Below are 115,343 nucleotides of genomic sequence, written 5' to 3'. Positions count from 1 at the left end.
GTGTTCTTAAGGAATCAATTGTTTCTGCTGAAAGAGTCTTCGTTGTCAATTCAATAATCTTTGTGAATGCAGCAACGCCCACTTTAGCATAGCTTTGAAGTTCTTCTCTAAAACTCGATTTAGTGCCGAATGCTTGATTTATTAAATGGGTAATCTGTGTGGATTCTATCTTCATCTGATCAGCAACCTGATCGATGTTTTCTTCATCTATAATATAGATATCTTTTAGGGCAGGTAATTCATCATCACTTTTCTTCTTCTTATCTAAATAATATTGCAATGGTCTCACATCCAGGTCTGTCACTACTGAAACGGGCATCTTCATTTTAGTGTCAGGATAACTTTCAAGCCAAGCCGCTGATCTAGAGTAAATTTTCACGTATCTTTTGAATGCTGTATTGCCTATATTCACGATAGAAACTCCAAATTTATGTAATGGTCGATCCATCAGGTTTGCAAGCGTTGGGAGAAGAAGATTTTCTGCGTCACCTTCTACAAAAATAACACCTTTTGCAAAAAATAGATTGGATTTGGTGGCATCTAAAAAACGTTCTAGAAATTCATAGTCCTCTGAATCCAGATCAGTATGTTCTGATCCCATGGGATAAGCGATTCCATCATACAGCAGAATAATATGCTTTAACTGGGTGGACGCCGCAAGGGTTGTACTATGAGTGCTCAAAATGAACTGACTCCCTAGACTTTCTGTTTCACCAGTAACTTTTTCTTGCAAATACTTTATTAAGCGTAATTGGGCCTGAGGGTGAAGATGCGCCTCAATTTCCTCAATCAGTGTCAAGTTGGGGCCCATGGCTAAATCGTCATCGTGTAGAAGTAACTCCGCGGCAATAAAAAGTAAGTTTAAGCTGCCTAAACCAGAGGGTACTTCTTCAAGCAACAAACTGAGTCTTCTTAAAATTTCGTTCAATTTCACAGATGTAATTTTAAACAAAGATTTAGGCTTCGCTTCCTCCCCTACCGGCTTGTTAAAAAATTCTTCTAGGTATCGTAGGAGTTGTACCTGAATGGTCTTGTCTTGGTCAGTTCCATAAGGTTTATCGAAAAAAGCCTCTACCCTGTTATTAGCTTCCTCAAAGGTTAATTCAAGTTCATGCTTTACTGTCCGATCTTTGACAATAAAAGCAGGATGGCTTCTTAAAATTTGCGCTAACCGGGAACGAATACCCGGCTGGAGTTCTATTTCAGCATTTCTTAAAGGCTTCAGATAAGTTGTGCGAAGAATTTCTCTGGCTAATCCCTCGAGGCGGGTAGACGAAACCTCAGGACCTGCCTTTATGTATTTATCGATCCGCTCTGCGATGCCAGCTTCCGCTGCCTTTTTCTTTGCAAATAATCTCACCTGTAGTTCATATTTACCCTCATGATCAAACGTCAGCCATTCGAAAAATATTCCTGCTTCTTCCTTGCTTAACCCAGAAAGAAAGCATTCAATTTTTAGTTCAGTTGTACTTTCCCCCTCTTTCGGAACAAAAAAGTCCTCATCTGTAATTCGTAGATTGTCATCGCTTGTTGTTCCCAGGGTAAGTTTAATGGCATCAATAATTGCTGTTTTCCCCGAGTCATTTTCTCCAATCAGGAGGTTAAAGGTCGGGTGGAAATGTACAGTAGTTCCCGGTAAGCTATTGTCTTCATTAATAATGGTTCCGTATTTTCTGAAGTTCCAGATTCTCAGCTCTTTCAGATACATGTTGGCCCCTACCTCAATTCCTATAAATTCTATTCTTTGTCATTATATTATATCCTCTCTTGATTCTCGCATTAATCTTTTTTTTTGAAGTGTGAACCTTTTGTTATTGTTAACTTAAGCCGTTTCAAGAGGAAAATAGAATTGCTCGATGTATTGAAAATGGCATTAACGTCCGCATTCACGAGCTTCAACCTGCCTGAAAAAACGTGTGTCGGCTGCGCCGAACGGGAAATCCGGTATCGTCCAGAGCACCAGGAGCGCGAGCTGCAGCTGCTCGTGCCGGTCGCTGTCGCCGGACGCCCTGAATGGTAAGCCCGGCTTTATAAGGACCACCAATATACAACTTAATTTCGAGTCTAATACTTTATTTTTCAGTCTAACGCTATTTTCTTTCTACAGCTGGACGGCGCGCCGAGGGGCAATTTCCCGGCGCGCAACATGGCCACACACTTCCGAATCTACAGTAATTTCCCGGGCGTCTCAGGTACTGGGCTGGTGAAAATTGGCCGCCTAGTGGATGCACCCTAGGTTACTCTACAGTTCGGCAAAACCCTCCGTTTAACTGGACGGGCTGTGCCTCGACGACGCGGGACATGGTCAAGTCCTTCCGAATCTGCAGCGCCTGGAGCGAAGCTGGTGCTTGACGAATGAAAGTCGTACGCACGGCGAACACACTACAAGTCTCTTCATCCGGACAGAGTCCTGCAGCTTCTGGACGTCTACTCTTGGGAGCGCGTTGACGGCGTACGACATGGCAAGTCTTCCGGATCTGCAGTAATTGATCTGACGCCGCTGCGCCAGACGGTGAAGGTCAGCCACACGACGAATGAAATCAGGTCTACTCAGCCGGACAGATTCCTGCTGATGCTCGGCGACTGCCTCTGCGGTGCGCGACATGATCAGGGCCTTCCAGAGAAAGCAATCCTTGGGCGCCGCCTGTGCCGCGCAGGTGAAGCGTTGGACGCATCTATGGTTGCTCTACAGCTCGTAGATTTCCTTTAGCTGCTAATAGCGGGAGGAACAGTATCAGCGCGTCGAAACTCTACAATGGAAACCGGCTTCTCAAACTACTCGAGGTTTAGATGCATAAGCATAAGAATGAGTAAAGCGCCCTCTTTTACAAATAGAGGGCGCTTTACTCATTCTTCGTCAAATTTATTACTTCGATCACTTTGCAGCGCTTTTCTTAATAGTTCATTTAACGCTTGGTCAAAATTCATGTTATGATTTTCTGCATACTTTTCTACTGATTTAACAACAGTTTTCTTTAAGTGCGATCTCCGAGTGATCGTTTCTCCATCTAGATAGACCATTTCTCCATGAAAAGAAAGTTGACCTTCCAACTTATATTTATTAAGAAGTTCAACGTCCGATAGGGTACCCTTAAACTCGCCCTTTCTCGTTTTAACATAATAAGTCGATTCTCTATCAAATACCCTTACGTTCTTTGTGCCTAGATAGAAGACCATTCTTTCTAATAGGTGATAAATCTCTGAAGTAATGGATTCAGGTTTTGGGAAGGAAAAGATTATTGAACCTGCTCGCTTCTCATATGGAAAATTCAGGCATTTATTAGAAACAGGTAAAGAACCATCATTAGGTTCTATTGTATATCCATTTTCTGATAGTAATTTTACGGGTTCTACAGAAATAACGATAACTAGCTGTTCATTGTATCTGAAATTATCAAACAAGCGAAGGTCATTATTGTATAACTGAAGTTCTCTGCCTCCGTCTCGCATCTGATGAGTATTCTTTGCTTTCAGGGCTTCTTTTAGCATTAGGCAATCCGCTTTTCGGAACACTCTTCTCTCTTGCCGACCGTACATAATTAGTTGACTAGGTATCTCAGGCGGATCAGCTTTAGCTAGCATCGCTAAGTACTGTTTAGTTACTCCTACCAGTTCTGCAGCATCTTTTAAAAATAAAACATCCGTACCAAATAACCGTTTGACTCTCTCATATTCTTCTTGACTGAAACGATACCCACCATCGCTGCGATAAGTATCGGCATTGATAGCAGTTATCATTCCTTTATCAACCCATAGTCTGATGGTGTTAACAGACTTCCCGAATAGGTTGGCCATTTCCTTTTGTGAGATATATTTTGACATTAGTTTTGATCCCTCGCAACGGAGATAGTCCAGATAGGAATATAGTCCCATAGTCCATATGTAGCTTAACAAAATTATGTATATATGAATATACTTTTTTTCCCAAAGCAATGCAATCTATCTTGCACATGATAATATGATTTCTCAAATATCTCATAATTAAACAGTAACTTAAAGCTTGAATTATGACAGATGAACAACTAATCGTCAATTTATTACACCGGTTCATAATTCCAACAAACATTTTACTTGCGACGGATGCGCTTGGTAGGCTGAAAACTTAAGTTACCAGTACTTTTACCGCTACCATATTTGGAAGTATCGCTTCCTTTGGATTTAGTATTCTCAGTAACGGTAAGAAAAATAAACAGAATTATTGTTGGCAACAATACAAATGCCCACATTATATAATTCCCTCCATTATAAATGATGTAACTAATTAGATACTGATAAAGACCCTTCACATCTAACAGGCATCGAACCATTTATGAATTTGCTTTTCATAACATTGAGAGTTCCTATTTTCTATTTTCCCGATATAAATGTCAGAGTCGATGATTTTATAAAAAATACGAATTCTCTGAACCTTTATTCGTTTTACCGTTGAACAACGATTCACTGAACTAAATCCAAGCTGAAGAGGCCATGGATTCTCAATCAGAATTTCAAAAGCATCTAAAATTCGTTTCTTATCCTCTTCATTAAACTCATTAAATTCTTTTTGAACTCTTTTAGAGACCATGGAGATATTATACATAAATTTCCCTCCCTTATTTGAATTACTTTCTATATATACTAACACCATATTTTGGCTTAGTACATAACGTAAAATGCATTTCTGATGTTTATTTTACGATATTAAATTAAACATAGGCAAATTATCAATTTTTCTATCTTATCTGACAAAATGGAATATGATAAAATAAGTTTACTTTCCATTTTGATAGGAGATACATATATGTCTAACATGCCTACTAATATTCATAATACCAATATATTGTATCCTTTTAATTTCAAAGGGTACCCAACCAGTTTCAACCTATTAGATAGCAGCTTGTTCAAAACATTATCTACCGAGCAATTCAGACATACCAATTGGAACGAAATTCCTGATGAATTGCTAATGTACATTTTCTTACATGACGAGCCTACATACGGTAAAAAGCGTGTGCAGGGTACTAAGAAAGAATACCTTCGTGATTTACAAGGGTTTCTTCTTTATTCCGCTTCATTGGGAGGAATAAAGCATCTCGACCCAGCAGATCTTCTTGTGTATCAGGACCGCCTTTCTGAACATTACGCAAATACTACATTTCGAAAAAAGGTTTCTGTCCTAAAACAATTTCTTCGCTATATTCATCTCAAGAAAATAATTCCCTCTGATCTATCCATAATGATGAAGAACGTTGCTCAGCCAAAAGACGAACAAAAAAACAGAGATATGTATCAGCATGAGGTAGACGCGTTACTCGAATATTTTCGGCCAAGGAATTTTAATATGTTCACCCTCCTATCTGTTTTAGTTAGTACAGGTATGCGCATAGAAGAGCTAGCTTCAGCCGAATGGCGTAAAGCTTATTATCTTCCTACTGTCGGCTTTCATTTTATTGACGTGAAAGGCAAAGGCGGAAAGGTAAGGCCTATCCTAATTTTTGAGGATACTTTCGATACAATTAAAGAATTTAGAGAAAGAAAAGGATTAGAAACCGAATTAAACCCAGCTGACGAATCGGCATTTTTCCCAAAGCCTAATGGTAGGCATTACAATTCAGCTTATTTATCTAACCTTTTTATAAAGGAAATTAACAAATCCGCTCTCCCTTTTCTTAAATATAGAGCGGATCCCATTACACCTCATACATGTAGACATTATTATGCTTCGTTTTTGACTTCTGCAGGATCTACTATTGATGCAGTTAAAGATGCTCTGGGACATCAGAGTATTATTACGACTCAAGGATACCTTTGGAGATACCGGCAACAGGAAAAACATGCTGCTATAGTTGTTGGAAAACGTTTCAGCAAGTGAGTTTAGGATTAAATCACAAACACCAATACCTCACCTTTACTGCAACAAGCTTTTGGGTGTCTTCAGCATACATTAAATAAAGCGACTCAGCTTTAGTGTTATATATTGTTCCATATGTATCGCAATTGCTATCAATGCAGTTATCTTTAACTGTAAACCAATCTGAAATTTCATATCCTGTGTCGCAGTAGGGGGTAGACAATTGAGCAATCGAAGGATCCTCTATGTATGTCACTTCAAAAGTATATCCTTCATCGTTTCCTGAGGAATCTTTAATATATTCCTTGGCAATTTTTATGGATTAAGTATCTGTAAAAAAGGCCTTTAATTTATAGACTTCTTGTTTGCCCCATGAATTTAATAATGAAATTTCAACATCTTTAATCCCCCTTGATGAGTTCCAAAGCCAGCTCAATAATATACTTACAGCTGCATTGTTCCGATCCCAATTGTTACGATATTCAAAATACTCAAACTCCTCTTGGATTTCGATGACATAATATAACGTACGAACTAAAACACTAAGGGATTCTTTCTTCTCCTCATCTTGAACAGTAACGGGTATTAAATCTATATTCTTGATACTTATTAAATCCTCTTCAGTGACTTCTATCTCTTTTGAAATCGTCGTTTTTTCAATGCCAAAGAGATGCAGCTTTACAGCTGCTATAATGTTCTGGAACACTAAAAACATTCTCCTCTCAAAAAAAATTCAGAATAAAGAGGTAAGAGGAGGTTGCCCTCCTCTCATATAATCATTTAATCCGATGAGATTTGAAATATTCCGTCCATTCGCCGAGGATATTTACTGTGACAGTATCAACTTTTGTACTGTAGTCATTCTTTGCTGTGAATGTAAAGGTAACTGGGCCGTCCGGAAGTTGCTCAAATACTTGATTGTACAACTCTCCTGTCCACAAAGTTCGATCTGCGCCTGCAGGTGTCAGTGTTGTGTTATAACCACCGCTCATTGTAACTTGAATGCTTGTGGGCATCCCTGTTGCATTAGCCTGCAGAACAAATTTCTCACCTGCCCAAAATACACTGTATCCCCGCGGAATTTCCGGATTCCCACTTTTCTTAACGTTGTAAGCCTGCCGATGCTCATTCCACTCTACCGTATGCTGTACCGCACCCCGTACAGTCAATAGGTTCACCATTAAATATTTGCGTGGGGAGATGCTGCTCCATCCGAAGCCATCATATGCCTCCACTTCCAGCGCATATACCTCATTCTCCTGCAGCGTACCTGCAGGTACCGTCCACTGCTTAGCCCCGGATATTTGTTCCCCTGAATCGACTTTTAAACTTCCATCCGACACACGGTAGATTCGAACCTTATACCGCTGCTGGGCATCGCCATCAGCGTCCTGGTAGTCCCACTTTATGACCGGTGTCAGGGTATTAGAGACCGTAGGGCTTGCTTGGCTTGAGCTGGTCGGGTACGTAATGCTGACCGCTGGCAGCCGGTTGGCCACTGTAATGGTTTGGGATACTTCGCGTTTCAGCCCAAGTGAATCCGTGGCTACCTGTCTCAAAATAAAGGAGCCGTTTGTCGTAAATTGCTTCGTGAAATTGGCTGCTGCACTGGCCATCCCTTCCGTTCCGCCTGCAGGCTTCAGATAATATTGATAGGTGACACTGTCACCGCTCGGAATATCCGCATCGGTGGCCGTGCTCTGGATGTTGAGCAGATCCGTCCGATAAATCGGGCCGGTCGCCGCGTTTCGCCCGGTATCAGTGATCATCGTAAACCCAGGCTGTGGTGGATTGTCGATGATAAAGGCTTTTTCATTGGAGATATCCGACCAGGAATTCATGGAGTATACCCGGCCCACTACGGTGAACAGCTTGAACCGATCAAATGTACCGTTGGGCACCTGGAATTGCCGCACAGTTCCGGCGCTATCCGCATACTCATATGACTTGGCCAAGATGCTATCCTTCGTATAGAACTCCAGTGTGTACTTCTCTTGTACATCATTTTCAGGATCCGCATACGTCCACTGTATCAGGGGATCGCCTGCAAGGCCTGTGTCGATAATAGTTGGGCTGCTGCTTGTTCCGGCCGGCGCTGTTAAAGTCATCGCCGGTTTTAAGTTTTCCTGGACTGTGACCTTCAGGCTGGCAACATTAGACTTGGCACCGATTTGGTCGATGACCCAGTGCTCGATCGTGTATACGCCGGTGTGGTAAAAAGTCACATTGATCGATTTGTTATTCCGGAGCAGTGTGGCTTGTCCTTCACTGTCGATCACCCGCCAGTAATATTGCAGGCTGCTTACGTCTGAGCTGTCCAGATCCGTTGCCCCGGAGGTATAGACTCTTGTCGTGTACTGTGTTGTGTCTGTAGGGCCGGCTATATCCGCTGTCGGCGTATGGTTTAGGACCTCAAACATTTGGGTTGCATACGCCGTTTGGCTGCCGTCTGAAGCGTTCAGGCGCATTTCCCAATCCGGAGATATGGCTGCTTTATCGGAAAGCCCGAGGCTCCGAATCAAGTCACGAACAACCACGCTTTGATTACGATTACTGCCGGCGTAGACGTAGCTCGCATTCCCCTTACGACCGTACCAGGTATAGGTCAGCGGATCTCCATCCGCATCCGGATCTGGCGTTTTGTTGTCCATGACCACAATATCGTCTCTGTATACTTGGGACGGCATGGCAAATTGTGCAACCGGCTTGTTGTTAATGACATTGGCCCACTGCGAGCAATAGGCAGACCATGCTCCTCTGTTGTCTCGTACCCTCAAAACAACTTCATAGCTCCCCACGCCGTATGTTGTAAGGCTGGGAGGAATGGCGAAGGAACCGCTGTAATAGTAAACCTGGGAGCCATTTTTCCGTATTACCCACTCGTACGTATCCAGCGGATCATTATCCGGGTCATACGATTTATCCATAATCGTGGTGCTTTTGCGATAACTTACATTCGTGGGGTCGATCATAAAATTAGCGACCGGCGGCAGATTCGATCCTGTACCCACCAGTTGGGAAGCCCAATCCGACCAGACACCAATTCCTTTCGAACCATCTATATCCCTCACCCGGAGACGTAATTCATAGGCATCATTGGTTGGGCGGCTGTTCAGTTGGCCATCATTCCATACTTCATCACCGGCTTTTCTCCATTGCCACTGCCGTTCAGATAATCCCTTGTTGTAAGCTGTTGTATGGTCGATATCGTATGAATTGTCCGTAACCTGTATGCTGTTTCCGATGAGCTTTGCAGAGAACATGGCTGTTGGCTTCCGATGAATGAGGAATATAAGGGAAGACTCGTTATCCCTACTCCACTTCCGGAATTCATCAAAACTTTCGCCTTGGGGATTATCCCGAACTTGTACGATGGCATTATACCAACCTGGGAAATTGAATGAATTATACATCGATGACCGCCATAACCCAGAATCACTGAGCATCCCTGATGGATTATCAAAAAATGTTGGGATGTGATCATACCGAAACCGCGTAGCATACTGGGGATCACCTTCATAATCTTTATAGGATGAGCCAATTTCCACGCTTGAACCAACTAAATAATATTCCTTATTTTTAAGTTTATTTTTAACCTGAACGGTAACTTGACCTGATGCTTTCATGTTGAAAGGATCTATAGCACTGACAGTCATTGTGTATGTACCTGGTGGTATGGATTCTGAGATTACATCCATCAGAATAGAAAAATGTTTTGGGGACAGTGTATCATTGACCTTGATTCGTTTGTAAAACACATTAGGTATTTCAGCGATTACATCTAACTCATCGTTATTCGGGTCTTGGGCGAAACCTTCGATGTTAAAGACGTTTGCCCCTTCATCATTTAGAACAATCGCATTATTCTGTGAAGTTATACTTAGGGTCGGCGGACTATTATTGATTAGGGGGATTTTCACCATGTCGGGCATCTCATATTTTAGGTAAAGTCCATTATCGATCATATCACTCCAAGTTACCCCTATTTCAAGATACAATGGGTCTCCGATTAACGAACCCGCCCAATAATCTGGGTCCGCCATATCTAGCGTATAGCTTTTCGCTTCCCAAACATAATCTCCTATTGTGTTATAATCATTAATATATTTTTCACCGACGTAACTCCCACCCATACTCCACTTAATGAATCTTTCAACACTCCCCCATTGACTGGATTGTCCGTAAACTTTAATTTGAGCTACGTAAGGATTTGACATAAAGGCCCAAGCATCTGTAGGTTCTATTGGATAAGTTAACTTACGATTAGTTTGTACTCTTGTAACAAAACGACCCACATCAAAAGTAAGCAATCTTGTAACACGATTAAATTTAATATTAGTAACAGAAAAGGCTTCTCGGTTAACCGTACTGCGGGATTCATAGCATTGATTTGCGAAACACCGATTGGTTTCTGGTAATTCGCCGTACAAAGTCGCCGCCGGAACGTAATAGTCATTAAATGTAATGTTGGTGGTATCTAGTGCCTTTGCCTGGTTATCAGGGAGGTATTTAATGAACCCTCCATCAATTAAAAGTAAAAAACATAGCATGGCCATAAGAATTTTCCGTAATTTCTGGGTCATTTAATCACCTCTATTTCGTCAAGATAGGAAGTAGGGAATTCCACCCTACTTCCTGACTTCTTAAAAGCTTAGAAATTATTTGATCCTATGATTACGGATGAAATCGGTCCAGTCCTCAAGGATCGTAACTGTCACCGAATCAGTCTTAGTGCTGTAGGAGTTTTCTGCCCTGAAGGTAAAGGTAACCGGTCCATCCGGAAGCTTCTCGAAAGAAGGATCGTACAGTTCACCCGTCCATAAAGTGCGCTCACTGCTCGTTGGAGTGAGCTCAGTTGTAAAGCCGCCGCTCATGGTTACCTGGATGCGGCTCGGGAGCCCGGTGGCATCTGCCTTCAGCACAAACTTCTCGCCTGCCCAAAAGACGGAATAGCCGCGCGGGCTATCTGGGTCCCCGGTCTTCTTTACGTTATATGCCTGCCGGTTGGCGTTCCACTCGGCCGTATGCTGCACTGCCCCTTTGACCGCCAACAAGTTGACCAGCATATATTTCCGCGGGGAGATGCTGCTCCACCCGAAGCCGTCATATGCCTCCACTTCCACGGCATACGGCTCGTTCTCTTGCAGCGAACCTGCAGGTACTGTCCACTGCTTGGCCCCGGATACTTGTTCTCCGGACTCGGCCTTTAAGGTCCCATTCGAGACGCGGTATATTCGAACCTTATACCGCTGCTGGGCATCGCCATCAGCGTCCTGGTAGTCCCACTTTATGACCGGTGTCAGGGTATTAGAAACCGTAGGGCTTACTTGGCTTGAGCTGGTCGGGTACGTAATGTTGACCGCTGGCAGCCGGTTGGCCACTGTAATGGTTTGGGACACTTCGCGTTTCAACCCCAGTGAATCTGTAACGATCTGTCTCAAAATAAAGGAGCCGTTTGTCGTAAACTGCTTTGTAAAATTGGCTGCTGCACTGGCAAGCCCTTCCGTTCCGCCTGCAGGCTTCAAATAATACTGATGGGTGACACTGTCACCGCTCGGAATATCCGCATCGGTGGCCGTGCTCTGGATGTTGAGCAGATCCGTCCGATAAATCGGGCCGGTCGCCGCGTTTCGCCCGGTATCAGTGATCATCGTAAACCCAGGCTGTGGTGGATTGTCGATGATAAAGGCTTTTTCATTGGAGATATCCGACCAGGAATTCATGGAGTATACCCGGCCCACTACGGTGAACAGTTGGAACCGATCAAACGTACCGTTGGGCACCTGGAATTGCCGCACGGTTCCGCTGCTATCCGCATACTCATATGACTTGGCCAGGATACTGTCCTTCGTATAAAATTCCAGCGTGTATTTCTCCTGCAGATCATTTTCCGGGTCCGCATACGTCCACTGAATCAGCGGGTCTCCCGCAAGGCCTGCATCGATGATGGTAGGGCTGCTGCTTGTCCCGGCCGGTGCTGTTAAAGTCATGGCCGGCTTTAGGTTTTCCCGGACTGTCACCTTCAGACTGACGATATTGGATTTTGCACCGATCTGATCAAAGACCCAGTGCTCGATCGTGTATACGCCGGTATGATAAAAATTGACATTGATTGATTTGTTGTTTTGAAGCAGTGTGGCTTGCCCTTCACTGTCTATCACCCGCCAGTAATACTGGAGGCTGCTTACGTCAGAACTGTCAAGATCCGTTGCTCCAGAGGTAAATGCTCTCGTCGTATACTGTGTTGTGTCTGAAGGGCCGGTTATATCCGCCGTGGGCGTATGATTGAGCACCTCAAACATCTGGGTTGCATACGCCGTTTGGCTGCCGTCTGAGACGTTGAGACGCATTTCCCAGTCCGGGGATATGGCCGCTCTTTCCGAAATTCCGAGTCCTCGAATTAAGTCACGAACAACCACATTTTGATTACGATTACTGCCGGCGTAGATGTAGCTCGCATTCCCCTTACGACCATACCAGGTATAGGTCAGCGGATCTCCATCTGCATCCGGATCTGGCGTTTTGTTATCCATGACCACAATATCGTCTCTATATACTTGGGACGGCATCGCAAATTGTGCAATTGGCTTATTGTTAATGACATTGGCCCACTGCGTGTAATAGTTGGACCATGCTCCCCTGCTATCTCTTACTCTCAGGACAACTTCGTAGGTTCCTACGCCGTAATTTGTAAGGCTCGGAGGAATAGCGAAGGAGCCGTTGTAGTAATACAGCTGTACCCCGTTTCTGCGGATTACCCATTCGTACGTATCCAGCGCATCATTATCTGGATCATATGACTTGTCCGTAATCGTGGTGCTTTTACGGTAACTCGCGCTTACGGGATCAATGATGAAATTAGCAACCGGCGGCAAATTCGATCCTGTACCCACCAGCTGATAAGTCCAATCCGACCACACACCGACACCCTTCGGCCCGTCAACATCCCTGACCCGGAGACGTAATTCATAGGCATCGCTGGTCGGCCTGCTACTCAACTGGCCGTCATTCCAAGCGTCCTCTCCGACTTTCCTCCATTGCCATTGCCGTTCATATAGTCCTTTGTTGTCCGCCGTTGTATGGTCAATGTCGTATGAATTGTCTATAATCTGTATGCTGTTTCCAATGAGTTTGGCGGCGAACATGGCCGTGGGCTTACGGTGAATAAGGAAGATTAGTGATGACTCATTATCCCTGCTCCATTTCCGGAATTCATCGAAACTGTCTCCTAACGGATTATCCCGAACCTGTACGATCGCATTATACCAACCTGGAAATGCGAATGAGCTGTACATTGATGATCGCCATAAGCCCGAATCACTGAGCATCGAAGTCGGATTATCAAAATAGCTTGGGTTATGCTCATACCGGAAACGAGTAGATATTTGTGGATCCCCTTCATAATCTGCATAAGATGAACTCACTTCCACCGGTGAATCCACCAGATAGAAATTCTTGTTCAGCAGCTTATTCTTAACATTAAAAATGAATTGTCCACCCGCCTTATAGCCTCGCCTATCCACTACAGTTACTGTGCCTGTATAGCTACCAGGTAGAACGGAATCGTTAATGGCATCGATGGGAACAGAAAAATATTGAGCTGTATAAGAATTAAAGACTTTTACTCGGCGATAAAAGACATTAGGTACTTCTATGATGATGTCCAACTCTTCGTTATCCGGATCTTGTGCATACCCTGTCACGTTCAGGATGTTCTGCCCGTCAACGTTATAAAGGGTTGCACCATTTTGTGTCGTCAGGGAGAGTGTTGGCGGAGAATTGACTTCCAGTTTTGCATCCACGGAGTTTATAAGAGGATAAAAACTCGCAAACCCGTTGTAAATATAATCCTGCCATTTGAATACAGTACGAATAGACTTAGGATCTCGCGTCAAAAGACGATGATTGAGCCAGTCTCGCTCTGTCATATCCCATGAGTAACTGCCCGCAGGCACAGTAAAATTATCTCCTCGCGTATTTGGTGTTATGGGCTGAAAGTATTCACCACTGGGGTATTTGATAACTTGAAAGTAAAATGGTTTGCCTGTTTTCGCTGTTCCATAGCCCATAGTATAAGGTGCAGCAAAGTCCTTATCTACATAACCGGTGAGATTTTCGTAGTCGCCCACAACATATTGATCGACAAACATCTCAGTGAAGGCTAATTGATTTTTCATAGCCTCTTCCCCTCCGCCATGAACATTAGGGGCCCGGTCAACATTAATAGAAAATTTTACTTCTGACATATCATAGCTTAGGACTCTTGTTACCCGGTTGAACTTTATATTGGATAACTTAAAGCTGCTACGTGTACCCGTTACCGTGGATATAATGTAAAATCCCCAATACGTATTCGGATCAGTATATTCTGGCATCGTCAGAGATCCCGTATATGCCGGAATCTCCACATCCATATAATTTATAATCGTAGTATCTAAAGCCTTAACTTCTGTCTCTGGCATGCATGGAACCATTGTGGCGACAACAGCAATACATAAGATAATTTTACTTAAAAATCTATAAAAAGATGATTTTGCGCCTTTTTTCACCCTGGTCCACTCCTTCTCACCAAACCCAGTCGGAAGTCGGCGGTCGGTTTTCAACGGTCACAATCCGTTCGATCACTGGCTGGGTATCTGTATTCGCGGATCTGCGATCAGCTGCTGTCACAAAAGCATCAATCGTTGGTTGGCCAAATTCCTCTGTAACCGTTAACCGAATTTCATACCTGCCTACATTTGTTGGATAAAAGTTAAGTCGATCCAAATTAGCGTTACTTATCAAAATCCATTGATGCTCTGCAAAATTACCGTTGTTATTAGAATCGTATCGGTATTCCCATACTCTTTTTGCTAAATAGTCATAGTCCGGAGATACCGAAAGGTCGTCTAGCATCACACTTGCCTTATTTCCATTCTCCGGATCGCGGTAGACTTTTAGTGGCAATGAAATGTAGGGGGTTGGAGCTTCATCAGGCGCAACGGTAAATGTCAAAGAGACTGTCCCGGAGTAGCCGGCAGTGTTCTCAACGTACAGGGTTGCTTTGTACTGTCCAGGCGTCTTCATTAAGACGTCTACCTCTTTTTGGCCAACCAGACTACCGTTGTACTTGATATCTGCATTCGTTCCGCCCGACACTGCTGTAATCGTGAACCGTGTACTACTTTCGATAAGTGGAAAATCATCTGATTCATTCTTGGTTGCATTTCGGATCGTAATTTTCCGATTTTGCTTCAAGGTACCTAGTATCTCAATTTTCGCTTTTGGTGCCGGAGCAAGAACTTTAATATCCCTTGAGGTTGTGGATGTAAGGCCATCATTATCTGTAACTGTAAGTGTTATGGTTTGCGTAGTATCAACCGAGTCCAAGCCGTATGAGGTATCACTCGACTTACCATACAAGGGCATATGAACATTAGGATGCTGCCAGGTGTACTTGACAATAGTACCATCGGGATCATAAGAGCCTGCCCCTGATACGATGAAGTTCTCACCAGCTACTACCTGGTCCGGCATAGCAATTCGAGCGACTGGCGGTTTGCCAACAGCTGGGGTCGGAGTAGGCACGGGTATATTGCTGGGAGGTGGGCCATTATATGTACCGGCACCAATCGTAAACGTCTCACTCAAGGATGATATTGATCCTGAAGAAGTGACCACCGGTTTGGCAAAACGCACGGTTACAGTCAGAGTATAACTTTGCTTGAACTCCGGCTGTGTCGCGGCCTCCTGCTTCGAAATAACAAAATCGAACTGCTTTTCACTAGAAAGAACTTTGGCCGTTTCCTTCTTCGTCACCAAGGAACTGTCGTTGCCAGTTTTCTTTGCATAAAACACCCATTCAAGGATGTTGGATGTATCCGTGTATGCGGCCAAGGATCCCTTCAGAGAAAGCTTTACTGGCACAGCCTTATCTGCATACTTTTCAGGGTTCGGGTTAGGAGCAAGGAGGTCAACCTCACCAGTTAGCGTCGGTTCCGTAGGTAATGCATAATCAAATGTGACAGTGCCGGCATAGCTGTAGGAAGTGACTTTGGCCTTGGCCGTAAAATAATATGGGACTGTGGTGTAATAGAGATAACCAGTTGCCCACCCGCCCTTCATAAAATCGGGAATTTCTTCCGGCCTTCTGAGTGCTGAGGGAATATCATATGTAACAAGGAACTGCCCATTCTTAACCTTCGCCTCTCCCACGTCGCCATTCATTAGTTTTTCTGGAACAGGAACTATGCTAGATTGGACTACAGTGCTGAATTCCACCTTGTCACTCCCCTTACCATCATCCCTGTACCAATTTGCAGTACTTGGATCTTGAGGTGTCGATCTGGTAAGGACAGTCACTTTAGGAGGAACCTTCGATGGGGTAGATGAATCTTGGGCACCCTTGATATAGTAAGTATTAATGTCCTTCTTTTCGTCATACTCATTGATTTGCCATCTTCGTCCATCTGAGTACAACCAGATGGAGTTTCCCGGAGGCGTTTTAAAATATTCTGTTAACTTTCCTTCGGTCCCTTTAACTGCGAAAGTCTCAATGCTCTCATTCCCTTTAAGCTTCAGCTTAATCTTTCCATTTTCAATAGCAATCGAATCAATAAGTGAATTATTACCGGAATATTTGAATGAATTTGTTTTAATAGATCCTGCTGAAATGCCTTTAGGCAAATCCAGCAGGAAAGATTTTGCCGAGTTTGCAGACCCCGTTAAACCCATGCTAACGGGGACTGAAATACTTGCTGATTTTACACCAGGATCTTGAGCAGAGTAAGCTCTTATCGGGCTCACGAGTTCTATTAATAATAATAGAATTATTATCTGAACAAACCCTTTTAGCGCTTTTCTATTCATCCTATTCTTTCACCACTTCTAAATACGCCTTTGTATTTTTCACTTTAAGAGATACGTAGAACCAATTGAAATCCCCACTATATGAGTAAGCCTGGTATGAGCTCAGCTTTTGACCCGGAGCAAGCTTCCAATTCCAAAGAGCTAATGTACTATTCGTCTTGTCCCAAAGCTTATCAGGCATTTTGACAGATGCCTCTTCTCCAAAATTCAATCTCCACTTTTCCGCCAGATCCTTGGCATTTTGCTGCACAAGATTTCCACTGTTGTTCGCGATAGTAAATTTGGTCCAGATAAAATACTTTTCGCCTTCTGTACCTGTGAAGCCGTACTGCTTAATCAGCGCCTGAGCTGTAGCAGATTTTGTTTCATAAATCATGATCTTTTCCAATGTGTAGCTGAATCCTCCTGCTGTTACCGTAGCCGGGAGCTCAATATCCTTCTTCAATCCATATTTGAACAAATTGTCCAACATGGGAGTTGCGGTCGCAGTCGGTTTTGCTGTAGGCACTGGGGTCTTGTTGCCTGATGTGGCTGATACCTGTCCTGCAAACATACTGAAGATCATTGTTCCTGCAACGATAGTGTTTAAAATTTGTTTTTTCATTTATATACATCTCCTCTTTTATTTGTTTAAATCAGATATTAAAACAGTTATTTGTCAGCTCTATGAATACCAACACTCAAAACGATTTTTGACAAATTCCTGGTATCTGGTAAGTTATCAATAATAGCTTGTTTGACCCCAGGAGAATAAAAGTTTTGAGAAACTAGTTCAATATTTAATTCATCCACGTACTTACCTATATATTCCTCAATTGCTTTTGCTTGCACATAATCCTGATACCACAGCAAGTGAGATTCGGATATTTTATTATTTTTTATAAGTTTAACAATGGGAAAAGGTAATAACATTTGCTCCGCAAGTTGGGTGTTTTGAATACTCATAGGAATTCGTAAATTAGTAATGTTCTTTAACTCTTCTACAAAAGAGGAATTTGGGTTAAGTTTGCCCACCCCTCTGCAGACAAAACAATTCTCATTTGCTCCTACACACACAGGACAAACCAAAACGCCTTTCTCAACAATTACTTTGTTATCCCTGATTATAAAGCTAACTGTATCACCTACCGAGAGTTTAAGTAGTTCTCTTACTTTTTTGGGAATTGTAATTTGATCTTTTGACGTTATTGTCGCACTATAATTTTCCATATATTCACTCCTTACTTTCTTCCTTACTATTGATTGTAAGGAGAAAAGTAAGGAACTAGTATGAATTATGTCTCTTTTCAGGAATATAATTCATTTTTTATATTCTTGTATAGCTGGCACTCGAATAGGAGCCTGCTTCTTATTCCTTGAAATTAGTTTGGGGTGTTCTGTCTCAATTATCGCTATAACAGCCGGTCCATTCAGATATTTAGTAATATGATATTGACTATTTTCATAAAGAAATGGAAAATTCACATTTGACATATCGTCAATAATAATAAAGTCAACAATTTTAACTTTGCTATGTAAACGACTTCCACTCTTTGGAGCTAAATCATTGCTTAAACCAAGATTTCTTTCTAAGGTTTCAACAAATGTATCATAGGCCTCATCCGGATCAATTACTATTTTCCCGTTTGATAGCTCATACTGATTTAATTCTAGCACCGCATCATGTACCGCCATGTTGTTCGCATCTTTTAATAATGCTCGGATCAAATCCCATTCTTGATTTTGCACCTGAAAAAACCAAGTATAAATAAACATAAGCAGCACAATGGCCAATTTTACAATGTAGTCCATTCATTTTCATCCCTTAGTCCAAGTATTCGCTCATGATTGAACCATGGCCGTAATAATATGTTGGTTGGCTGCCGCTTGAAAAATCAAAAGGGAATTGATTAATACGTGGAACTTTAATATAAACATCAATCCTACTCTTTCGCTCCTGGACCGTAGCGCTACTACTGGTAATATTAATTTTGGCCGGATCTATTCCTAATTTTGATAGATTATTGATTACTTCTGTACGCATTGAAGAAGTAACCGTCCCCTCGGTTGCTGCTTTCTGTGTAATATAAGATGTATTCGCCTTGACCTGCAGATCTAATAGATAGTCAATGTAGCTGAACATCGGTTGGAGTAGTATGAACACAACAAGCCACATAAATAACGCACGGAGGACGGTCTCTTTCAATGGTATTGCTCCTTTAGGCTAATAATTTTCTACTTTCTTTGTGTAAGTGATAATTTCATCTTGTCCGCTGCCAATGACAGAAACTGCAGCTGAGATAAACAAACTTGCAACTACAAAACCAATCGAAAGGTATAATGCAATTGCTGCTGTCTTATCTTTCATGCAGTTTGCCCCGGCATGGTGATGGTCAGTCTTTCCTCATATTTAACAGGTTCTACAATCATAGAGGTTGGAATAGTCGGCTTCTTGGAAACCACATCGTTAAGCAATGTCCGAACCACTGGTAGGATCAATGTAATTACCAATGATACACACAAGAAACCAATTACAAAGTATAGCGCATGCCCAGAAGTTTGATCTTTCATCTTATTTACTCCTTCACTTTTTTCATATTTTTTGCTGGTGTCCGGTAATAACTGATTTCACCTCCTATAAGAATAAATTGACACCATCATATAAAGTCTCTTTCAGCATTAATACATATAGCAGTGCTAAAACTATCAAATTTACCATTGTGGCCACTGAAGGAATCGCATTGAGAAGATTAAACGTATCCCCTCGTCTGGACCACTTAATTTGATATTGGTCATTGGATATTTTAGCAATAGCTTTACTCTGATCGCGTAAATAGTTGACAGCCTCTTGGTTATCATTCATTCCTTCGATAGCTATCAATATCGAACGCACGTCTCCAATAAATGCATGGTTTTTGGGAAACTGATTGCAAAACCATTCAATGGATTCTTCAGGACCATCATGAATATATCTCTCGGATAATTGCATGAGATCTTTTCTTATAAAAACAAAGTAGTTTGCCATCTGTGCACAAAATACTCCAAACTGAATCTGTCCATTTTTTTGCAAACGATTATTTTCATAAAGATGAATAAATGAAATGACCTCACTGTCCTTCTTAATAATTGCCCGCTGGTGCAGCTTACCAAGAATCATCCCAAAAGGAGCAAATCGAGTAGGACTTGTAGCCAATAAGAATAACAGAGCTATTAGGATATCCACGGGAGATAGAGAAACTCCACGGAGAAAATCAATCAAAAACTGCATCACCAGATAAAACGCAATTATGAAAATTCGGATCAGATTAATTTTCTGGGCAGTTATACGAATATTTGATTGGTCCAGAATAGTCTGTACTCTTGTGTCATTAAACTTATTCTTCAACCCATCAATTCTGAGTTGCCGATAAACGCTGCCTTTTGGCTTGGAACTACTCAAAACCAGATACACTAAATATGAAATACCGGTTATACATACCAACATGAAAAATCTATACATCTAACATCACCCTTTACTGGTAGTCCAGTTTTGGTTGCGATAAAAGCGCACTTAATAGAAAAGACAATATTAATGTGGCCAGAATGAACATCATAAATATTAGACCCGTCGTGGTTTGGAACTGTAGTTTATAATAAATATTCCATCCTAACGCACCAATAAAGGTCGGTATACAAACCAGTATCGTTATCACATTTCCATAACTTCCTAATTTCACCGCATCACTATTCCGTGCCCTCATCGTCAATATCGTTTCTTTCTGTTGCTCCATGGATTGATGAAGAATCATGAAAGAGTACTTTAAATGATGAGTCCCTTCTCTTTCGGCATAGAGCACATTAGATATAAACTCTATTGCAAACGTAGTCCCTACTATTTTTGAAAACCGCTGGGCCTCCTGACGAAGTTCATTATCATTACTGTAGCCAGCGAAAGCTGCACTTAACATCTTTAATGGCTGTTTTAGCACATTCTTCTCATCAATATATTCTGCAGTTTTATACAAGCAGTTATCTACTGATAGATGTGTGAATTTAGGGATAATCTTAACAATTTCCAATAAATCATAACTTGCTTTTACACGTCGGAAACTGTAACGATACCTCAACCGAAAATAGGGTAAGAAAGAAGCTACCAAAGCAACAAATACGATAAATACCCATGCACTCTTTGGCAACGAGGAGTCTACCTGAAGATCTCTAACAATCAAACTACCATTGATGGAATGCTGCTTGGGCATTTCGTTAAATGTCGCATAGCCAGTAAGCATAACTCCAACAAATACAAATAACATTGAAAATAAAAATCGAAAAACGCTAACTCCTGGTTCATATTTTTTACTTGATAAGTAAAGAAGGTTATCAAGATGCCGGTAAATCCACATTCTTTTTTGGGCACGATTTGAAGAATTCCCAGCATTCCGGAGCTTAGCTGTAATTCGATAGTTCATGTTACTGCCGGTAGCTTTCAAATCGCCCTGAAAAAGGGTTTCAATTATGATCCATAATCCAAGAAGCATAAAAAGATGCAAAATGATTCGGGCTATAAAGGAAACAGATAAACTCATCTTTTACATCCCTTCTCTTAAGACCATTCGGGCGCGGACACTTTCCTTCATCGGGCTGATCATTGGGTGTTTCATCGCTAATTCTCTTAGTCTGCCAATGAACATCCTTGCCGTTTCTGGAGATCTATACATTATTTTTTCTTCAAGGCTTGATGATAGATATCCGTTATACGTCCACTTTTTCAGCGAATTATCCCAGCGCATCAAATCGTTTGAAAATACCGTATTAATTTCTTTGTCATAATAAATCTCAGAAATTTTAGCAATTCGCTTTTTCCCTTTCCCCACACTCTCAAGAATAAAAACAAGCTCGCACGCTTTGAGGGCTGATAGAAGGTGTCCTTTCAAATTCCCGCCTTTTTTAGAGTAAACGGCCAAAGCCGCTTGGTAAGGAATGTCTTCTGGATCAACCGTATGATATGTACCGGTTATTCCCTTATAACCTTTCTCACCACTCCAAAGATAAAATTCCCATTCATCTAAACGCATTTCTGTCATATAAATGATGTCCGGGTCATGTCGTAAGGACGCGATGCCGGCTTCCATAAGTTCTTCATTCGCTGCCTGAATCGGAATAATTCGATGACCTTTAATCTGATAGGGCAATATCGATTCCGGATGCTTTTCTAGCATAACTACTCCTAAGCAGGAGGTAGAAGCAAGCAATTGAGTTCCGACAATTGTATTCGCCATTGTGGATTTACCGGATTCTACAGATCCAGCTACTATTGTATTAAGGAATAGCCCCACTAAGGAATGAATCATGGGTAAAGACTCAGCCGGCATGCTTTCAGATCCGACCTGATCTTCCAAACTCATGAATTCAACAATTTGTCGTCTCATAGATATTGTAGTAAACCCACTCCATACCCGCGGTTCGATCCAAATCGCTATCCGAATAAAGCGACCGGGAAAAAGCGGGTCGTCCATCTTAAATTCAGCAGAAGGATGATTTCGATCTAATTGCTGACTGGGATCACTTTGCAATAGGGATCTTTTAAGCTGCTCAAGCCTTTCCAGTGACGGCATACTATACGGATAAGGAACAAATACTCCCTTGAGTTTGTAAAAAATTTGCTTCCCTATAAATTGAAGCCCTGGGGATTCGCTGTAGGCCCGATCTGTAAACCATTTATATGCCGGCCCAAAGCCCTTCCATTCGTGAAATAGAGCTTCGGTGACCGTTGTATAGGCTTCAGGGAATTTACCCGTAAATGGTTTCTTTCGCAAATACTTCTCGATTTTTCCCATAAAGTAACTAACCGCTTCTGGATCTCCAACCAAGGCAAGTGAATTTAATCGGTAATATGCATCTTCTTCCCTTGCCTGTTCCTCTTTCATATCTGCAGACATTTCATTGAGATAGTCGTAAAAATTCTCAGTACTTTTTGCACGGCCATCCATTATTTTTTTCTTTAATGAGAACGGTTGTTTTGGTTCAATGATAGGGGCCATTTGCATCATGAGAATAACCCCTTTTTCTTTTGACTGTATTCAAGGTTCATTGTAGCCAACATTTGCCGTATCTTTTCATCCATTATATGAGTCTCTTTTCGATCCAATGGCAACTGATCAAGTGCTAAACCTGCATTATAAATCGGCAGTTCCATGAATACTTCTACACCGAGTCGGCTGGATAAACTTTTTGAAGTCATTAAATTATCACTAGTGCTGCGATTAATTATGGCCAAGAAATCATGAGGCTGGAAATCCAAATGACTGGCTAAATCAAGCAGCTGCTCCAAACGATAAAAATGACGTGGATGTGTTATCAATATATGTATGGGTGCTTTTTGCATTGTTACATACCATGCTGCACTTTCAGGAATCGCACCAATATCAGCAATGACTACATCTGCGTTTTCCTTAGCACGTGAAAGAAGATATTCTATCTCTTCCTCTTGATAATCTTGCGCACTTAAATAATCAAAATTACCTGGAAGATAAAGATACCCGTCCTGTTTGATAAAATTATTGAAGTCCTCATCTTTTAAAATACGTCCTGTCATCCGCGGCCGCAGTAAATCCAGGCTAACTTCGGGCTTAAAATCATATCCCGGATCATACAAATTCAGGCCTAATACAATTACTTTTTTTCCATCAGCCGCTATGCGTTTAGCGATTGCTTTGGCCACGCTTGTACAGCCGATACCATTTCCCGACCCCAAGCAAGCGATCAGATTGTCTGAAAAGGCCAAGTCATCCTTTAAGATGAGTCTGATTTTGTCGACAATTATAGTCGCCGTTGTGCGGGGAGGCATAAAGTTGATTCCAAGGGTTTGGCATTTAATATGGACAATCTGATAATTTCTCACACCTTTGTCCATATACAAGTAAAGGATTATAGCGTCTGGATAATCTTGACGAAGCCCTTCCAGTTCCTGCGTTTTAACGATATCACTCGTTGTTATCAACAGATTTTCTTGAACTTGGCTTTGCTCTGGCATCACATTTTGAACAACAACCGTAAATCCAGCTGCCTTAAGCTCATTTACTGTGAAAGCATCAAGACCATTTGCAAAAATTTTCATATTATCACCCGCCTATTCTACTCTCACAATCCATAGTTTATTTCCTTGCTCCAAATAACCCTTTAATTCTTCTCCATCTTCGGTGGATAACTTTATTTCAGGTGATGAAACTTTTCCCGTTGAAGTTAACCGCTTGTTATTGTTACCGGATTCAGTATCAAAAACATCATTATTTTCTTCAGTACGGACATAAGTTACGGTTACTCCTTTAAAAGCCGCCTCAGAAATTGAAGGGATAGGCTCGCCAGTCTGCTCGTACTTTTCAATTTCAGATACTATGTAGATGTCAACTTTATCTCTACTTCTCAAGGATCCGTTGATTGCGTAAATGTCTTCTTTCGGAATTGGGTAGATCCCTTCGTTTTCTGCCGGCTCCAAATCATTAACATCAACAAGTGCTTGTGTGAGAATTGTACCATTCGGTAAATTTACATTTGCAATACGATCAATTACTTCATTGATGTCCGTAATAGCATCTTCAGGGATATCTTTAGTCTGAACAGAATCAGAGTAAATATCTTTCTCCTGAATCTGGTGGTTTTTCGGTAAGTACTGGCCTGTAGCGGTTTTTACCTTAAGTACTGGTTTAGCTAACACATAAGGCTTGTAATACATGTCATAGCCGAGCATACCACCGAACCCAATCAATATTACAAGCACACCTAAGAGATATTTAAGAGCTTTTCTCAATGTCTTTGCCTCCATAACCCTGTTTACTTTTGCGAACAATTTGTCGCTCATCTCAATAGAGATAGTTCACCATAACAGAGGGGGCTGTTATTAGCAGCAAACACCCTGTTTATATGAAAAAAGTTGTAATTTTTCGCCTCTCCTGGAGAGATGTCTGTATAAGCAAAAGGCTAAACGCCTGAGTTATTTTCTGCGTTTTAAAAATTCAATGTATTTATCGCTTTTGATAACTATCTCTGTTTCGTTCTTCTCCTGGAAAGTATTTTTTCTCAGAATACCGAAAACAAGTATATCTTTATCTTTTAATTGTGAATCCGTTAATTTGAAAAATTTAAAATACTTTTCAAATATAACGATAGTAAATGATGTTCCGTTGAGCCTTTCCATTTTTATGTATTTTACTTTATCTCGATGAATAATCTCCTGGACCTTTCCATAGACAAAATAACCGGTTTCACGAAGGGCCTCCTCATCCCAAAGTATTTGGTGAGCACGCTCTTGATTCATTACCATAGAGGAAATAGGTACTTTCCTCCCGCCACCTATATTAAAGTAGATAGTTGACAGCAAATCCGGCTCATTTTGTACCATAAGCTTTACAATACTCTTCAAAGAGCTTATTGTTGCAGGGTTGTCGCTCTTTTCTTTTACCTTAACCGAATCATCAGGACCTTTTGGTTCTTCTTGTTCCTTTTCAACCGGCTTTGGTTCATAATCAGGATCAATTTTTTTCATATTTAAGGAAATCAAGACCTTTTTCACGGAGCTGTTTTGAATGATTTCCTTCTGATACTCTCCCACCTTTTCTATAGACTCCATAACATCCAATGGTTGGTAGAAACCGCAAGTCGGCTTATGTTTTGAGTCAGAATTTTTCCCTATAGTTTTAAAATGTGAGACTGCTTTATCTGTTTTGGGAACATATATAAGTGGAGATCTACAGGACTTATCCATGCAGAATATTTCGAACCCATGTTTTGCTTCGTCGTATTCATCCGCATGAATAATGTTGCCTCCCGGCAAAAATGCCGTTCTCATTTATACCCCTCCCAATTACTGTCGTAATCTACTGGCACCCCATTCACTTGGCCGCTCGTGAGGAATCCATATATCTCCTTTATTGGAGACCAACCCATACTGCCCGAACCCGTCATAATCAACGATCCATGTAATGTTTTTCCGAATTTCCACACTGTTTAAATTCATCGGCTCATAAACAGGTGCAGCTGACTTAAGGACAAATGCCGACCATCCCCATGCCAGATTTGGATTAGCAATCACCTCAAATTCAGAGGAATTAATTACCCAAACTCCAAATTTTAAGTGTGGATGAACGAACCATTGCATATCTGAACGCGGTGGATCACACGGGGGCACCTCAGGATATCCAGGGTACATAGTTTTTGCTTTATGCTGGTGCTGCCAATTGTCGCTTTCTTGAAGATATCGCTTAAAACGGTCAGATTCACTTATTGGAAAGTTATTCAAGGCCTGAGATCTTTGATTTATTGGAAAAGGGATTATTTTCCCCATGGTTTCAACCCCTTTTAATAAAAGTATAAAACTACATACGGAAGGACTATGAATACTACCGTAAGAAATACCATTCCCCATGAACTCATCAACCAAAATCTAGCGAATTTCTTATTTTTACGAATATTTGAGATCTTCCGAAATATTGCAAACATAATAAGGCAAGTGAGAGTTATCAATACACCGTATTTTTGAAGTAACCCTAACCCCTGCATGAGAGTACTTTCCAGCTGGGCAGAACTAATATTCCCCCCCAGCCAATCCTCACCGATATCATTTCCTTTAGGAAGAGCACTCGATAATTTGAACAACCATCATACCCCCACGCTATCCATGTATAAATACGAATTTTTATTTTCAATATCTGTGATACAGCCGAGATTAAACTGAAAAACAATACTGCCCGCATTCGGACGTTGCTGGTATAAACGCGATTCAATAACGTCAAGTGCAAACTCTAAGTTATCCGGATCATATCCCAGTTTTGATTGATCCTTTAAGTAGATTCTCCCTTTGACGTACTGGGGTTTTTGATATGTTACACATTCAACTCGGGGCAGATCATTGCGGGGTTGATAATGCAAAATAATCTGAGCCTCGTTGTTATCTTCATTTAGAGTTATGTATGGGCATTCGTACATTAAGACCTTTTTAACCATTTCCATGGTTTTAGTGATTTTTTTTTGGGCATCCATATTCATTCTCCTTTCAATCACTCTTAGATTTAATATCGTTATATATTATGTAGATTTATTTACGATATAAATTCTTTAGAATCTGATTTCAATATTATGGCAGTAAAACTATGTTGTCAATAACATTTTGGGGATATAGGGCTAAATTTGTATATATATTGATGAATTGTGTCGAACTATTCAGGGTTTAAGTATTAGTTCAAAAGAATTACTCTGGCTATCAGTAATGATAGCCAGAATATATTATGCTGAGATTTCGGCAATTTCCGGCTGCCAAACCATTTTCACTTCTCTAAATTCGTCTTCTCCGCCTACCTGTACTTGGAGATAGACAGGCTCTCCACATTCAAAGTCCCGGAATTGAGGATGGGACAAATGATATGTGTAAGAACCATTAGTAACGGCTACTAAGTCGTCACTATATTTTTGAACAATTTCTCCGGTCCAAAAGTGCAAACCTGGAGCTTCTAGTGATGGTGCGGTTGGGGTAGAGAGCTCACTATCCGAAAACAGGATGAGCTGATCAAGTTCATCTACCTCATTTTCAAGTTCAACATGAACTTGGGAGTGGCTTTGAGAATCGTAAACTCCTAAAAAACTCAAATATTCAAATGTGTTTTCGTCTAAATCAACTTCTATCAGTGTTTCTCGGTTAATTACAGATTGTTCTTCTGTATCTTGGTAAACGAATAGCTCTTCTTTATTACTGCTGATAGGGTCCATTTCTTCCTCTCCATTTCCAATCATTTTTTGAGGTTCCTCATCGCCAACAATCATCGGTACAGCAAGTGCTTTAAGCATTTCTTCCCGGTACAAGAGATCAGCACACTTTGCTTCTAGGAAAGAAATGTCCGATTTGGCTCTAACGTTTCGAATACTAAGAACAACACATCCAAGTGAAGTAACTATCAACATAACAAGTAACATTACCTTTCACTCCTCGAGTTTTTTAGAACGCAAAAAAACCCCATTGAGTGGAGTCTTCATGAAACAGTCTGTTTATAAAGACATTGTGCCTAAATAAACAGACTTGTTTCAGATTCATACCACCCAATAGGGTTTATCTCTTCAAAATTAGGCTTCTTCTTACCAAGAGAGAAAAAAGGTAAGTGAGCAAATAGAAAAATGGTTCTAATAAAGTATAGCATAGGTCTAGACGTCTCGACAATGCATTATCACCAAACGTTACATAATCTATAATTCGACAAAAAGTGACTTAGACAATCACGTCTCTCCATTTCAATCGACGACAATACAATTTATTCCTTCACATTTATCTTTTTAAAACACTTGTACCAAACACTTATATAATAGAAGAAATTAATGTTTTCAACGTTATGAATGTGACAGTTAGATTCAATGCATGAAATAATATTTTAAAAATTAGATACAATTCTCGTCAAATTTCGCATATCCATTCATTAAAATGACACAAACAAGTACCCTCTCCGTCGAATACAGACTATACTGCGCATTCCTCCCTTATTATATCACTAGATTATATCGGCTTAAAATCAGAGGTAACGCTGTTGCCGGTATTGCCGATCATGGAGCATCAGGCCCGAAGAAACCTGGAAAAAGAGCTGGTAGTTCACCGGACCGCCGAAGTTGATCATGGCCCCAGTAGGGCAACCAGGAGTATGAGCAACTGGTTCATCACACAGCCCCCCACTGTCGCCGGCATGGCGAACGCAGCCTGCTCTTCTCATTTGTCAGAACCGGGAAAATTTTCTGGTTCACTGCAGTCTGTCCCTATCACCAGCATGCTGTTTTAAGCCCGCCCGGCGCAGAAACCAACAGGTAAAGTCCCTTGTTCTTCTGTCTGTGCAGGATCATCGAGCGGCATGGTGGTGACAGCGGCCGCAGCTGGGCAGTAACCAGCAGAAAATGCTCCTGTTCTTCTTCTGCACAGCTGCCGCTGCCACTTATATTACCGATCGGGGAGAATCCGACACATCTGGAGGCAGCACGAACTGATTGTTTATCGACAAACCGGATACTCAGTGAAACCAGCTAAAGGTGAAGGAAGAATGAAAATCGTCAAGCAATTAAAATTAAGCATTAGACTGCAAGCTTGCGAAGCAGTTGGTCGATATAACCGGCTGACGATCCGCTGCTCGGAGATTATAGAGTGAACTAGGAGATCGCGTGCCGGCTGCGACAAACGTGAAGCCCAGCCTCGTCCAGAGCACCGGGAGCACGAACTGCTGTTGCTGGTGCCGGCCGCTGTCGCCGACCGCGCCGAACGGTAACCGGGCTTCGTTTGGAGCGCTAGGTGCGCGAGCTACAGCTGTTGGTGTCTGCCGCGCCGGACCTGAGCCCGGCTTCGTCTGGAGCATCGGGTGCGTGAGCTGCAGCTGCTGGTACCGGCCGTCGTCGCCGACCGCGCTGAATGTGAAGCCCAGCCTCGTCCGGACCACCCGGAGCACGAGCTGCTGTTGCTGGTGCCGGCCGCGCCGAACATGAAGCCCAGCTTCGTCCGGAGCATCGGGAGGCGGCTGCAGTTATTGGTGCCGGCCGCTGTCGCCGGCCGCGTCGAACGGGAACCGGGCTTCGTCCGGAGCGCTGGGTGCGCGAGCTACAGCTGAGGTGCCGGCCACACCGGATGTGAAGCCCGGCTTCGTCCGGAGCATCGGGTGCGTGAGCTGCAGCTGCTGGTACCGGCCGTCGTCACCGACTGCGCTGAATGTGAAGTCCAGCCTCGTCCGAACCACCGGGAGCACGAGCTGCAGTTATTGGTTCCGGTCCCTATCGCCGTCGCACCGAACGTGAACCGGGCTTCGTCCGGAACGCTGGGTGCGCGAGCTGCAGCTGTTGGTGCCGGCCATTGCCGCCGACCGCGCCGAACGTGAAGCCCACTCTTCGTCCAGAGCACCGGGAACACGGTGCAGTTGCTGGTGCCGGCTGCGCCGGACAGGAACCGGGCTTCGTTTGGAGCGCCGGGTGCGTAAGCTGTAGAGTTGCTGGTGCAAGCCGCTATCGCTGGCCGTGCCGAACGTTAAGCCCGGCTTCGTTCGGGCTCCGGGAGCCACGAGCTGCAGCTGTTGATGACGGCCGCTGTCGTCGGACGCGCCGGATGGGAAGCCTGGCTTCGTCCGGAGCATCGGGAGCACGAGCTGCTGTTGTTTGTGTCGCCAGTCGCTCCGAACGTGGACCGGGCTTCGTCCGGAGCGCCGGGTGCGTGAGCTGCAGCTGTTGGTGCCGGCCGCTGCCGCCGACCGCGCCGAACGTGAAGCCCACTCTTCGTCCAGAGCACCGGGAACACGGGCTGCAGTTGCTGGTGGCGGCTGCGCCGGACAGGAACCGGGCTTCGTTTGGAGCGCCGGGTGCGCAAGCTGTAGAGTTGCTGGTGCAAGCCGCTATCGCTGGCCGTGCCTAACGTTAAGCCCGGCTTCGTTCGGGGCTCCGGGAGCACGAGCTGCAGCTGTTGATGACGGCCGCTGTCGCCGGACGCGCCGGATGGGAAGCCTGGCTTCGTCCGGACCACCAGTCTACAGCTATTCCTCTGCATCTGATCTTTTGCCAACAAAAGAAAAAAGCAGCATCGCCAATGTATGGCGATGCTGCTGATTGTTGTGGATGCTCAATTCAGTACAATTGGAGAACCGTTCTTCAATAAATATTTTAGAGATGAAAAATATTCAGGGTTCTCTCCAATTTCCTTATTTCGTAAGCTCTCATTGAGTTTAAGCAGTTCATCTTTATCTTCAGGAAGTTGTATTTCCCTTCTATTAACTTCTTTAACTTGACCATCTGACATACGCACAATTGCTTTCGCCCCATATGGGGAGCTCTTATTGATTGCCAATACTTCTACAAAATCCGAATTTAATAAGCAGAAAGCCTTAATATTGGCCATATTTATAATGTCCTTTGATTGCTCTCTGTTTGCATTCATTAAATTCAAATTCCAGCGAGTCGCTGATTAATACTGGGCTAGAACCACCATATTGAATATTGAAATTAATCATGTGTTGGTAAATACTCTTTGTGTGAAGTAAATTATTGATGATATTATTGGCGTACTGTGCTGCCGTTTTATTGGTAGGAGAGTGCTGAGGTGATGAAATAGATTGAACACCACAACCTGGAAATGGACTGTCAGAAGCATCAAGAACATTTGGATATACATCACCTACAGGATCTAAAAAAACGTCTCCCATGTACTTGAACCCTGTGACTACTTGGCCACCAAAACCAGAGTGAATCACATCATTGTTCTGGGTCGATCTCACGCTCTCAACCCCAGTATCAATATATATGAGGTTTGGCACCCTCTCATCATAAAAATATTCATGTAATAAAACTCTGGTTGCGTTATTATCAACCATTCCGATAATAACAGGTAAATAGAATATTTTTCTGTAATTGTGATCTGGAAGCATACATATTTTATGCAACGACTCATGATCATTAATATATTCTGGGTATGGTATAACTTCTATGCCGTAATGATCTCCGTATCGTTCAGAAAGAGAGTGGACCTTTTTTTCAGTAATACATTCTCTTGTAAATAATTGCGTCCTAATATTCTTTCTCTCTACAACATCTCCATCAATTAGTATTATTTTATCTAAACTAAATTCCGGTGAATGCATAAAATTAGGATTATCCAAATGTGCCCGTAAATCTTGACACAACCCTCGAAAAAAATGGCTTCCCGTAGCTCCAACTCCAATAATAATGAATTTTATTACTATTTTTCTTCCGTCGTTTAAATCAAATCGATTCACCACAATCTCTCCAATCTATAATAACTTCACCTATTATTTTTTTATTTCAGAAGAATATGACCATAGACAACTTACCTTTTAATTCTTGGAGCCTCTTATATTTAGAAGTTATAATCACTAGGTCACGCTTTGTTAACACCCTAAATACCTCCTCAAAAGACAAAAGGACACCTCTTAAGGTGCCCTTCCATTTCATTTATTTTGATCTACCCATATTATAATTAGCGACTTACACATGATATCTTCCGGCTCCCCATCTTGTTTGCCTGCCGCATACGCCATTCTTATGGCAGATTAAACAAACTTTCTGCGGTCAAGAAAACTAATAGGCGCGGTAATGCACATTTCAAACAAGCGGATACTCCTTTTGACTATAGCTATTTTTAATGAACATACACTTTATCGATCAGAACACTGTACTTCCACTCTTCCGGAAATGAACTGGTACTATTCACACCATCAAAGTGGAAAAGATCCTTCGGGCTAAGATAAAATTCATTATTGTTAAAACGTGCGCGGAAACAATAATCAACTTGATCCAAATGTAATTTTCCAATTATGCCGTATATCTTTAATCCAGTATCATTTACATTGTCTCCATATGAAAATTGTGCTGGCATTCGAACATGTGAATGAATAGTCATCACCAATTCCCAGCCCTCATAATTTGCTGTAGACGCTTCAACCTGGTAAGGATTAACAATCTGCTCCGGGCAAATGAGCTTGTAGTTTCTATTGGCTATATCCCAGTAGATATGAATAGCTGCTTCAACACCTAGAAAACAATAGTAGCGAAAAAACGCTGTTGTTTGCGCCAGATATTCTCCGGGAATTTTTGGAAGTTTAAGAAATACACCCTCACTTATCCTATCCAAACCTTCAATCTCACGATTCCGCACAATCATGCGGATATGGGAGTTCTCACGGATTTCATAAATCTGGCCATCTCTTGACGCCACCATCCCTATATAATCATTACCACCTTTTAGGTATTCAGCCATTTTCCAAAAAAAAGCTCTTAATTGAATTTTCATCTTAGTTATTTTTCTCCCCAGTAATAATTGGTCTCAGCTTCTTTTCTTCAAGATTATAATCCCATTTGGTTCTTTCTTCTGAGAAATCCCAGTAAAGCTTAAACAATGCTTCCCTAATTCTATTTAAGTGTACACAACCTGATTCAGGAATCTCCTCTAACACTTCGGAGACTAAAAAAGTCTTGGTAGCATAGTGAATTGTAAAGTCCAATCCCACTTCAATATCCTGATCTTGCCACTCCCTATGGATACTTCTCTTCAGTGCACTTGAAGCATGTGCTGCAGATGAGGATCTTGAAGTTTTACTTGGAGCCGTTCCGCTTTTTCTACTGGAATTGGCGGTTTGTATGGGTTCTCCGAATAGGTCTCGATAGACGGGATCCTCAGAAGCTTGAGATTCTGGCTGTTGAGTATCCTGTTTAAATTGCACAATATTATTTGATTGCACTAATGCAGCAGGTTGGGCCTTGACTTCACTCAGCTCTTGAATATCTTCGGCACTTCCATTAACATCTGAAGGAACCCATTCGCTAGAAGCATTTCCTTCACTCAATTCCTCTTGTCCAAAAAACTCATCAAATAAACTCATATTTATCCTCCTAGTAGGGTTATGTCTTTAACTTTTTTATTCATAGGAATCAGGAGAGAATCATCAAACACCTTCTCTTGCATGAATTCCAATAAATCTCTGAGATTGATATCGTGTGCAGCTTCATATAGATCCATATTTTTAGTTGCCCCTAAAAATATATAGGGTAATATTTCGAGCTGTCTCAAGCTACTATAAGGATCCGATTTAATCGTCCAACATATCTTCCCACTCTCAAAAACATTTGAGTAAGGAAAACGATACAATTCAGTCTCTTCACTTATAAGTAGGTCTTTAACGGCAACAACATTAGCAGACAACACCTGCATACTTTTGTTTATGTCAAACCAAAATAGTAATTTCGGATAAGCTACCTGCTTGTATAAACTCTCTTCAATTTCCCCAAAAATCACATCATGATTTCCTTTTTCAACCTCTATACCAACTCTGATCCTATTACGAGACTCTTGATAAAATACACAGCTTTTCGGAAGGATTGGTGTAGTGACAACATATTCTTCTTGATAAGGCGCTGCAGCTTTCATTACCGTCTGGGGTGATACAACTTTGGCCATATCAAAAAATATCCTATTAACTGATTCCACATTTAAGGAAGCTGCTTGCCTATAAATATACTGAGACGTCTCTTTTAGGAGATCACCTTCCGGGTAATCAAAAAAAGAAAGCTTATCAGCTAATAACAAAAACATCAGCTGCAAGTTTTCTTTATCAGAGATACTTTCAATTCCCTTTAACAACATGGATAGGATCTTAGCAAGCTGTGCCGGCTGGAGATTTCTTATCCTAAGATGTTCAATCAGTTTGTCCATAAGAGCAACAACCTTTTGATCTGAAGGGTCAAAATCAACTACATCCAACATTGCCCCAAAGATATCTTCTAGTTGCTCAGAATCATTATCTTCAACCTGCCTTAAAACTTCAGGTATTAAATGTCTCAAAGGATTATTATTAAGCAAATAGGCTAAATGCAAATGGTCATCAAGCTGATCCATGAACGCATATATTAAATCACCGACAAGAATTTGCTTAGTATCAAGCGTGATGCCGTTAAAAACATTATGCACATTCACAAATCGGTCGCTGTCCTGAGGAATACTGATCATCCACTCTGCTATTGCAGTCTCCACTGTTATACGCCTCCTTTATATGTTCAAAAAAGTACTCCCATTTTTGTTTAAGCTCAAAAATATCATCTAAAATGGTATGTAGATAATTATGATACTCGCAACTATTCTGTAGTATTATTCCTTTTTCTCCAAACTTGACCTCAGTTTCATTCCACCCATATTTACAATTGAAGCCGATCTCCATCATTACTTTTTCCGCTTTTTCGATCTCCTGGGGGAATGTTTCTTTGAATTTCAGCCATTCGGAATAAGCAGGAAGTACAAGTTCAATTTGATAGTAATCATCATCATTTACACTGACATCGCAATTAAATATTAGTTTCAGGATGTTACAGACAAAAGGTTCTTGATTATTAAACATCTCATCTGTAATAGTGAATTCGGCTTGTATTAGTTTTTTCAACGTAATTAATTCATCTAAACTAGATAGCTCATCCTGTAAAAAATTTACGGAAAAGAAACAAGACTTCATTTAGAAAAAACTCCTTCCAGGTTTACTCATTCGTAAATAAGATTTAAATCGGGACATTAAAATATCCAGTCCTGCAATTCGATTAATTTCCACAATGCTGTGCCCTTCGTTTCTCATATCCGTATCCTCATCACCAAATTCGTCTGCTTCATAATAGTACAGTTCTTCAAAAGCTTCTTCCATGATCGAAAGATCCAGCTCATTAAAGTTAATGTCACTGTAACTTTTATCCTGGTATACAGACAAAAAAATGACTTTCAACATCCCTTCCCATCTTTGTGCCATTAAAGGGTCTAAAGAGTAACATTCAATTGATTCCGAAAAACGTTTAACATCAAATTTCACACTCCTTATTTCCTCCTTATAATTCTTCATTATTCCTCACTCTCCTCACTAAATATGAAAAACCAGCGCGTCAAGGTATCCTGACACCCCAGTTTCTTGTGCCCCAAAACAAAAAAGCCCGGTAGCACTAATCATCAGACTTATAAAGATAGATAATCTTATCTCATAAGTTGATCATAGAACCACTAGGGCTTTGTTCTTCGGAGCCAGGCTCAATTCTGAGCAAAATTGTTAATTCACATAGATATCTTACCATAGCCCATAAAAAATACAATGTATAATTTCCCTTAATAGCCAAGCTATGCAATTGATATTATATTCAGGTTAAACGGCGACTTAAGCTTTGATTTAACGCCTATGGAGTCCGCACCCACCCAACACCAACGACTCCCGGGCATTTGCTTCAGAACCGGATGGACCTTGCCATGTCGTGCGTCGGCAGCGTGTATCCCAGCGCAGCCGTCCAGTTGTTCGAGGAATCTGACTGAGCTGAAGAGTAAATTGAAGTGCGTTTGTCGGGCAGCCGACCTTCTCCGTCCTGGGCCGGCGGCGCCCTGGAGCAATTTGATTATAATCCGAAAGAACCTTGCTATGTCGTGCAGGGCTTTTGCTGTACGAAGAAAATAAGTATTAGACCGGAGTTGTTGATTCTACGAGGTCTTCTGCAATGAAAACCGTCAGACACAAAAAAATAAGAAGTAGACTGGGGCATCAAGAGAGTGTCCTAAGAATCGGACCAGAAAATAAAGTATTAGACAGAAGCATGCGCTGCCGTTGGCCGGTGTAACCGGGGCTGCCGATTGCGCGCCCGGCGCTTCCAGAGAACCAGGAGTACGAGCTGAAGCATGTGAAGCAGCTAGCCGATGTAACCGGAGCTGGCGATCCCCCGGCGCTTCCGGAGAACCAGGAGCACGAGCTGAAGCATGCGAAGCAGCTGGCCGGTGTAACCGGAGCTGGCGATCCCCCAGCGTTTCCGGAGAACCAGGAGCACGAGCTGAAGCATACGCTGCCGCCGGCCGGCGTAACCAGAGCTGGCGATCGTGACGCCCAGCGCTTTCGGAGAACCAGGAGCACGAGCTGAAGCATATGCTGCCGCTGGCCGGTGTAACCGGGGCTGCAGATCGCGGCGTCTAGTCTACAACTTTATTTTCTTAATCTAATACTTTATTTTTCAGTCTAATACTCTATTTTTCTTTCAACATTTGCACCCCGGCACAGCCGTCCAGCAGCTAACATGAATCTGTTCGGCTGAATGAGTGCGTCGCGCCGGGTGCCGACCCTCACCATGCAACATCAGCGGCGCCCCGGGCAATTGTTGCGGATCCGGAAGAACTTGGCCATGTCGGGTGCCGGCGACGCCATCACGGAGAAGCTGGCCATGCTGCAGCTGTCCGGCTGAAGAGACAACCTGGAGTGCTTCCCCCGGGCAGACGCTCTTCACTCGTCCGGCACCGCCGCAACCGTCCAGCAGCCGGAGGAATTTTGTCCAAACTGATGAGTATTCTGAAATACGCCAGCCGTGCGGCCAACTTTCACACCGACATTCACCCTCCCGCGGCCGGTGGCGCTCCGGGCAATTGCTGCAGAAACCGGAAGAACTTGGCCATTTCACACATTAGCCCACAACGCAGCTGCTTCTTAAGCAGTAATCCAGAGTGCTGTCGCCGACACCCTACCTTCACCTGCCCGGCGCCGGCAGCGCCTAGAGTATTTACTGCACATTTGAAAGCACCTGACATGTCACGCGTTGGTGATATGCACCGTGGAGTAAGTAGCCCAGCAGCTGCAGGAGTATGTCCGGCTGATGAGACCTAGATTGCGTCAGCCGTTAGCCAACCCTCACCCGTCCGGCTTCAGGGGCGCCCGGTAATTGCTACAGATCCGGAAGAACCTAGCCTTGTCGCGCGTTGGAGACGCGTCTCTGATCAGGGCCGAAACTGCAGCGCAACCAGGAATGCGACCTCTCGGCGTCCGAAGTTCGCCCACCGGGCACCGGAGCGTTCAGTGCTGCTCTGAAAATGGCCATGTTGCGCTGGAGGCGCGGTCTTCCAGCCAACGGAGAGCAGCAGCAGGACTTTGACCGAGCTGAAGAACAACCATGAGTAAGGGGTCCGCCCGACACCGGCGGCGGTGTCCGGGCTGAATATCCAGAAGAATGACCGTGTCACGCGCAGAGAGCGACAGCGGCGAGCAATTGCAGGACTTTGTCAAATTGAAGAGCAACCATGTATATGTACGTACTGAGGCTGACCCGACGCCTGCCGGCTATGTATGTACAAGCAAAATGAGGATACAGGAGATAACAATATGAACAAAAAACATCTGGTGATCTGGACGCTTTACCGCCCTGCGCCTGCAGCATCCGGAAGGACCTGGCTATGTTGCATGCCGGATGCGCATCTCCCAATCAGCTCCGAGCAGCTGCATGTTTTTTTTTCGATCTAAGAGCAACCAGGAGTGCGCCCGCCCGGAACCGGCGGTACCCGATGCTGCTCTGGAAGAATAGTCGCGTCCTTCCCAACAGCGCAGCTGCTGCTGAAGAGTAATCCGGAGTAATGCCGCCGTCAGCCGAGCTTCATCTGCCCGGCACCGGCGGCGCCCGAGCAATTGCTGCACATCTGGAAGTACCTGACATGTCACGCGTTGGCGACATGCACTGCGGAGTAGCCCAGAAGCTGCAGGAATATGTCCGGCTGAAGAGACCTTTAATTCGGTCAGCGGTCATCTATCCCTTATTGTCCGGACTGGTGGCGGCTATGGCAATTGCTGCAGATCCGAATGAGATTTGCCACTGTCGATGCGCACCGTGGCGCGGCCTCCCATCAGCTGCAGGAAGCTGTCTGGGTGAAGAGATGGGTTCGTGTGCGGCCGACCTTCACCCTCCCGGCACCGGTGACGCTTCGGGTAATTGCTGCAGATCCGGAAGCACTTGGCCATCTCACACGCAGCAGCTTACACCAGTCGCAGTTCCCATCAGCTTCGGGAGTATGCCTGAGCTGAAGAGTAACCTGGAGTGTGACCGTTGTGCCGTACCTTCACCCGTCTGGACCGGTGGCGCCCGGGTAATTGTTGAGTGACCAGAAGGACCTGACTATTATGACCTGCTGGCGACGCGCACGCGCACCGCGGCAAAGCCGTCTATTAGCTGCAAGAAACTGTTCGGCTGGAGAGGCTGGTGTGCGTCTGCCGGTCTACCGTCCTTCGCCCGCACAACACCGGCGGCACCCCGAGCAATTGCTGCGGATCCGGAAGCACCTGACGTGTCACGTGTTGGTGGCGTGCACCGTGGAGTAGCCCAGCAGCTGCAGGAAGCTATTCGGTTGCTGAAGAGACCTGGAGTGTGGCCTTTCTGCGCCTACCTTCGCCGCCCGCCACTGCCAGCTCCCCGGGCAATTGCTGCAAATTAGACCATGTCACACACAGGCGACGCACACTGCGACGCAGCCGTCCAACAGGAGTAGGAGTTTCCCGGCTGAAGAGACCTGGGGTACGGCCGCCGGATGCCATCCTTCACCCGTCCGGGCACCGCAACACCCCGAGCAATTACTGCAGATCTGGAGGTACCTGACCGTGGCGCAACCGTCCAATACGATTTACCCGAGCTGAAGAGTGACCTGAGGTGCGTCCGCCAGCGTCCGACCTCATCAGCCCGGCACCGGCAGCTCCCCGGGCAATTGCTGCAAATCTGGAAGAACTTAATCACATCACGCGCTGACGGCCGCCCTGAGGCGCAGCCGGCCACTGTCTCCGATATGCCGATTCAAGCTCTCACCTGCGCATTCAGAAACCAGAAGTAGTTCTGTTGGTTTAAAGCCCTCACCTATTACCGGTATGCCGCTCGTCGCGTACGGCGTATCCGGAGAATCCTGTATCTCCAGCCGCTGGTTTACTGCGCATCTGCGGCTGTCTCAAGCATACCGATACACATCGGCAACGCTGCTTACAGCGTGTCCTCCTCTGGTACGATATTATTTTTCTCTGCAATCATTCAGGATGCATGACATACCTACCTTTAAAATAAATAAGACCAACCCAAGGGTTGGTCTTGTAGAATAATTACTCAGGATCTGTAGCATTGTGTTCGTTAACCAAAGTCACGATGCATTTTTCATTCATGCGTATAATTGCCGATTCGAAACTTTTTCTCCGTCCAGATAACCTGCATGCATCAACATTGCCTTACAATGGTTACATAATTTCATTCAACATCTTTCCCTTCAAAATCAGGTGCCTTCATCATTTGCCTTTTGTACCGGGCGCGGTAGTATTCTACCAGGTTTCGTTTTTTTAGAGAGGCATATTTTGAACGACAAACATGCTCTGTACGTCCAAGCGCAAATGACATTGTCCGAGCGTTATCATGCTCGTAGAACATACATAAATATTCTAAATCTTCTGTCGTAAATGGAGTTCGGTGATTAAAATGGAATTCCGGATGATATAACATTCTATAGTGCTTATCATATTTGATCCCGTCCAGCTCATCTGATTCGGGGTGTGGTCTCAAATCCCCAGCCATAACAAACCACCTCACATTTTTAAAGTTAGATGAATTTCAATATATTCACCTTGAGGAAAGAGCACATGCTTTATTCCTCTTGAATTAAGAAACTGTTGAATAGAATCAATAACTTTAAATGAGAAATCATCATTTTTGGGAAGCTTAATGTGATTATATTTAAGTAATTGACTCAAGAATTTATAGGCTTTTCGTGCTACCATGGGATCTTCTGAAAGTTCCTTTTCATCAATATTATTTATCGTCTCTTCAGTTAATCGTTCACTTGTATTTGATATTTCCTCCAAAGTCATATCAAATGATGGCCCAAACATTTCTATAAAATATTCAACCTCAGGTAAGCTCATTTTATAGAGTGCATACCGTATCTGTTGGAGGGTTGGAAGAAATTCCTGATTGCCGGCAGCAACCTCTGACTTGCATTTTAACCATGCATCACATAAATCTGCTGCCTGAATCCATTGTCTAATCAAAGGATCCTGATTTTGAAACATTGGTCGGTAAGCATCTCTAAGTTCTTCTGGCACCATACGCATGATTCGTTCTGATGCGATTTCCTCCAGCACCCTAAATTGGGTAACTATATCCTCATTGTGATACCGTAACGGGGTTGGAAGGTCACCAGTGAAAACCTCTGTAACATCATGAGCAAGCGCAGCCTGTACAATTTTATCAATAGGTTGTTTCTTTCCAAAAATCACTTGAGAGATCAAACACAAGGCATGTACTATGAAGCAGACATTTAATGTATGTTCTGCAACATTCTCTTTCTGATTAGTTGTCATGAGACTCCATCTTTCTATTTTTCTCAAACGAAAAAGATAAGCAAATAAATGGCTGGTCATTATTTAATCCTCCTTGGTGTAAATACCTTTTCATGCGAATTTATTAACGAAAGTGTATAGGCAGGCCTATAACCACTTTCTTACAATCAATATTCTTCGTTTGTATACCAATATTGGGTAACGATGTTAACGGCACTGGACGTTCATTTTTGTGAAAGTACGGCCCCGAATATTCAAAAAAGACAGGGTAGATGAAGTTTAAAATCTCCTCATCTGTTCGATCCGAATTTAATCCTTCCACCTTTCGCCAGTCCATTTTCTCGACCAGATCTCGGATGACACGCATCCGATTTTCGATATCCGTAACCTTTGTACAATAGATTGCAGCCCCTAAAAACCCATCAGGAGATTGCAATATGCCCTCTTTTTGAATATCAGTAAGATCCCAAAAGTAAACGTATTTAATAAAGATCTCTTTATAAGCAGTCGTATAAACAACATAAGGTTCCATAAATTCATCCTTTCTTAACCTGATGCAATGGCTAGATTGATTTAGAAGTTCCAACAATACTGATTTTCGACTGGATCTTTACGTCCTCGCTTCTTTTTATTGGAAAGAGCGACGACGATTGTAGAAGCTTCGATAATCGGTATATTTGCTTCTGGGAATACTTTTTCAAGACCTTCAGGCGAAAAATCAAAGTCAAAAATTGCTTGCTGAGAAAACGATTTTTCCAAGTCAGCAGGGTCTTCTTGATCCTTTTGAATATTTCTGAAAGCTTCAATATCAACCACACCACATAATCGGAGCGTTTCATCTGCCAGCTCTTCCATTCTCTTGCTAAGAGCATCTTTTAAAGAAACTTCCTTGATCATTTCAATGTCTTCGAGTTCGGTCGCTGCAATTGATGTCCACGCGTCGGCAATATCGCTAGATGCAAAGCAACTTGCGAGGTCACTCGCTAAAGCGGATTGTGAATCCCTTGAAAACTGTGCCAGCTCAGAACTATCGAGCCGTCCTTCTACCATTAATGCATGGCCACGTGCCATCATGATTTGCATGAATTGCTTCATTTGTTGCGAACCATTGTAGATTGGGTAATATACACGGCACTCTCGATCCTGGCCTATTCTCCAGCCTCTTCTGGAAGCTTGCCGAATAGTGGTAACTTCATATGTAAGCTGGTAAAAGATTATGGTTGGCCAATACATCATATCCAGACCAACCTCAACCAGCTTCATATTACAGAGGACGACGGGCACTTCCCGCTCTTCAAGCTCACTTAAGCGTTGTTGCCGCTTTTCTGTATCTGGTTCATTCAAAATTTCACATTGGATACCATGTGAGGTTAATATATCCCTTAACCTCTCATTCATCCCATATGCCCCTGTGAAATGATTAAAAATGACGCATCTACGATTCTCAGCAAGTTCACTTTGAATGGTTTCGACTAGCCATCTTTCTTTCGCGTGCAAGAGCTTGCCGCCCTCATATAAGGGCTCCGCAGTTATAATCTCTCGATTTATAACAACTCTTGCGCCAAGATCTGGCCTGTCAGCATAATTAAGCGTGGCCGGATTAAACTTAGACCAGACACCTTTAGACTTACTTGCCTGAGAGATTTGAGAACAGCAGTCATAGAGGAAATTGTGAAACCCTCGATACGAAGACGCGTGCCGCTCATCCATATCTAAAAAAACAGGAATTTCTTGAAGTTCAACCAAAGGTAGGCCGAGATTACCCAGCTCAATGAACGCACTCTTATGCAGAAGAAAATGTGCTGTAAGTTGCGGAGCAATTCCGGGGACTTCTTTAACCTGATTTCCTTTTCGCTTACGCCGCGTAATGACACCCTGGTCCCCTTCTTCAACATCTATAATTGTTTCAAGTTTTCCGAAGCGGGATGCCCATTCCACTAAGCCAGTACGGTGATCAAAACCCGCTTGGAGCAATGATTTGGGGTCGGTTCTCCACAAAAGTTCTTTAATGGATGTGCTTTTACCGTTGGTTAATGTTCCTGTTAACATCAGAGTACGCTTTGATGCTTTTACCATTTGAGCGAACGCATCACCGCGACCAGAATCTCCTGCCTTACATTGGTGGGCTTCATCACAGATATAGAGGTCAAAATATTTCTTAGTCTTTTTGAGGACTTGGGAGATATTAACTCGGGGGTTATTTATACATTCTCCTCTGGATCTCAATGCCGGCCGCCACAATACGGACTCACACAGCTTGGTATCCTGGGTTTTCGCTACACTTACATGCTCATCATTTAAACCAGCTGAACATTTATAAATGCGTTTGGATCGTCTCCATTTAACTTTAAATTCACTCGGGAGACCGTTGGCCAACAAACTATTAGAACATCGCGCCAACTCAATTTCCGCTTCAGTAGGAGCTGCGCTTTCTGCAGCATCCTCCCACAATGCAGGGGTCAACTCTCCCGCTTCGTTCTTCACCAACAATGGCTGGTAACATTCTGGACAATGCCAGGCATAATCACCTATAAGGTATTTCTCCCTTATTTTTAAACGCCGCCACAGTCCACAAAAGTAACCTTCAGGCCCCAGCTTTGCCCTATCTATTCCTACCATCGTGAATTCAAGTTTTGAAGGCCGATACCCGCTCCTTATTTTTCTTAAAAGAGCCAGAGCATCATTTCCATTCCGTATGATATTTACCTGTACATCGGGAATGGTACCTCGGATTTCCTTGTCTGCCCATTTAGGAAGTGTAATGCCTGGCGCGGAAAGAAGCACTGCTGTCCCACGTTTGCGGCCATGTCTTCTTCCTTTCTGGTGAAGTACATGTGCTACACCGCAGGCTATAATTGACTTTCCAGTTCCCATGTCTCCACCACACGCTGGATTCTCTTCCTCCAGGGTATTAACAATTGCTTGAATCATGTGAGCTTGTACAGGAAATGGAATTCGTTTCAAGTCTGCGATAGAGGGATCCACATTGCTATTTAATTGATGTCTTGCCGGATTTTCCTCCAACTTCCTGGCCATATGGCTGGCGTTATTAAGTAAATAATCTTTCATATTCCATTCCGGATTAAATACACCATTAACTTCACTCAAGGGCACCGTCAGTCTCTTCGATAGCAAAGCCTCTCGAATTAATTCTTTTACTAATAATTCATTACCGGTAAATTTCACGGCACGCAGTTCTCTCCAAGTAGGAAAATTCTCATTGTGATATATCTTCAGCGGTAATATATATTTTGCGAACAGCTGAGGATAATCTTCAGCCCACTCTCGAGGAAGACCGAACCGTTCGATTAGGTGTTCCGTTATCACCTTGTCGATGTTGCCATCCGGTGCAATCAAGTACGCCCTATTGAAATCAGCTGAATCTGGCCGAGACTCTATACCATCTATTTCTACAAGCGAGTTGTATACCACACCATGGCCAACGTCGCCAAGACCTATGGGCCTTTCTAATCTTTTATACGGATCCGTCAGGCGTGTGCAATTAGAAGAGCCAAATCGCAATAAGCGACTCTCCAAAAATGAGACCGATATTGCCGTAACCGCTTCTGGTATACCGATGTAAGAAGCAAAGATTACATGTAATTCGGAAGCTCCTTCTTCACAAACTAAAATATGAGTGTCAACATTGAACATTTTGTCTTTATCCGAAACGGATAACTTATACATTTCATTTTGCATCTAATTATGCCTCCCATGTTGGAGAAAAAAGGAGAGTGGTTTCCCACTCCCCAATTTCACTCTAAATCAAATACCCCTTCTTCATTAAAAACACGTACAATACTTTGGAAATACTCCGTCATTTTTTGCCCGGTCTCTTTTCCATCTTCATCATAAATGCTTGTAATATCCGTTCGTCTTTTCGTGATGCCTGATACGATGTGGTTTCCCATATTACCACCAATTGCTCCTGCTGCGATGGCTACCCCCATATGTGTGGGCTTTAAAGGCAGCATCGGCCGCTTCATGTCAGCATAGACATTCCTGAATCCAATTCGCTTGCTGACCTCTTCGAATATCGGTGAGCTGCCTAAGTCTAATGCCAGCTCCTCAGTGTTCAATCTGCCGGCACGAAAAAAATCAATCGACGATGTACTGTAAGGAATATTTATAATCTCCTCTATTTCAGCAAGAGTCGGTATTTTATTTTTTTCATCTTCACCGAGCTGACGTAGCCACTTATAATTTTTTTTTGATTCGGCGCCATTTGTTTTTCCAAATTTTGCTATAACGACAATCTGCCTGAATCTCTCATAATTTGAATCTGTAAAACGATATACACGGAACTGTTGAAACCTGCCACTTAAAAGCGCTGCAGCTTCCTTCAGAACAAATTGAGGGATAATAAACATGAGAATTCCGTCTTTCACAAGCACTCCATGTTTATTACTGGATAATTGACGGAGAAACGATATCTCAGTCCTCTCTGTGAATCCCTCTTGGTAAGGAGGATTCAGCCACAATAATGAAAATGCAGCTTGGGTGCGCAGATTCTCATATCCATCATGAATTACAAAATCCAGTGTTTCTTTCGCTTCAATAGCTCGGGTATCTTCAAGTTCAACCCCATACGTCTGAACTGTTGCTCCTTGTTCCTGCAAACAATTAGCAATTACCCTCAAGGCTTCCCCTTTACCGCAACAAGGATCAATAATCCGCACTGATGGTAGCGCCGGCTCTTCAGTAATAGAGGAGAACCTAAGCTTCCTGCAGAGGAATGAGAGTTCATCGAGTGGCATGGGATAGAAGCCGCCTACCGATTCAGAACCTAGGCGTGCCATTACTCATTTTCCCCGCTTTCAGAACAATCATCGATTTCCCAAATGGCTCCACTGAGGACAACCGGCAGATAGGATCCTATAAGCAATAAAATGATGATGATCGCCATAGGAGCAAATATCTGGGGTTTATTAACGCTAAGGAAAATCATTGCCACTCCACCCACAATAAACAGTTTTTTAAACCTATCGCTCTTACTTTTCGGCATCAATTCAACTTGCACTAAATCGATACCCTCACGAACGTTTCGTAATTTGTAGTTCAGGTAAATAATTGGCGCTGCCATATAAACTATGAGCAACAATAGTCCTGTGCCAATGACATGAAGCATCAATGAATTCAAACTCATAAGTCCAGCCAGCATTACCAACATCCCCGCGTAAATCATCATTTTCTTCATTCTTAATCTCCTCCGAATAGTTTATTTTGCAATTCATCCTGAAAACAAAAAAGACCAGACGCATTGAACCATAGGTTCAATTATCATCTGGTCTTTATTCGTGCCCGAAAGCAAAAAAAGCTTGTTTTCTCCGCGGCATTCCCAATCCAATTAGAAATAGTGCTTTCTATATGGAACGTCATGTCTCCCAATAGGGATTTCCGCTTCAAAAACAAGCTCTAATGAGCAATAGGATAAATTACATAGCCTAGTATAGCATAGTTACATTATATTTCACAGTCATTGATCTTTTCATTCGCTACGAGCCTTTCTTGTTCCCTAGAATAAGCTGATACTTTTGCCGGTCGCGCCGGACGGAAGACCCGGCTTGGTCCAGAGCATCAGGGGCGCGAGCTGCTGCTGCTCGTGCCGGCCGCTGCCGCCGGTCGCGCCGGAAGGAAGGTCCGGCTTGGTCCAGAGCAACAGGAGCGCAAGCTGCTGCTGCTCGTGCCGGCCGCTGTCGCCAGTCGCGCCGGACGGGAGACCCGGCTTGGTCCAGAGCAACAGGGGCGCGAGCTGTAGCTGCTCGTGTCGGCCGCTTCCGCCGGTCGCGCCGGACGGTAGGCCCGGCTTGGTCCAGAGCAACTGGAGCGCAAGCTGCTGCTGCTCGTGCCGGCCGCTGTCGCCGGTCGGGCCGGACGGCTTGGTCCAGAGCAACAGAGGCGCGAGCTGTAGCTGCTCGTGTCGGCCGCTTCCGCCGGTCGCGCCGGACGGGAGACCCGGCTTGGTCCAGAGCAACAGGAACGCGAGTTGCAGCTGCTCGTGCCGGCCACTGTCGCCGGTCGCGCCGGACGGTAGGCTCGGCTTGGTCCAGAGCACGAGTCTATAACTTTATTTTCGACTCAAATACTTAACCTTTTATTTTCTTTCTACATCGGCATTGCATGGAGCGGTAAGAGGCTGGGGAGCATCAGCGAATCTTTACCCGTCAAGACCTGTTATTGCCAAGCACATCTGAATTGGAAATATAAAATTCCGCGTATGCGGAGAGCATATAGTACTGAATTACATAATGTAGGATAGACAATTGACGGAAGAATTTGAAGGAGGATGTAAATTTGAAAGTAAGCAAACCATTAATTATTAACCCAGGAGCTAGAATAAATAGAAGAGTCCGGCCTCGGCAAACTACACCCACACTCCATATATCCATTTTTTGGTATGTTCTTTTACCAAGAAGTTCGTCTCGATTCAATTCAATTGTAGATTCTATTTCTAATGTGAAAAGTAGAACAGAAGAACTCTACTTGGACAAATGCGGCGTTTCTATTAATGAACGTATGAGTCCAGGAGTTGGCTGGTTGTATTGTGGTGAGAATAACGTTCCATGTGTTAAACGTTTATCTAAAAATGGAAACCCCGAAATGGCCAGTGTCATAAACAATAGCTATTTGAAACCACCGAAAAAATTTTTTGGGAGAAGAGCATTCACTTATATTGTGGTTCCAGGTGCAAGATTTATTGATGATCCAACCCTGTTAGGTACAACTGTAACCTTTGGTCAACCTGATAATTACTCTATATATTCCTTTTTAACTTTGCAGGCTCTACTACCTTCAAATCCTTGGATAGTAGCTCACGAAATGGGTCATGCATTGCAGAATAGAGTTTATAACAATTTCCCCAGCCCCAATAGAAATGATCCGCTAAACTTAATGTATGAGCCTGTGCCAAGAGTGAAGAATCCGAATGATCTTAATATTACCACTTCCCAAATAGAAGAATTTCGACAAAGTAGTTTGCTTTATCCAACTCCTGTAACTCGGCAAACAAGACAAGTATCTCGGAGAACGGGAGTCACAAAGTCAAAACCATAAACCCACGGGGGCGCAGCGCAAAGTGCATCAGTAATCGTAATATCTAGGTAACGTTGATATATGAAGTTGCTGGTTACAAACTAACAGTTCTTGTTCTTCGTCTGCGGAAGCTACAAAGTGCATTGTCAGCGTACAGAATTATTAGCCTTTGTTCACATCAATTGATTTGTCAGCCTAAGCTGTTCTTATAAATATATAAGGGAAAACAAAAAAAGGCTCGCCTTATTGGCGAACCTTTGCAGCAGGCCGATCCTGCTTCAATTTAGCTATAGCATCGCTAACCATCTTATCACGCTCGGGATTGGCACCTGGCAATGACTGTTCAACGTAATGACCGCCTGCATATCGACGAGCTGCATCATCAAGACTCATTTTCTTCTTCATGATCAATCACCTCTTAAGATAAGTATAACATAACAAGATGTTGTGCAACAGGTTCATCAATAACCATAAGACCACCGCCAAAGTGCGATGCTCCAATGACATTCATGTAATACAGCATAAGACGCTCTTTTCTCTTTGACTGGAGAGCCACAGCACCTTCGAAGCCAAGTTCCATGCTTCGTTTACACGCTAAGGCAATCAGGTGTTCACCGATAAGATCAAGCTCCTTACGCTCGACTGGAATACTTTCGATTAAATGTACCCAGACGTGGTCCTCTCTACGCTCTAGAGCGATCACACCTTGAATTACATCATTTCCTCTTATAACCATTTTATAAACTTCAATACCGCTCTGGCCAAAATAAATCGACCAATCAAATCCTAATTCCCAATCTTGCATCTGTTTTTTTATGTCAATCGGCTGCAGCGCTAGAAACGATACCGGGTATCTTTCGCCACTGCGGATATGTAATAGCATGATTCCACCTCCTGTTTTAGATTACGACAGGGAGAAGGAGCAGGCAATAGTACGTACAATATGAACAAGGTTATAATTGTAATCCTTTAGCCTTTTCCGCCCATTAACTTTATCGTTAGAAATGATTGATTCGATGTTGGATAGATTACAGCGCAGCGGTAAGTTGTATTTTGAGAAGCTGAAGATTGACTAATTCTTGTATAGATAGAAATGGCATCCGGTTATTTGCAGCTTGCAAATTACTACATACCTGCACAGGATGAGGGTAACCATCGGTTGTTTCCCCATTTTTCCATTTCTCGATACACATGGAGATATTACGCTCAATGTCAGCTGGCAAAGAACGAAGATAACCTAAAATATTTATCTCATGCAACATGCTTATTTCCTTCATTTATGCTCTCTCCTTGTCAAATAAGAATTGAAGTGTATATCCATTAGCCCTGTTCCGCTAAGGCTAACCCCATCTTTTTCGGGATCCCCGGGTATATGGGTTATGAATCAATTCCATTAGAAAATATGAGGGCACAGTGTTCTAACTGTGCCCTCATATTAGCTATTTTTTGTAACTTTCATATCTAATTATCGCTTTCCCTTCATTTCTTCCGCCCCACATCGGACCGTTAAAACCTTTTATTTTTGGCTGGCCATGAAGTTCAGGCCGCACACAATTTCTTTCCTCATACCTATCTACTTCATATTCTCTCTTTATATCATCTTCGGTAAAGATGATTTTAACGTCACCGGCTGAAACCAATAAATACATGAACTCTTCTTTGTTTGTATAATTAAACATTTATATTCCTCCTCAAATTTAATAAAAAAACAGCCACGCTTACCGTGCCTGTTCCTAATTACGCGATCATCGTAGTGCCTAAAGGTCGCAGTTTATATGTCCATTCACCTCTCCTGAAGAACAACCATTCCCCTCTCACCTCGAAAGAGCCTGTGAAAGACTGGATGATACTCGGATAATGATAAGCAGGCGTGATACTGGATTTTCCCAGCTTTTGCTTCCCCTTATCTTCATACACGTAACGGATCTGGCCTATAGGACCTGGATCCGTTTGTATCACGTAACCGTCTTCTGTTTTATATCTCATTTCAACCTCAACCATTATTGCTTTCATCAAAATCTCCTCCAAATGAATACTATTTCGGACAAGCAGATTTACTTAGGGTAGACTTGTCCCTTGTATCCTGCTAAAAAAAGATCATCAATTCCTTTGGCTATTTGTTCTGGCCAAATATAGAAAAAAACCTCAATATTATGGGCATTTAATATTTGTCGTGCTCCCTGGAAACATTGCAGAACTGCTTTCCCTACACTCTCTTCTTTCGATTGAGCATCCGCATCAAAACCAAGAATTACCCGTTTTGGTTTTAAAGCAAGGGTTGGTTCAAGCAAAATGCGCCATGATGAAACACCGGCCGCCTGCAGATGCAGCTCTTCTGTGAAATCCGAGGCGATATCGCCCTTTAGCGGACCCTCACCCCACCATACTGTTGAAGTGTCCATAACTTCCGTTATGCACTGTCCGGGTTTCCAATGTTCAAGAACTGAGCTCGGTACCGCACAATGATAAGGAGCAGGGTCTCCATTGCTAGTTCCTTTTAAAACACCCATTTTGGGATTAGGATTTGAAGCGAGCCAGCCATACCATCTATGCTTGGACACGATACGAATAGGATCCGCCAATGCGATGGTTACAGGTAAATTGGTCTCTTCTCCTTCCCACACAATTTCACCAGTACTCTTGTCAGCAACAGTAATGATTGAGTCACCTTGAACAATGTACTGCCCGGGACCTTTAACACTAATAACAATTTGAGGTGAATCGTAGCGAATTTGAAATCCACATATGTTATTATTGATATCTCGAAAAGGTAAAAGCAGGCCCGGCTTTCCGCCTATTGTCCAATAGGGTAATTGGCGTGATTGACAGAACATAAATCCAGGTATACCATCAGGTTCGCCTAACTGGTCAATTATCTTCTTAGCTGACAGATAGCGATGTTTTTTATCAGAAGGTAGCGATCGGTACTCTCTAAGGTGTATTTGTCGATCACTAAGGCGACGTTTCTTTGAACGCAGCTCATCGGCATGGGCTTGGATTAAGGGGAACTCATTCATTAACAATCTGAAATATTGATTCAAGACTGGATTTTCTTTTTTAAAATTTTCAGTTCTTAGGGCTGGAGCTGGTTTAAGCTTTCGTCCCTCTTCATTCATCACAGGAGCTTTTATTGTTCCATCTTCGTATTCAATCTCAATGCCAGCAATATGAGCGACAGCTTCCACGGCCTCAATAAATTCTTTTCCGCTAGGTGATGGATTGTTCCATTTACGATATGCATAATAACTGATAGGATCAGATCCTGACTCAATAGAGCCAAATGCTGTCCAACGTCTCATATCAGGAGTTATACAAAGAGAAGGTGTTTTTTCTCCGCCATTTCTATAAGTATAAAAATGCCGGCCCTCTTCTTTTAACTCATCCCCCAAAGCGTACGCAAAATCGGCTAAATCAATTTCCTTAATTTCGTTTAATGTTTTTTGACTAATTCTAGACATCTCCACATCTCCCCGGATTTTTTTGACAAACAAAAAAACCCTAATGTGTAGAAGATGTGGACAGAAAAATCCCACATACATCCACCCATTAGGGTTTCATTCTTCAAGGTTACGATCAGCATAGAAACTGATCAAAATAATAATAGATATGTTTCCATATTAAGTCAGATCAAAATAAAAATCAACTATTAAACTATGAAAATTCGCCAATGAAAAAAAGAACCTTTTGTCCTAAGAATATCCCAATGTATGCCCCTTACCATACATTCGAACACTTCCTCGAGCTCAGTCGACGTCATCGGTATGCAGATAGCAGACCTGCGCAACCGGAAGAAAAACAGGAGCACGAGTTGGAGCTCTCAGTACAGCCGGCGCTGGCGCTGCTATGGCGCTCAGATCGCATCGGCGCAGCCGGAAGAGCGAGGCAGGCTTACCACCTGCTGGTTTGCTGCGCAATGACCGCTGCCTCCAGTATACCAGACGCGGCGCCTGGCGCAGCCGGATCAATCAAGAGCACCACCTCCGGTCCGCTGTAGCCTGCCGCAGTCACCGGTATCCGCTCATGGCCCATCCACGCTTCCGCCAGAACCAGGACTACAAATACAGCCTTCTGATCCCCTGTGCACCCCCTACTGTCCAGGTTGCCTATCGCTACCCACCCGGAGCATTCGTGGTTGGTGGAAGAAAATATTAAACCGGTGAGTTTCCACGCGCCGAACGCGCAGAATGGGAATCTCGGCTTCGGCCAGAGCGCCGGGAGCGCGAGCTGTAGTTGTTGGCGCCGGACGCTGTCGCCGGACACCCCGAAGGAAAGCCCGGCTTCGACCAGAGCAACAGGAGCGTGAGCTGCTCGTGCCGGCCACTGTCGCCGGACGTGCCGAATGGTAAGGCTTCGGCCAGAGCGCCAGGAGTGCGAACTGTAGTTGCTGGTACAGGCCGCTGTCGCCGGACGCGCGAATGAGAAACCGGGTTTCGTCCGGAGCAACAGGATTGCGAGTTGCAGCTGCTCGTGTCGGCCTCTGTCGCCGGACGCGCCGAATGGGAAGCACGGCTTCGTCCGGAGCAACAGGATTGCGTGCTGCAGCTGCTCATGTCGGCCGTTGTCACCGGCGCGCCGAATGGGAAGCCCGGCTTCGGCCAGAGCGCCGGGAGCGAGCTGTAGTTGCTGGTGCCAGCCGCTGTCGTCGGACGCGCCGAATGGAAGCCCGGCTTCGGCTGAAGTGCCAGAAGGCGAGCTGCAGCTGCTCGTGCCGTCTGCTGTCGCCGGACGCGCCGAATGGTAAACCTGACTTCGGCCAGAGCGCCTGGAGTGCGAACTGTAGTTGCTGATACAGGACACTGTCGCCGGACGTGCCGAATGGAAAGCCTAACTTCGGCTGGAGTGCCGGGTGCGTGAGCTGCAGCTGCTCGTGCCGGCCGCTGTCACCGGCCGCGCCGAATGGAATGGGAAGTCCGGCTTCGGCTGGAGTGCCGGGTGCGCGAGCTGCAGCTGCTCGTGCCGCCCCCTGTCGCCGGACGCGCCGAATGGGAGACTGGGCTTCGTCCGGAGCAACAGGATTGCGTGCTGCAGCTGCTCATGTCGGCGCTGTCACCGGCGGCGCCGAATGGGAAGCCCGGCTTCGGCCAGAGCGCCTGGAGCGAGCTGTAGTTGCTGGTGCCGGCCGCTGTCGCCGGACGCGCCGAATGGAAGCCCGGCTTCGGCCAGAGCGCCGGGAGTGCAACTGTAGTTGCTGGTACAGGCCACTGTCGCCGGACGCGCCGAATGGAAAGCCTATCTTCGTCTGGAGTGCCGGGTGCGTAAGCTGCAGTTGCTCGTGCCGGCCCCTTTCGCCGGACGCGCCGAAAGGGGAGTCCGGCTTCGTTCAGAGCGCCTAGAGCGCGAGCTGCAGCTGCTCGTGCCGGCCGCTGTCACCGGCCGGGCCGAAAGGGAAGCCCGGCTTCGGCCAGAGCGCCTGGAGCGCGAGCTGTAGTTGCTGGTGCCGGCCGCTGTCTCATCCAGATAACCATGAACACGACCCGATAGTTTGCTGTGCATCTCTGGCTGTCTCGGCATGCCCAACTAGGCCCCCAGTGCAGCCGCAGAATTAGGAGTGGTTCTGCAGGTTTGCTACGTAACCACAGCCGTTGCCAGCATGCCCAATGCAACTCGCTCGGCCAGCCGGAAGACCTGGAGAACCGGTGCCGGCTTGCTGCCTTAGTCAACGGTATGCCTTTCGCAGTTCCCGACGTATCCAAAGTGTCGCCAGTACACTGATCGCGGTCTGCACTGCGCATCCTGAAGAGTGAGGAGCACCCGCTAGTATTGCTGTGTAGCAGCCACTGTTGCCATTATGCTGATCGAGGCCCCAAGCCATCCGGGAAACTGAGTCACTGCGGCTGTCACCGGCATTTTGATCCGGTCCCGTCCGGCGCGCGTCTGCGAGAATCAGTAGCACCAACTGTCCGCATATTGCGCAGCCCCCATTATCTTCGGGCATTCCGATTACGTCCCCCGGCACATCCGGAAGAACCAAAATTAGGCCTGCAGGTTCGCTGCGCGTCGCCACCTGTCGCTACACACGCCCTGGTCGCGGCGCACACTGGCCATCAAGAACAGCCAGGGGAACGAACCGAGCCGTACAACCGTCCACTGTCGCCAATATGCAGCGCAGCCGCCCAGCACTTCGGCAAAAGTTAGGAGAACGAGCACAAGCACTCTGCCCGCTGCTTTCGCCAGAATGCTGATCTAAACCTTCCCTAGCCCACATTAATTAAACATTCAGGAGCACAAATCTGCTGGTTTATTTCAGCGCGGCTTCAACGGCTGATTACGGTGCTGTGCGATGGATCGCCCGAATTCTTCTGAAGTAATACGGGTCCAGGTCAGATATGATTTCACTTCCTACTCTTGCTCTATAGTAAATAATGGTATAATCAAATCATCAGGATTTCAGATTTATTATTAAAGGATGTTGATTTCATGTTCAGGTCAAAAAAGTATTGGCTATTACTCATTCTATTTATTATTTTTGAATCAGTACTTTTTTCCTCTACAGTTACCCGCAATGCCATAATTTTTAATCTTTTTTTGAGTGCATTTGCTTCAATTCCAGCATGGCTTATTGGGATGATAAAACCTTCTGCAATAATCAAGTGGGGTCCACTACACAAAAAAACACGCCTTAGAGTTACAACATTAGTAGGCAGTCAATTTCTCGCAAGTGCTCTCCTTATGTTCCTCATGGTTACTATTAACGAGAGCAATTCATTAGTCCAATCTCTACCGCTTGAAACTAAAGAGCTCCCTACTATTGAAGAAAAATCAGAAGTTTCGAAAAATAGAAAGTTTATTGAAGCCAAAGTGACTAAAGTAACTGATGGAGATACATTTACAGTTGCTTTGAATAATGGCCAAGAAGAAAAAATAAGAATGCTACTTATTGACACTCCAGAGACCAAGCATCCGGATAAACCTGTTCAACCCTTCGGCGAAGAGGCAAGCACATTCTCAAATGAAAAGTTGGCAGGTCAAACGGTGAAACTTGAATTCGATGCTGCCGAGAGGGACCAGTATGGACGGCTTTTGGCCTACGTATACTTAAGTGATGAGAGTATGTTTAATGAGGTTTTGCTGGAGAAGGGGTTGGCTCGTGTAGCGATCTTTCAGCCAAATGTAAAGTATGTCGACCAGTTTAAAGAAATTGAGCAACGAGCAAAAAAACAAAAAGTTGGTATATGGAGTATCGAAAACTACGCCTCAGATAAAGGATTTAATGATAAAGATGCAGCTGTTCAGAATCCGTCAGTTGAAATTAAATCTACTCCTCCCAGTAAAGAGATCACACAGAGTACTAACGACGAAAAAGTGGATTTTGTTTATTTTAAAAATTGTGATGCTGTAAGAGCTGCAGGGGCTGCTCCTATTTATGCCGGGCAACCTGGTTATACCCGCAAGCTAGATCGGGATGGTGATGGTATAGGGTGTGAATGAAACAAGCCCCGATGTAGGGGCTTGTTTTTTTGAATATTTTTGAATTAGAAACCTTCTCCAGTACGTTTTTATTGCATATAGAGTAGCCTTTCTTCTTCATACAATTCCGTCATGTGGTATCCTAGTACCTTCTTGGAAACGGCAGTGGCCCATAACTACATGCAGTACAGTACACTTAAAATTAACTGTTGCTAACATGTGACGTATAGTACAACTGAATATAGTGTTCTCTAATGATTTTGTAGGCATGCACCTGGAAGTAATAATTATAATTCCGCTTCGTTCTTTCTCGATTATCATGAATAAATTTCATCACATCCTCTGCATCGTCGAACATGGATGCACGGTATGAACGTACATCCACTGAATCAGCTTCAGGCAAAGATAAAACCAATGTGCCCATATCTTCAGGATTACTTGAATTAAATTCAAGGATAAGCAAGCGCGAATCAACAATACATGTTCCGAAGTTCATTTTTATTCCTCATTTCTACCAAATTAGTGATAAAACAAACTGTAAGTTATTTTAAAAACTAAATGCTAATTGGCCAGCTGCTGCCAGTTTTGTATTAGGTGAAAGAACTAGCGAAAGCGGCTCTGCATTTTGGTTAAAGCCTTTGATGTTCTCACCAGGTATTGCATACCACGGAGCATAAAAGTACATTTGAATTCGGCATAATTTCGTGGCAATTAAAGAGATATCTTGTGCATAGGCTCTAAGAAAATAATTGGAAGCTGGAAGAAGCATAGCCCCGCATCCTACACAAGAATCCATTACGGTTAACTTTTTCAAAGCCTCTGGATCTTGATCTCCGCGGACAATCTCTGTCATAAAGACGCTGATATCCATCGGTGTAGGATAATACCCTAGTCCCTGCTTATATCCCTTGCCGGTCTGATCGCATAATAAGTCTGAAAGGTAGTCCGTTGGATTATCAAGAATCAAAAAAAGATCGAAAACTTGATAAAAATGCTGATTCAATTTTTTGGAGATCCTCGGCATGACATCAGTTGCAGCAAGGCCCCATAATAACCAATCTGCAAATAGATCCATGTTCGCCTCATGATGATTTAGACATTCTGTTAACATTTTCATCGTAGCAATACTCTTACTTTCCGCTTTATGGACCCAGTTAATTTTGGGGATAGGGCCACTTCCCTCAATGGTTCCCTTTTCTAAAATCGTTGTCCAGTAATCCCATCTTTGCCAAAGCAAATCATCATAGGCCAAAAGAAAAACTATTAACCAACCTCGTTTTTGATATACTTCATCTGCATTTTGTGGCAATCCATTGATTGCTACAGAATTTTCTCTGATACTAAACTGCAGCTTATGTAACTGTTCAACAGAAAAACGTTCAACTCGGTACAGGTCATTTTTTTTATCTTTCAATTCAAATCCTCCTAATTAGACCGCCCTACTGCACAGGAACGGTGTAATCTCCCTGTGCAGAGGGCAATATACTTAGGCATTTCATGTCATTACGAACTTAATAGTTCTTGAAGCACAACATTAAAGGATACTCCGCCCAATCTCGGGCTTCCAATTTGACGCTCTGTCTCCGCCCATTCCGTGAGCATATTTGGATGTTTCTTGCCTAAACAATAGATTTCCTCATCTCCGGCAAATGGGCAGCCTGAGCAAGCCACACGTTTGACGTAGTGGTACACAGGATTGTAAGGCGTCTTCATCCAAAACAAGAACTCCCAGATATCCTTGATGCTCCATTCAATAACAGGCCTGGCCGTCATACGTAAGAGTAGTTCATCTCGCTCCGGTTCAACAGGAATGTTCGATCTACTCAACCCTTCCATATGACGTTCTCCCGATATTAATAAAGGGGCAGGCTTTGTTACATTTATGGTTGAGCCGTGCCTGGTATGAGAAGGCCTAAATTTTGCTGGCTTCTGATCCAATCTAACTTGACCGAACTCCATTTCATCCAGATAATCTCGCATTGGGAGCATTTTTAAGTTTTTGGTACAATGCCTCCGCTTTGCAATTGGCCAACATGAAATGTGTTCCCGCAAAAGCTTATGAATGCCCATGCTGTCCAACGTCACAAAATCACTGATATTAAGCCATCTTATAAATCTTGGGATAAAGGAATATGTTTCTGGCCACTCATCCTTTGTATCCGCAAACATCATAAACAGAGACTCTTTTGGGTACTTCATCCTGGTCAATATTGAAATAGCCTGCGAATCCTTCCCTCCGCTGAAACAAACACCTACCTTCTGTCCATCTTGAAGATTTGGTAGACGTTCTAAGCTGGTAAGTACTTTATCGCCTAACTCCTTACGAATCTCACCATTACGTACAGACTCTTTGATGATGGAGCACCACTCTATTTCAGAACGTTCGCATATATTGTCTGTTGGCTGATAATTCTTAGGTGGACAAAATGTATACTTTAAATCCCGATCAAATAATTTGGGAATTACGGTAATCATTTCACCCGCTTCAGAAATATCAAAAGTTACTTGATGACGGTTTCCGATAAAGTAATTTTCTGTTCTTGTCATGGCTCACCTACAATGAAAAAGCCATCTGGGTTTCTGTTTCTGGCTTATAGCGTTCAAGACTAAGCTTTCGACCGCTCCCCGTACAATGTTCTGGTAAATTAGCTCTTACCAACGCATTTGCAAATGCGGGTGGAACGGCGTTACCGCAGCGAGCCACCTGATCTTTCTCCGGATATTTATTTCCATTTGCATCTACATCAATGATGTAACTTTCAGGAAACCCATTTGCCCTAAACAATTCCCGCGGCTTGAGCATACGCATGCCGACATCAACAATTTGATAATCAACGCCCTCAATGGTGATCAACCCGAACAGATCCTTAGAGGTATCCAGGTGACCAACCAGTTTCTGGCCGTTTTCGGTGCTACCGTTGTATTTAATTAGGCGCGCTCTTACCTCGCCAACATGCAGCCCGCCAGCAGTAATCGTCGGCATAGGCTCTGTAACTGGCTGTCCATCCTTGCAGGTACCGCGCAGCTTGACCAGGTGTGAAGTGACCAATGTACTGTGTCCTCCTCCCCCGGCGGTTACTGTCCCGATAGGCTTGTCTGCCGCACTGCCTACAGACTCCCCGAAGTGCCGGGCGATATGTGCCGTCACCAGCGCATGCTTTCGGCCGCCGGAGACTACTGTTCCCAATGGCTTTTGCAGCCCCGGGGCCCGTGGACTTTGACCTGGACCCTCTCCATAGCCGATCTCAATCAGAGTGGGACTTACTATCATGTGATGATTTTCAGTAGTAATCGTTCGTAGTGGCTCTTCTGGCGGACTACCAGGATGGCCTGTTGTATTAACAGCCAGTATAGGCGCTGCAATGCCCCAGCCATTCTTTGCCGTCACAGTCTGTAACGGTTCACCCACACTCTGCCCTCGGAACTGTTCGCCTTGATGATTGACTTTTATTAGATACGGAGCAAGGAACGGGGTTCCTCCCGCCTTTGAAACTTGTATGATGTACTTATCCAAACTCCGAAAGATCCGCCGCTCTGTATTAGCAGATAGCGGCCTTTTCACATTGATACCATATTTTTTTTTGATGTTTTTTGCAGAATCAAAGATACTTGGGCATGGAATGTCCCAGTCAATGATTTCTGCTGCCGTCCGCCATGGTTTCAGCAATCCCAATTTAACTTCTTTACTTTCTGGATCACCGTGTGTAGTCTCAGGCCAAACAATAGGACGACCATCACAACGGGCTATCAAAAACAGCCGTTTGCGAATTGTCGGGGCACCAAAGTCACAAGCCCGCAGTTCACGCCACTCTACTTCGTAGCCTTGCCGTCGGAGCGCATTTACGAAGGATTTAAACGTTATCCCCTTCCTCTTAGGGTCAGGGATAAGCACGCGTTGCTCATATGGAACAGTTTCGTCAGGCTCTGAGACGACGATTAAATCGTCTTCATCCTCATTGTCATTCGAAATTCGTTTCAACATTCTTCCTGTCTCGGGATCTCGTTTCGGGATGAGTGGCCCCCACGTTTTAAATTCCTCAACGTTTTCAAGTATAATTACACGTGGCCGTACCGTTGCAGCCCATCTTACCGCAACCCATGCCAGCCCGCGGATATTCTTTTCCACCGGCTTGCCGCCCTTTGCTTTAGAAAAGTGCTTACAGTCCGGGCTAAACCAAACCAAACCTACCGGCCTACCTGCTGCAACCTCACGAGGATCCTTATCCCATACCGATTCGCAATAGTGTTTTGTCTCGGGATGATTAACACAGTGCATAGAAATTGCATCCGGATCATGATTGATTGCGACGTCAACACTACGGCCGATGGCCATTTCGATTCCTGTACTCGCACCTCCGCCACCTGCAAAATTATCTACAAAAATTTCGTCCAGGTAGACATCCTCTAGAACATCTCGGTATTTCTCATCTAATTTTAGTAAGGCCTGCCATCTATGTTCTGCATGCCTCCAAGGTGTACTGAAGATTGCATCGCGCTCTTTCTCGTAAGAAATTCTTCTTTCTTGCCTTGTAAGAAACCCAATCCTCATTAGAACTATTCCTCCCAATAAAAAAGAGCCTTCATGAATTGAAGACCCTCTTAAATGTATTATTATTGCCGAACGGCATTCACAACTGCAACTTTACTGTTCTCTTGTGTAGGTTCAGTAATCTTCACTGGTGATTGTGGCCCTGAAAAGGAAAGCATGAGCTTATCTGAATTAAAGGCCTTTAACACATCAATCATAAAGAAAACATCAAGCACAATTTGCATATTCACTTGGCCATCAGAATCACAGATAACAGATTCTTTCGTTTGTCCGATGTCTGTCTTGCCGACAACGGTCATTTCGCCATCTTTAACAATAAATGTGGCCACTTTCTTACTTTGAATAAGTACGCTAGATCGCATCAGTGCAGCATATAAAGCTTCCCTATCCGAAATCGTTTCTGTAATAAAGGTTCTCGGTATGAGTTGCTCTACTGGTGGGAATTCACCTTCTTTTATCTTCGAGGTCAATAATATGCCCGGCCCCATGACGCTTATTAACGATTTTGAAATGGTTACTTTCAAACTCACATCATTGCCAACCTTTTCAAAACATCTAATAATTTCACGACAAGTCACAACACTTAAGGTTTCTCGAAAAGGACTGGCCTTAACATCCCTAATGTAACTGCAGAATAGCCGGTGCCGATCAGTAGCTGAAAATCTCAATGAATTTTCTATTGGAAGCATCTCAACATTAACACCACTCAATAATGTATCGTCATTCGAAGCAGAGCTAACAGTACTCTTCAGGGCGCCAACAAACTCATGAGCAGCAATCTCAAATTTGCTAACAGACTTTTCCTGGATATTGATTACCGGATATTCACTATGATCCATTAACGTCAGCTCAAAATTTGGCTTCCCTGCTTTTATCCGCAGCATTTTTTCTGATACGAATAAAAAAATGACTTCTCGTTTAGGCAGTTTCTTAAATACATCCGATATCAACTTGGCTGAGATGACGAACTCCGTATTCGTTTCTGAATAGACGACATCTTTACCTGCGACACATGTGAATACAATTCCATCACCACCGGTCATAAGTACATTCCCCTTTTTGGTCTCAATCTTAATTCCGGATAGAATTACATTCGTTGAGTCGGAACAAATCATTGCAATGTTCGATAACATACTAGTGAATTTTTCCCTATCCTTCACTTCAATTTGAACTTCTCCCTCATGAATCTTTGTCATAGTAAATAACCTCCAAGAATAATTTATTTACCTTCTCTGGAACGCAAAAAGGCCCAGAGACGGACACCTGGACATAGTAATAACTACGTCAACACATGCCGGCTCTAGGCCTTATTTCTTCAAAGTAACGATTGACCAAGGTCAATCCAAAAAAGGTATATAAGGAAATATATCATGAATTCTTCACTTAGGACAGACTGAAATCTACAATGGGTTCCAAATTGGAGATTTACAGTTGTCCCACGTCTTAGTCCGCGCGGACCGCCTTGCTGCACGCGCTTGGGCCACGAGCGCCCGTCTAGTCCTGTCATCACCCGACTTCATGGCGGTAATACCGGGTGACGACCAACGCCAATAAAGACGTGCCCGGGGATAGGGGGCACGTAACGCTAGCGGCCGGATGGACGTCCGCCCTTCAGTGGGAGCTAACGGCGGGTGACAGCTCAGGAAGGACAAGCCCCGCGACGTGATCCCACATATTGCTCCTCCGATCTTCCTTCGCCTGTCCCCTACAGCGACCCCAGTGCACCGGCAAGCCGCTCGGTCAAGTCGCTCTGGATGCTCACGATTCTGATCGTCGCAGGGGCCACGTCCTATCCATCAAAAACACAATCATTGTATATCCTGGTGAACTCTTCAGGATCGTTGCTACTACTGGCGCAGTGCCGCCTTCTCCGTGCTCGTCCGCCGAAGAAACCAGCCCCTCTTCTGAATCAGGAGCGGGACCATCGTCCTATCGCACTGCTGACCAGACCAGCTCAACATATTGCGGCCAGTAATGACCGTTATTGCTGCTAGGGCCTCCCCTGCGACGCGACTGTGACGGCGAGCTGGAGGCTCCAGCGCTGCTGTTGGTGCACCTATGGCTGTATCGCTCTTACAATCGCCATCATAACCTACTCCGGCGCACCCACGTCCAGTCTGGTTCGACGCTGTAGACGGCCTCGTACCACATAAGGGCAGCCCTCTCCGGGACATCCGGCGGACCGGTGTAAGCCTTTGAGCTCACACATCGTCGCGCGGATAAGTGAAATCCATAACACAAACCGACCCAACTCGCGGAACAGCGAGGCGTCCAATGGCAGTCCACTTTTCAGCTCCCACATTTACGGCCTAGAACCTCGAGGATTCCTAATGCATCACGATGGAAATCCGGACGAGATGCGGCTCACAAACACGCGCGGCATCACGGCCTGGTAGCTCTTCAATCATAAGGACGGCGAAGCAGGACCTGCCGCAAGCGGGCCGAATCGGGTACAGAACAGTTCCGATGTGGTGCGTCGCAGTTATGCTCGCGGAACACTATTTGTGTTTGTTTACTCGCGTTCATCTTTTTCATGTTCCCGCTTAACCTTTGAATCTAAATACCTGCGTAATTCTTGCGATTGTTCGCTCGCCAAGAAAGAGTTACACAAATACTTTATCGCCTGGTCGTCACTCGAAAAAACAAATTCCTCTTTTACTTTGTTCAGCAAATTCCGGGTGTCTTCAAAAATATTTGCAACAGTTCTTTTCATACCCTATTCCCCCTATTGAATTCAATATACCATACAATGAATTATATTTTCAAATAAGTGAACTCATTATTATTGATTTAGAACTCAAAAAAGGTTTATAATGAATTCATAAACAATTAAAATGAAATCAGGAGATGAGATGGATGTATTAACAAAGTTTGGTGGCATGGGTCATCCACATTTGGCGGTGTCGTAAAAGTTGTTGAAAAATACGAAGCATACGCCGTCATGAACATCGCTTAATATCTGCTGCAGCCGTGACAAGACGGCGGGCTGATGGAGGATAAAATGGAAATCACAATTAAAGAAACAAATCATGTGGTTGAACTTAATCTGATTGACCGTAACGGCATCAACTGGATTCAAGATTTCGTCGGAAACAGTGACGGCTTTCGTCCAGGGGGCATCGAGAGAAATGCGTCCGGGCAATACTTCGCTACCGCCGAAGAATATGCCTGGTGGAATAAAGTAGTAAGCGACCGGCAGAAGTTAGATGAGCGCGTAGCTGATCTGAAAGAAGGGTACGGCAGCGAGGTAGTGGATGCAGTGCTGCACGCCGCTGGAAGTTTTGATTTAGAGGATGAAGCGGCTGCATTTCACTCCGCTCTGGATGATTTCGAGGGAAAATAAAAGCCGCTGGATGCGGGAACATCCAAGCGGCCAGAGTGGGAGAGATTTGCACCCGTCCCACTCTCCACTATAACACAGAGATATGTGACACGCTCGGGCGCATAACACGGTTGTGCGCCTCTTGGGTGCCGCATGGCATACTAAATCGGTCAATGACTAAAAGGAGAATGCACTTATGCAGCCGTCTCAAATGATAAAGAGATTTATTGTTAAGGCCACTGGACAAGAGATTAAAGTTATAATCATAGGCAAACGTGCTAATTATGAGGTTGATAAAATGATTTTTTCCAAGAGTGTAGATGGAGAGACAACTATACTGTCCATCAAATCTCAAAAACTGTCCTCTGAAAACGGCGACATACTGAACATAACATGTGAACAATCATTAAGTCATGATTATACCTCTAAGCACTACAGCCCAGATGGGAATAATGATTACAAGTATTCACCGGCGTTGTTGCTTACAGTCCACAATGGCGAAATATTCGTTAACCGCAACCTTCTTGATTAAATATGCCTTAGTGCGTGGATTTAAATACAATATTTTGATATTGTAGAGTATTATAGGGAGGCGATTTTATGGGCAGAACTTCCATCAGCCAAAAGCTTAGAAAGGCCAGTTCGGACGAGCGTAGGGTCGAATTGGCTCACCAGTGGGCTGAGGAATGGCGATCGGAGTATGAAACGCATGTACGAAACTTTGAACGAGCGATCCGTAACGAAGATCATGACTTATTGGTACGCACGCTGGGGTGGCTAAAAGCAGATGGGATCAAGCGATATGACGCACTACCGCGAGTAATGGCCGCAATCGCCAGTGCCCCATCAAAGGAGACTGAAGAAATTTGATCGGCCGATACACCAAGAGATGTTCCTTCTCACCATGCGGAGCAGAGTTTAAAACGGATACGGAGCATCAGCGATATTGTTGTCCAACCCACAAAACATACGACTACCGGCGCCGCCGCGCTAAAACCGCCGTTACCCGCATCTGCAATAAATGTGGGAGGGAATGGCAAGAACCGAAAGCGGCTAAAACAACGGGATCAAAACCGGGATATTGTGCTGCTTGTCAAGCGTATTATGAGGACCACTATAAACAAACAATAAGCCCTGACCATTAAGGTCAAGGGCTTCTCTCTTTTTTATCCGCATCCGACCATCCAGAGCCGGATGAATAAGTAACTTCATTTTCTTTCTTTCAATCCAACTCCCAACAAACATGGGAGACAAGTGCGTTCGAATACTCCGTATCACGCAAATATATAGTATCATGGTTTGGGACAATCTGTAAACACTTTAGAGGGAGTTCATTTACAAATACTGACTAGCTCACTGAGGATCCAGCTACTAACGTTGCCTGTGACCAACCGGTGCTTATCGCTCTACTAACTTGGAAAGCAACCGAACATTAAAGCACATGACCTCATGGTAAGATACTTTCTCTGAAGCTGTCAGCTGCCCCATGCCCCATAGGAATAATTCAGCTTTCGGTATACCCTACAGTCCTGCCGTTGTCCCGGACTCCTGGAGCCCGGCTTCATCCAGAGCATCGGGAGGGAGCACGGGCTGCAGTTGCTCGTACCTGCCGCTGTCCCCGTACGTGCCGAACGGGAACCGGGATTCGTCCAGAGCGCCGGGAGCACGAGGTGCAGCTGTTCGTGCTGGCCACTGTCGCCGGCCGCGACGATCGGGAACCAGGCTTCGTCTGTAGTACCAGAAGCACGAGGTGCAGTTGCTCATACCGGACTCTCCGAACGGGAAGCCACTGCTTCGTCCAGAGCGCCGGGAGCACGGGCGAGCTGCTCGTGCCGGTCGCTATCGCCGGCCGCGACGATCGGGAACCGGGATTCGTACAGAACCCAGGAGCGCGAGCTGCAGCTGCTCGTGCCGGTCGCTGTCGCCGGCCGTGCCGAACGGGAACCGGGATTCGTCCGGAGCGACGGGAGCGCGAGCTGCAGCTGTTCGTGCCGGTCGCTGTCGCCGGCCGCGCCAACGGGAACCGGGCTTCATACGGAGCGACGGGAGTGTGAGCTGCAGTTGCTCGTGCCGACCGTTGTCGCCGGACCCGCCGAACGGGAACCGGACTTCGTACAGAACCCAGGAGCACGAGGTGCAGTTGTTCGTGCCGGTCGCTGTCGCCGGACCCGCCGAACGGGAAAGCCCACCTTCATCCGGAGACGCCGGGAACGCAAGCTGCAGCTGCTCGTGCTGGCCACTGTCACCGGACCCGCCGAACGGGAAAGCCCACCTTCATCCGGAGACGCCGGGAACGCAAGCTGTAGCTGCTTGTCCTGGCCACTGTAGCCGGACCCGCGGAACAGGAAGCCCGCCTTCATCCGGAGACACCGGGAACGCAAGCTGCAGCTGCTTGTGCTGGTCACTGTTGCCGGACCCGCCGAACGGGAAGCCCCGGCTTCATCCGGGGCACCAGGAGCGCAAGCTGCAGCTGCTCGTGCTGGCCACTGTCGCCGGACTCGCCGGACGGGAAGCCCAGCTTCATCCGGAGACGCCGGGAGCGCAAGCTGCAGCTGCTTGTGTCGGCCGCTGTTACCGGACCCGCCGAACGGGAAGCCCGGCTTCATCGGAGACACCGGGAGCGCAAGCTGTAGCTGCTCGTGCTGGCCACTGTCGCCGGACCCGCGGAACGGGAAGCCCAGCTTCATCCGGAGACACCGGGAGCGCAAGCTGCAGCTGCTCATGTCGGCCGCTAGTGCCGGAAGCGCCGAAGGGAAGCCCGGCTTCATCGGAGACACCGGGAGCGCAAGCTGTAGCTGCTCGTGCTGGCCACTGTCGCCGGACCCGCGGAACGGGAAGCCCAGCTTCATCCGGAGACACCGGGAGCGCAAGCTGCAGCTGCTCATGTCGGCCGCTAGTGCCGGAAGCGCCGAAGGGAAGCCCGGCTTCGTCTGGAGTGCAGGAAGCGCGAGCTGTAGCTGCTCGTTTCGGCTGTCGCCGGACGCGCAGAATGGTAAGCCTGGCTTCGGCCAGAGCGCCGGGAGTGCGAACTGTAGTTGTTGGTAGAGGCCACTGTCGCCGGACGTGCCGAATGGGAAAGCGGGTTTCGTCCGGAGCAAAAGGATTGCGAGTTGCAGCTGCTCGTGCCGGCCGCTGTCACCGGACGTGCCGAAGAGAAGTCCGGCTTCGTCTGGAGTGCCGGGTGCGCGAGCTGCAGTTGCTCGTTCCGGCCCCTGTCCCGGACGCGCCGAATGGGAAGTCCGGCTTCGTCTGGAGTGCCGGGTGCGAGAGCTGCAGCTGCTCGTGCCGGCCGCTGTCGCCGGACCCGCGGAACGGGAAGCCCGGCTTCATCCAGAGGCGCAGGGAGCGCAAGCTGCAGCTGCTTGTGCTGGCCACTGTCGCCGGACCCGCCGAATGGGAAGCCCGGCTTGTACAGCACCAGGAGCGCAAGCTGCAGCTGCTCGTGCTGACCACTGTCGCCAGATCCGCGGAACGGGAAGCCCTGGCTTTATCCGGGGCACCAGGAGCGCAAGCTGCAGTTGCTCGTGTTGGCCGCTGTCGCTGGCCGCGCCGCAGGATGCGAGCTGTAGTTGCTGGTGCCCCCGCTGTCGCCGGACGCCTGGAGCCCGGCTTCATCAGGAGCACCAGTCTACACCTTTATTTTCCGAGTCTAATACTATATTTTCTTTTAACACACGACGTGGACCTTCAGTGCTGGGAGGAGAGCACGAGCGCGTCGCCTGCAATTGGACGACGATGACCTGCACACTCTCGGATGACGCACGTGATTCCGGCGGATCGAAGTAGGATCGGACCTGTGCGCACATCGCTCACCGGTTGGCGGCTTATATGCAGGTGGTTTGGGATGATCTGGGCAACACCTGCGGGGTAAACGGGCCGAGCTACGACAATGAACCGAGAGCGTATAGAGAGTTTACCTGCCGGCAGACGCTCTATTGAGGGAGATACAAGTGTTGGAGCACTAACTGGATCATTAGATCCAGCTCATACTGCAATAAAATCTACTCTTTCAAACCAAGTACACTATGTCCGAGAAGGCTACTCTTCATTATCTTGTTCTTCATCATCCATTTCATCTTGCAGCGCCTCATTTAAATTATCTTTCTTTTTCCTTTTCCTCAACAACTTATTCCAAAATCCTGTCCGTTTCACTGGTTTTATCTTTTTGAGTATTTCTGGAGAGATTATCTCACCTGCAATTTTTAAAAAGAGTGACTCCAACTCGTTCTGCATTTCATCACTTAATCGTTTGTTCTGCCAAAAGGCCTCTCCATTCACATAAATTTCTGATAATTCAGAAATCATTGGAAGATTATAAAGATGATCAACTCCATAAGCTTCCTGGAGCCCTAAGCTGTGCTGTTTATGCAACTCAGGCGAAGATCTATTCGCAATGACAATCACTTTATCTTGTATAATTCGCAAAGAATCAGTATATTTCTTATGTTCGCGATTCACCCGAAGCGGATCAAATCCGCTTACCAATATGACCTTGTTTGCTTGCTTCAATATTATCCGTTCTCTCTCGTCATTCAACCCATTGCTCATATCATAGAATAGGATCGGATAACTACGAGCAAAACCAACCAGGTGAGCAGTACTCATAAGCTCCCATTGCTGCTCAATGCAATCCTCTCGATGTTTCACAATATAAGGGACACCATTCGAAATCAGTTCTGTTCCCGCTTGGACAGATTCTTTTTCAAGAATTTGTTTGTGCCAGCTGCTCCATGGATAGGAAAGTTCTTTATTTCTTATTATGGAATCCCCATGAATTAAGTCGTACCAGCTATTTTCTGCTACCGGAGATTCGCATACACCAACTTGGATATTCAAATCATTTAGATACTCTGCAAAAATACGAGTGAATATAGAAGAGCCAGCATAAGGAAAGGCTGAAGCTACAGCGATTAGCTGAGGTTGAATGAATAATTGTTCATACACAATTTTTTCTTTTTCAACAACCTCTTTTACTATACGAACCTTCTTTGGCTCTTCTTGCTTGATGTTAATGCCCTGGCTGATAATCTCCTCTGCTTTTTGTTCAGTAGACATTTCAGATATTTGTTGGGCGATTTGATTAACCTTACCTCGAAACTTCTCAATATTTTTGTAAGCTGGTGGAATGGCTAATTGTTCAAGATAAGAATTAGGTAAGCTGCCCTCATTAAAGATATCGAATACTGAGTGCGTTGTAAGTTTTGTTAAAAAAATATCCTGTTCTGATCGGTCACAGAAGAAGACAATACGTAACTGTAAACTGATCCGCCGTAAGTCCTCTATTATCTGCTCCCACTCTTCGTCAGTTCCAAGCTCACCAATTAGTTCATCGCCTAAGAATAACATGTTGGCCTGTGTTTCAATAAACCTTTTAACCAACATATTTCTTGTGTTTACCGTTGAGACAATGACTCCTACTTTTGCGTGTTCTAAATCTTCTTTGATTAGATTGTCCAACTCTTCATTGCCTGTAGCGATAATTATCGTGTAATTCATGAAAATTAACACTCCTATACAAACAAAACCGTCACAGTAATGGACATTGGCAACGACCAGTAATAGTGACGGCTTTATTATGAAAATTATTCTAGAAAGTCAAAGTTAAATCTCTTTAATTCAACCTCTCCCACAGCCTCACCTTTTATAGCTATAAAAAATGCATGTTTGATGTTATCCATATGCTCGTCGATAAGAAAGAGATGGAACATTTCCTCAGGCAGATAGTTTAAGGAACCTACTATCTCCTTAACGCCCTCTTCAGTAGCACAGCTCCATAACATTATTGGAGGGTTTGGAGTAGGAAAGGGGCTTGGAAGATGCCCCTCCTTCTCAATCCAATCTTTATACCGCTTCAATTTAAATTTCATAAAACGAAGCGGCTTTTTAGTCTGCTGAAGTCTTTCAAGGTACATCACTATCGGACCGACTGGCGTATTCATTTTCACAACGGCCAATGGGTTTTCAGCATTTGGTGCTAGATGTGGGTAGAGAACAAAATCACCGTCAAAAATTATTTTTTGTTGCTGCAGCTGCAACCGTAATTCATTCGCTGCACAAATGGATAAATAGTGCGGTATGTTACGTGCTAGAGCGATCGGATTGGGTAGGTTGTTCATGCCCATGACAAACCCCAAATAATTCTTTGCCGCAATACCGATACTCCATACATATTCGCGCTTATTATAATCACTTTCCATGTACCATCCATCAAACCAGCCCATTTTTTGTAGGTCACGCAGGCGTGTAGCGAGCTTATGACCCTTCCCATATTTGTCCGAATACAGAAGCCGAAGCTGTTTTTCAGTAAGAACTTGCATTTTAGCCAAGGTGACGGCAACTTCCAAATCAATTTCCGATATTTGGCCGGTTTCGACGCGGAATATCGTAACCTCCAAATTAGCTTCGGGTCGACTATGCCAAGGCAATATAGTGAAGCTGAGCGTCGGATCATCAAAAATTGGTACGCTGCCATCTTGGGCTTTCCATATTCGAACCGGGATTAATTCAGGAGGTGTGGTGATCGAACGCATACGGCTTCCGTAATGTTGATTGAAGCGTAGGATCTACTTTGAAAATTTTAGCTTTTCCGCGTCTTGTAGCTTTGTCCATTCTAAGGATGTTGACATGAACTTTCAGCCCGAGTGGCAATGTGCCCCCGTATTGGCGTCTCAGATTAGACTGCAGATTCCCGAGGATAACCAGGCCCTTAGGAAGCTCGAGAAAAAAACTGTTTTGACCACTTGCGTAACCAGTCACCTTTGCGACTGTAGTATCTCCAGGATTATAGTATTCTTCGATTTTGTCCCAAATTTTCTCCTTCTCTTCATCCAGAATAGCTTTTCTCGATAAGCGGACACGATACCCAAATTCTGTTGTCACGTTTTCGGTGCTTTCTTCTCCATCCACTGGTTCTTTTTTCAGTTCATCAATCGAAAGTATTTTCAGCTCCAGCTCAGTTCCGACCCGAAGGAATTCCCTCAAATTCATCGGCCTATTTTGGCTCCATTCCTGTGGAGGAATAATGCATGGAACTCCGCTGACATCAACAAATACCATGTTATTTTCTGTTACCCCGCTTACAGTGCCTGTAACGAAGTCTCCGACAGAGTAATTTCGAATAAAATTACGTGCAACCCAAGGCAGAGCTTCTGTGCGGCTTACAATGACGTTACCTTCTGGAGTAATTCTCTTCACAAGGAAAGGAACAGGTGTCTGGAGAAAACCGCTAAAAGATTTGATTTCTCTTTTTATAAATTCTTCTTTGCGGCAATAGACAGTCACACCATTAAAATTAATTAGTATTAATTCTTCCGTTTCATTGCGGATCTTCACTTGAGATATTTTCTCGACAATCCCTGTCTGTACATATCTTTTTTCCATCGATTCTTGAAGCAATTCCATTACCGCTGCTTGACTTGACACATTACTACCTCCTCATTTTTTGAGCTTCAAAGCAAAAAAAGAAGACGCACGAAACCAATAGGTTTGCGTGCGTCTTCCGCTTCTCGCTCTTGGAAATTTATTCTGTTAGCTTCACTATACAAAAAACGTGATTCACTGACAAGCATTATATATTTCTCGATTTGTTCATTTGACTATTTCTCATCATCAAGGATATTAAATATCTGCTTCATAAATTTGCTGCTATGAACATCAATTGCAGTTGCTTCAAGTTGATCCATTCTTCTCTTTAATTTTTTCTCCTCTTTTTCAGTTATTTTCATGTTATGATCGCTTACTTTTGTCGCCGGCTTCTCATTATCAATCAACCGCTCGGAGGTAGCAATATCATCTTTTTGTTGATTGTTCTGATCACCTACAAGATCTTTCTGCAATGATTCTGCTAAAGGTTTTGGAGGAGCTGATGATGAAACGGGATTTTTGAATATAGATGAGAAGTTTATAACTCCCTTCTCTAATTCGGAGTTCGGCTTCATATCTTTATCAAACATGGCCAGAGATTCTTTCTCATTTTTTATAGTTTCTATAACGGCCGGCACCTTAGGCTGGCTTATTATCTCTTGTATTTCAATGGTGCTGCTTGATTTTTTATGCTGACCATACCTAATTTGAGATGCACGAGGAACATCACTCTTTGGTTGAATATTTTCCTCCTTAGTTTCAGGAGCTTCATTAATCGGATTTCGTTGTAACGTAGGGTAAGCAGGAAGCTCATATTCTTCATCTTGGTTAGAATCCGCTTTTCCCACATGAGCCTTTCTAATAGACTCCTCAAGATCTGCCCCCAATTCCTTGGTGTTAGGGTCCACAAAGTCTCCGGAGCAATCAATCCAGTTCATATCAAAGCTATATTTAGATTCGCTATCATTTCGCCAGTAATCCATGAATTTATCAACTGCTTTTGATTTAAGCCTCTTCTTCCACTTTTTCGCATCCCCCATGTCTATAAAATCACCTTCAGCTTTAACTGCTTGAGCCGTGCTACCTTCAATGATTTGACGGATATAGCTGTATTTAAACTTACTGTACATAACCTCATTTTCTGTTACTAATGGTTTTTCCTCTCTTGTAACACCTTCTGAATAACTGTACGAGGCATTCATTGAGCTTTCCGGAGTATAGCTTTCTTTAACTGTGACTTCCTCTACCACTTGCGTCCCAAAGATAGGAACTAATTTTTTTGCGTCATATTGCCCAACACCACCGTAAACTATAAAATTTCTGATCGTTCCGATCATACTATTTACAAAAGCCTCGTTAAACTTAAAGCCAAATTGCGCAAGAGACTGACAAGCAACTAAAAAGGCCGCTTTATATTTTCTACCCTGACCGGAAAGCTTCAGGAACGCACTATTCATATAGTCATAAAACTCATCAACATAAACAGATACTAAAGATCGGGTATTTTCATCCCCTCTACGACGGAATATAGCGTTTTGTACACTCATTAAGACTAACTTCCCGTATGCATCTGATACATTTCCTAGCCGGCCATTATCCGTATTGCAAAGAAGAATACCGCCTCGATCCATGAGCTTATCCAGGTTAACGGCATTTTTACTTGTTAACACACGGGCAAGATACGGGTTTGTTATAAGGTCGGCCAGGAGGTTGCGTGTTTGTCTTGTAAATTCAGCCTGCTTATCCTTAATCATTATTTTGCCTTTATGTTCACCAGTGGTATATTTTTCAATCATGCCCTCTCGGTTCCTTACTTCTTCCAATCCGTCATTATCAAACCATCGAATAGTACGGATAACCAACATCCAATAAATCTGCATATCCGATGGCATACGTTTGATTATTTCTTTATCAGGAATTTTACTCCGCAACACTTCAACCATATCCTTCGTAAACCGTGGATCCTGATACATCTGATCCAAATCCAAAAGTGTCGCGTCATCTTTTTTTATAAATTTCAGCAAATAGGTGTATTGCTTTAAGACGGTGCGGCAGGCTTGACGAAAGAACTCATTTGAAACTTCTGACATCCCGTCAAGTACCGCTGTTATCATTTCAGCAACTTGTTCTATAGGACCTATCATGGCTTCAAAACCAGGAGTTTCCGGGTTTGATACATCTAAATAAACAATCAATTCGTCAGGTATTCCGTGCTCCTTAGCAAGTTCATAACTTTTGTCGCATAGATCCTTAGAAGGTTCAATAACGATAATCCCCGTTAATCTTTTTCCCATTTCAACCAAAAACTCTTTACTACCAACCCCATATTTTTCACTTAATACAGGAAAATCATTTATTGTGTTTTGCAAGTGCTCGAGATCTTGCCGCACGGCCTTTATAATTTTCATTGATGTTTTACCTGAACCCGGAGGTCCTATCAGGAGCGTTCCTAATTGACGCGAAGCCCCCAAGAGGACCACAGGTATTTTTTTCACGACATCCAGCGCTAATGTAATATCAGGAAACTTCATAGCATATTCTTCTCCGAAGCGAGCCAAGAACTTCGAATCAAATTTATACTCCGCAAACCAGTCCTGGAGAACCTGATCCTCTCTGTATGTTCCATAGAGCCAAGACAGAAAAAAGAATGTGACTAGTGCCGGAATAAGCATCAAAGCCGTTCCGAGTAGTTTTAAAGCGCCAGTGTATAAATACTCTCTATACTTTTCAGAGACTACAGTGTCCAAAAGTAGAACTTTATCATAAGTAATAGGCTTCAGATAGTTGATAGAAAATAAATTATATGCTCCGACAAAAGTAATCAACATAAACAGGAAGAATATATTTCTTCTTATAATCGACTTATTTCCTAATTTCAATCTCGTACTGAATAACCATGTACCTATGCTTAAGGCAATTGATCCAATTAAAAATAAATTATGATTACTTGATGGAGCAGTATAAAAAATCAGGAGGCGCCCTACATTTCCAGTTAACTCAATTAATTGCTGCCGGGTCAATTCAAAATGATTAGTAATCATGGCGATTGCCATCCCGAGCATTGATAACAGTAAAAATATTTGAAAAATAATAAGCACCCACAAAATCAATAACGGAAGATACTTTCTCCAGTCAACTCTAAGGAATATCTTACGGAGGTATGTGTTCATATAATATTTACATCCTCCCATATGAGAGATAACCTTCTTTTAATTCTTCGATAGACAGGCACTTTGTAATTTTTTAATTCCTTTGTGTTTGAGAGCTCTTCCCAATTCGCATAGAACAGCGGCGTCTCCGATAAATGAATATCATTATCTAGTTCATGAAAATTAGGATATACCAATACTACCTTTGCTTTTTGATTACCTGCATCAATCCATTGCTGCAGTTTTAAAGCTTTCGCTAAGGGGTTCACCCAACCTAAACGAGTGAAAATTAAAAAATGCGTTTCAGCTGTGTTATTTCCTTCCACACGTATAACTTCATCCGGAAAGATCGGTAGTGGTGGATTTAATTCAATGCTTTTTAGCACCTGTGTGAAGTGTAGCAGAGAGAGATCATTATTTAATTCAAGAGCGTTCATCCATTCGGTGAATGATGTTGATCGGTGATTCTCATTGGCAAAATTACCATCACATTTTATAAAACTAGTCAAACTGTTTAAGCAGATATATTCGTCACCGTGGATCACATTTGTTTTGCCAGATACCATTTCTTCTTCTAATTGTGATAACAAAACACTCCTTACTGATCGTCCCCTTTTTTGATTATGACTTTTCGAAAGAAGCTCTTTCTCTTTCCAGCCGTTCACCGAAAAAAATGCCATATTATTATTTGGATAATAACCAAGCGAGTATTTAAACTTCTTGCATTTATCCTCAATTTCTCTTAAGTCCTCCGTTTTTAAATCACACTCAATAGAAACAAATCCGGTATACTTTCCAAGAACCTTCACGTCATCATCTTGTCTTGATTCTACTGGTATATGCAGCGGATCTTCCATTACCCTATTTTCCTTTACTAAGGATGTATAGAACTCATTGGGTTTGAAAAGGAACCAATCAGGGCGATAAAAGGCACTTTTCCCTTCCACCCGTGGGTCCTCAATCGGGTAACGTCGCCATTCGGTGTGCGGGAAGTATATACCTTGTTCCGCCGTAAGTTGAAGTAACCTTGTAATAAACTCCTGAGTTTCATAATGATGTCGTTCTTGTCCACCAATAGTCAAGTTCTGCAATGTATAATGCTGCTTCGGCTGATCCATATTGTCATAGACCCATAGTGTCTTCATATCAAACATAGCAATTATATATAAACCAAGCTTTGCTAATCGGTAATGAAACTTTTTTTCATCCCCTTTATTTCGATAAGTCTTAATTAACGTATCTCTCCCGAGGAGATTTTGGCTATACATCTCAGATAATAAATTACCGACGGATCTCTGCTTAATATTAGGGCTTAGTAAACGCGAAATTTGCATTAAATCTAACTGTCTATGGATATACAAGACTCTAAGAATGCGCATCTTATTTGGATTCTTTAGAGCAAGCCTAATTATTTTATCCTCATCTTCATATTTACTTTTTAATCTGCTCGTCTCTCCGTTTACCCATCTTTTCCTTCTACCACTCTTCTCTCGTTGCACTTGGCCCTCAGCATGACTCATACCGCATTTATGGTTTTCAATTTGCTCCAAGCTTTCATCTAAATTACCTGGGTCGAAATCTTCAGGATTAAAATCATCTGGATCATTAACAACATATCTCAGTTCCATTAGCTATCTTCCTCCCTTCAAAAGCAAAAAAAAGACGCATAACAGCCCATAGGGCTATTATCGCGTCTTTCGCTCTTGATATATTCATGACGAATTATACAGCATAAGTAACAATATTTGAACTCAAAAATGTTGATATTTACTCTGCATTTCAAATTATATAAAACGGTCAATCAAAAAGCTTAAACAAGCTATGGCTTAGGGGGTCTCTCTAAGGGCAACCCCTAATATTTACTTTCGGTTTTTGACCACCATAGCCACCCCTGAAAAATTAACGGTAAATACAAGAGCAGCTAGCGAGCAAATTTGTTCATAAATTCTAAAAGTTCCGCCTCGATCCCTTCACTACCCAAATCCCTAAAATGAAACGATGAATGGCAACGAATACGAAACGTTGCCAAGCAGCACAATAGTTTTTAGCTTTTAAATGAAACTACAGTTACCCAACCGCCAACATTACTTATCGTTGGTGTGACGATCTCAGCTTGCCTGGAGAAACAATTATTACGCTATATGAAGTTCCCCCGATGCTGTCGCTTAGTCGTATGCAACTCGCTTATGAGTACATGAAAAATCTAGATCTCGATTCTCTGTCTAATAAGGAGTTGGGTGATCTGCCGGCATGCTGATCGTAACCCGCCCGATGTATAGAACCACAAAATATGCTGCTGATTGGCAACGCCACGGCTACAGAAGTCGGAATTCCGATTACTGCCAGCTAGGCAATTCTGGAAAGAACCATCTGCAGGTCGCTGGAAACCGGCTGCTTGTCTTTGCACGCCGATAGCAGCCATACGGCGCTTCTGTTGGAACAACCATGGAAGTACCCGTAAGTTTACTACAGAAGACCACTGTCACCTGCATGACGAACGTGGCCCACATCGGCGCATTTGTAAGAGCACGGCCTGGTGGTTTCCTGCAGCTGCCACTACGAATCCAGAAATGAACTAGGAGTGAATCTGCAGGTTCGCTTGCGGAACCAGCCGCCTTTTACCGTTTTGTCACTCTCGATTCTCAGATCTCAGGCGAAATCAGGAGCACCATCTTTGCACAACCGAACTCTGTTGCCGGTATACCGATAATGGATCGTACAGAGCATCCAGGAATGTATTTGTAGTTACTATTATAGTTTCTATATTAGTATCAGATATAGTTACTCCTTATTAAAAATAGCAAAATATCCTTATGATACATGAACTTTTTTGTAGTTACTACAAGTTTAAATCGTATCATATTCACTATAATATATAGCCTTAAAAACATTAAAAATAATTCAATATTTAACTAAAGTACGACTCTCACCTTATTTTCTCATGAAAATTAAGGGTAAAAGTAATCAAGAGACTAATGTAGTATCTATAATAGTAACTACAAAAAACCCTTTATTCATAAGGTTTTATAGATGTGTTGATATTTGATTTGATTCATAATATTATAGATATAGTTACCATATTAGTTACTAGAGACTGGAGGTGTTTAAGATTCATGGAGATTCAACTACATGATAAATACATAAATGTTGAGTTTTCTTCAGAGCAAGTCTCCATGTTTACAGATATCGTTGAAGAAGATCTCGCTATGAAGAGAATCTTGCTTACCATTGCGCAACATGCAGACGCTCATAAAAATGAAAGTGATCTTAATAGCGGTATCTCAATCAAGCAATTATCTGAGAAAGTTATAATTAAAAGAAAAGTTCAGAAAGACGGAAAATCCAAGAAATACACTATTTCCGAAACTAATATCGACAGAAAACATGTTGAAAGAATTGTTGATTCTCTTTCGAATATGACTCTATGCTATTTCAAATCCTTTCATCCAACTAAGGTTATCTTCCTTACTCCGCGAGGGAGATCAATTGCAACTGAACTTATACGACGTCAAATAGCTAAACCTATTCCATCATCTAAGGAGTGATTATAAAATGATGTTTCGTAGTAACCCCCCTTCTATCAACATGACAGTTGTCGGATTCGGACAAGCCGGGTCCCGGATCGCCGATAAGCTTGCAGCATACAAGATGAGAGACGGCAACTCAACATACAATGTTCTGGCACTCAACTCTAACGATGGAGATTTAGAGGAACTTAAGCATATAACCCAAGAAAACAGAGTATCTTTAAAACTTGGAGGCTTAGGAAAAAACCCGGAAAAAGCAATGAGCATTTTGGAAGAGAACTCACAGGCTAAAGAAACTTTAAAGCAGTTCATCACTCAAAAAGTTAGAACTCAAGACAAATTGGTTCTATTTATAGCCGGACTTGGTGGCGGGACTGGAACAGCAACAATTGTAAAAGCAATAGAAGAATTTCATGAGTTTCACAATATGGGCATTGTAAAAAATGCTCTACTGGATATTCGCAAAAGTACCGATGATTCAGACTTCAAAGCCAACTTCAAAAAATACCAAGTTCAAGCCTTTAACAAAGTAAAAGATCAATTCGTAAAGATTGGCGTAATAGCAACAATTCCAGTACGTAGCGACGGTCCTGATGTATTGAGACAAGTAAATGAATTTGCATCAAAAATATGGGCACTTGCGAAAAATCCAGCCAAAGGCATAGCATTTGTGAATTTTCCTGATAATCAAATGTTCTATGACCGGTTTGTCTCAGATCCTAATAGTCAAAAACAAGCTAAAAATTATCGTGATTTTGCCAATGATGAAATAAGCTCAATTATCCACGAGATTAACACTGGCACTAACGGTAGTGGTACGTCAGTAATTTTTGACTCTAACGATTTCAGACGCATTGTTATGGAAAAAGAAGGTTGTTTTGTTATCAATCGTTTAGAGGTTGATTATAAATCGGTCTCTAACAGTGATGATTTATCTAAACTCTTTGTAAAATCAATTGAGAGTAACAACTTGCATGACCCAATAGCTTTAATAGAAACCAATGATAATGGCGACAAGCAATATGCAAAAGTACATCATATTGGACTTTTGGGAATTATCCCGCCAGACTTAAATCGTTTTGGCAGCTCATTTATTGACAACGCTAAAGAGGATGTCGTTAAGCATCTCCCCTTACAGGGAACTATCTTTTCAGGCTTTCTAGTGGAACCAAATAATTATAAAATTTCTGTATACTCTTTTTATAAAACCGATGCCCTCCCCTCCCGTCTGTCAAAAGGCCTGGTAAAAGAATACGAAGAATATATGGCTAAGCAAAGATCGATCACTTTTAAAGAAGATAGCATCCAGCAAATAGCTGTCACATCTGAAGAAGACATTGATTTAGGTCTTGATCTCAGTGATTTCGGTATTGATTCCTCAACAGAGCCAGAAGAACCGGACGAAAATATAGAGTGGATGGATTTTTCCAACATTGACCCTAACTCAATCAATTAAAGTTGCAACTAAAAAAAGCTCCTTATAGGAGCTTTTTTACGTGCATTCTCTAATCGAACGCCACTGAGAAAACAATCTGGTCCTTGGTACGCCTCTCCAGTGCATTCCTTAGGAGTTTCATACGAAGCCTCTCTCTTGATTTTATTTGGTGTCATAGAAGGACAAATTAAAACAGTATCAAATTACTGCAGAACATCGACTCCCCTCCTAATAAGGCGTTGACCCCCCTTTAGTGCCCAAATATACATTTTTTTCAGTGGATACAGCTTATAAGTATGTAATAGGCTATTAATAGCCTACTATTTCAGTATATGTAGCCAACTAAGCTCTAAAATAACATAAGAATAATCTAACTAATAACCTTTGATATGCCCCTACTGGCATCCGACAAGTATATTAAAGGCTACAAATAGCTTTTTTGAAGGTTTATGTAGGCTACTCCCTTCTCTTTTAGCAGGAACACTATTGTTTATCGGCCACTATCCTATAACTTTTGATGAACCATTTCCTATTTACGGCGGTATACCACAGGCTACAAATAGCTCGTTTAAAAGTTTCTGCAAACTACTCCCTACTCTCTTCCGTTATATATACAAAACCATAATAGCCTACAAGTCTACAATAGGCTATCACAAGCATTCCAAGAGCCTATTATAAACTACTTTGACACTCCAGAGTTCAAGTGCTAAGTAGTCTACTTGTCTCTAGTAAGCTATAAATAGTATATAAGTATCTTTTTAGTAGCCAATGATAGACTACTTTTTAGTATATGGTAGACTACAATTCAATTACTAATAAAAACTCTTGCAATATTATTGTTGCATACTTGTCGATAATAGAATACAAATAGATTTCCAGTAGATTATTATTGAATATTATATAGGTAGTCGATAGTAGACTAGTAGACTATTTGTGCTTCAGCATTTTATAACCATTTTGATTTTGGTATGTGGTAACCTACTTGTAATCCGTTTGATTTACTTTGTTTGTAGGCTATAATATACTTATAAGCTGTAATTATAGTGTTTTTCCTTCGTAGTAATGATCAGAAAAGGGGGAGAGCGTATGGAAGACTATCAGCACCTTGATGGTACTGTAACCATAGGAGTTGCTCATGAGCTTTTAAAGAAAGAGAATCTTACCGTTCCAATCACAACATTAAGGAACTGGGTAAACGAACTTCATCAAATGAAAGTACATACAGTCCCTCGTAATCCAAGAGGTGAGAGGGTATTCTCAGATAAGGATTTAGAGATCCTAAAATTTATTGCAGATTTAAAAAAACGATTTGGAAATAACATCTCAATGCAACAAATAGGTTCTAAAATTCTTGAAGTATTTAGTGACTTTGTTTCATACGATCCTAGTGATGACTCAGAGTATGAGGGGAAGAGTTTAGCGTTTAATTCTGTAGATAAGTTAAAGGAGTTTCTTTCGGAAGAAATACAACAATTGCTAACACTCAAAGAGGAATTTCAGCAACAAAAAGAAGAACTTGAAGAGGAGAGAAGACGTTTTAATTATTCAAAGGGTGTGGAAATCACAAAATTACGAGAACTCTTTGAGGAAAAAATATTACTTTTACCGGATCCAGAAGAAGAAAAGCGAAAACGTGAAGAAGATCTTCAACAGGTAAAGATTGAAATGAGAAGTCAAAATCTGAACAGATCTTTACTTGAAAACAGAATTAGGAAAAAACTTAGAGAAGAAGCAGAAAAAACATGGAGTGATAACCCCCAAAAAACCGGTATTATATTCAAAAAAGAAAACTTCGCTTTAAAAGAAGCTTTTATTCAGAACTACATTATTGAAAACTTTGAAAGTGAAATCAATAAAGCATTTGAAGAGTAGACAGAAAAGACTGGAGTAGTATCCAGTCTTTTCTGAAGCAGCAATCCTAATGGTTTACTTTATTAATATCCATTTACAAGATTTTTATTCCTTATATATCAAGCTTTATATCAGGACGAGCCTCTGGAGCTCGTTCTTTTTTATTTTATTGTATACCTAACCAAATCTACAAAAGACGTTTTAGAGAAACGAGGAAAATTTGAAGAAGGAAGGAGAGAGAATCTGTTTTCCAAGGAGGCAACTTTTTTCCTGCAACTCCATTGCTCTCAAAAGATTCCCAGGGACCGTTAAACTGGGAAGGGCATTGTGAGCATGAGCACTTCATACGTGGAGTCAAACATAGCGTGTTCACAAACACGAAGGCATAGGGGGTTGACGGAACCGCTCAACGTACATTTAACTCCAGGGGCTGCTGGATCAACGAGAGCAGAATTGAAATCCTTCTCATAGCCAGTTGCTGCTGGCGCGGTATACCACCGGCGAAGCCATGGACCACGCAGCCAGCACCGCGCTATACCACTGCTACACCAAGGGGGCAAAGCTGAGATGACGTCCGCTACGCAGCCGGCCGATAATGGGAATTACGAACGAACGAAGCCTCGTTGGTGACAAAGGCTACCTTTAGCAGCGGCGAGCGGATATGGCGTGGTGTTAAGCTGGAGTATTTAAGCCTGGTGGTGGTGAGAAATGACGGATTGCGTCTGGAACCTAAAGTGTATATTGTCGCTGTCTGTCCCGGCGACCCAGCTGATTACGGTACAAGGTCTGCAGATCCTTCAGGCGGTCGAGCTCGTGTTGTACGCCGATTCGCTGGTCAGCGGGGATCTGATAGCGCAGGCGGAGCAAGAGGAGGTGCTGCAGAGCTCAGGCATGAATTTGGAGCGCCTTAATGGTGGAAGCGGCGCAGGCCGGGAAAAGCGTCGCCCGGGTGTATGCCGGCGACCCGGCCATGTATGTCGCGATTCTGGAGCAGATCTCGCTGCTGGGCATCGGCTGCGAGATCGTGCCCGGCGTCAGCTCCGTGTTCGCAGCGGCTGCAGTTTACGGTGCCCGTGCTGAAGCAACGGTCATCCTGACGCGCGCCTGAGGGCTTACTCTGGTGCCGAAGCAGAAGCGGCTGCGGGCGGGCAGACCGCAGCGGAATTTCCACGCCGCTGCTGGACGAGCGGGTCACCTGGCCGGATCAGCGGACCATGCGCACTACCTATTTGGGCTGGAGGTAACATGAAGGCGGTCGGCATCACCCAGTAGGTGATGATTCTGGCCGGCTGGGCGCTTGAACCAGAACTGGCGGATCAATGCTACCGCTTGAAGCTGTACGATCAGGCCTTCACCCACGGCTACCGGGAGGAAGCCGACCATGTCCTGGATATATGCCGCCGTCGCCATTACTCGGAGAGACACTCAGCTGTCCGGTCGCATAAGGGATGTGGAGGCATACTGCTCCGCCAAATACTGCGGGAATTTGGCGGAAGTGCCGGGAGAGCAGCTGACGCCGGGTCGGTCAAGGTGCTGCTGCCGGAATTTTCCGGCGGTATGAGAGGCTATCCTGTTCTTCTCGCTAGGCGGTCCGTGCGACTGGTCGCTCCGCTGCTGCAGCACAAAACGGCCATCCCTGTCGGCGTCATCGACGAGCTCGGAGAGCGTGTCATCAGCAAGCTCTCCGGACATCTCGACGTGGCCAACCGACTGACGCTGCGCACCACGGAGCTAATCGACAGCCATCCGTTCATTACGACTGCCTCTGATGTGTAGAGCAGCTTCGAGGGGGTTCTGCTGGGCCGCGAATTCGGCCGGCGAAAGAAAAATTATAAGCCTGAAGCTTGCGAGGCAGTTGGTTGACGTAACCGGCTGACCCCGCAGCCTGGCGCTTATAAAGAGACCCAAGAACTCGTGCAGGCCGCTGTCGCCGGACCCGCCGAATGGGAAACCGGGCTTCATCCAGAACCCATGACAGCGAGCTGCAGCTACTTGTGCCGCCTCTGTCGCAGGGACTGCCGAATGCCCGGTTTCTCTGGGGTGCCGGGAGGGCAAGCTGCAGCTGCTCATGACGGTCGCCTGTTGCGGACCCGCAGAACGGGAAGCCCGGCTTCATCCGGAGACGCCGGGAGGGCAAGCTGCAGCTGCTTGTGCTGGCCACTGTCGCCGGACCCGCGGAACGGGAAGCCCCGGCTTCATCCGGAGGCGCTGGGAGCGCAAACTGCAGCTGTTCGTGTCGGCCGCTGTTGCCGGACCCGCGGAACGGGAAGCCCGGGCTTCATCCGGGGCACCAGGAGCGCAAGCTGCAGCTGCTCGCGCAGGCCACTGTCGCCGGACCCGCGGAACGGGAAGCCCGGCTTCATCCGGAGGCGCCGGGAGCGCAAGCTGCAGCTGCTCGTGCTGGCCACTGTCGCCGGACCCGCCGAACGGGAAGCCCGGCTTCATCCGGAGGCGCCGGGAGCGCAAGCTGCAGCTGCTCGTGCTGACCACTGTCGCCGGACCCCCGAACGGGAAGCCCCGGCTTCATCCCGTGCGCCGGGAGCGCATGCTGCAGCACTCGTGCCGGCCTCCTGTTGCCGGACACGCCGAATGGGAAACCCGGACTTCGTACAGAACACCAGGAGCGCAAGCTACAGCTGCTCGTGCCGGCCGCTGTCACCGGACGTGCCGAATGAGAAACGGGTTTCGTCCGGAGCAAGAGGATTGCGAGTTGCAGCTGCTCGTGTCGACCGCTGTCACCGGACGTGCCGAAGAGAAGACCGGCTTCGTATGGAGTGCCGGGAGCGCGAGCTGCAGCTGCTCGTTCCGACCGCTGTCGCCGGACACGCCGAACGAGAAGCACGGCTTCATCCGGAAGCGTCGGGAGCGCGAGCTGCAGCTGCTCGTTCCGGCCGCTGTCGCCGGACACGCCGAACGAGAAGCTCGGCTTCATCCGGAAGCGTCGGGAGCGCAAGCTCCAGCTGCTCGTGACGGCCGCTGTCGCCGGACCCGCCGAAGAGAAGACCGGCTTCGTATGGAGTGCCAGGAGCGAAAGCTGCAACTGCTCGAGCTGGCCACTGTCGCCGGACCCGCCGAACGGGAAGCCCGGCTTCGTATGGAGTGCCAGGAGCGCAAGCTGCAACTGCTCGAGCTGGCCACTGTCGCCGGACCCGTCGAACGGGAAGCCCGGCTTCATCCGGAGGCGCCGGGAGCGCAAGCTGCAGCTGATCGTGCGTCGCCGGACACGCCGAACGAGAAGCACGGCTTCATCCGGAAACGTCGGGAGCGCGAGCTCCAGCTGCTCGTGACGGCCGCTGTCGCCGGACACGCCGAAGAGAAGACCGGCTTCGTATGGAGTGCCGGGAGCGCGAGCTCCAGCTGATCGTTCCGGCCGCTGTCGCCGACCACGCCGAATGGTAAACCAGACTTCGTCTACGGCTCCAAGAGCACGAGCTGCAGTTGCTGGTGGCGGAAACTGTCGCCGGAAGCGCTGGATGAGAAGCTCGGCTTCGTCCGTAGTACCAGTCTAATACTTTATTTTTCAGCTAACTTTAATTTCTTTTTACAGCTGGCAGGCGGAGCCGTCAGCGTGCTGAAGGCGATGAGCGCCGCGTTACGGCGGACTGCTCGCCATAGTTGCAGACCTGTGTGGAGCGGGACTGGCTGCTTCTGGAGACGCTGTTAGCGGGGTTAGCCGAAATGGCCGCAGCCGGCACAGCCTGGGCGACCTCGACTGTCATCACCGACTGGGTGCTCATCGTCAGGGTGTGCGCTGCTACTGCAACAGATGGTGACTTAACGCCGCGTAGACTGGGCTGGGCCGCGGAAACGCTAGCCGAGCTTGGGCTTTCCTACGGAGCGCTCGGAACCGCTTCTTTCAATGGTGAAGAACCCGGTCTGCTTGCGTTATGCGCCAAGTAGGGCTGAGAGCTGCAGCCCGAGGTCGTTATTCCGATCGACAGACGCCTATGGGGTCTTTGAGCCGGCGCCTGCTGTCTTCGGGTCGGCAGATCTGGTCCAGGCCCGCCGGTATACTGATTGCAAATAGCTCGACGCAGCCGGATCAACCAGAACCGAAATGAATTCAATTGAAACGCATTGTGCGCATAAAAATAATATGGTATGATTTTACTGTATATTATTTCTTTTTGCTCTAATTGAGCCTTAACTTGAAGGTAAAAGCCCTATGGGCAGTATTATTTAGATAGGTGAAGTCCTATTCTATATGATGCTGATCCTTAGGGCTTTTTTGTGTTTTGTAGTTTTTGGTCAAGTAGAGCTACTAAAACTTTGAAAAATTCTAAGGAGGATATCTATGAATAGTCTAAATGAAAATTTGTTTAATCAGCTCAATGCTCCATTTCCATATGAAGAATACAGAATCAATCAGAATGGATATGTCTATGTTCGGCCACAAGCAACAAGTGATCGTTTAAATCAAGTACTGGGTCCTCATGGATGGAAATTAGAAGTGGTGTCACAGGATATAGATATGAAGTTGTTTACAGTATCAATATTTGGAAAACTTTCAATTAAAGCTGATAATGGTGAATGGATTGATAAATGTCAGTTTGGTGATGCAATAATGTATACGGAAGAAGGAGAAACCCAACCTCAAGCCCAAGCAATCTTAGATGCAAAAAAAATTGCATTATCCGATTGTCTAAAAAAATGCGCCTCACTAATCGGAGTAGCATCAGATCTTTATAACGGCCGAATTACTGCCATTCTTAAAAGCACAGTAGAATATGCGAAAGTTGTTAGAGCAATTGATGAACCTAATTTTAAGTTCGATAAAGGCATAGTTGTAATACCTGACGACTTAAAACCTTATTATGAAAAGAATGGATCGTTTGCTATTTTTGAATCCGATATCAAGGACATTTTGAAAAAAGCGGATATCAAAGAAAAGTTTAATGGAATGTTTAAATCTAATGCTGACATTAACACATGGATAAATTCGATGAAAGAACAAGGGTTGAGTCTTATCGAAATGGAATATATCTTGGAGGATCAAAAGAATAAAAACCTTGCACCTGTACTTACAGATCAAGTTAATAATGTGGTTATTCCGTTAGAGACACCAATACACATGATTCTAAAGGAACTCAATGTGGAAGGAGAAGAGGACCCTTACTATAAGTGTTTAATGGATTACCAAGGCAGACCTGTTGAGGTTTTCGCTGTGGGCCCTCTAATGAATGTAGTTGACTCTGTAGTTAAAAACATCGGACAACCTTATATTATTGATATTAGGGAAGCCAAGGGGAGAAACATTTTGCGTAATATTCGGCAGACAGCAGGCTAAAAAATCTTTTATATTCGAAATATGGTATGATAGAATGAAGTTGCCCATGAATGACAAACCCTTATCAACAGGATAAAGGTGTGATCTCAATGTTAATTCAATTGTTTCATAAATCTCCTGTTATAATGGCGATGAGACATTATAGAGATAAGGGACCTTATTTCATCATTAAAATCAGCCGCAATTCAGGTGAAATTGTCAGTAGCTATCGTATTGATGAATTGCCTAAAAATTGGTCCGATTCTTTTGTTCAGGAACTATTAGAAACAGCCGATCGGTATTTAGTTAGTAATCGAAAAATCAATTAGAAAAAGCTCACTACGGTCTCATATGACTGGAGTGAGCTTTTTTATTTTTTGAATCACATGGCATTCTTTTGAACATCTAAATCAAGTAAGACCTTTTTAATCGCTCTGTGCTCGGGCAAGCCTAATGATACCCATTTAAAGGCCAATACTTGCAGTTCTTCATCGTTAAAATTATTGTAAACTAAGTTTCTCGCAGGCAAATCAATTTGATCTAGATCTGGCATAGGCTTTTTATCAATTAGATCACAAGGAACTCGCAAATAATCTTTAATTGTCGGGTTCTTCTTTGATTTTAGTAAATATAGGGGATCTTTTTTCTTTATAACTTCGATAAAAGTTGTAGTAATCATAATGGATGTAGTTAAGAGAACGACAAGTGAAATAATAATTCCCAATCCTACACTTCTTGAGATGTCCTCACTTGCGTTCCATTCTGGACTAATGATATGCACGTTAATCAAGAACCGGGTAAAAGCTGGACCGAGATAGTAGCCAGGCAATATAGAAATTGTTACAGCTATTATAGTTATGGAAAAGTATAACCATACCCGGACTCTTAAGAAGGAGAATGAAAACAGTAGAACGCCTATAAAGATCATAATTACAGGAATATCCGAAGTGTGTTGTAAAGCCGCTTTTAGAGTCGCTATGATATTATCCAACATGTGATTGTCCCTTTCTATAGATTATAGAGATCAGGTTGAACAAAAAATTTCCTTCAATGTATGGTTCTTGGTTACAGTATAATTCAATATTGTAAACTAATCCATAGATAGTTTTTCGTTTTTTGATTATTGCCATAAATAACAAAGTTGGATAGAATAAAAGTAGCAATAACCATAAATTAATGGACTGTAATGTCCAATATAGGAAAGAGCGAAAGACGCATATTTTAAACTTTGCCAGCGTGCAGAGTTTAATTTATGCGTCTTTTTTCATTTCAAAAAGGGGGTATTGGATGAACATAGAAGCAGTCTAAACGAAAACGAATAATTGGAGGGAACACTCAATGGTATTAGTAAACAAGCTTCGAAAAAGTATCACTCCTTATTTGCTGGTTACAGCCTTGATGCTTTCATTTTTTTCAATCATGACATTCATTGCTCCATTACAAGCTGATGCTGCAACACCTGCTCCCGCAAGCCCCAATTTCAAATCATCTACGCAAATTGGTGACGGCACTTCAGATATTTCCACGATTACAGATACACTGAAGCAATGGATACTCTTCCTTCGGATTATCGGTGCTGTAGTTGCGGTTGTTGGCTTGGTACTGGGAGCAATACTATTCTCAATTTCTATGGGAAGCCCACAAAAAAGAGCTTTGGCAACAGCTTCAATGGTTGGGGCAGTCATAGGAATAGTAATTATCGCTAAAGCACCAGTTATAGCAGATTACTTCATTGGACAATCCGCAGTTTAATATTTAGGTTCTGACCCCTACATTGTAGGGGTTTTGTTCCTAAAGGAGATGATTATTTGCGAGCATCTTTACCTTTTGATACTGAAAAAGAGAGAAGACCCCTAAAGTTTTCGAGCTTCAGTTTTTCCTGGCGGCAGGCTTTATATCTAGGTGGTGGGTTATTACTGTTTTTGCAGGTCTTGCAATGGACCTACATTGGATCCATAGGATTTATTATGAATGTGATCATCTGGGTAATGTGTTTGCCAATATTGGTTCCTTTTGTCGTCTGTGCTTTAATGCACCATCCTCAAACCGGACTTTATTTAGATCGACACTATTGGTACAAATTTCGTCACAAGAAAACTCAAAGTGGAGTTTGGAGGGATTAACGCATGTGGGATTTATTTATGTACGTTGGCTTAGGGGTATGCGGGTACTTTCTCTATTGCGGTGTCCAGAACAAACCATTCTTCCCTTGGATAAAGAAATCCAATAAGAAAAAGATAGTGCCCGAACGAGAATCTTTAAAGCAGGCCAGAATCATTGAAGGGCCATTCCACGAGTTAATGGGAATCAAAGAGCACTACGGAAACCTACTGGAGCTTAAATCTGAAATCCGCGGTGTTCGGAAGTTTTCGGGTGCGGTTCGCTGTGAACCGATAAATTATGATCTTAGATCATTCGAAGAGCAACAAGAAACAGATATGGCTTACGAGCATTTATTAGCCAGTGTTTCATTGGGTCCTGGCCGAGAAGTTAAATTAGGGACACATATTCAATCTCGCCCAATCGAATTAGTAGATGAAATGCAAACTTACCAGGAAAACTTCCATAATCTAGATCCTGTAGCACAAAGATACGCAGAAGAGATGTTTTTCCCCTATATTGAGGGATGGCAAAAGACAGTTGAAGAGTACGATTACACACGCTATATACTCGTAATATTGGAATATACTGACAAAATGATTGGGCATATGGACGAAGAATCAATCCTTCTAAAGGCAAAAAATGAATTTGGAAGACTGGCCGGAAATATCGGCAGTAACTATTCAAGAATGGGTGGTTACTCTGAAGTGTGCCAAGAAATGGATCTCTACGAGGCTATTTATTTTGCAACTCACAAAAAGAATGCCAGTATTCGTCACTTCAGATCAATTATGTCTCAAGATAATCCTCTTTCTACCGTGGTCATGAGCAACTATGAAAAGGACGCCTATCGTTACCTTTCCGAAGAGGAGGAAGTGGAAATTGAAGATTAAACTGCCTTTTTTAAAAAAATCAAAGATTAACACTGACGAACCTATTAAGGTTGAACCTGAAGAGCAAACTACTAAATCAAAAAAGAACAAATATAACGTGAGAAAGCGAACTTACTTTGATCTTATCAGTCTTAACGGCCATGAGATACCTACGAGTAGAAGAGATATTGGATATCAAAGTGAAGGAGCTGTAGGAGACTATCCATTCCGATCATTTAAGCTTGAATTTGGCACAACATCATTAAGCACGGGTGCGCTTGATACCCTTTATCGGGCAGGAGCAATGAATGTAACCTTTTTCTTTTCAAAATTGACGAAGAGTCAAGCCGTCCGGGTATACAAAGCAGCCACCACCGATGAAGGCGCAAGACTCATAAATATGATAAAGAGCGGGAATGATCTTGAAGCCGACGACGCCCAGAAATCAATGAATCAAGCCAAACGATTATTGGATGAAATCTCAGACGGTTATAATGACGGCTTTTTGGGGACATGTGTGGCTACGATTTATGCAGCAGACGAACGGACACTGGACAATATCGGAATGATTATTCAGGATGACTTGATAGGTAATGACCACAATTTACGCGTCCTATATGACAGGCAACGTGATGGATGGGTTTCAACCTTACCTACGGGGAACAATCTTTTTAACAATGCTGGGGACAGGCGCTTTTTTGATCGCTCATCACTGGTTGCTGCATCCCCGTTTTATTCATCCAAAATACCATATTCCGGGGGTGTTCCGCTCGGCATCAATAAACATACGAACACAATGGACTTCTTTAATCCGTTTGCAGCTTATCTAGAGAATTATTCATCCTTAATCGTAGGCACTTCGGGATCCGGAAAAAGTTTCTGTAATAAATACGTCAGCTCCTCGCAAGTTTTATTGGGCATACGGATTTTTTCTATCGACCCCGACGGTGAGAATGGTCCAATTTGTAGATTAATGGGTGGACAAGAGGTAGAGATACGCGAAGGCGGGCAAGTTTGTTTGAATGTATGTGCAATTACAGAAGAAGAAGTTGAAATTACCTTGCCTAACGGCCGGCGGGTTAACAAAGTCGTAGTACCTATCGGAGCAAAAACTGGCCAACTATTAAAATTTTATACTAAATTGGCTGGCACTCTTTCCTCTGAGGAGAAATCAATAATTAAACAGGCAATCATGGATGTTTTCAATGATTTCGAGATTACTGAGGATCCAGCATCGCTCTACACTTCTGAAAAAATAGCCTTCAGAAATGAAACAGGAGAAATCAGTTACATTAAGAAAAGAAAGCCGGAAATTACCCTTTCAGATATTTTCAAGAGAATTATGAGCAATTGCACAGTAAATCCCAACTATACTAATTTGACATTTGAAGAACTATCTGATCCGTTTGCAAATCGTTTGCTGAAGGTTTTGCGAGGATATCTGAGAGATTTTCCGGATGGAAAACTTATAGATGGGCAAACGAATTTTGGAGATGGCAAAGCAGTAGACAATATGCTTGATAACATCTGCTGGATAAACTTCAATCTTAAACCAATTGAAGGTAGCGATATTTACGACTTGATGAACTACATTATAACAACATTAGCCTGGGAATATTTCATTAAGCGACCATCATTAAGAAAATACAGGAAACGCGTGAAATTAGAAGAGGCATGGAGACAGAAGCGTATACCTGGTGGCATGGAGTTTGTTGAAGATATGGGACGGCGGGCACGAAAATACAATGGCGGAATTGATATCATTACCCAGGATCTTATGCCGTTTTTGGATGATCCCAATGGTATCGCAGTTGTAAAGAACGCAACATCAGGCATTTTCCTTCGCTTAGGTCAAATCTCTTTGGAAGAGAAGCAGCATTTGAAATCGATTTTCAGTTTTTCAGAAGGGGAACTGGCCATTATTTGCCGTCGACCGGCTGAATCAAAAAGAGATGATAGTAAAGGTGAATGTATTGTTCGCGTAGGCGGCAGCTCTGCCTTTATCAAAGTCACTACCTCTAAAGATATGCGTAAGTTCATCGACACGGATCCAGACTATCTTCAGGCAAATGGTCTTTTACCTGAATTCGAAGAAGAATTTGAGGATCAAAAACAATTAGCCTTGGATGAGGTGATGGCCTAATGATTCCGAAGCGAAAGGTACTCATCATCTTTTTGTCCATCACCTTGATGTGTGTGATATTCGTACCACTTGCTTCAGCAGCTCCTTCAGGAGTCATTCATTTTCAAACTCGAATGTTAGACACTGATCCATGGTATGCGAAGCCGATTCTCTGGATTCTTGACAAGATATTGGCTGTTTTCGGAGGGATACATGATCCTGGTGATCATGTATTCTACCAAGGATGTTTTAAAGATGAAGTTGATTGCGGCAATAAAGTGTACGGTTTATACACCGATGCCAACTTTAATCATGTAATACGTAGAGGTTACGCCTTATTTTCCATTGCCATGGGTTTTATTATTACTGCGGCGATCGTAAAATCAGGGATTGTAACAGCGCTGTCCCCTATCTCTTCAACATTAAAAGTTGAGACGACAGAACTAATATTAAAATGCATGATTGGCATTGTATTAATCTCAAATTTCTTCACACTAACAGGATCCTTATTTCAGGCAAATAATATGGTTGTCAGTCTAGTGTACCAGGATATTAAAGCCCCTATAGATTTATCAAGTTACGGTGAGAACTTAAATGGTGATATGGTTTCAAAAGCTGGGGACCGCATAGAGTTACGGGATTTTTCTGACGAGCAAAGCAGTCTCGGCAAACTGATTGTTTCGTTTGCTACACGCGGATTGTCTATTTGGTGGGAGGTATTTTATCTTCAACGATTTTTATTCATTTCACTCCTGCTAGTCCTTGCGCCTTTATGGATTTCTATGATGTTTTACCCGATGCTTCAAAGCATAACCATGGCTGCATTCAAAGAATTATGGTCACAAATTATTGCTCAAGGGATTCATGCCGGCTTATTCTGGTTGTTCTTTAATCTATTCGATGAAAACATCGGCTGGTTTCATGTTACGGTCGCAATGGCACTATTTATCCCACTCTCGGAATCTGTCCGATTTATATTCGGTAGTACGGGACAAACGGGATCAAAACTTGCATCAGCCGGAACAATGGCAGGTATGGGGGCCATTCTACATATGGGACGAGCTGTCAGCGATGTGAAGGGCGGATTTTCAACACTCAGAGAAAAAATGGCATCGGGAAATGGGAACGCTAGTGCGCCAACCTCAGCAGGCGGCGCGGTATTTTCTGGATCAGCAACGATATCTCAGAACGGTGGAATAATTTCGGGTGCTGGGGGAAAGGGCGCTGCACACAGTGGAGCGAATGCTCTACCGAATTCATTCGCCTCCAATATGAGACTAGTCGGAAACATCGCTGGTGGTCTTGGTAAGGGAGGAATGCGTTTTGCTGGGAGCGCAATGGGAACAGGATTAGGGGCTGTAGGCCAGTTTGCTTTTGCAGAAGCAGGTGCCCAGATCGGTGATGCGATGGGTTATCGAACTGGTGCAGGCGCTGTTGCTGCAGGAAAGGGAGTCCACTCTTGGGCCAGAAATACAAAGGAGTTATATCAAGAATCAATGAGCACAAAAGAAGCATCTCAAGGGTCAGGGCCTGCTGCTAAAACAGGCGGTATACAGGGCGCTGTATCAAAAGGTGCAACTGCAGTAAGTGCTGGTGTGAGTTCTGCATTTAAGGGATTGACAGGAGGCGTAGCAGAGAGAAATGACCCTGCCGTGCAAAGGGCAAGCGCTGAAAAGGTCTATGGAGCTATCGGAGAGGTCATTGGTGGAAGAAATGGCTACCAAATAGGCGCGAATTTCGCACAAAGCAGACATGCAGGTAAAGTCCTTTCATCAGGTAGCTTTGTTCCGAATCAACCAGTGTTTAGTGTAGAAACCCAAGACGGTAGTTTTCTTGCTACCCAAGAAAAGAGTGGTGAGTTTAATCGAATTTCTAATATCGGCAAGGGCAATGCAGCACTAGGCAAAGGGCAGGTGGTTGCAAAGCCTTATATTGCTACACATTCGAGCGACAAGCCCTTTGAATTGAAGCCGCTAATGCAGCCCTCATCTACTAGAACAGGCTTTTTAGATGAAGTGCCAGCCATGACTTACGATTCAGAAGGAAAATCGATGATTTATCAAGGCCGTACTGTTAACCCTCATGATTTTTTAGAAAAAGGGCGATCTGCTTCACGTGTAGATTTGCGTAGAAGAAATGTAGAGGTTCCAACACTCAGAAACAGTATCCCAACAGCAAAGCCAACCGTCTCACCAACAGCAAAAGCCAATACTCCTTCGAAGCGGTCAAGTTAAGGAAGGGAGCAATTTTCATGGTGAGAGTGATTTTAGCATGAGTGGTTTTTCTGAAGGGAATTTGCTGGGAGTAGCTGAGCGTGCAGGTAATAAGATTAAAGAAAAAGCTAAAAAGGCAATCAAACAACAATTAAAGAAACTGCTGAAAAAGTTAATTAAAAATGCTTTCAAAATGTTAGTAAAGATGCTTGCCAAAGCACTGGCGGCCCTTGCAGCAGCATTAGGTGTACCACTGCTCATTTGCATGGTAGTCATCATTATTGTCGGTGGTGCACTGGTATTTGTTCGTTTTTTTGCTAGTGATGATGAAGCATATGTTAACGCGATCACTTCGAAGTATAACGCTGCAATTGAAAAGACTTGTGCGATTGAAGAGTACCGTCCTCCCATGATTGTAGTACAAGCAATAGATAATATGAGAATTACAAAGCAAGACCTTGATCCGGAAGACATAGCACCATCAATGATTGCCAATATGTTAAAGCCCGACTTAAAGTATGAAGATTTCTATAACACCACAACCAGAACGATTTATTACTACGATAAAAATGGTATGCCAAATGGATCATGGACAACCAGTTCCCAAGAGAAGGTTTCCCTTCTTATCTCTGCACATACTTGGAACAGAAACATTACCAAGACTTACTCGGAACATTCCGAGTCATCTTCCACTTCGTATAGTGATAAGAATGGAAGTAGTGTAACCACTACAACGACAACTGAATGGGTCGAAGATATCCAACCATGTACTATACAGCTCGACTCAGATTATACTTCACCGGCACCAAACATTATTACTGGAACAGGTACAAAGACAAATCCGTTCTTCACAAAGTGGGGGCCTTTGGCAATGGAAGAATCAAAAACAAGTGGTGTTCCTGCAAGTGTGACTCTTGCTCAAGCAGTGCAAGAGGGTGGGTGGGGATCGTCTTTACTGGCTTCAAAATATTATAACTTTTTTGGTATTAAGAAGCATAACTGGACTGGTGATACTGTACTGATGTGGACAACAGAATACATCAATGGTGTGAGCACAAAAGTTCAGGCAGAGTTTCGGGCGTATCCTAATGCTGTTGCTGGGTTCGCAGACCATAGTAAATTCCTTTTGGATAATCCTAGATATAATACTGCCCTTTCTAAGGATAATCCTTATGAATTTGCGAATGAGCTTCAAGCTGCGGGTTATGCTACAGATCCAAATTATGCGTACAGCTTAAAAAAGTTAATACACGATTACAATTTAACTAAGTATGATCCGGACGGAGGAATCAATCCCGCGACAGGATCAGCTTGGGAAGATGTAGGGTATGTACCCTCATCAAATGCGGGTGTGCTCGTTGGGTGCGGGACTGCAGACTATTCGAAATTTGATGCTGTACTCAGACACTTCGACTTTACACCAGAGGATGTAGAACTAATTGCTGCTGGTATTAAAGAATTCGACACCTCTCATACATTGCTAGCCGGGTACAACGGTGAGTACGGTATTGAAATGTCAGATACACCACTTGTTGGATCAGAAACCGGGGATTACGTAGATGTGGGTCCTGTTCAACCTGGGCAAATGATATGGCCAACCACAGCTAAATATCTCACTTCTAATTTTGGCATGAGAGTAAATCCTGTCTCAGGGATATACAAGCTACATAAGGGGATAGATATTGCTCCTGCGAACTCAGACACCAAAGATTACCCAAATATTGCAGCGATGGATGGGCTGGTAATCGCTGCAGGAGATACCAATGACGGATATGGAAATAAGGTTGTCATTGACCACGGGGGAGGATTGGAAACATTATACGCCCATATGAAGGTAGGATCGCTAAAAGTAAACGTTGGCCAAGAAGTGATTGCCGGGACTGTTCTTGGAACAATGGGTGAAACAGGTAATGCTGCTGGTCGACATCTCCATTTTGAAGTCTATGTTAATGGTAAACCAACTAATCCATTGGCTTATGTAAATAAACCATAAGAGGTGAGCAATTGAAGATTTTTAAATGGATTGGCATCGGCTGGATTATTCTACTTGCAATAATAGTAATGTTTGCTCAAAAATCTAGCTCTAATTTTACTCATCTTAAAAATTCTCAACAAGTTACAAATCCCCCGATCTCTTCTCAGTTCCCACAGGTAATTGCTGTAATACCTGAAGAGGGCCCCCTTGAAGAAGATCATCATGAAAATCATGCGAGAGAGAAGCTAGAAGACGTAGTTGGCCTTTTTCTTGATTTAATCAATAAAGGCGATTTAGAAAGCGCAGGGACATTTATTGACGGGAACTATATGCTAGATCTCATGGCTAAAGATAAACCGGCGAATCAAGGAAAGTATATTGAAGAATACGTTCACTTATTCGAGCCAGGAGAGTTAGTAAAGTTTTCATACAACCCGCCCACTGAAACCAGCCGTAATATGTCATGTATTGTAAACCTCCATTTATCAGGTAAACGCGAGATAAGATTACAATTAGGGCTTCAAGAAATGACAGATGAGCACACTAATGAAAAGTTATGGTATTTTACAACAATAGAAGAAGGCAACTAAAGCAAACATATATTTATGTAATAGGTGAAGCACTCCATGGAAACCTTAGAGTTCATTGGAGTGCTTATTTTTTTGATAAGAGTTACAATCCAGTTTTCAGATCTGCATCTGCAGGTCGCAGCCTGCAGGAGTAGACAGAACCAGAAAGGACCCGGCCTGCATCAGAGTCGGGTAATCGTGACCGCTGCGGCCTAGTCGCCTGTCGTTTGGCTCCGGCAAAGCTCTGCAGGAGTGCCATATTCCGGCCTGAAGCGGCGAGAAGCTGGTCGGATTGCCCACCCATGTCACCCACTCTTCGACTCGGCTCCGGCCGAAGTCCTACATGAGTTCCGACCTTGAAGTAGTCCAACCTGTGGCAGGGAGCAGCCAATCCGATGCGCCCTACATGAGCGGACGTCGAGGAAGTTCTTATGTCAGTCGGTCCGCACAATCCCCTCACTGTGCCGACCAATCCTTTGCAGTGCCAGACAGTGGCATAGCAATAATGGCTGATGATGACGTTCTCCTTGCGCGGCGCTTCATCGTCCGCGGTGCTCCAGGGACAGGCGTTTGTTCCTCAGCGATGGGTCCGCTTTCTCCAGCAAAAAATGGGTTGTGATAGCTCCTCCGGGTCCTCCACGAGGACACCATGCCGCCTGTGGATAGGCCGCGGAACGTCGTATACAGAGTGGCTGTGGGTGACGGCGAACACCGGTCGGCCACATGTCCAGAGAGTGTTTTGCTCTTATGCGGTGATAGGGCATCTACATCGCCGGAACTGGTATGGCCATAGTCAACGGAGTCGAGCACAACGGCGATCAAGCATGGCCGGTACAGTCAGAGGTACGCCAAAAGCAGCGGGCCAGCGTGCCGATTGTGCGAAGAAAATAAAGTAATAGACCGGAGTTGTTGATGCTACGAGGCCTTCTGTAATGAAAATCGTCAGACACAAAAAAATAAGAAGTGGACTGGACATCAATAGAGTGTCCAAAAAGAATCGGACCAGAAAATAAAATTATAGACAGAAGCATGCGCTGCCGCTGGCCAACGTAGCCGGTTACCGATCGCGGTGCCCGGGCGTTTCCGGAGAACCAGGAGCACGAGCTGAAGCATGCGCTGTCGGTGGCCGGTGTAACCGGGGCTGCCGATCGCGGCGCCCGGCGCTTCCGGGAACCAGGAGCACGAGCTGAAGCTCTGGCCACCGTATCCAGCTGCTGATCGCCGCGCACGGCATTTCCGGAGAGAACCAGGAGCACTTACTGAAGCTCTGGACGCTGTAGCCGGCTTCTGATCGCCGCGCCCGCTTCCGGAAAGAACTAGGAGCACTTGCTGAAGCTCTGGCCACCGTATCCAGCTGCTGATCGCCGCGCCCGGCATTTCCGGAGAGAACCAGGAGCACTTGCTGAAGCTCTGGACGCTGTAGCCGGCTTCTGATCGCCGCGCCCGCTTCCGGAAAGAACTAGGAGCACTTGCTGAAGCTCTGACCGCCATAACCAGCTGCTGATCGCCACGCCCGGCGCTTCCGGAAAGAACCAGGAGCACGTGCTGAAGCTCTGGCCACCGTATCCAGCTGCTGATCGCCGCGCACGCTTCCGGAAAGAACTAGGAGCACTTGCTGAAGCTCTGACCGCCATAACCAGCTGCTGATCGCCGCGCACGGCGCTTCCGGAAAGAACCAGGAGCATGTGCTGAAGCTTTGGCTACCGTATCCAGCTACTGATCAACGCGCCGGAGCTTCCGGAGAGAACCAGGAGCATGAGCTGAAGCTCTGGCCGCCGTATCCAGCTGCTGATCGCCGCGCACGGCGCTTCCGGAGAGAACCAGGAGCACGTGCTGAAGCTCTGGCCGCCTAGCAAGTGCTGATTGCCGCGCCGAGTCTAAATACTTTATTTTCAGTCTAATTCTTTATTTTCTTTTAAAAACACGAAGTTCGCAGCGTGGAACCCGGCGACCTTTTGCGGGCATGGTCGCGGCGGCCGTTCCGCTTAACACCCACATGATGTGCGCCGGGGCACCGGTGTACATCATGTGGTGATCCTGCTCCTGCAGACGCTGGACGATAACCGGCACGCCGCAATAATAAAGACAGCCGACGTGTGGTGCAAGGAGTTACACCCGTGTACCGCCACGAGCGCGTTCTCTCTTCCCATTTGCGGGAGCGAGGTGGTGCTGTCCCGCCGGTCGGGGTTCGTGGGTCTTAAGCCGCGGACAACGAAGTATTTGACTGAAGCTTGCGAAGCAGTTGGTCGACGCAACGACTGACGACCCGCTGTCTGATGCTTCTAAAGAGAATCAGGCAGCGGGCCGGCTGCATCCAAACTTTAGACCGGCTTGGCTTCGTCCGGAGCGCCGGGAGCGCGAGCATCAGTTCCTGATGCCGGCCGGTACCACCAGCCGTGCCGAACGGGAAGTCCGGCTTCGTCTGAAGTACCGCGAATGCAAGATTTAGTTAACTAATTAATATTGATATATCCATGGTTAACTGAGTTAACTGAGTTAACCAACATATTTACACATTAAATTCACTCGTGATATAATTGTAATAAATATGAAAACGGAGCGATTGATGATGAGTGAGAAGATCACCAAGGGGTATAAAATAAGCCAGGAATCTAAGCAGCATATCGAAGAACTCTTCGCAGGGTCTGAGTTTAATGATCAAGGTGATTTCCTCCTGCATATGGCTTCGCTGTACGAAATGCAGAAGCTCAAAAACAATGAGGTTGCGGGCTATGCGAAGCAGCTCGATGAGCTGGATTTTCACACGCGGCGGATCTCAGAGTTGTTTCTTTCTATGGTAATGGTTGAACAAACGAGCCGTGTCCGTGTTGGTGAGGAACACGCCGAGCGAGTGGGAGAACTGTCCAGCGTAATCTCATCCCAGCATGACGAAATACGGCAGCTCTCAGAAGACCTTGGTAAGGCGGCTGCGCTAACTGGAAATATGCAAAAACAAATAGAGGAATTGGAGAAGCACGTTCAGCAGCTGCAACAGGCGAACGAGCGTGGTGAAGATCTGATTTCTGAGTATAAGACGCGGTTCGACAGTTTCTCTGGACTACTTGCTAGTCAAGCAGAAGAAGTTAACCAAGCAAAAGCCTTACAAAGCCAGTTAACCGAGTTAACTAAGTTAACTGATGATCAGCGTCGTGAAATAGAACAATTGAGCGCTTTGAGTAAGCAACTACAGGCAACAGCCGACAAAGAACGTAAGGAGACATCAGAGCGCCACGTACGTGAGCTGCAGGACGCGAAGTTTCGTGCAGATCTAGAAGCCGATAAGGCACTCGTCAACTTACGACGTGAACTACAGGATGAACTATCCAATGAGCGTAGCTCACACATGGTGGAAATTCGCAAACTCTATGCTGAAATCAACGATATGCGACAGCAGCTTACGATGACCATTAAGGGGGCGTCGGACCGCACAACTAAGCAGAAAAGAAACGAGGATACATCAAATTAAAAGCTCTGGCGTTACGACCTTCTTTAATAAAGATGTTAATATATGACACAAGTGATGAGGGGAGAAGAAATATCCCTTAAATCAATAAAATCGAAGGTTTGAGCACTTAGATTGTGTGAAGTGGTTTTTTTTTAAGAAAATTATGTTACATAAGAGAATATGAGTGCATTGATTATGGAACGTATGTTTGGTTATAATACAAACAAACGTTCTTATTTTTTATTTGGAGGCGATCAGCATCATGAAGATGAGCATCGGCCAGACCATCGAAATCGTGTATCGAGACAGGGCGGGCAAGATCACCCAGCGCAAGATCGAAATCGTCGGTATCCGCGACGGCCGGATCCGGGCGACGTGCTTCACTACGGGAGCGCCGCGGGTGTTTCTCGTTTCCGGCATCCTCGCCTGGCAGCCATCAAAAGGAGATGTAGTTGCATGATGGATTTGACCAAGAGAGAACAGGAAGCACTTGAAGCAATCCTTGTACTATTTGATCGGCTTAAGTATTCGCCTACTGTAAGAGAAATCGGTGAAGAAATGGGTTTGGCCTCTACATCGACAACTTTCCGCTATATCGAGCGACTGGAAGCAAAGGGGTACATCGAGCGCAGAGAGAGTTCTCCGCGCGCATTACGGGTTCTCCGTCGTGCTTGACGACACACCGCGCAAGTTGCTGAGGATCATCGTCCAATTCCATGGCCACTTTAAGCGGATGCCCACGCTGCCAGACTTGCGGCGACTGAGCGGGCGCCAGCCGACAGAGATATTTAAAGGCCTGAAGGTGCTGGTTGCGGACCATTACATTGATTGGGATCCGGCTCGGCAGATTGAGACGGCCTATATACTGGAGGGCTGGGAAAGAGATGCTCCCTTTAATAACCCGCAGCAGCAGAGCATACAGAACGCGAGGAACGGCAAGAATATAGACTACTGGCTGTACTATTAAGGGGGATAGCCCATGACCAAACTGGACAGCAACGAGCGCTGGAAAACGAAGATGGTCCTGACGGATCATGTGGACCAATACGAGGGTCAGCAAGAACAGCAAAAAAAGATCGGTGGGGCTTTGCTAACGAATGAAGAGCGGCGGATGGTCCGTGACCTAATACTGTTGCCATACATAGATGAAATTGTTAGCAAAAGCATGGGGGAGATTGAACGGTCCGGAAACGTGCTGACTAAAATGTACTTGATGTGTGGACGGTATATACAGCATCGGATCTCGAAGGATACTTGGGACCTGCAGAAGGAGCTTAAGCGACATAACGTTCGGTTTGTGGCCGATGAACAGGACGATTTCATTTCATATTATAAGATCTACTTTCGGGGTTACGATGAGCAATTTGGTCTGACCCGCGATGTAATGAGGACTGAGATCAGTTTAAGGCTGACACGATACAGTTCTGAGCTGGGATCCAATCTCAAAGATATGGTGAAAGGTTTCTCCTAACCGGCCAATTAAATAATTCACTCACATGATTATTAAAGCTTAAGTTGGAAATACTGTTTACTACATCACGAAAACTTCTTGAAGAGTCCTGATAGACAAGAAAAAAGTGTGCCAATGCTCAGAAATAGAGCATTAGCACACTTTTATTAGTATATGTACATATGTACAAAATCCAAGTTTTGTGAGGAAGTGTTTTGGCGCTAAAGCTCGCGTCACCCTACGTCCACTAAATTATTTAAAGTACAAATGTACTTACTTAATAGCGATGGTTATAAAAAGTATATCTCAAATAAGTTCATTCTATACATTAGCCTGGAAAAACCATATAGCTTAAAACGGTCAAAATAGTCGCGGAATTATTAACGATAAAACTCCAATTGATGTTATATATTTTCTCGTTTGTTACGTGGATTCGTGATCCTCTCTTAGCGCAGACCGCTATCCGAGTCCCAACCCTTCCTGATTTCTCTGCTAAGGCTAAGCCCAGCTTCCTTCCTTTGAATAAAGGACCAGGCCTCAAACAGACAACAGGCCCGAGGCCTTTCCTGACTTTCCTAACACGCTGCGATCGGCTTATTCCTTTATTACGGCTATCACTCGAATTAGGCGATAGCCGCGGTTCCGGTACTTTCCATTCAGATCGAAAGCGCTGCGCGTTGTGAAAGATCCCTATTGCGGTACAGTTAATCAATAAATCTGTCTGGTGGAATGCTGTTGGATGGCTATACAGGCTGTCACGGCGACAGTGCTCTGGAGTGGAGCTCCCCGCCGGCTCGGTTGAGCAATCGGCAGGGATTCTTCCAAAAACCACCAAGCGCTCAGCCGGCGCGCTTGAGTATGGTTAGCTTGGCTGCGCCGAGAGGATCACTACGGCCCTAGTTAAACAATCAGATGAGCAACATCTATAGGAGTTCTTCTGGAATCGCCTATCATACTCTGAAGGATGGCCAATATGGCTGCTGACATGCATCCGAAAACCAGGTGTCCGTATGCCAAAGGATCCGTTTGATCGATCTGCACATCAACAGCCGATGGTGTTCTTCTGGAACCGACTGCCGGCAGCGCTGGAGTGTGAACTGCCAGACAGCTGGTTTGCAGGCCGAGCTCCAAGAGAGCGGATCTCCGCAGCGCTGGTTGATTGATCGGCAGGGCATCAGCTCCTGAAGTGCTTCTAGATCTGCAGCCGGCGCGCTGCAGGATGGCCAGCCAACAGCCAGATGCCAATCGAGCTCCAGGAGTGCAGCGCACAACGGTGCTGGTTGATTGATCTGTAAAGTAGCATTGCAGGAGCTCTTCCGGAGCCGTTTGCCAGCGCTCAATCGGGCGCTTTAACATGGTTAGCCTGTCTGCGTAGCAACGGAAATACCTACACTCATTTTAGCCGTAGGGTGGCCCACTGTCGGTTAAGGATCAGCTCCACCGCAGCGACCGTTTCTAGAAAAGCTCCTGCAGGCCCTTGAAACGCAAATATTGAGTAGGTGGTTAGAAAATCTGCCCTAGAGTGCTGCGGCCTATTGGACACTTGCCTCCACTTATCAAGGGACATGAGATCTTCTAGGATTTGTTTTTCTTTTGAGACATTTAATATTAGAAAATTATCCAAATCGGCAATGTTACCATGTTCTTGTCATTAGCAAAGGACAAGAACTTGATCCCATAAAACAGAAAAACCGCGCTTGGCGCGGGCTCTAATGGGACTATGTTCTTGTCCTCCGGCAAAAGATCACTATTTTGTATAAGTATAGTCGAAGTAATAAGCATGTTTTGCCTTCAGTTGTTTACGAGCTTCTTTAATATCAAATATACCGTGCCCAAAGTCCTCTCGGAGTGCTTCGCGTAGCTGCTCTAAGATATCTGTCGGAATTGCAACAGAAGATTCATTAAAGAGTTCAGAACCAGTATACCGGAGTGTAAATTCTCTATCATTCGAATGAGAACACGTTCCAATGAACACTAAGGTGTATGGATGTTTTTTTGTAAACTTAACAGAATTTATAATAACCGAAAAATCATGCACTGGAATACCCCCTATCCTCTTTTTGATAAATCATCCATATTCAAATTTTATTATACCAGATTTTTGAAAGGGGGATATGGGCGATATTCTGGATGTCAGTCTTCTGTAGACAGTTGAAGAGTTTCAAGTAGTAGTATTACCGAATGCGCCAGTCTACCTATGACGGCCACCTGTTCTCGACCCTTCAGATTCTCAGATCAACGCCTGCCAGCACCTTGCTTGCCCACCGGATACGGAAAACATAATCTAACCCGCATTAGTTAAGTTACGGGGTAGAGATATGAATAATCCTTTACTATTTGTTCCCGCACAAAAAAAGTAAAAGTTTTTGACACTCATTAACTAGTCGCCCGTATTGGAATAAATAACTAATTAGATTCGGGGGCTGTCAATTGAGTAAAAAAAACAAAATGAAAAAGAAAAGAAATCCGAATAACAGGAAATACAAATTAAAGAAAACTTTCAAATTTCATGGAAGAATTCCATCGCTGTTCTATGCTCCTCTTCGTAATATTAATAGTTTTATTAATCGCTTTAAGTGGTTGAAATGGGCTATATTTGCCATTGGTTGGGGAAGTTTGGTTTATAGCCTTATTTTTCAGTTTGGCATTTCGCAGTTACTGAGTCTCATTGTAGGAGCAGTTGAGCAGGAAAATATCATAGACTCCATTAAAAATGCATTCAGTTTGAAAGCAAATATCCTTGCTGCTTCCCCAGTTAAAAACTTTCTTGATAAAATTATAAAGTATGGATTCACTCTCTTGTCATTCGGATTCTTGATATCAATTATTGATCTCGAAAAAGAAGTCAATAAGGCTGCATTATATAATAAAAAATTTCCTTTATTAAAAACCATATTGACTACTTTTGCTGCTTTTAATGCTTCAAAATATCTTATCATCACACCACTTTTCCAATTATTAATAATAGCAATCGTATTTTCACTTGTATATCAATATAAAAAAATCAAACAAGGAATTGATAATCCTCAAGAGTTTGAAAAAATGCGACTTTTCCTAGAAGAAAGTAAAGTTCTTAGACCAGATGGTAAACTATATGATCTAAATACTTCAATAGTTACCAAAGCTCCACGTATCCTGAAAGGATACTACAAGACTGAATGAGCATTAGCACCAATAAGTCGCTTATATAACGTGATAGTTTCTTTCCCGATAACGTATTGAGGGGTAATGTACAAGAATAGATATTTTATCAGTCCGCCAACGCTTCCTTTGCGTCCTTATCAATGACTGTCTTTCGAGATTCGGTACGCCCTTTCCTTTTAATTTGTGCAGGGTACTGTAGCTGATGCTGGGACATCCGCCGCCGTTGGCGAATGTCCCGGCCGGCTTCATACGGAAGCAACCAGGTACACGGTGCTGTAACATCAGACCCAACGCCGGTGGTGGACGTCTGGACCGGGTTCATCCAAAGCAACCAGGTGCTCGGTGCTACAGCAACTGGCCCGCCGCCGTTGGCGAACGTCCCGGCCGGCTTCATACGAGAGTAACAAGGTGCACTGCCACCACCCTTTCATCTCCATAGCTATCTACCAGTCTACAACTTTATTTTCCGAGTCTAACACTTTATTTCGTACTTCTTGCTTTGCTTGCTCCGGCTGCGGCCGGCTTCTTCTTTGGATACCAGTAGGCCAATACCGGGCGAAGGCTGGAATTCTGCGTTTCGCCCTCAGCTCGGCGGCGTTACGGCGCATGGACATTGTTGCGCCCTTCACCTTCCGAAACGTCCGGTGCGGTACGGAAAATGCCACGGTAAGTACTTACTGCGACCAAACCGACGTACTGTATGATCAGCTCCGGCAACGGCCAGCGTGCCCCACCTGGTTCTCCTTAAATCAGGCTTGCTTTCTTCCTTTGACCTCAGGTACGCCTGAAACGAGCGGATATCAGTACTGAAGCAGTCAACTTTCGGAACGTCGCAATGTCGGTCTGATGTATAAATGTTTGGAGATTATTTCGTGTATGGTTTTTAAATTTAACTATGAATTATGATGAGTGAAGCTGCGTATGATGAATATATCTATTAAATAATGAACTACTAAATATAAAATCTTATAGAGATTGAAAATAAAGCTCAAAGACTTGATCCTATAAGGTTTTTATACTAATACAGATCATAAATTTAGACTCCATCTTGATTATCGTTATTAATTTAGACTTATAGGTAGATATCGTAATAAAATCAGAAAAATCAAGTGTTTGATTCACATCTATAAAATATGATTGAAAACTTTTACCTGTCCATAGAATTCATCCACAAAACACAGCTTTTTGTCTGAAAAAAGAACAAAATGTTGAAAAGTTAAACCCTGTCCACTAAAATTTATGGTCAAGCAACTAGTATCGAGCATACAATATGAGATTAGAAATCTATGGTATAAACCTTCGCCTAGCCCATATTATTCGATAGACAACACAAATAAACAAAATAGAGTCTCTATTTTGTTTATCTTAGTTTTTCAAACTAATAAGAAGATCCTCAAGGTAGAAAGTATCGTAATTATACCGAGTATTTTCACCAGGACTCTGTATGGATAAAAACGTACTGTCTAAAGAAATTCCAAACTGCTTCTGCAGAAGAGGCAATGCTTTATGACAGGTCTTCCGTAGTTTAACAAAAGGAATTTTGTCTTTTATAGCTCTAAAAAATTGTAAAGGCCTTGCATTATCAAAAGGATCATTTTCTTTTATACCCAGATACTGATAAATATTGGTTTCCTTCAAGACATTCATATAGGCTATAAATGAACGATCCTGCAGCTCTACTTTCAAGCTCTGAACCAATTCGGTAATATTCATCCAACCGTTCCTGTTTATCAGATCTTTTAAGCGAAGTATTGCATAGCGCATGGATTTCATTCCGAAAGAACGAAGAATCTGAGTAAGTAGTAAGAGTGCCCGGCCATTATCAGCCACCTCTATTTCAGCAATCTTGTAGTAATGTAGCAGTGATTTCACACGATTAACAGTTTTTGAATAAGAGATCTTTACTTCGGGAACCATTCTATACTGGTTTCCTTCTCTATGATTAACCAAATAAGCTGAATTAAGTTTACAGCTTACAAACCATCTCCCCCAAGAGTCCTTTTCTACAGAAAAAGTTTCCAACAAAGGATGACCTGGAACTGGTTCCAAATTCGCAAGGGAATTCATCAGTGTTTTGATTTGGGCTGGGCGTGCCTTATGGGTTAGTGTATTTATCCAGCTGCCGGATCCGATATATTCTTTGAATTCTTTATGTATTTTACTTCCGTTTCGAGAGACCAGATATAGATAAAGTTTTTGCGCTGCAATTTCAAGATCTGTGAACTTTTTTGTGAAGACTATGGGATTGAAGAGAATAAAGCGGCCTGTTTTTCGTCTAAAAGCTTCGATTTTCCATTCATTCACAATTCCGTCATTTGAAACAGAAATAAGCCCAAGGTTAATAAACTTTTGGACTTCAGCGTAAAACTGCTCTTTCGATGCAGGTTTCTCATATTCTTCATTCATCAATTGATATAGTTTATGTATAGGAACGCCAAGAAGGCTACCCTCGGTATTAAAGCGCCTGAAGATGGTCATCATTAGCCGCAGAGACATTCCTGTAATATGAGACGTTCGAACAGGATGACTTTGCTTACGGAACAGTATAGGTGAATCGACTTGATAAGACTTTTCGATAGATAATAGTTCAGTTAAGAAGGTGTAGTCGACAGAAACAGGAAAAGTAGCTCCATCCATAAGATTGTTAAGCTTTAGATATTTGAAGGAATTGGGTCTCTTATCGAATGTCTTAGCTCTCATCGCGCCGATACACCTCCATTTTGAAATTGTAATATAAATGGAAAAGAGTTATAATGAGTTTAAGGCAATAAGAAAGTGGGCCTTAGACTTCTCTGTTTTTAAAGAGAGAATGAAAGGCTTGTTGTTGAGATCAGGTGGGTGCCGGAATCTCATATTTGATTAAAAAAGACAGAGCTCCTGGCAGGGGGCTTTTTGTCTTTTTAATAGACTATTTCACTGATACTTCGACAATAACATTAGATGAAATAATAGGCAATTGTAGTACAAAGTATGTCTATTTCGTAGTAGAAAGTATATTTCGTAGTAGAAAGTATATATTTATCGTAGTAGAGAGTATATTTCGGAGTGCAAAGTATAAACCGTAGTAGAAAGTATTTTTCGTAGTAGAAAGTATATCTATATCGTAATATAAAGTATGAAAAACCGTAGTAGAAAGTATATTTCGTAGTAGAAAGTATTTTTCGTAGTAGAAAGTATAAAAAAAAAGTAGAATTCTTTTGAGAATTCTACTCTAAAGCAAGAACTTCATTTGCTGAGGACCTGCAGGAGGATCAATTAAGCCTTCTCGCACGTCCTTTTTAAATTCCGGATGTACCTGAAACTGAACAAAATACTTATTTCCAAGCTTCTTCAATTCAGGTTCACTTATTAGCTCACCAGAAGTTGATAACTCTTCCATTGCACTCATTATTAAACTTCTTGCTCGGGACTCGTTATCAGTACTGATGTTAAATTGGGTTATTAATAGGTCCATGTCTAATACATAATTATATTGATTTTTACTTAATTCAGAGAGAATAAATGGATATAGGACCCTGGATGTGTCGTATTTTAGATCGTTAAAATACAGCATATTAATCATTATATAGTTGCCGGCAATCATACTGTTCTGAACATAATCATGAAATGATATTGTTGCAGCTCTTTCTTTACCCGGCGTACCAATTAATTTAAGCGTATGGATCGGTCGATGATATTCTCGGCTTGAGCTAGTATTGCTGGTAGGATCCGTATACTCTAACATGACTATAGATGTTGCATATAAATTCTGCAAAGAATTAAGGATGGCATTATATTCCCCGCCTGTTGGTTCAAAAATGAACATTTCTTCAGCTAAATCTTTGAAATCAAATGAAAACGTCTGATATTGGCCACTATTCATCCATATCTTAAAGAGCCCAAGCAGCACGCGTTCATCATGCATAGTTAGGAACTTGCCGCGCTCATTTTCATAGTACAGTTGGCGGAAACCATGTCTTGTTTGAACTACAGTACCGTTATTTTTTGCTAACGTCTTTAACTTTTCAGTTTTAGGTGATGATGCAGAGATTAAAGGGTATTGAACCATATCTCGCTCAATTGGGTGCTCCCCGGAAGTTTTCTTTTTATACTGCCTTTTCAATTCAAGAGCATTTTCTATAATTTTAATTTGCATAGTCAAAAGCTTTTTTTGCTCTTCATCATAAGGATCGGGTAAAATATCGTTTCTTTCAGCTTCCAATAGCTTTTTCTCATATCCGGTTTCATCAGCTTTTAATAACACGAATGCATTATTGAGATCAGCTGAATAGAGATTCATAAGCTTGCGAGTGCGCCGATTAATTTCTGATTTGATGCTCTGTTCGATAAGAAATTCAGATTGTCCTACGCTCAAAAGACTCTGCTCTAATTCCACCAAAGCAGGAGCTTCCTTCTCAATGATACGCTGCAGTTTTTTGTTCATGGCCATATTCTCATCGGTCACCTCTCTTCCCTCCTATTGTATAATGTCTGAACTTGCTAGTCTAGGCAGAGGCTTTAACAGCATGAAATTGTAAGATAAGCTGATCTAAGGCCATCGACTTCTCCAAAACAAAATTATTACAAAAATCAAATTCAAAGGCCGCTGTAAAGCGTTCAAGTTCACTTCTTGCCGCTTCTATTTGCTCTGACAAATCCTTTTCATCAACCCAGCACATGTGAATTCACCTCTTCGATCAATAATTCATCGTGGGAATTGTTCTGAGTTGATGAAATAAGTATCTCTTCCAAAGATAAAATAATTTGGGGATCAAAAGCTCCAGGTTGCGCTTTGAAAAAGGCTAGGATTTGGGCATCAGACATAATATCGGGACGATACAATCTTGGTAGCTTTAAGGCCGAATAGACATCGGCCACTGCCGCAATTTTTCCGATCCAGGAAAGATCACTTAATGCATTCGGATAACCACTACCATTTAATCGCTCATGGTGAAATTGACAAAACTCAATAATTTCACGAGGGAAGTTCAATTTGTTAAGCAGGTCAACACCGTGAGTAACATGGTTTACTAAATGTTCAAAGTCCATCTGTGTACTAATTTTTCTAGCAGACTTTAAAACATCATCTGCCATAGAAAGCTTACCGATGTCGTGTAGTAATCCCGCAAGAAATATGAGATTTCTGATTTTATAGGTCTGAGGTGATTTGGATGATAATTGATATGACCTGTACGCTACAACAAGTGAATGTTCTGCTGTTGCGGTACATCGGCATTCTAAGGCTCTGAATAATGCATTGCCTTTTATCCAAATAGAGTCATCATCATATTGAGACATAAGCTTGTGATAAAGGTTCCAGGATCCCGCCAAAACAGTTTCCATAATGTACCCTCCAAAAGAAAAAAGACGCGAAAATAGCTGCTCCTACAAAGGAGTGCTTTTCGCGTCTTTCGCTCTCGTATATTTTATAATAATGATCTTAACCTATACCCAAAAATTTGTAAACGATATAACCGATTGAAACCTGACGTGATCCTTATTGATAAAGCTAATAGGGCTGCTGAATACGTGCCGATAGCGCCCTACCGGAAGAACAAACAGGAGCTTAGGCTGCGACCTCGCATATAGCTGGGTGTCGGCGTGCATAACACGAACCGATGCTTTTGGAAGAAGAATAGGCGTCTGCAGCTGCTTAAGCTTGCGCCGGCCCCGGCTTGTGTAACGAACGCATCTGAACTGCAGTGCAGCCGGAAGAACAACCTATTCCCAGCTCCGCTACAGATTTTAGTTTTAAAGCTAAGGGCTGTTGTCGGCGCCAATGTTCGGAGCGATTTGCAGGAAATGAATATAGCCCCAGTCGTAACTTACCCCGGGGTATGAGCTCAGCGATAGCTCTGTTTTATGGAACTAAAGTATTAGACTGCCGCTGTCTAACGTTTCCCGTTAGCTTAATGATGCGATGTTACAACCTACACCTCATTTTACGGTAATAACCTCTCTACTGAACAAGAATCCGTGCCCCATATTGTTCTTTTGTTCCCCCTCAAAAATCGCTATATCAGGATTCCTAAAAAGGTTCTTTTCAAATGGATACACAGAGTATGGGTTTAGAAATACCGTAGTACCATCAAGCAAAGATTCTTGATATTGCTGTACAGGCTTAACCTCAACTTTTGATACTGTACTATAACTGTCATATCTAACAGCCTGAACTATTACCTTCCTGTCAAGTCTTGAGGATAGCACACGCGCTTTACCAACTGTAGCTGTTGGATTGAAGATAATTGCACTAATGTATTTGTGTTTATCATCATTAAACAACCCTATGGGTATCTGAGAACCATTGCTTTTTGTAATAAATTCACTATGTTCAAAATACGGGTCAGAGCCTATATATTTAGCTTCAGTTGTCCCGTACAACACTCGAAGAATAGCACCCAGCTTTTGTTTATAGAAGAATGGTTGTTCAAAGGCTCCCACAGCTAGGATGAATGGTTTTTTTGCTACGTGTTCTAACTTTGAATATTGATTTAAATATTTTCTGTATTTACTAGCAATACTATTTGTAATCCTTTCGGTAGCCAAAGCGACGATCTGACGATATTCCTCGTCCCTTTCTTCCTGTGTATCTGCTCTTTCAACCGCTTTATATATCGCAGCTATCCTGTCATGCTCTGGAGTACCACCCTGTGGATGGCTCGTTGAAACCGCCTCGACCAAAAATCTATACCCCTTGTTATCCAGACAAAAGTCTGGAGCGTAGTGTACTCCATCAGTTTTAAACTTAAGTTTCTTGAAGATTGCATGTAGATATAATTCCCAAAACGAAGAATTGAAAGTTGTTTGAAACTCATAAACAAACTTGTTGTCTCTATCTTTAAAACCAACTGCCCATTTTTGAACAACTTTAATTACATCCTTATCACCTAACAAACTTAAAAAATTAGGGTGCATCTTGGCTTCTGGCACAATCGGAGTAAATAGATCTAGCATCCACTCCCCCCTATCAATTAATCTATTACGTACTGCCGCGATTTAACAAGTTCCGTTAAGCAATTTCGTTAATTTCTAATCGTTTCTCCATACTCCTGAAACTCTGTAATAAATCCGTGCAGGGTTGATTATATTATCAGCAATATGCCCCCTGTTAGCTCCAATGGAATCAATTAACTTGTCTGCAGCCTCTTTAAAATGTTCAGAATATAAATCAAAGAACACGTTGTAATTCCTAGAATATTTCTTCCAATTAGGGTAATCATTTCTATGAATATCTGGGTTTGAAGTAAATAGCACCATTTAATCATTCCTTCCAACAAAATCACTCCCCTAAATGATTCGCCCTTTATTTAGAAGTATCCTGCCCGTTAGCTTAATGAAGATCCTGTCAGTCTAATACTTTATTTTGTTTGGACAGCACAGCCGGCTGCCGACGTGCATAACACGAACCAATGCTTCTGGAAGAACAATAGGCGTGTGCAGCTGCTTAGGCTTGTGTCGGCAGCAGCTGTGAACTGAACGTACCTGAACTACAGTGCAGCCGAATTATCACCCTATTCCCAGCTACGCTACAAATTTTAGTTTTAAAGCTACAGGTCGTTGTCGGCGCCAATGCCCGGAGTTGTTGAATCTACGAAGCCTTCTGTAATGAAATCGTCAGACACTAAAAAATAAGAAATAGACTGGGACATCAAGAGAGTGTCCAAAAAGAATCGGACCAGAAAATAAAGTATTAGACAGAAGCATGCGCTGCCGCTGGCCGATGTTACCTGGGGCTGCCGATCGCGGCGCCCGGAGCTTCCGGAGAAGCAGGAGCACGAGCTGAAGCATGTGAAGCAGCTGGCCGGTGTAACCGGGGCTGCTGATTGCGGCGTCCGGCGCTTCCGGAGAACCAGAAGCAAGAGCTGAGCATGCGAAGCAGCTGGCCGTGTAACGGGGCTGCCGATTGCGGCGCCCGGCACTTCCGGAGAAGCAGGAGCACGAGCAGAAGCATGTGAAGCAGCTGGCCGATGTAACCCGGAGCTGGCGATCCCCCGGCGCTTCCGGAGAAGCAGGAGCACGAGCTGAGCATGTGAAGCAGTTGACCGGTGTAACCGGGGCTGCGATCGCGGCGTTTAGTCTAATACTTTATTTTTCAGTCTAATACTCTATTTTCTTTCAACAGGAGCGACTTACCGGAAATAAATATGCCCCAGTCGTAACTTACCCTGGGTTATAAGATCAGTGATAGCTCTGTTGTTTATTATTTCCATGCGTCCCGATTGCCGTAATCGTGGGGACAGACGGATTAATGAAATCTTGTTCTGCCTTCAGGTAGACTCGTTCCTACCGCGTTGTGGAACAGCGGCACCCGGTAGCTCTATACTGCCAGGTGATTCTGATGATTTGTAAGGACGGAGAATGTCTGAGACGTTATTTTGAGCATATTACTAAGCAGTAATCTTTAACTGTTCTACTAGCTTACTCTTCAATACAGTATGCTCATTGATTTTAGATCGAATATGATTTTGGAAATTAATAACTTCACGATCTGATATTGAAGATAAATTTTTCAAAAGACTTTTCTCTTCGTCACTTAAAAAATCGTATGCCTCCTCAGATAAATCCAAATGTTGAGAAGGATTTTGAAGTAGCGCCCAGATCTTTTGATGCACCTCATTCAAAATCAAAAGTTCCTTATGCAATCGCTGTATTTCAATTACGAGCTCCTTTCTTCGTTTGGATTTCTCATTTGCTCGCAGAACAAATAAAGTACACACGATAAGGAACCCAATAAGCACTGCTTCACTCATAATACAATCCTCACATTCCTTAATTAACAGGGTTATAAATATGATTTATATCGCTCTTCAAATTCCGAAATGGCAGCAGGTGAAAGTTTACGCTTCTCGTGATTTGGAATATCACGGAAACAGTAAGTTAAGGTTTGACGATTCAGATTAGGGATTTGGCCCAATAAGTCCCATTCAGCGGACATTAGCTGCTTTTGACACTTTACACACTTATGGGTAGTAAGCTCATACGGCTGCAAGACCTTTGAACCTTCTCCCGGATCCTCTACTAAAAGATGTCTGAGTGCAGGGTTGCCTCCCCAATCTTTTTGTTTATAAGGGGCCAGGTCCTTCCAACCCATTTCATAGCTATCCACAACATCTTTAAAAGCCAGATTGACCGCCTTATTTACTGCCTCAACGATTTGTTCAGGATTGGCAGCGGGGTCACCGTTGATTATGGCCACCCCGCAACCGTCCCTTGAAAAAGATCCAATTTGGATTGAAAGGATGGCCTTTACATAACGATATTCAGTATTAATTTCAAGCTCCTTAATTTCTTTACTCCACTCGCTGTTGGTCGCTTGTTCCAAACGATCCGTATATACCTGATTTGGAATATAGGGGCGGTAATTATCACTTCGCTGCTGTACAGTACCTTGCGGAAATTTTGCTTTTAGAGCAGCTACAATTTCATGGTAATTATTCAATCGGAACACCACCTTATTCAAACTTTCTAAGGATATCTTCAAATTGCTTATATACTCGAATAGCCAAGTCCACCCTATCCGGAAGTTCGCGCAGGAGCTGCTCAAAGTATTCTTCTCCTGAAGGCGTTATTTTGTAGAAGCGGTTGAATCTGTTGTCTTTATCCCATTCACTGGTAGCATGTCCTTTTTCAGCAAGCACCTTCAGTCGGGCAGCCAGATAAGAATCATTTACTCCAACCCCATTAAAGGAGCGGAGGATAGTTTGATCAATTTGTTTGCCGAAACGAGTGCCTTTTTTTAATTCGGAAAGGGCCATAAAGTCAATTACTTGCTGCACTTTAATCACAGCGCCAAACGTTGTGTCTTTTGGAATTTTATCTTCTGATGCATGCCTGGCCATTGGATCAACTCCATTCTTCTAATATTCGTCGGTACGGACTGTATAATTACTAATTATAACATATAACAGCGTGTTTTAATATTACGTGTTAACACGCAATCAATTACAGCCCCCGGCTCTTTCGCTCGTTTTGCGGTATCTCGCCCCTCTCCTTTTTCCCAATCCTTCAACTCATCTGTACCTAGACTCGTGTCTAGCTGCTCAATTTGATTTTAGTTTCTATATGCGGACTTATTTTATGGCCTTTTAATGTTTTTAGGCAGCTTAATTGAAAAAAGTTTCTTTTTTCGTACTTAGTTTCAGGTATTGTCTGTTAGGGGGGCCGGGCCGGGGGCAAAAAACTAAATAATTGTTAAAAGGTTGGGGCTCAGGGATATATCAAAATATGTGGTTGTAGAAGATTTGGGGTGAGGTTCTAAGTATAAGGAGATGAGGATCATTATAGTTTTGTGGCTAAATATGCTCATATATATCATCAAAGTGGCAAGATAAATCAATGATAAATGGAATGATTTAGATTCGAGGTCAAAAGATCGGGGACGCATGTGAGAAGGATATAGGTAGGAGATGTTCGATGTAAAGTCTGCGTGGTGGCAGAGCTAATTGTATTACAACGTGCAAACACGTAAGATTAAAAAACGCGGTATTGTGTGCTGGTCTTCTCGATTGTGGATAGAGGGCCGGCCCCAGATCATTTGAGAGTATCTTTTTTTCGAGATACAAAGTCTACCGATAACAAGGATACCTTAAGGAGTTCTATGTTGCTTCGAGGGATACCAGGGTTATATTTTTTTATGGTATGGTAGTATAATGTATGCTTAATGAGCAAAACGTTGATAACTGAGTCACCAACTATTTCTGAGGGTAATTTTAATACAGAAAACAACTCAATTTTATATCATAAAACTTCATTAAAAAATCTCATCAAATGTTGTACTAAATCAGTGTTTTTTTAGGAACCAAAAACTCTTTTTTATTTCGCTTGAAAAACCGGGTAAAAATTGCCCTAGAAAATTTCATGCGTATCCCTTATAATCACGTTATATCAGTGATACAATTACTAAGAAACAAATTAGGCATCGCTCCACTCAACAATTAAACGAGATTATGCATGCATAATGAAAAAGACTGCGATCCTCGCGAGATCACAGTCCTTGGAAAGTACACATGCGTGTCTTGCCCTGTTGAGTTGGCCAATCTTATACCTGTAGTAACGATAAGAGCACTTCAGCTTCCCGGCCCTAGTGCTTTTTTCGTTTTACCCGGATATTCCGTCGGTAATAGGTGACTCGTTTACTCACGAATCTCACAACTACTACAATTGTATTAGTCAATTCGACAACAGCGACGACAGCGTTAAGTAGGTAGATTAAGTTCATACCGTTCCCTCCTCCCATTACATAGAGCAAGGAAAACACAGCATGTATACCCCTCTTTTAAAGTTAACCCAATATATTGTGTTTGTAAACTTATTTTTGCGAGTCCGCTCTGGCATTGGGCAGAGGGCATATATACACAATCCGATCCACAGTTAATCCACAACTTATCCACATATCGAACGAATTTCACACATCATTTCCCACTCTTTTTTACGGATTTTTTTACTAATATGCCACAATTCTGTTTTTTCTTCTTATCCTATCAGATCCCAACTGTAATATACCTTCGGCCAAGCCATTAATGCTATTCCGGGATCGGAATGGCCACACGCCAGACATTCCGATTCGGAAGACAACTTGGTACGGATCCATTACGTTTTGCATCGCACACCAGATCATCCACCCGCCCCGAATTTCGGGTAGCTGCAGCTAACCACGTTGTTGGTACGAACTACTTGCGCCCGGCTTCACCCAGAAACCAGGTTTCGTCTGGAGCGCGAGCTGCAGCGCTCGTGCTGGCCACTGTCGCCGTACGCGCCGAACGGGAATCCGGCGCGCCGGGTGCGCGAGCTGCAAATGCTCGTGCTGGCCACTGTCGCTGGCCGCGCCGAACGGGAAGCAGGGCTTCATCCGGAGCGCCGGGTACGCGAGCTGCAAATGCTCGTGCTGCCCGCTGTCGCCGGACGCGCCGAACGGAATCCGGGCTTCGTCCGGCGGCGCCGGAGCGTGAGCTGCAGCTGCTCCGTGCTGGCCACTGTCGCCGGACGCACCGAACGGGAAGCGGGCTTCCCGGAGCGCTGAGAGCGCGAGCTGCAGTAGCTGGTGCCAGCCGCTGTCGTTGGCCGCGCCGAACGGGAAGCACGGCTTCGTCCGGCGCGCCGGGAGCGCGAGCTACAACTGCTCCGTGCTGGCCACTGTCGCCGGACGCCGAACGGGAAGCGGGTCTCCCGGAGCGCTGGGAGCGCGAGCTGCAGTAGCTGGTGCCGGCCGCTGTCGTTGGCCGCGCCGAACGGGAAGCACGGCTTCGTCCGGCGCGCCGGGAGCGCGAGCTACAGCTGCTCCGTGCTGGCCACTGTCACCG

107 protein-coding genes and 1 pseudogene (1 of these 108 running past the window's edge) are annotated in these 115,343 nt (G+C 43.9%); 39 read left to right on the top strand and 69 right to left on the bottom strand.

Annotated elements, in window-relative coordinates; all coding sequences use genetic code 11:
• Positions 1–1,708, bottom strand: partial view of an ATP-dependent nuclease gene (locus F1379_RS22560; RefSeq protein ID WP_150274257.1) — the 5' portion only. It extends 419 nt beyond the left edge of the window; 1,708 of the gene's 2,127 nt are visible here — the first part of the coding sequence; its start codon is at positions 1,706–1,708; the stop codon falls past the left edge of the window.
• 141 nt (positions 1,709–1,849) lie between these two features.
• Here F1379_RS22560 and F1379_RS29860 point away from each other — a divergent pair, with 141 nt between their 5' ends.
• Positions 1,850–2,020: a hypothetical protein gene (locus F1379_RS29860; RefSeq protein WP_162551250.1), complete on the top strand. Its 171-nt coding sequence runs from the start codon at positions 1,850–1,852 to the stop codon at positions 2,018–2,020.
• Between the two features lie 827 nt (positions 2,021–2,847).
• Here F1379_RS29860 and F1379_RS22555 read toward each other — a convergent pair.
• Together F1379_RS22555 and F1379_RS22550 are read right to left on the bottom strand one after the other, a co-directional pair.
• Positions 2,848–3,822: a MerR family transcriptional regulator gene (locus F1379_RS22555; protein WP_150274255.1), complete on the bottom strand. Its 975-nt coding sequence runs from the start codon at positions 3,820–3,822 to the stop codon at positions 2,848–2,850.
• A 466-nt stretch (positions 3,823–4,288) separates the two neighbouring features.
• Positions 4,289–4,579 carry a type II toxin-antitoxin system RelE family toxin gene (locus F1379_RS22550; RefSeq protein WP_150274253.1) on the bottom strand — a complete coding sequence of 97 codons (291 nt, stop codon included), beginning with the start codon at positions 4,577–4,579 and terminating at the stop codon, positions 4,289–4,291.
• A 201-nt stretch (positions 4,580–4,780) separates the two neighbouring features.
• Here F1379_RS22550 and F1379_RS22545 point away from each other — a divergent pair, with 201 nt between their 5' ends.
• On the top strand, positions 4,781–5,851 hold the full coding sequence (locus tag F1379_RS22545) for a tyrosine-type recombinase/integrase (RefSeq protein WP_162551249.1): 1,071 nt from the start codon (positions 4,781–4,783) through the stop codon (positions 5,849–5,851).
• Between the two features lie 301 nt (positions 5,852–6,152).
• Here F1379_RS22545 and F1379_RS22540 read toward each other — a convergent pair whose 3' ends face one another.
• The 21 genes from F1379_RS22540 to F1379_RS22445 form a co-directional block, all read right to left on the bottom strand.
• Complete coding sequence (locus tag F1379_RS22540) at positions 6,153–6,536, bottom strand: hypothetical protein (protein WP_150274249.1); 384 nt, start codon at positions 6,534–6,536, stop codon at positions 6,153–6,155.
• A gap of 70 nt (positions 6,537–6,606) precedes the next feature.
• Positions 6,607–10,413 carry a hypothetical protein gene (locus tag F1379_RS22535; RefSeq protein WP_150274247.1) on the bottom strand — a complete coding sequence of 1,269 codons (3,807 nt, stop codon included), beginning with the start codon at positions 10,411–10,413 and terminating at the stop codon, positions 6,607–6,609.
• Between the two features lie 75 nt (positions 10,414–10,488).
• Positions 10,489–14,379 carry a hypothetical protein gene (locus tag F1379_RS22530; RefSeq protein WP_150274245.1) on the bottom strand — a complete coding sequence of 1,297 codons (3,891 nt, stop codon included), beginning with the start codon at positions 14,377–14,379 and terminating at the stop codon, positions 10,489–10,491.
• A gap of 16 nt (positions 14,380–14,395) precedes the next feature.
• Positions 14,396–16,678 (bottom strand): hypothetical protein, encoded by a 2,283-nt coding sequence (locus F1379_RS22525; protein WP_150274243.1) that lies wholly within the window; start codon positions 16,676–16,678, stop codon positions 14,396–14,398.
• Position 16,679: 1 nt separating this feature from the next.
• Positions 16,680–17,282, bottom strand: a complete 603-nt coding sequence (locus F1379_RS22520; RefSeq protein ID WP_150274241.1) for a hypothetical protein — start codon at positions 17,280–17,282, stop codon at positions 16,680–16,682.
• Positions 17,283–17,329: 47 nt separating this feature from the next.
• Positions 17,330–17,887, bottom strand: coding sequence for an AbrB/MazE/SpoVT family DNA-binding domain-containing protein (locus F1379_RS22515; RefSeq protein WP_150274239.1), 558 nt, complete (start codon positions 17,885–17,887; stop codon positions 17,330–17,332).
• A 90-nt stretch (positions 17,888–17,977) separates the two neighbouring features.
• The gene (locus F1379_RS22510; protein WP_150274237.1) at positions 17,978–18,469 is read right to left on the bottom strand and encodes a hypothetical protein; all 492 of its coding nucleotides are present in this window, start codon (positions 18,467–18,469) and stop codon (positions 17,978–17,980) included.
• 13 nt (positions 18,470–18,482) lie between these two features.
• Positions 18,483–18,863 (bottom strand): hypothetical protein, encoded by a 381-nt coding sequence (locus tag F1379_RS22505; protein WP_150274235.1) that lies wholly within the window; start codon positions 18,861–18,863, stop codon positions 18,483–18,485.
• An 18-nt stretch (positions 18,864–18,881) separates the two neighbouring features.
• Entirely contained in the window at positions 18,882–19,025 is a 144-nt protein-coding gene (locus tag F1379_RS29855; RefSeq protein ID WP_162551248.1) for a hypothetical protein, read from the bottom strand.
• The gene (locus tag F1379_RS22500) at positions 19,022–19,228 is read right to left on the bottom strand and encodes a hypothetical protein (RefSeq protein WP_150274233.1); all 207 of its coding nucleotides are present in this window, start codon (positions 19,226–19,228) and stop codon (positions 19,022–19,024) included. The genes F1379_RS29855 and F1379_RS22500 overlap by 4 nt, the downstream gene beginning before the upstream one ends.
• Before the next feature lie 64 nt (positions 19,229–19,292).
• On the bottom strand, positions 19,293–20,156 hold the full coding sequence (locus F1379_RS22495; protein ID WP_150274231.1) for a hypothetical protein: 864 nt from the start codon (positions 20,154–20,156) through the stop codon (positions 19,293–19,295).
• Between the two features lie 13 nt (positions 20,157–20,169).
• The gene (locus tag F1379_RS22490; protein ID WP_150274229.1) at positions 20,170–21,222 is read right to left on the bottom strand and encodes a hypothetical protein; all 1,053 of its coding nucleotides are present in this window, start codon (positions 21,220–21,222) and stop codon (positions 20,170–20,172) included.
• A 3-nt stretch (positions 21,223–21,225) separates the two neighbouring features.
• Positions 21,226–22,686 carry a P-loop NTPase family protein gene (locus F1379_RS22485; RefSeq protein ID WP_150274227.1) on the bottom strand — a complete coding sequence of 487 codons (1,461 nt, stop codon included), beginning with the start codon at positions 22,684–22,686 and terminating at the stop codon, positions 21,226–21,228.
• Positions 22,683–23,753 (bottom strand): P-loop NTPase family protein, encoded by a 1,071-nt coding sequence (locus F1379_RS22480; protein WP_150274225.1) that lies wholly within the window; start codon positions 23,751–23,753, stop codon positions 22,683–22,685. The genes F1379_RS22485 and F1379_RS22480 overlap by 4 nt, the downstream gene beginning before the upstream one ends.
• Positions 23,754–23,765: 12 nt before the next feature.
• Positions 23,766–24,443 (bottom strand): SAF domain-containing protein, encoded by a 678-nt coding sequence (locus F1379_RS22475; RefSeq protein ID WP_150274223.1) that lies wholly within the window; start codon positions 24,441–24,443, stop codon positions 23,766–23,768.
• A 183-nt stretch (positions 24,444–24,626) separates the two neighbouring features.
• Positions 24,627–25,481 (bottom strand): hypothetical protein, encoded by an 855-nt coding sequence (locus F1379_RS22470; protein WP_150274221.1) that lies wholly within the window; start codon positions 25,479–25,481, stop codon positions 24,627–24,629.
• 15 nt (positions 25,482–25,496) lie between these two features.
• Positions 25,497–25,976 carry a hypothetical protein gene (locus F1379_RS22465; protein WP_150274218.1) on the bottom strand — a complete coding sequence of 160 codons (480 nt, stop codon included), beginning with the start codon at positions 25,974–25,976 and terminating at the stop codon, positions 25,497–25,499.
• Positions 25,977–26,290: 314 nt separating this feature from the next.
• Positions 26,291–26,671 carry a hypothetical protein gene (locus tag F1379_RS22460; RefSeq protein WP_150274216.1) on the bottom strand — a complete coding sequence of 127 codons (381 nt, stop codon included), beginning with the start codon at positions 26,669–26,671 and terminating at the stop codon, positions 26,291–26,293.
• A gap of 243 nt (positions 26,672–26,914) precedes the next feature.
• The gene (locus F1379_RS22455) at positions 26,915–27,598 is read right to left on the bottom strand and encodes a hypothetical protein (protein ID WP_150274214.1); all 684 of its coding nucleotides are present in this window, start codon (positions 27,596–27,598) and stop codon (positions 26,915–26,917) included.
• Between the two features lie 1,127 nt (positions 27,599–28,725).
• Positions 28,726–29,091 carry a hypothetical protein gene (locus F1379_RS22450; RefSeq protein WP_150274212.1) on the bottom strand — a complete coding sequence of 122 codons (366 nt, stop codon included), beginning with the start codon at positions 29,089–29,091 and terminating at the stop codon, positions 28,726–28,728.
• An 84-nt stretch (positions 29,092–29,175) separates the two neighbouring features.
• Positions 29,176–29,385: a hypothetical protein gene (locus F1379_RS22445; protein WP_150274209.1), complete on the bottom strand. Its 210-nt coding sequence runs from the start codon at positions 29,383–29,385 to the stop codon at positions 29,176–29,178.
• A gap of 330 nt (positions 29,386–29,715) precedes the next feature.
• Here F1379_RS22445 and F1379_RS29850 point away from each other — a divergent pair, with 330 nt between their 5' ends.
• Both F1379_RS29850 and F1379_RS22440 read left to right on the top strand, forming a co-directional pair.
• Entirely contained in the window at positions 29,716–29,856 is a 141-nt protein-coding gene (locus tag F1379_RS29850) for a hypothetical protein (protein ID WP_162551247.1), read from the top strand.
• The gene (locus F1379_RS22440) at positions 29,853–30,050 is read left to right on the top strand and encodes a hypothetical protein (protein ID WP_150274207.1); all 198 of its coding nucleotides are present in this window, start codon (positions 29,853–29,855) and stop codon (positions 30,048–30,050) included. Before F1379_RS29850 ends, F1379_RS22440 begins: the two co-directional genes overlap by 4 nt.
• Before the next feature lie 204 nt (positions 30,051–30,254).
• Here F1379_RS22440 and F1379_RS22435 read toward each other — a convergent pair whose 3' ends face one another.
• From F1379_RS22435 to F1379_RS22405, 7 genes are all read right to left on the bottom strand, one after another.
• A complete protein-coding gene (locus F1379_RS22435) occupies positions 30,255–30,530 on the bottom strand; it encodes a hypothetical protein (protein ID WP_150274205.1) in 276 nt (91 codons plus the stop codon).
• Complete coding sequence (locus tag F1379_RS22430; RefSeq protein ID WP_162551246.1) at positions 30,517–31,404, bottom strand: ThiF family adenylyltransferase; 888 nt, start codon at positions 31,402–31,404, stop codon at positions 30,517–30,519. The genes F1379_RS22435 and F1379_RS22430 overlap by 14 nt, the downstream gene beginning before the upstream one ends.
• A 383-nt stretch (positions 31,405–31,787) precedes the next feature.
• Complete coding sequence (locus F1379_RS22425; protein WP_150274200.1) at positions 31,788–32,438, bottom strand: MPN domain-containing protein; 651 nt, start codon at positions 32,436–32,438, stop codon at positions 31,788–31,790.
• A gap of 1 nt (position 32,439) precedes the next feature.
• Positions 32,440–33,027, bottom strand: coding sequence for a hypothetical protein (locus F1379_RS22420; protein ID WP_150274198.1), 588 nt, complete (start codon positions 33,025–33,027; stop codon positions 32,440–32,442).
• A gap of 2 nt (positions 33,028–33,029) precedes the next feature.
• On the bottom strand, positions 33,030–34,175 hold the full coding sequence (locus F1379_RS22415) for a hypothetical protein (RefSeq protein WP_150274196.1): 1,146 nt from the start codon (positions 34,173–34,175) through the stop codon (positions 33,030–33,032).
• Positions 34,105–34,647 (bottom strand): hypothetical protein, encoded by a 543-nt coding sequence (locus tag F1379_RS22410; RefSeq protein WP_150274193.1) that lies wholly within the window; start codon positions 34,645–34,647, stop codon positions 34,105–34,107. The genes F1379_RS22415 and F1379_RS22410 overlap by 71 nt, the downstream gene beginning before the upstream one ends.
• On the bottom strand, positions 34,648–35,022 hold the full coding sequence (locus F1379_RS22405; RefSeq protein WP_150274191.1) for a hypothetical protein: 375 nt from the start codon (positions 35,020–35,022) through the stop codon (positions 34,648–34,650).
• Between the two features lie 817 nt (positions 35,023–35,839).
• Between F1379_RS22405 and F1379_RS22400 the strand changes: the two genes are divergently transcribed.
• The 3 genes from F1379_RS22400 (at position 35,840) to F1379_RS22395 (ending at position 37,992) form a co-directional block, all read left to right on the top strand.
• Positions 35,840–36,073 (top strand): hypothetical protein, encoded by a 234-nt coding sequence (locus F1379_RS22400; protein ID WP_150274189.1) that lies wholly within the window; start codon positions 35,840–35,842, stop codon positions 36,071–36,073.
• 1,226 nt (positions 36,074–37,299) lie between these two features.
• Positions 37,300–37,437, top strand: coding sequence for a hypothetical protein (locus tag F1379_RS29845; RefSeq protein WP_162551245.1), 138 nt, complete (start codon positions 37,300–37,302; stop codon positions 37,435–37,437).
• Positions 37,438–37,770: 333 nt separating this feature from the next.
• Positions 37,771–37,992: a hypothetical protein gene (locus F1379_RS22395; RefSeq protein WP_162551244.1), complete on the top strand. Its 222-nt coding sequence runs from the start codon at positions 37,771–37,773 to the stop codon at positions 37,990–37,992.
• Between the two features lie 1,198 nt (positions 37,993–39,190).
• Here F1379_RS22395 and F1379_RS22390 read toward each other — a convergent pair.
• The 7 genes from F1379_RS22390 to F1379_RS22360 all read right to left on the bottom strand — a co-directional run bounded on the left by F1379_RS22390 (position 39,191) and on the right by F1379_RS22360 (position 46,330).
• A complete protein-coding gene (locus F1379_RS22390; RefSeq protein ID WP_150274185.1) occupies positions 39,191–39,511 on the bottom strand; it encodes a DNA-entry nuclease in 321 nt (106 codons plus the stop codon).
• Positions 39,512–39,522: 11 nt separating this feature from the next.
• Positions 39,523–40,356 carry a 5'-deoxynucleotidase gene (yfbR, locus tag F1379_RS22385; protein WP_150274183.1) on the bottom strand — a complete coding sequence of 278 codons (834 nt, stop codon included), beginning with the start codon at positions 40,354–40,356 and terminating at the stop codon, positions 39,523–39,525.
• Positions 40,357–40,399: 43 nt separating this feature from the next.
• Positions 40,400–40,807, bottom strand: coding sequence for a hypothetical protein (locus F1379_RS22380; protein ID WP_150274181.1), 408 nt, complete (start codon positions 40,805–40,807; stop codon positions 40,400–40,402).
• A gap of 41 nt (positions 40,808–40,848) precedes the next feature.
• Positions 40,849–43,974 carry a helicase-related protein gene (locus F1379_RS22375; RefSeq protein WP_150274179.1) on the bottom strand — a complete coding sequence of 1,042 codons (3,126 nt, stop codon included), beginning with the start codon at positions 43,972–43,974 and terminating at the stop codon, positions 40,849–40,851.
• A 56-nt stretch (positions 43,975–44,030) separates the two neighbouring features.
• Entirely contained in the window at positions 44,031–45,074 is a 1,044-nt protein-coding gene (locus F1379_RS22370; RefSeq protein ID WP_150274177.1) for a DUF6094 domain-containing protein, read from the bottom strand.
• Entirely contained in the window at positions 45,074–45,472 is a 399-nt protein-coding gene (locus F1379_RS22365) for a hypothetical protein (protein ID WP_150274175.1), read from the bottom strand. The genes F1379_RS22370 and F1379_RS22365 overlap by 1 nt, the downstream gene beginning before the upstream one ends.
• Before the next feature lie 318 nt (positions 45,473–45,790).
• Complete coding sequence (locus tag F1379_RS22360; protein ID WP_150274173.1) at positions 45,791–46,330, bottom strand: hypothetical protein; 540 nt, start codon at positions 46,328–46,330, stop codon at positions 45,791–45,793.
• Positions 46,331–46,569: 239 nt separating this feature from the next.
• Between F1379_RS22360 and F1379_RS22355 the strand changes: the two genes are divergently transcribed.
• The gene (locus F1379_RS22355) at positions 46,570–47,328 is read left to right on the top strand and encodes a hypothetical protein (protein WP_150274170.1); all 759 of its coding nucleotides are present in this window, start codon (positions 46,570–46,572) and stop codon (positions 47,326–47,328) included.
• A 222-nt stretch (positions 47,329–47,550) separates the two neighbouring features.
• Here the strand turns inward: F1379_RS22355 and F1379_RS29840 are convergent, their stop codons facing one another.
• The 7 genes from F1379_RS29840 to F1379_RS29835 form a co-directional block, all read right to left on the bottom strand.
• Positions 47,551–47,712, bottom strand: a complete 162-nt coding sequence (locus F1379_RS29840) for a hypothetical protein (RefSeq protein WP_162551243.1) — start codon at positions 47,710–47,712, stop codon at positions 47,551–47,553.
• A gap of 13 nt (positions 47,713–47,725) precedes the next feature.
• On the bottom strand, positions 47,726–48,190 hold the full coding sequence (locus F1379_RS22350; RefSeq protein ID WP_150274168.1) for a hypothetical protein: 465 nt from the start codon (positions 48,188–48,190) through the stop codon (positions 47,726–47,728).
• 145 nt (positions 48,191–48,335) lie between these two features.
• A complete protein-coding gene (locus F1379_RS22345; RefSeq protein WP_150274166.1) occupies positions 48,336–48,584 on the bottom strand; it encodes a hypothetical protein in 249 nt (82 codons plus the stop codon).
• Positions 48,585–48,746: 162 nt separating this feature from the next.
• Positions 48,747–48,986 carry a hypothetical protein gene (locus tag F1379_RS22340; protein WP_150274163.1) on the bottom strand — a complete coding sequence of 80 codons (240 nt, stop codon included), beginning with the start codon at positions 48,984–48,986 and terminating at the stop codon, positions 48,747–48,749.
• Between the two features lie 58 nt (positions 48,987–49,044).
• Positions 49,045–49,320 (bottom strand): hypothetical protein, encoded by a 276-nt coding sequence (locus F1379_RS22335; RefSeq protein WP_150274161.1) that lies wholly within the window; start codon positions 49,318–49,320, stop codon positions 49,045–49,047.
• A gap of 41 nt (positions 49,321–49,361) precedes the next feature.
• Entirely contained in the window at positions 49,362–50,765 is a 1,404-nt protein-coding gene (locus F1379_RS22330) for a hypothetical protein (protein ID WP_150274159.1), read from the bottom strand.
• A gap of 430 nt (positions 50,766–51,195) precedes the next feature.
• Complete coding sequence (locus F1379_RS29835) at positions 51,196–51,336, bottom strand: hypothetical protein (protein ID WP_162551242.1); 141 nt, start codon at positions 51,334–51,336, stop codon at positions 51,196–51,198.
• A gap of 438 nt (positions 51,337–51,774) precedes the next feature.
• On the opposite strand from F1379_RS29835, the gene F1379_RS29830 reads away from it, so the two are divergent.
• The 4 genes from F1379_RS29830 to F1379_RS22315 all read left to right on the top strand — a co-directional run bounded on the left by F1379_RS29830 (position 51,775) and on the right by F1379_RS22315 (position 54,735).
• Entirely contained in the window at positions 51,775–51,927 is a 153-nt protein-coding gene (locus F1379_RS29830) for a hypothetical protein (protein WP_162551241.1), read from the top strand.
• Positions 51,928–52,203: 276 nt separating this feature from the next.
• On the top strand, positions 52,204–52,413 hold the full coding sequence (locus tag F1379_RS22325) for a hypothetical protein (protein ID WP_150274157.1): 210 nt from the start codon (positions 52,204–52,206) through the stop codon (positions 52,411–52,413).
• A gap of 79 nt (positions 52,414–52,492) precedes the next feature.
• The gene (locus F1379_RS22320; RefSeq protein ID WP_150274154.1) at positions 52,493–52,735 is read left to right on the top strand and encodes a hypothetical protein; all 243 of its coding nucleotides are present in this window, start codon (positions 52,493–52,495) and stop codon (positions 52,733–52,735) included.
• A 989-nt stretch (positions 52,736–53,724) separates the two neighbouring features.
• On the top strand, positions 53,725–54,735 hold the full coding sequence (locus tag F1379_RS22315; protein ID WP_150274152.1) for a thermonuclease family protein: 1,011 nt from the start codon (positions 53,725–53,727) through the stop codon (positions 54,733–54,735).
• Between the two features lie 181 nt (positions 54,736–54,916).
• On the opposite strand, the gene F1379_RS22310 is transcribed toward F1379_RS22315, so the two are convergent.
• The 6 genes from F1379_RS22310 to F1379_RS22285 form a co-directional block, all read right to left on the bottom strand.
• Complete coding sequence (locus tag F1379_RS22310) at positions 54,917–55,210, bottom strand: hypothetical protein (protein ID WP_150274150.1); 294 nt, start codon at positions 55,208–55,210, stop codon at positions 54,917–54,919.
• A 51-nt stretch (positions 55,211–55,261) separates the two neighbouring features.
• Positions 55,262–56,128, bottom strand: a complete 867-nt coding sequence (locus F1379_RS22305) for a DNA methyltransferase family protein (RefSeq protein ID WP_150274147.1) — start codon at positions 56,126–56,128, stop codon at positions 55,262–55,264.
• Positions 56,129–56,217: 89 nt separating this feature from the next.
• A complete protein-coding gene (locus F1379_RS22300) occupies positions 56,218–57,261 on the bottom strand; it encodes a phosphoadenosine phosphosulfate reductase domain-containing protein (protein WP_150274145.1) in 1,044 nt (347 codons plus the stop codon).
• Between the two features lie 7 nt (positions 57,262–57,268).
• Positions 57,269–59,263, bottom strand: a complete 1,995-nt coding sequence (locus tag F1379_RS22295) for a DNA cytosine methyltransferase (RefSeq protein WP_150274142.1) — start codon at positions 59,261–59,263, stop codon at positions 57,269–57,271.
• A gap of 62 nt (positions 59,264–59,325) precedes the next feature.
• On the bottom strand, positions 59,326–60,459 hold the full coding sequence (gene dnaN / locus F1379_RS22290) for a DNA polymerase III subunit beta (protein ID WP_150274139.1): 1,134 nt from the start codon (positions 60,457–60,459) through the stop codon (positions 59,326–59,328).
• A gap of 1,316 nt (positions 60,460–61,775) precedes the next feature.
• Complete coding sequence (locus F1379_RS22285; protein ID WP_150274137.1) at positions 61,776–61,976, bottom strand: hypothetical protein; 201 nt, start codon at positions 61,974–61,976, stop codon at positions 61,776–61,778.
• Positions 61,977–62,264: 288 nt separating this feature from the next.
• Here F1379_RS22285 and F1379_RS22280 point away from each other — a divergent pair, with 288 nt between their 5' ends.
• The 3 genes from F1379_RS22280 to F1379_RS22270 all read left to right on the top strand — a co-directional run bounded on the left by F1379_RS22280 (position 62,265) and on the right by F1379_RS22270 (position 63,455).
• Positions 62,265–62,606, top strand: a complete 342-nt coding sequence (locus F1379_RS22280) for a hypothetical protein (protein ID WP_150274135.1) — start codon at positions 62,265–62,267, stop codon at positions 62,604–62,606.
• A 175-nt stretch (positions 62,607–62,781) separates the two neighbouring features.
• Positions 62,782–63,117, top strand: coding sequence for a hypothetical protein (locus tag F1379_RS22275; RefSeq protein ID WP_150274132.1), 336 nt, complete (start codon positions 62,782–62,784; stop codon positions 63,115–63,117).
• Between the two features lie 68 nt (positions 63,118–63,185).
• The gene (locus F1379_RS22270; protein ID WP_150274130.1) at positions 63,186–63,455 is read left to right on the top strand and encodes a hypothetical protein; all 270 of its coding nucleotides are present in this window, start codon (positions 63,186–63,188) and stop codon (positions 63,453–63,455) included.
• 1,160 nt (positions 63,456–64,615) lie between these two features.
• Here the strand turns inward: F1379_RS22270 and F1379_RS22265 are convergent.
• From F1379_RS22265 to F1379_RS22235, 7 genes are all read right to left on the bottom strand, one after another.
• On the bottom strand, positions 64,616–65,434 hold the full coding sequence (locus F1379_RS22265) for a hypothetical protein (protein WP_150274128.1): 819 nt from the start codon (positions 65,432–65,434) through the stop codon (positions 64,616–64,618).
• Positions 65,435–65,478: 44 nt separating this feature from the next.
• Positions 65,479–66,003: a hypothetical protein gene (locus F1379_RS22260; RefSeq protein WP_150274126.1), complete on the bottom strand. Its 525-nt coding sequence runs from the start codon at positions 66,001–66,003 to the stop codon at positions 65,479–65,481.
• A gap of 620 nt (positions 66,004–66,623) precedes the next feature.
• On the bottom strand, positions 66,624–68,081 hold the full coding sequence (locus tag F1379_RS22255; RefSeq protein WP_150274124.1) for a hypothetical protein: 1,458 nt from the start codon (positions 68,079–68,081) through the stop codon (positions 66,624–66,626).
• Between the two features lie 86 nt (positions 68,082–68,167).
• On the bottom strand, positions 68,168–69,115 hold the full coding sequence (locus F1379_RS22250; protein ID WP_150274122.1) for a hypothetical protein: 948 nt from the start codon (positions 69,113–69,115) through the stop codon (positions 68,168–68,170).
• Positions 69,090–70,007, bottom strand: coding sequence for a S1 RNA-binding domain-containing protein (locus F1379_RS22245; protein ID WP_150274120.1), 918 nt, complete (start codon positions 70,005–70,007; stop codon positions 69,090–69,092). Before F1379_RS22245 ends, F1379_RS22250 begins: the two co-directional genes overlap by 26 nt.
• 173 nt (positions 70,008–70,180) lie before the next feature.
• A complete protein-coding gene (locus F1379_RS22240) occupies positions 70,181–72,988 on the bottom strand; it encodes a type IV secretory system conjugative DNA transfer family protein (protein WP_162551240.1) in 2,808 nt (935 codons plus the stop codon).
• 125 nt (positions 72,989–73,113) lie between these two features.
• Positions 73,114–74,724: a replication-relaxation family protein gene (locus tag F1379_RS22235; protein ID WP_150274116.1), complete on the bottom strand. Its 1,611-nt coding sequence runs from the start codon at positions 74,722–74,724 to the stop codon at positions 73,114–73,116.
• Between the two features lie 1,485 nt (positions 74,725–76,209).
• Here F1379_RS22235 and F1379_RS22230 point away from each other — a divergent pair.
• The 9 genes and pseudogenes from F1379_RS22230 (at position 76,210) to F1379_RS22195 (ending at position 85,504) form a co-directional block, all read left to right on the top strand.
• Positions 76,210–76,641, top strand: a complete 432-nt coding sequence (locus tag F1379_RS22230; RefSeq protein WP_150274114.1) for a hypothetical protein — start codon at positions 76,210–76,212, stop codon at positions 76,639–76,641.
• 7 nt (positions 76,642–76,648) lie between these two features.
• Complete coding sequence (locus F1379_RS22225; protein WP_150274111.1) at positions 76,649–78,079, top strand: FtsZ/tubulin family protein; 1,431 nt, start codon at positions 76,649–76,651, stop codon at positions 78,077–78,079.
• Positions 78,080–79,144: 1,065 nt separating this feature from the next.
• Entirely contained in the window at positions 79,145–79,930 is a 786-nt protein-coding gene (locus F1379_RS22220) for a MerR family transcriptional regulator (RefSeq protein WP_162551239.1), read from the top strand.
• Between the two features lie 695 nt (positions 79,931–80,625).
• Positions 80,626–81,280: pseudogene (locus F1379_RS30735) on the top strand (SAM-dependent methyltransferase); the annotation flags it as partial.
• A 186-nt stretch (positions 81,281–81,466) separates the two neighbouring features.
• Entirely contained in the window at positions 81,467–81,685 is a 219-nt protein-coding gene (locus F1379_RS30730) for a hypothetical protein (RefSeq protein WP_239004767.1), read from the top strand.
• A 934-nt stretch (positions 81,686–82,619) separates the two neighbouring features.
• Complete coding sequence (locus F1379_RS22210) at positions 82,620–83,270, top strand: hypothetical protein (protein WP_150274107.1); 651 nt, start codon at positions 82,620–82,622, stop codon at positions 83,268–83,270.
• Between the two features lie 266 nt (positions 83,271–83,536).
• A complete protein-coding gene (locus F1379_RS22205; RefSeq protein ID WP_150274105.1) occupies positions 83,537–83,809 on the top strand; it encodes a hypothetical protein in 273 nt (90 codons plus the stop codon).
• Between the two features lie 394 nt (positions 83,810–84,203).
• Complete coding sequence (locus tag F1379_RS22200; protein WP_150274103.1) at positions 84,204–85,196, top strand: Rad52/Rad22 family DNA repair protein; 993 nt, start codon at positions 84,204–84,206, stop codon at positions 85,194–85,196.
• Between the two features lie 89 nt (positions 85,197–85,285).
• Positions 85,286–85,504: a hypothetical protein gene (locus F1379_RS22195; RefSeq protein WP_150274101.1), complete on the top strand. Its 219-nt coding sequence runs from the start codon at positions 85,286–85,288 to the stop codon at positions 85,502–85,504.
• A gap of 53 nt (positions 85,505–85,557) precedes the next feature.
• On the opposite strand, the gene F1379_RS22190 is transcribed toward F1379_RS22195, so the two are convergent.
• Positions 85,558–86,169, bottom strand: a complete 612-nt coding sequence (locus F1379_RS22190) for a hypothetical protein (RefSeq protein ID WP_150274099.1) — start codon at positions 86,167–86,169, stop codon at positions 85,558–85,560.
• Positions 86,170–86,513: 344 nt separating this feature from the next.
• Here F1379_RS22190 and F1379_RS22185 point away from each other — a divergent pair, with 344 nt between their 5' ends.
• The 14 genes from F1379_RS22185 (at position 86,514) to F1379_RS22120 (ending at position 103,083) form a co-directional block, all read left to right on the top strand.
• Positions 86,514–86,927 carry a hypothetical protein gene (locus F1379_RS22185; protein ID WP_150274097.1) on the top strand — a complete coding sequence of 138 codons (414 nt, stop codon included), beginning with the start codon at positions 86,514–86,516 and terminating at the stop codon, positions 86,925–86,927.
• Positions 86,928–86,983: 56 nt separating this feature from the next.
• Positions 86,984–87,298: a PrgI family mobile element protein gene (locus F1379_RS30725; protein ID WP_150274095.1), complete on the top strand. Its 315-nt coding sequence runs from the start codon at positions 86,984–86,986 to the stop codon at positions 87,296–87,298.
• Positions 87,299–87,301: 3 nt separating this feature from the next.
• Positions 87,302–88,168 carry a hypothetical protein gene (locus F1379_RS22175; protein WP_150274093.1) on the top strand — a complete coding sequence of 289 codons (867 nt, stop codon included), beginning with the start codon at positions 87,302–87,304 and terminating at the stop codon, positions 88,166–88,168.
• Complete coding sequence (locus tag F1379_RS22170; protein ID WP_150274091.1) at positions 88,158–90,290, top strand: VirB4 family type IV secretion system protein; 2,133 nt, start codon at positions 88,158–88,160, stop codon at positions 90,288–90,290. The genes F1379_RS22175 and F1379_RS22170 overlap by 11 nt, the downstream gene beginning before the upstream one ends.
• The gene (locus F1379_RS22165) at positions 90,290–92,503 is read left to right on the top strand and encodes a hypothetical protein (RefSeq protein ID WP_150274089.1); all 2,214 of its coding nucleotides are present in this window, start codon (positions 90,290–90,292) and stop codon (positions 92,501–92,503) included. Before F1379_RS22170 ends, F1379_RS22165 begins: the two co-directional genes overlap by 1 nt.
• A 37-nt stretch (positions 92,504–92,540) precedes the next feature.
• Positions 92,541–94,475, top strand: coding sequence for a glucosaminidase domain-containing protein (locus F1379_RS30800; protein WP_150274087.1), 1,935 nt, complete (start codon positions 92,541–92,543; stop codon positions 94,473–94,475).
• An 11-nt stretch (positions 94,476–94,486) separates the two neighbouring features.
• Positions 94,487–95,047 carry a hypothetical protein gene (locus F1379_RS22155; protein WP_150274086.1) on the top strand — a complete coding sequence of 187 codons (561 nt, stop codon included), beginning with the start codon at positions 94,487–94,489 and terminating at the stop codon, positions 95,045–95,047.
• Between the two features lie 2,221 nt (positions 95,048–97,268).
• Positions 97,269–97,475, top strand: coding sequence for a hypothetical protein (locus F1379_RS22150; RefSeq protein WP_150274085.1), 207 nt, complete (start codon positions 97,269–97,271; stop codon positions 97,473–97,475).
• Between the two features lie 120 nt (positions 97,476–97,595).
• Positions 97,596–98,492, top strand: a complete 897-nt coding sequence (locus tag F1379_RS22145; RefSeq protein WP_150274083.1) for a hypothetical protein — start codon at positions 97,596–97,598, stop codon at positions 98,490–98,492.
• A gap of 241 nt (positions 98,493–98,733) precedes the next feature.
• Positions 98,734–98,931, top strand: coding sequence for a hypothetical protein (locus tag F1379_RS22140; RefSeq protein WP_420850520.1), 198 nt, complete (start codon positions 98,734–98,736; stop codon positions 98,929–98,931).
• Positions 98,928–99,146 (top strand): LexA family protein, encoded by a 219-nt coding sequence (locus F1379_RS22135; protein WP_150274080.1) that lies wholly within the window; start codon positions 98,928–98,930, stop codon positions 99,144–99,146. The genes F1379_RS22140 and F1379_RS22135 overlap by 4 nt, the downstream gene beginning before the upstream one ends.
• Entirely contained in the window at positions 99,139–99,438 is a 300-nt protein-coding gene (locus F1379_RS22130) for a hypothetical protein (RefSeq protein WP_150274078.1), read from the top strand. The genes F1379_RS22135 and F1379_RS22130 overlap by 8 nt, the downstream gene beginning before the upstream one ends.
• A gap of 12 nt (positions 99,439–99,450) precedes the next feature.
• The gene (locus F1379_RS22125; protein ID WP_150274076.1) at positions 99,451–99,942 is read left to right on the top strand and encodes a YhjD family protein; all 492 of its coding nucleotides are present in this window, start codon (positions 99,451–99,453) and stop codon (positions 99,940–99,942) included.
• A 2,409-nt stretch (positions 99,943–102,351) separates the two neighbouring features.
• Positions 102,352–103,083 (top strand): hypothetical protein, encoded by a 732-nt coding sequence (locus F1379_RS22120; RefSeq protein ID WP_150274074.1) that lies wholly within the window; start codon positions 102,352–102,354, stop codon positions 103,081–103,083.
• Between the two features lie 1,347 nt (positions 103,084–104,430).
• Here the strand turns inward: F1379_RS22120 and F1379_RS22115 are convergent.
• From F1379_RS22115 to F1379_RS22080, 9 genes are all read right to left on the bottom strand, one after another.
• Entirely contained in the window at positions 104,431–105,765 is a 1,335-nt protein-coding gene (locus F1379_RS22115; RefSeq protein WP_150274072.1) for a hypothetical protein, read from the bottom strand.
• Between the two features lie 511 nt (positions 105,766–106,276).
• Positions 106,277–107,509 carry a hypothetical protein gene (locus F1379_RS22110; RefSeq protein WP_150274069.1) on the bottom strand — a complete coding sequence of 411 codons (1,233 nt, stop codon included), beginning with the start codon at positions 107,507–107,509 and terminating at the stop codon, positions 106,277–106,279.
• A gap of 40 nt (positions 107,510–107,549) precedes the next feature.
• On the bottom strand, positions 107,550–107,723 hold the full coding sequence (locus tag F1379_RS22105; protein WP_150274067.1) for a Spo0E family sporulation regulatory protein-aspartic acid phosphatase: 174 nt from the start codon (positions 107,721–107,723) through the stop codon (positions 107,550–107,552).
• Complete coding sequence (locus F1379_RS22100; RefSeq protein WP_150274065.1) at positions 107,710–108,387, bottom strand: HD-GYP domain-containing protein; 678 nt, start codon at positions 108,385–108,387, stop codon at positions 107,710–107,712. The genes F1379_RS22105 and F1379_RS22100 overlap by 14 nt, the downstream gene beginning before the upstream one ends.
• Positions 108,388–108,981: 594 nt before the next feature.
• Positions 108,982–109,998 carry a hypothetical protein gene (locus F1379_RS22095; protein WP_150274062.1) on the bottom strand — a complete coding sequence of 339 codons (1,017 nt, stop codon included), beginning with the start codon at positions 109,996–109,998 and terminating at the stop codon, positions 108,982–108,984.
• A gap of 75 nt (positions 109,999–110,073) precedes the next feature.
• Positions 110,074–110,301, bottom strand: a complete 228-nt coding sequence (locus tag F1379_RS30080) for a hypothetical protein (protein WP_203457159.1) — start codon at positions 110,299–110,301, stop codon at positions 110,074–110,076.
• Positions 110,302–111,431: 1,130 nt separating this feature from the next.
• On the bottom strand, positions 111,432–111,794 hold the full coding sequence (locus F1379_RS22090) for a hypothetical protein (RefSeq protein WP_150274060.1): 363 nt from the start codon (positions 111,792–111,794) through the stop codon (positions 111,432–111,434).
• Positions 111,795–111,826: 32 nt separating this feature from the next.
• Positions 111,827–112,483 (bottom strand): hypothetical protein, encoded by a 657-nt coding sequence (locus F1379_RS22085; protein WP_150274058.1) that lies wholly within the window; start codon positions 112,481–112,483, stop codon positions 111,827–111,829.
• A gap of 13 nt (positions 112,484–112,496) precedes the next feature.
• The gene (locus F1379_RS22080) at positions 112,497–112,883 is read right to left on the bottom strand and encodes a PadR family transcriptional regulator (RefSeq protein ID WP_150274056.1); all 387 of its coding nucleotides are present in this window, start codon (positions 112,881–112,883) and stop codon (positions 112,497–112,499) included.
• 1,961 nt (positions 112,884–114,844) lie between these two features.
• Here F1379_RS22080 and F1379_RS22075 point away from each other — a divergent pair.
• Entirely contained in the window at positions 114,845–115,063 is a 219-nt protein-coding gene (locus F1379_RS22075; RefSeq protein WP_150274054.1) for a hypothetical protein, read from the top strand.
• A 90-nt stretch (positions 115,064–115,153) separates the two neighbouring features.
• Here F1379_RS22075 and F1379_RS30075 read toward each other — a convergent pair.
• Positions 115,154–115,343: hypothetical protein (locus F1379_RS30075; RefSeq protein ID WP_203457158.1), on the bottom strand; the 190-nt coding region annotated here is incomplete at its 5' end.

This window comes from Paenibacillus tepidiphilus (assembly GCF_008635795.1).
GTDB classification, from domain to species: Bacteria; Bacillota; Bacilli; order Paenibacillales; family Paenibacillaceae; genus Paenibacillus_AQ; species Paenibacillus_AQ tepidiphilus.
Note: the sequence above shows the minus strand (reverse complement) of the source record. Positions and strands in the feature narration are given on the sequence as shown.

What these genes read in the sequence shown, in the direction of transcription:
- F1379_RS22555 (WP_150274255.1), bottom strand. Translation starts at nt 3,822, where the DNA reads ATGTCAAAATATATCTCACAAAAGGAAATGGCCAACCTATTCGGGAAG.
- F1379_RS22550 (WP_150274253.1), bottom strand. Translation starts at nt 4,579, where the DNA reads ATGTATAATATCTCCATGGTCTCTAAAAGAGTTCAAAAAGAATTTAAT.
- F1379_RS22545 (WP_162551249.1), top strand. Translation starts at nt 4,781, where the DNA reads ATGTCTAACATGCCTACTAATATTCATAATACCAATATATTGTATCCT.
- F1379_RS22535 (WP_150274247.1), bottom strand. Translation starts at nt 10,413, where the DNA reads ATGACCCAGAAATTACGGAAAATTCTTATGGCCATGCTATGTTTTTTA.
- F1379_RS22525 (WP_150274243.1), bottom strand. Translation starts at nt 16,678, where the DNA reads ATGAATAGAAAAGCGCTAAAAGGGTTTGTTCAGATAATAATTCTATTA.
- F1379_RS22520 (WP_150274241.1), bottom strand. Translation starts at nt 17,282, where the DNA reads ATGAAAAAACAAATTTTAAACACTATCGTTGCAGGAACAATGATCTTC.
- F1379_RS22515 (WP_150274239.1), bottom strand. Translation starts at nt 17,887, where the DNA reads ATGGAAAATTATAGTGCGACAATAACGTCAAAAGATCAAATTACAATT.
- F1379_RS22510 (WP_150274237.1), bottom strand. Translation starts at nt 18,469, where the DNA reads ATGGACTACATTGTAAAATTGGCCATTGTGCTGCTTATGTTTATTTAT.
- F1379_RS29855 (WP_162551248.1), bottom strand. Translation starts at nt 19,025, where the DNA reads ATGAAAGATAAGACAGCAGCAATTGCATTATACCTTTCGATTGGTTTT.
- F1379_RS22500 (WP_150274233.1), bottom strand. Translation starts at nt 19,228, where the DNA reads ATGAAAGATCAAACTTCTGGGCATGCGCTATACTTTGTAATTGGTTTC.
- F1379_RS22495 (WP_150274231.1), bottom strand. Translation starts at nt 20,156, where the DNA reads ATGTATAGATTTTTCATGTTGGTATGTATAACCGGTATTTCATATTTA.
- F1379_RS22490 (WP_150274229.1), bottom strand. Translation starts at nt 21,222, where the DNA reads ATGAGTTTATCTGTTTCCTTTATAGCCCGAATCATTTTGCATCTTTTT.
- F1379_RS22485 (WP_150274227.1), bottom strand. Translation starts at nt 22,686, where the DNA reads ATGATGCAAATGGCCCCTATCATTGAACCAAAACAACCGTTCTCATTA.
- F1379_RS22480 (WP_150274225.1), bottom strand. Translation starts at nt 23,753, where the DNA reads ATGAAAATTTTTGCAAATGGTCTTGATGCTTTCACAGTAAATGAGCTT.
- F1379_RS22470 (WP_150274221.1), bottom strand. Translation starts at nt 25,481, where the DNA reads ATGAGAACGGCATTTTTGCCGGGAGGCAACATTATTCATGCGGATGAA.
- F1379_RS22465 (WP_150274218.1), bottom strand. Translation starts at nt 25,976, where the DNA reads ATGGGGAAAATAATCCCTTTTCCAATAAATCAAAGATCTCAGGCCTTG.
- F1379_RS22460 (WP_150274216.1), bottom strand. Translation starts at nt 26,671, where the DNA reads ATGGATGCCCAAAAAAAAATCACTAAAACCATGGAAATGGTTAAAAAG.
- F1379_RS22455 (WP_150274214.1), bottom strand. Translation starts at nt 27,598, where the DNA reads ATGTTACTTGTTATGTTGATAGTTACTTCACTTGGATGTGTTGTTCTT.
- F1379_RS22435 (WP_150274205.1), bottom strand. Translation starts at nt 30,530, where the DNA reads ATGGCCAATATTAAGGCTTTCTGCTTATTAAATTCGGATTTTGTAGAA.
- F1379_RS22425 (WP_150274200.1), bottom strand. Translation starts at nt 32,438, where the DNA reads ATGAAAATTCAATTAAGAGCTTTTTTTTGGAAAATGGCTGAATACCTA.
- F1379_RS22420 (WP_150274198.1), bottom strand. Translation starts at nt 33,027, where the DNA reads ATGAGTTTATTTGATGAGTTTTTTGGACAAGAGGAATTGAGTGAAGGA.
- F1379_RS22410 (WP_150274193.1), bottom strand. Translation starts at nt 34,647, where the DNA reads ATGAAGTCTTGTTTCTTTTCCGTAAATTTTTTACAGGATGAGCTATCT.
- F1379_RS22405 (WP_150274191.1), bottom strand. Translation starts at nt 35,022, where the DNA reads ATGAAGAATTATAAGGAGGAAATAAGGAGTGTGAAATTTGATGTTAAA.
- F1379_RS29845 (WP_162551245.1), top strand. Translation starts at nt 37,300, where the DNA reads ATGAACAAAAAACATCTGGTGATCTGGACGCTTTACCGCCCTGCGCCT.
- F1379_RS22395 (WP_162551244.1), top strand. Translation starts at nt 37,771, where the DNA reads ATGAGATTTGCCACTGTCGATGCGCACCGTGGCGCGGCCTCCCATCAG.
- F1379_RS22390 (WP_150274185.1), bottom strand. Translation starts at nt 39,511, where the DNA reads ATGGCTGGGGATTTGAGACCACACCCCGAATCAGATGAGCTGGACGGG.
- yfbR (WP_150274183.1), bottom strand. Translation starts at nt 40,356, where the DNA reads ATGACCAGCCATTTATTTGCTTATCTTTTTCGTTTGAGAAAAATAGAA.
- F1379_RS22380 (WP_150274181.1), bottom strand. Translation starts at nt 40,807, where the DNA reads ATGGAACCTTATGTTGTTTATACGACTGCTTATAAAGAGATCTTTATT.
- F1379_RS22375 (WP_150274179.1), bottom strand. Translation starts at nt 43,974, where the DNA reads ATGCAAAATGAAATGTATAAGTTATCCGTTTCGGATAAAGACAAAATG.
- F1379_RS22370 (WP_150274177.1), bottom strand. Translation starts at nt 45,074, where the DNA reads ATGGCACGCCTAGGTTCTGAATCGGTAGGCGGCTTCTATCCCATGCCA.
- F1379_RS22365 (WP_150274175.1), bottom strand. Translation starts at nt 45,472, where the DNA reads ATGAAGAAAATGATGATTTACGCGGGGATGTTGGTAATGCTGGCTGGA.
- F1379_RS29840 (WP_162551243.1), bottom strand. Translation starts at nt 47,712, where the DNA reads ATGAAGAAGAAAATGAGTCTTGATGATGCAGCTCGTCGATATGCAGGC.
- F1379_RS22350 (WP_150274168.1), bottom strand. Translation starts at nt 48,190, where the DNA reads ATGCTATTACATATCCGCAGTGGCGAAAGATACCCGGTATCGTTTCTA.
- F1379_RS22345 (WP_150274166.1), bottom strand. Translation starts at nt 48,584, where the DNA reads ATGAAGGAAATAAGCATGTTGCATGAGATAAATATTTTAGGTTATCTT.
- F1379_RS22340 (WP_150274163.1), bottom strand. Translation starts at nt 48,986, where the DNA reads ATGTTTAATTATACAAACAAAGAAGAGTTCATGTATTTATTGGTTTCA.
- F1379_RS22335 (WP_150274161.1), bottom strand. Translation starts at nt 49,320, where the DNA reads ATGAAAGCAATAATGGTTGAGGTTGAAATGAGATATAAAACAGAAGAC.
- F1379_RS22330 (WP_150274159.1), bottom strand. Translation starts at nt 50,765, where the DNA reads ATGTCTAGAATTAGTCAAAAAACATTAAACGAAATTAAGGAAATTGAT.
- F1379_RS29835 (WP_162551242.1), bottom strand. Translation starts at nt 51,336, where the DNA reads ATGGGCCATGAGCGGATACCGGTGACTGCGGCAGGCTACAGCGGACCG.
- F1379_RS22325 (WP_150274157.1), top strand. Translation starts at nt 52,204, where the DNA reads ATGGAATGGGAAGTCCGGCTTCGGCTGGAGTGCCGGGTGCGCGAGCTG.
- F1379_RS22315 (WP_150274152.1), top strand. Translation starts at nt 53,725, where the DNA reads ATGTTCAGGTCAAAAAAGTATTGGCTATTACTCATTCTATTTATTATT.
- F1379_RS22310 (WP_150274150.1), bottom strand. Translation starts at nt 55,210, where the DNA reads ATGAACTTCGGAACATGTATTGTTGATTCGCGCTTGCTTATCCTTGAA.
- F1379_RS22300 (WP_150274145.1), bottom strand. Translation starts at nt 57,261, where the DNA reads ATGACAAGAACAGAAAATTACTTTATCGGAAACCGTCATCAAGTAACT.
- F1379_RS22295 (WP_150274142.1), bottom strand. Translation starts at nt 59,263, where the DNA reads ATGAGGATTGGGTTTCTTACAAGGCAAGAAAGAAGAATTTCTTACGAG.
- dnaN (WP_150274139.1), bottom strand. Translation starts at nt 60,459, where the DNA reads ATGACAAAGATTCATGAGGGAGAAGTTCAAATTGAAGTGAAGGATAGG.
- F1379_RS22285 (WP_150274137.1), bottom strand. Translation starts at nt 61,976, where the DNA reads ATGAAAAGAACTGTTGCAAATATTTTTGAAGACACCCGGAATTTGCTG.
- F1379_RS22280 (WP_150274135.1), top strand. Translation starts at nt 62,265, where the DNA reads ATGGAAATCACAATTAAAGAAACAAATCATGTGGTTGAACTTAATCTG.
- F1379_RS22275 (WP_150274132.1), top strand. Translation starts at nt 62,782, where the DNA reads ATGCAGCCGTCTCAAATGATAAAGAGATTTATTGTTAAGGCCACTGGA.
- F1379_RS22270 (WP_150274130.1), top strand. Translation starts at nt 63,186, where the DNA reads ATGGGCAGAACTTCCATCAGCCAAAAGCTTAGAAAGGCCAGTTCGGAC.
- F1379_RS22265 (WP_150274128.1), bottom strand. Translation starts at nt 65,434, where the DNA reads ATGAAGCTGGGCTTCCCGTTCCGCGGGTCCGGCGACAGTGGCCAGCAC.
- F1379_RS22255 (WP_150274124.1), bottom strand. Translation starts at nt 68,081, where the DNA reads ATGAATTACACGATAATTATCGCTACAGGCAATGAAGAGTTGGACAAT.
- F1379_RS22250 (WP_150274122.1), bottom strand. Translation starts at nt 69,115, where the DNA reads ATGCGTTCGATCACCACACCTCCTGAATTAATCCCGGTTCGAATATGG.
- F1379_RS22240 (WP_162551240.1), bottom strand. Translation starts at nt 72,988, where the DNA reads ATGATTACTAATCATTTTGAATTGACCCGGCAGCAATTAATTGAGTTA.
- F1379_RS22235 (WP_150274116.1), bottom strand. Translation starts at nt 74,724, where the DNA reads ATGGAACTGAGATATGTTGTTAATGATCCAGATGATTTTAATCCTGAA.
- F1379_RS22230 (WP_150274114.1), top strand. Translation starts at nt 76,210, where the DNA reads ATGGAGATTCAACTACATGATAAATACATAAATGTTGAGTTTTCTTCA.
- F1379_RS22225 (WP_150274111.1), top strand. Translation starts at nt 76,649, where the DNA reads ATGATGTTTCGTAGTAACCCCCCTTCTATCAACATGACAGTTGTCGGA.
- F1379_RS22220 (WP_162551239.1), top strand. Translation starts at nt 79,145, where the DNA reads ATGGAAGACTATCAGCACCTTGATGGTACTGTAACCATAGGAGTTGCT.
- F1379_RS30730 (WP_239004767.1), top strand. Translation starts at nt 81,467, where the DNA reads ATGAGAGGCTATCCTGTTCTTCTCGCTAGGCGGTCCGTGCGACTGGTC.
- F1379_RS22200 (WP_150274103.1), top strand. Translation starts at nt 84,204, where the DNA reads ATGAATAGTCTAAATGAAAATTTGTTTAATCAGCTCAATGCTCCATTT.
- F1379_RS22195 (WP_150274101.1), top strand. Translation starts at nt 85,286, where the DNA reads ATGTTAATTCAATTGTTTCATAAATCTCCTGTTATAATGGCGATGAGA.
- F1379_RS22190 (WP_150274099.1), bottom strand. Translation starts at nt 86,169, where the DNA reads ATGTTGGATAATATCATAGCGACTCTAAAAGCGGCTTTACAACACACT.
- F1379_RS22185 (WP_150274097.1), top strand. Translation starts at nt 86,514, where the DNA reads ATGGTATTAGTAAACAAGCTTCGAAAAAGTATCACTCCTTATTTGCTG.
- F1379_RS22175 (WP_150274093.1), top strand. Translation starts at nt 87,302, where the DNA reads ATGTGGGATTTATTTATGTACGTTGGCTTAGGGGTATGCGGGTACTTT.
- F1379_RS22165 (WP_150274089.1), top strand. Translation starts at nt 90,290, where the DNA reads ATGATTCCGAAGCGAAAGGTACTCATCATCTTTTTGTCCATCACCTTG.
- F1379_RS30800 (WP_150274087.1), top strand. Translation starts at nt 92,541, where the DNA reads ATGAGTGGTTTTTCTGAAGGGAATTTGCTGGGAGTAGCTGAGCGTGCA.
- F1379_RS22145 (WP_150274083.1), top strand. Translation starts at nt 97,596, where the DNA reads ATGAGTGAGAAGATCACCAAGGGGTATAAAATAAGCCAGGAATCTAAG.
- F1379_RS22140 (WP_420850520.1), top strand. Translation starts at nt 98,734, where the DNA reads ATGAAGATGAGCATCGGCCAGACCATCGAAATCGTGTATCGAGACAGG.
- F1379_RS22135 (WP_150274080.1), top strand. Translation starts at nt 98,928, where the DNA reads ATGATGGATTTGACCAAGAGAGAACAGGAAGCACTTGAAGCAATCCTT.
- F1379_RS22125 (WP_150274076.1), top strand. Translation starts at nt 99,451, where the DNA reads ATGACCAAACTGGACAGCAACGAGCGCTGGAAAACGAAGATGGTCCTG.
- F1379_RS22115 (WP_150274072.1), bottom strand. Translation starts at nt 105,765, where the DNA reads ATGAGAGCTAAGACATTCGATAAGAGACCCAATTCCTTCAAATATCTA.
- F1379_RS22105 (WP_150274067.1), bottom strand. Translation starts at nt 107,723, where the DNA reads ATGTGCTGGGTTGATGAAAAGGATTTGTCAGAGCAAATAGAAGCGGCA.
- F1379_RS22100 (WP_150274065.1), bottom strand. Translation starts at nt 108,387, where the DNA reads ATGGAAACTGTTTTGGCGGGATCCTGGAACCTTTATCACAAGCTTATG.
- F1379_RS22095 (WP_150274062.1), bottom strand. Translation starts at nt 109,998, where the DNA reads ATGCTAGATCTATTTACTCCGATTGTGCCAGAAGCCAAGATGCACCCT.
- F1379_RS30080 (WP_203457159.1), bottom strand. Translation starts at nt 110,301, where the DNA reads ATGGTGCTATTTACTTCAAACCCAGATATTCATAGAAATGATTACCCT.
- F1379_RS22090 (WP_150274060.1), bottom strand. Translation starts at nt 111,794, where the DNA reads ATGAGTGAAGCAGTGCTTATTGGGTTCCTTATCGTGTGTACTTTATTT.
- F1379_RS22080 (WP_150274056.1), bottom strand. Translation starts at nt 112,883, where the DNA reads ATGGCCAGGCATGCATCAGAAGATAAAATTCCAAAAGACACAACGTTT.